The sequence below is a fragment of the Burkholderia sp. HI2761 genome (assembly GCF_002223355.1).
Lineage (GTDB): Bacteria > Pseudomonadota > Gammaproteobacteria > Burkholderiales > Burkholderiaceae > Burkholderia.
In genome coordinates, this window is the sequence record NZ_NKFN01000007.1 from 688,683 (window position 1) to 803,155 (window position 114,473).

General features: G+C 64.5%; 104 protein-coding genes and 3 pseudogenes (2 of these 107 cut by a window edge). 60 read left to right on the forward strand and 47 right to left on the reverse strand.

The genetic code is table 11. The features are described 5' to 3' along the window. The 6 genes from CFB46_RS20615 to CFB46_RS20645 all read left to right on the forward strand — a co-directional run. Window positions 1–765: the 3' portion of an ankyrin repeat domain-containing protein gene (locus CFB46_RS20615; protein ID WP_089501067.1), read on the forward strand. Its footprint begins 105 nt before the window's first position; 765 of the gene's 870 nt are visible here — the last part of the coding sequence; its start codon lies beyond the left edge, outside the window; its stop codon occupies window positions 763–765. Between the two features lie 43 nt (window positions 766–808). Further along, on the forward strand, window positions 809–1,252 hold the full coding sequence (locus tag CFB46_RS20620; protein WP_089501068.1) for a hypothetical protein: 444 nt from the start codon (window positions 809–811) through the stop codon (window positions 1,250–1,252). A 65-nt stretch (window positions 1,253–1,317) separates the two neighbouring features. Next, on the forward strand, window positions 1,318–1,776 hold the full coding sequence (locus CFB46_RS20625) for a DUF1795 domain-containing protein (protein WP_089501069.1): 459 nt from the start codon (window positions 1,318–1,320) through the stop codon (window positions 1,774–1,776). 21 nt (window positions 1,777–1,797) lie between these two features. Then, window positions 1,798–6,036, forward strand: coding sequence for an RHS repeat-associated core domain-containing protein (locus CFB46_RS20630; RefSeq protein ID WP_089501070.1), 4,239 nt, complete (start codon window positions 1,798–1,800; stop codon window positions 6,034–6,036). 6 nt (window positions 6,037–6,042) lie between these two features. After that, entirely contained in the window at window positions 6,043–6,603 is a 561-nt protein-coding gene (locus CFB46_RS20635) for an imm11 family protein (RefSeq protein ID WP_089501071.1), read from the forward strand. Window positions 6,604–8,100: 1,497 nt separating this feature from the next. Beyond that, on the forward strand, window positions 8,101–8,565 hold the full coding sequence (locus tag CFB46_RS20645) for a hypothetical protein (RefSeq protein WP_089501073.1): 465 nt from the start codon (window positions 8,101–8,103) through the stop codon (window positions 8,563–8,565). Window positions 8,566–9,050: 485 nt separating this feature from the next. Here CFB46_RS20645 and CFB46_RS20660 read toward each other — a convergent pair whose 3' ends face one another. Further along, window positions 9,051–9,347 (reverse strand): H-NS histone family protein, encoded by a 297-nt coding sequence (locus tag CFB46_RS20660; protein ID WP_089501076.1) that lies wholly within the window; start codon window positions 9,345–9,347, stop codon window positions 9,051–9,053. 318 nt (window positions 9,348–9,665) lie between these two features. Next, complete coding sequence (locus CFB46_RS20665) at window positions 9,666–11,204, reverse strand: IS3 family transposase (protein WP_089501077.1); 1,539 nt, start codon at window positions 11,202–11,204, stop codon at window positions 9,666–9,668. A 376-nt stretch (window positions 11,205–11,580) separates the two neighbouring features. Here CFB46_RS20665 and CFB46_RS20670 point away from each other — a divergent pair, with 376 nt between their 5' ends. The 16 genes from CFB46_RS20670 to CFB46_RS20740 all read left to right on the forward strand — a co-directional run bounded on the left by CFB46_RS20670 (window position 11,581) and on the right by CFB46_RS20740 (window position 27,132). After that, window positions 11,581–12,228 carry a lytic transglycosylase domain-containing protein gene (locus CFB46_RS20670; protein WP_089501078.1) on the forward strand — a complete coding sequence of 216 codons (648 nt, stop codon included), beginning with the start codon at window positions 11,581–11,583 and terminating at the stop codon, window positions 12,226–12,228. Window positions 12,229–12,277: 49 nt separating this feature from the next. Beyond that, complete coding sequence (locus CFB46_RS20675; RefSeq protein ID WP_089501079.1) at window positions 12,278–12,607, forward strand: TrbC/VirB2 family protein; 330 nt, start codon at window positions 12,278–12,280, stop codon at window positions 12,605–12,607. A gap of 19 nt (window positions 12,608–12,626) precedes the next feature. Next, a complete protein-coding gene (locus CFB46_RS20680) occupies window positions 12,627–12,947 on the forward strand; it encodes a type IV secretion system protein VirB3 (protein WP_089501080.1) in 321 nt (106 codons plus the stop codon). Window positions 12,948–12,954: 7 nt separating this feature from the next. After that, window positions 12,955–15,429, forward strand: coding sequence for a VirB4 family type IV secretion/conjugal transfer ATPase (locus tag CFB46_RS20685; RefSeq protein ID WP_373558200.1), 2,475 nt, complete (start codon window positions 12,955–12,957; stop codon window positions 15,427–15,429). After that, window positions 15,426–16,580, forward strand: coding sequence for a type IV secretion system protein (locus CFB46_RS20690; RefSeq protein ID WP_089501082.1), 1,155 nt, complete (start codon window positions 15,426–15,428; stop codon window positions 16,578–16,580). Before CFB46_RS20685 ends, CFB46_RS20690 begins: the two co-directional genes overlap by 4 nt. Before the next feature lie 15 nt (window positions 16,581–16,595). Next, entirely contained in the window at window positions 16,596–17,303 is a 708-nt protein-coding gene (locus CFB46_RS20695) for a type IV secretion system protein (RefSeq protein ID WP_089501083.1), read from the forward strand. A gap of 11 nt (window positions 17,304–17,314) precedes the next feature. Beyond that, window positions 17,315–17,488 (forward strand): hypothetical protein, encoded by a 174-nt coding sequence (locus CFB46_RS35975; protein WP_158683389.1) that lies wholly within the window; start codon window positions 17,315–17,317, stop codon window positions 17,486–17,488. Then, entirely contained in the window at window positions 17,485–18,189 is a 705-nt protein-coding gene (locus CFB46_RS20700) for a virB8 family protein (protein ID WP_089501084.1), read from the forward strand. Before CFB46_RS35975 ends, CFB46_RS20700 begins: the two co-directional genes overlap by 4 nt. Then, window positions 18,186–19,010, forward strand: a complete 825-nt coding sequence (locus tag CFB46_RS20705; protein ID WP_089501085.1) for a TrbG/VirB9 family P-type conjugative transfer protein — start codon at window positions 18,186–18,188, stop codon at window positions 19,008–19,010. The genes CFB46_RS20700 and CFB46_RS20705 overlap by 4 nt, the downstream gene beginning before the upstream one ends. Continuing rightward, complete coding sequence (virB10, locus tag CFB46_RS20710; protein ID WP_089501086.1) at window positions 19,003–20,193, forward strand: type IV secretion system protein VirB10; 1,191 nt, start codon at window positions 19,003–19,005, stop codon at window positions 20,191–20,193. Before CFB46_RS20705 ends, virB10 begins: the two co-directional genes overlap by 8 nt. Next, window positions 20,190–21,359 carry a P-type DNA transfer ATPase VirB11 gene (gene virB11 / locus CFB46_RS20715; protein WP_179235091.1) on the forward strand — a complete coding sequence of 390 codons (1,170 nt, stop codon included), beginning with the start codon at window positions 20,190–20,192 and terminating at the stop codon, window positions 21,357–21,359. Before virB10 ends, virB11 begins: the two co-directional genes overlap by 4 nt. Continuing rightward, the gene (locus CFB46_RS20720) at window positions 21,334–21,714 is read left to right on the forward strand and encodes a hypothetical protein (RefSeq protein ID WP_089501087.1); all 381 of its coding nucleotides are present in this window, start codon (window positions 21,334–21,336) and stop codon (window positions 21,712–21,714) included. The genes virB11 and CFB46_RS20720 overlap by 26 nt, the downstream gene beginning before the upstream one ends. Continuing rightward, window positions 21,714–23,459 carry a type IV secretory system conjugative DNA transfer family protein gene (locus tag CFB46_RS20725; protein ID WP_089501088.1) on the forward strand — a complete coding sequence of 582 codons (1,746 nt, stop codon included), beginning with the start codon at window positions 21,714–21,716 and terminating at the stop codon, window positions 23,457–23,459. Before CFB46_RS20720 ends, CFB46_RS20725 begins: the two co-directional genes overlap by 1 nt. Continuing rightward, complete coding sequence (locus CFB46_RS20730; RefSeq protein WP_080681220.1) at window positions 23,456–25,297, forward strand: PriCT-2 domain-containing protein; 1,842 nt, start codon at window positions 23,456–23,458, stop codon at window positions 25,295–25,297. Before CFB46_RS20725 ends, CFB46_RS20730 begins: the two co-directional genes overlap by 4 nt. Before the next feature lie 253 nt (window positions 25,298–25,550). Then, window positions 25,551–26,075: a hypothetical protein gene (locus CFB46_RS20735; protein WP_080681221.1), complete on the forward strand. Its 525-nt coding sequence runs from the start codon at window positions 25,551–25,553 to the stop codon at window positions 26,073–26,075. Between the two features lies 1 nt (window position 26,076). Continuing rightward, a complete protein-coding gene (locus CFB46_RS20740; RefSeq protein WP_080681222.1) occupies window positions 26,077–27,132 on the forward strand; it encodes a relaxase/mobilization nuclease domain-containing protein in 1,056 nt (351 codons plus the stop codon). Between the two features lie 58 nt (window positions 27,133–27,190). On the opposite strand, the pseudogene CFB46_RS20745 reads toward CFB46_RS20740, so the two are convergent. The 5 genes and pseudogenes from CFB46_RS20745 to CFB46_RS20765 all read right to left on the reverse strand — a co-directional run. After that, window positions 27,191–27,727, reverse strand: a pseudogene (locus CFB46_RS20745) (sodium/glutamate symporter); the annotation flags it as partial. Then, window positions 27,679–28,080 (reverse strand): hypothetical protein, encoded by a 402-nt coding sequence (locus CFB46_RS36515; RefSeq protein ID WP_227789657.1) that lies wholly within the window; start codon window positions 28,078–28,080, stop codon window positions 27,679–27,681. The pseudogene CFB46_RS20745 and the gene CFB46_RS36515, both read right to left, overlap by 49 nt. A gap of 177 nt (window positions 28,081–28,257) precedes the next feature. Further along, on the reverse strand, window positions 28,258–29,115 hold the full coding sequence (locus tag CFB46_RS20755) for an ion transporter (RefSeq protein ID WP_089501089.1): 858 nt from the start codon (window positions 29,113–29,115) through the stop codon (window positions 28,258–28,260). 272 nt (window positions 29,116–29,387) lie between these two features. Further along, the gene (locus CFB46_RS20760) at window positions 29,388–30,197 is read right to left on the reverse strand and encodes a TlpA family protein disulfide reductase (protein WP_089501090.1); all 810 of its coding nucleotides are present in this window, start codon (window positions 30,195–30,197) and stop codon (window positions 29,388–29,390) included. A 298-nt stretch (window positions 30,198–30,495) separates the two neighbouring features. Next, the gene (locus CFB46_RS20765) at window positions 30,496–31,515 is read right to left on the reverse strand and encodes a hypothetical protein (RefSeq protein WP_089501091.1); all 1,020 of its coding nucleotides are present in this window, start codon (window positions 31,513–31,515) and stop codon (window positions 30,496–30,498) included. Between the two features lie 194 nt (window positions 31,516–31,709). On the opposite strand from CFB46_RS20765, the gene CFB46_RS20770 reads away from it, so the two are divergent. Further along, window positions 31,710–32,435, forward strand: a complete 726-nt coding sequence (locus CFB46_RS20770) for a class I SAM-dependent methyltransferase (RefSeq protein WP_089501092.1) — start codon at window positions 31,710–31,712, stop codon at window positions 32,433–32,435. A gap of 294 nt (window positions 32,436–32,729) precedes the next feature. Here CFB46_RS20770 and CFB46_RS20775 read toward each other — a convergent pair whose 3' ends face one another. Further along, the gene (locus tag CFB46_RS20775; RefSeq protein ID WP_089501093.1) at window positions 32,730–33,767 is read right to left on the reverse strand and encodes an aldo/keto reductase; all 1,038 of its coding nucleotides are present in this window, start codon (window positions 33,765–33,767) and stop codon (window positions 32,730–32,732) included. Window positions 33,768–33,895: 128 nt separating this feature from the next. Here CFB46_RS20775 and CFB46_RS20780 point away from each other — a divergent pair, with 128 nt between their 5' ends. The 3 genes from CFB46_RS20780 to CFB46_RS20790 all read left to right on the forward strand — a co-directional run bounded on the left by CFB46_RS20780 (window position 33,896) and on the right by CFB46_RS20790 (window position 36,628). Beyond that, the gene (locus CFB46_RS20780; RefSeq protein ID WP_089501094.1) at window positions 33,896–34,777 is read left to right on the forward strand and encodes a LysR family transcriptional regulator; all 882 of its coding nucleotides are present in this window, start codon (window positions 33,896–33,898) and stop codon (window positions 34,775–34,777) included. A 178-nt stretch (window positions 34,778–34,955) separates the two neighbouring features. Next, a complete protein-coding gene (locus tag CFB46_RS20785) occupies window positions 34,956–35,255 on the forward strand; it encodes an ArsR/SmtB family transcription factor (protein ID WP_089501095.1) in 300 nt (99 codons plus the stop codon). A gap of 20 nt (window positions 35,256–35,275) precedes the next feature. Further along, complete coding sequence (locus tag CFB46_RS20790; RefSeq protein WP_089501096.1) at window positions 35,276–36,628, forward strand: pyridoxal phosphate-dependent decarboxylase family protein; 1,353 nt, start codon at window positions 35,276–35,278, stop codon at window positions 36,626–36,628. A 3-nt stretch (window positions 36,629–36,631) separates the two neighbouring features. Here the strand turns inward: CFB46_RS20790 and CFB46_RS20795 are convergent, their stop codons facing one another. Continuing rightward, window positions 36,632–37,555 carry a LysR family transcriptional regulator gene (locus tag CFB46_RS20795; protein WP_089501097.1) on the reverse strand — a complete coding sequence of 308 codons (924 nt, stop codon included), beginning with the start codon at window positions 37,553–37,555 and terminating at the stop codon, window positions 36,632–36,634. 143 nt (window positions 37,556–37,698) lie between these two features. Here CFB46_RS20795 and CFB46_RS20800 point away from each other — a divergent pair, with 143 nt between their 5' ends. From CFB46_RS20800 to CFB46_RS20835, 8 genes and pseudogenes are all read left to right on the forward strand, one after another. Continuing rightward, complete coding sequence (locus tag CFB46_RS20800) at window positions 37,699–38,922, forward strand: Zn-dependent hydrolase (protein ID WP_089501098.1); 1,224 nt, start codon at window positions 37,699–37,701, stop codon at window positions 38,920–38,922. A 120-nt stretch (window positions 38,923–39,042) separates the two neighbouring features. After that, entirely contained in the window at window positions 39,043–39,510 is a 468-nt protein-coding gene (locus tag CFB46_RS20805; RefSeq protein WP_089501099.1) for a cupin domain-containing protein, read from the forward strand. A gap of 696 nt (window positions 39,511–40,206) precedes the next feature. Continuing rightward, complete coding sequence (locus tag CFB46_RS20810) at window positions 40,207–41,697, forward strand: ISNCY family transposase (protein WP_089501100.1); 1,491 nt, start codon at window positions 40,207–40,209, stop codon at window positions 41,695–41,697. Window positions 41,698–42,030: 333 nt separating this feature from the next. Continuing rightward, window positions 42,031–44,493, forward strand: coding sequence for a GH92 family glycosyl hydrolase (locus CFB46_RS20815; protein ID WP_089501101.1), 2,463 nt, complete (start codon window positions 42,031–42,033; stop codon window positions 44,491–44,493). A 97-nt stretch (window positions 44,494–44,590) separates the two neighbouring features. Next, a pseudogene (locus tag CFB46_RS20820) lies at window positions 44,591–47,255 on the forward strand (GH92 family glycosyl hydrolase). 341 nt (window positions 47,256–47,596) lie between these two features. After that, window positions 47,597–47,815, forward strand: coding sequence for an AbrB/MazE/SpoVT family DNA-binding domain-containing protein (locus tag CFB46_RS20825; RefSeq protein WP_089501102.1), 219 nt, complete (start codon window positions 47,597–47,599; stop codon window positions 47,813–47,815). Then, complete coding sequence (locus tag CFB46_RS20830) at window positions 47,815–48,234, forward strand: PIN domain-containing protein (RefSeq protein ID WP_089501103.1); 420 nt, start codon at window positions 47,815–47,817, stop codon at window positions 48,232–48,234. Before CFB46_RS20825 ends, CFB46_RS20830 begins: the two co-directional genes overlap by 1 nt. Before the next feature lie 185 nt (window positions 48,235–48,419). After that, the gene (locus CFB46_RS20835; protein WP_089501104.1) at window positions 48,420–49,241 is read left to right on the forward strand and encodes an SDR family NAD(P)-dependent oxidoreductase; all 822 of its coding nucleotides are present in this window, start codon (window positions 48,420–48,422) and stop codon (window positions 49,239–49,241) included. 71 nt (window positions 49,242–49,312) lie between these two features. Here CFB46_RS20835 and surE read toward each other — a convergent pair whose 3' ends face one another. The 3 genes from surE to CFB46_RS20850 all read right to left on the reverse strand — a co-directional run bounded on the left by surE (window position 49,313) and on the right by CFB46_RS20850 (window position 51,311). Beyond that, window positions 49,313–50,092, reverse strand: coding sequence for a 5'/3'-nucleotidase SurE (surE, locus tag CFB46_RS20840; RefSeq protein WP_089501105.1), 780 nt, complete (start codon window positions 50,090–50,092; stop codon window positions 49,313–49,315). Between the two features lie 189 nt (window positions 50,093–50,281). Further along, the gene (locus CFB46_RS20845) at window positions 50,282–50,584 is read right to left on the reverse strand and encodes an AzlD family protein (RefSeq protein ID WP_373558201.1); all 303 of its coding nucleotides are present in this window, start codon (window positions 50,582–50,584) and stop codon (window positions 50,282–50,284) included. Then, window positions 50,574–51,311, reverse strand: coding sequence for an AzlC family ABC transporter permease (locus CFB46_RS20850; protein WP_089501106.1), 738 nt, complete (start codon window positions 51,309–51,311; stop codon window positions 50,574–50,576). The genes CFB46_RS20845 and CFB46_RS20850 overlap by 11 nt, the downstream gene beginning before the upstream one ends. 126 nt (window positions 51,312–51,437) lie before the next feature. Between CFB46_RS20850 and CFB46_RS20855 the strand changes: the two genes are divergently transcribed. Beyond that, window positions 51,438–51,896 carry an Lrp/AsnC family transcriptional regulator gene (locus CFB46_RS20855; RefSeq protein ID WP_006486309.1) on the forward strand — a complete coding sequence of 153 codons (459 nt, stop codon included), beginning with the start codon at window positions 51,438–51,440 and terminating at the stop codon, window positions 51,894–51,896. 204 nt (window positions 51,897–52,100) lie between these two features. Continuing rightward, a complete protein-coding gene (locus CFB46_RS20860; RefSeq protein WP_027782113.1) occupies window positions 52,101–52,670 on the forward strand; it encodes a hypothetical protein in 570 nt (189 codons plus the stop codon). 46 nt (window positions 52,671–52,716) lie between these two features. Here the strand turns inward: CFB46_RS20860 and CFB46_RS20865 are convergent, their stop codons facing one another. The 7 genes from CFB46_RS20865 to CFB46_RS20895 form a co-directional block, all read right to left on the reverse strand. After that, window positions 52,717–53,004 (reverse strand): helix-turn-helix domain-containing protein, encoded by a 288-nt coding sequence (locus CFB46_RS20865; protein WP_027782114.1) that lies wholly within the window; start codon window positions 53,002–53,004, stop codon window positions 52,717–52,719. Then, window positions 52,991–53,269 carry a type II toxin-antitoxin system RelE/ParE family toxin gene (locus CFB46_RS20870; RefSeq protein WP_152777831.1) on the reverse strand — a complete coding sequence of 93 codons (279 nt, stop codon included), beginning with the start codon at window positions 53,267–53,269 and terminating at the stop codon, window positions 52,991–52,993. Before CFB46_RS20870 ends, CFB46_RS20865 begins: the two co-directional genes overlap by 14 nt. A gap of 274 nt (window positions 53,270–53,543) precedes the next feature. Then, window positions 53,544–54,176, reverse strand: coding sequence for a LysE family translocator (locus CFB46_RS20875; protein ID WP_089501108.1), 633 nt, complete (start codon window positions 54,174–54,176; stop codon window positions 53,544–53,546). 125 nt (window positions 54,177–54,301) lie between these two features. Further along, window positions 54,302–57,139: a nitrate reductase gene (locus CFB46_RS20880; RefSeq protein WP_089501109.1), complete on the reverse strand. Its 2,838-nt coding sequence runs from the start codon at window positions 57,137–57,139 to the stop codon at window positions 54,302–54,304. Continuing rightward, window positions 57,136–57,534, reverse strand: a complete 399-nt coding sequence (locus tag CFB46_RS20885; protein WP_089501110.1) for a nitrite reductase (NAD(P)H) small subunit — start codon at window positions 57,532–57,534, stop codon at window positions 57,136–57,138. The genes CFB46_RS20880 and CFB46_RS20885 overlap by 4 nt, the downstream gene beginning before the upstream one ends. 34 nt (window positions 57,535–57,568) lie before the next feature. Beyond that, entirely contained in the window at window positions 57,569–60,019 is a 2,451-nt protein-coding gene (gene nirB / locus CFB46_RS20890; protein ID WP_089501111.1) for a nitrite reductase large subunit NirB, read from the reverse strand. A 316-nt stretch (window positions 60,020–60,335) separates the two neighbouring features. Next, complete coding sequence (locus CFB46_RS20895) at window positions 60,336–61,736, reverse strand: MFS transporter (RefSeq protein ID WP_089501112.1); 1,401 nt, start codon at window positions 61,734–61,736, stop codon at window positions 60,336–60,338. Between CFB46_RS20895 and CFB46_RS35390 the strand changes: the two genes are divergently transcribed. After that, window positions 61,735–61,980 carry a hypothetical protein gene (locus CFB46_RS35390; RefSeq protein WP_143751644.1) on the forward strand — a complete coding sequence of 82 codons (246 nt, stop codon included), beginning with the start codon at window positions 61,735–61,737 and terminating at the stop codon, window positions 61,978–61,980. The two genes, CFB46_RS20895 and CFB46_RS35390, sit on opposite strands and share 2 nt — an antisense overlap. Before the next feature lie 193 nt (window positions 61,981–62,173). Here CFB46_RS35390 and CFB46_RS20900 read toward each other — a convergent pair whose 3' ends face one another. Genes CFB46_RS20900 through CFB46_RS20910 form a run of 3 tightly spaced genes read right to left on the reverse strand, consistent with a single transcriptional unit; the run spans window position 62,174 to window position 64,730 of the window. Beyond that, entirely contained in the window at window positions 62,174–62,506 is a 333-nt protein-coding gene (locus CFB46_RS20900; protein ID WP_027782121.1) for a DUF2322 family protein, read from the reverse strand. 53 nt (window positions 62,507–62,559) lie between these two features. Beyond that, the gene (locus CFB46_RS20905; RefSeq protein ID WP_089501113.1) at window positions 62,560–64,002 is read right to left on the reverse strand and encodes an MFS transporter; all 1,443 of its coding nucleotides are present in this window, start codon (window positions 64,000–64,002) and stop codon (window positions 62,560–62,562) included. A 26-nt stretch (window positions 64,003–64,028) separates the two neighbouring features. Then, window positions 64,029–64,730, reverse strand: a complete 702-nt coding sequence (locus CFB46_RS20910) for a flavin reductase family protein (protein WP_089501114.1) — start codon at window positions 64,728–64,730, stop codon at window positions 64,029–64,031. A gap of 231 nt (window positions 64,731–64,961) precedes the next feature. Between CFB46_RS20910 and CFB46_RS20915 the strand changes: the two genes are divergently transcribed. Both CFB46_RS20915 and CFB46_RS20920 read left to right on the forward strand, forming a co-directional pair. Beyond that, window positions 64,962–65,288, forward strand: coding sequence for a thioredoxin family protein (locus CFB46_RS20915; RefSeq protein ID WP_089501115.1), 327 nt, complete (start codon window positions 64,962–64,964; stop codon window positions 65,286–65,288). A 10-nt stretch (window positions 65,289–65,298) separates the two neighbouring features. After that, a complete protein-coding gene (locus CFB46_RS20920; protein WP_089501116.1) occupies window positions 65,299–65,718 on the forward strand; it encodes a secondary thiamine-phosphate synthase enzyme YjbQ in 420 nt (139 codons plus the stop codon). A gap of 67 nt (window positions 65,719–65,785) precedes the next feature. Here the strand turns inward: CFB46_RS20920 and atsR are convergent, their stop codons facing one another. The 3 genes from atsR to CFB46_RS20935 are packed head-to-tail and all read right to left on the reverse strand — an operon-like array spanning window position 65,786 to window position 69,023. Continuing rightward, the gene (gene atsR, locus CFB46_RS20925) at window positions 65,786–67,597 is read right to left on the reverse strand and encodes a hybrid sensor histidine kinase/response regulator AtsR (RefSeq protein ID WP_089502285.1); all 1,812 of its coding nucleotides are present in this window, start codon (window positions 67,595–67,597) and stop codon (window positions 65,786–65,788) included. 9 nt (window positions 67,598–67,606) lie between these two features. Next, window positions 67,607–68,107 (reverse strand): molybdopterin-dependent oxidoreductase, encoded by a 501-nt coding sequence (locus CFB46_RS20930; RefSeq protein ID WP_027782127.1) that lies wholly within the window; start codon window positions 68,105–68,107, stop codon window positions 67,607–67,609. A gap of 46 nt (window positions 68,108–68,153) precedes the next feature. Continuing rightward, window positions 68,154–69,023, reverse strand: a complete 870-nt coding sequence (locus tag CFB46_RS20935) for a response regulator (RefSeq protein ID WP_179235092.1) — start codon at window positions 69,021–69,023, stop codon at window positions 68,154–68,156. A gap of 354 nt (window positions 69,024–69,377) precedes the next feature. Between CFB46_RS20935 and CFB46_RS20940 the strand changes: the two genes are divergently transcribed. The 3 genes from CFB46_RS20940 to CFB46_RS20950 all read left to right on the forward strand — a co-directional run bounded on the left by CFB46_RS20940 (window position 69,378) and on the right by CFB46_RS20950 (window position 72,041). Then, window positions 69,378–69,965, forward strand: a complete 588-nt coding sequence (locus CFB46_RS20940) for a tetratricopeptide repeat protein (RefSeq protein WP_027782129.1) — start codon at window positions 69,378–69,380, stop codon at window positions 69,963–69,965. Between the two features lie 121 nt (window positions 69,966–70,086). Next, complete coding sequence (locus CFB46_RS20945; protein WP_089501118.1) at window positions 70,087–70,914, forward strand: hypothetical protein; 828 nt, start codon at window positions 70,087–70,089, stop codon at window positions 70,912–70,914. Between the two features lie 119 nt (window positions 70,915–71,033). Beyond that, window positions 71,034–72,041: a hypothetical protein gene (locus CFB46_RS20950; RefSeq protein ID WP_089501119.1), complete on the forward strand. Its 1,008-nt coding sequence runs from the start codon at window positions 71,034–71,036 to the stop codon at window positions 72,039–72,041. 197 nt (window positions 72,042–72,238) lie between these two features. Here the strand turns inward: CFB46_RS20950 and CFB46_RS20955 are convergent, their stop codons facing one another. After that, window positions 72,239–73,255: a 1-aminocyclopropane-1-carboxylate deaminase gene (locus CFB46_RS20955; RefSeq protein WP_089501120.1), complete on the reverse strand. Its 1,017-nt coding sequence runs from the start codon at window positions 73,253–73,255 to the stop codon at window positions 72,239–72,241. A 197-nt stretch (window positions 73,256–73,452) separates the two neighbouring features. Here CFB46_RS20955 and CFB46_RS20960 point away from each other — a divergent pair, with 197 nt between their 5' ends. From CFB46_RS20960 to CFB46_RS20970, 3 genes are all read left to right on the forward strand, one after another. Further along, entirely contained in the window at window positions 73,453–73,953 is a 501-nt protein-coding gene (locus CFB46_RS20960; protein ID WP_089501121.1) for an Lrp/AsnC family transcriptional regulator, read from the forward strand. A gap of 110 nt (window positions 73,954–74,063) precedes the next feature. Then, window positions 74,064–74,567, forward strand: coding sequence for a type II RES/Xre toxin-antitoxin system antitoxin (parS, locus tag CFB46_RS20965; protein WP_179235093.1), 504 nt, complete (start codon window positions 74,064–74,066; stop codon window positions 74,565–74,567). After that, window positions 74,564–75,037, forward strand: a complete 474-nt coding sequence (locus CFB46_RS20970; RefSeq protein ID WP_089501123.1) for an RES family NAD+ phosphorylase — start codon at window positions 74,564–74,566, stop codon at window positions 75,035–75,037. The genes parS and CFB46_RS20970 overlap by 4 nt, the downstream gene beginning before the upstream one ends. Before the next feature lie 60 nt (window positions 75,038–75,097). On the opposite strand, the gene mdeB is transcribed toward CFB46_RS20970, so the two are convergent. Beyond that, a complete protein-coding gene (mdeB, locus tag CFB46_RS20975) occupies window positions 75,098–77,827 on the reverse strand; it encodes an alpha-ketoglutarate dehydrogenase (protein WP_089501124.1) in 2,730 nt (909 codons plus the stop codon). Window positions 77,828–77,976: 149 nt separating this feature from the next. Between mdeB and CFB46_RS20980 the strand changes: the two genes are divergently transcribed. Together CFB46_RS20980 and poxB are read left to right on the forward strand one after the other, a co-directional pair. After that, complete coding sequence (locus CFB46_RS20980; protein WP_027782137.1) at window positions 77,977–78,504, forward strand: Lrp/AsnC family transcriptional regulator; 528 nt, start codon at window positions 77,977–77,979, stop codon at window positions 78,502–78,504. A 237-nt stretch (window positions 78,505–78,741) separates the two neighbouring features. Next, window positions 78,742–80,463 carry a ubiquinone-dependent pyruvate dehydrogenase gene (gene poxB, locus CFB46_RS20985; protein ID WP_089501125.1) on the forward strand — a complete coding sequence of 574 codons (1,722 nt, stop codon included), beginning with the start codon at window positions 78,742–78,744 and terminating at the stop codon, window positions 80,461–80,463. A gap of 39 nt (window positions 80,464–80,502) precedes the next feature. Here the strand turns inward: poxB and CFB46_RS20990 are convergent, their stop codons facing one another. After that, window positions 80,503–81,408 (reverse strand): LysR family transcriptional regulator, encoded by a 906-nt coding sequence (locus CFB46_RS20990; protein WP_089501126.1) that lies wholly within the window; start codon window positions 81,406–81,408, stop codon window positions 80,503–80,505. A 116-nt stretch (window positions 81,409–81,524) separates the two neighbouring features. Here CFB46_RS20990 and CFB46_RS20995 point away from each other — a divergent pair, with 116 nt between their 5' ends. Further along, window positions 81,525–82,508, forward strand: a complete 984-nt coding sequence (locus CFB46_RS20995) for an aldo/keto reductase (protein WP_089501127.1) — start codon at window positions 81,525–81,527, stop codon at window positions 82,506–82,508. 226 nt (window positions 82,509–82,734) lie between these two features. Next, window positions 82,735–83,325: a class I SAM-dependent methyltransferase gene (locus CFB46_RS21000; protein ID WP_089501128.1), complete on the forward strand. Its 591-nt coding sequence runs from the start codon at window positions 82,735–82,737 to the stop codon at window positions 83,323–83,325. A 152-nt stretch (window positions 83,326–83,477) separates the two neighbouring features. On the opposite strand, the gene CFB46_RS21005 is transcribed toward CFB46_RS21000, so the two are convergent. From CFB46_RS21005 to CFB46_RS21015, 3 genes are all read right to left on the reverse strand, one after another. After that, window positions 83,478–84,617, reverse strand: a complete 1,140-nt coding sequence (locus CFB46_RS21005) for an acyltransferase family protein (protein ID WP_089501129.1) — start codon at window positions 84,615–84,617, stop codon at window positions 83,478–83,480. Beyond that, window positions 84,614–85,420 (reverse strand): OXA-1043 family class D beta-lactamase, encoded by an 807-nt coding sequence (gene blaOXA / locus CFB46_RS21010; RefSeq protein ID WP_089501130.1) that lies wholly within the window; start codon window positions 85,418–85,420, stop codon window positions 84,614–84,616. The genes CFB46_RS21005 and blaOXA overlap by 4 nt, the downstream gene beginning before the upstream one ends. Window positions 85,421–85,752: 332 nt before the next feature. Then, on the reverse strand, window positions 85,753–86,904 hold the full coding sequence (locus CFB46_RS21015) for a porin (RefSeq protein WP_089501131.1): 1,152 nt from the start codon (window positions 86,902–86,904) through the stop codon (window positions 85,753–85,755). Between the two features lie 569 nt (window positions 86,905–87,473). Between CFB46_RS21015 and CFB46_RS21020 the strand changes: the two genes are divergently transcribed. The 4 genes from CFB46_RS21020 to CFB46_RS21035 all read left to right on the forward strand — a co-directional run bounded on the left by CFB46_RS21020 (window position 87,474) and on the right by CFB46_RS21035 (window position 91,840). After that, complete coding sequence (locus CFB46_RS21020) at window positions 87,474–88,511, forward strand: ABC transporter substrate-binding protein (protein WP_089501132.1); 1,038 nt, start codon at window positions 87,474–87,476, stop codon at window positions 88,509–88,511. Between the two features lie 70 nt (window positions 88,512–88,581). Further along, on the forward strand, window positions 88,582–89,547 hold the full coding sequence (locus tag CFB46_RS21025) for an ABC transporter permease (protein ID WP_089501133.1): 966 nt from the start codon (window positions 88,582–88,584) through the stop codon (window positions 89,545–89,547). A gap of 14 nt (window positions 89,548–89,561) precedes the next feature. Further along, window positions 89,562–90,383: a quaternary amine ABC transporter ATP-binding protein gene (locus CFB46_RS21030; protein ID WP_051421336.1), complete on the forward strand. Its 822-nt coding sequence runs from the start codon at window positions 89,562–89,564 to the stop codon at window positions 90,381–90,383. A 93-nt stretch (window positions 90,384–90,476) separates the two neighbouring features. After that, window positions 90,477–91,840, forward strand: a protein-coding gene (locus CFB46_RS21035) for an IS3-like element ISBmu5 family transposase (protein WP_089502286.1) whose coding sequence is annotated in 2 segments (ribosomal slippage) — window positions 90,477–90,939 and window positions 90,939–91,840 — 1,365 coding nt in all. Because the reading frame shifts where the segments join, the coding sequence is not laid out codon by codon here. Between the two features lie 152 nt (window positions 91,841–91,992). Here CFB46_RS21035 and CFB46_RS21040 read toward each other — a convergent pair. The 6 genes from CFB46_RS21040 to CFB46_RS21065 all read right to left on the reverse strand — a co-directional run bounded on the left by CFB46_RS21040 (window position 91,993) and on the right by CFB46_RS21065 (window position 99,761). Then, the gene (locus tag CFB46_RS21040; RefSeq protein WP_089501134.1) at window positions 91,993–92,580 is read right to left on the reverse strand and encodes a class I SAM-dependent methyltransferase; all 588 of its coding nucleotides are present in this window, start codon (window positions 92,578–92,580) and stop codon (window positions 91,993–91,995) included. Window positions 92,581–92,683: 103 nt separating this feature from the next. Further along, window positions 92,684–94,351, reverse strand: a complete 1,668-nt coding sequence (locus tag CFB46_RS21045; protein ID WP_089501135.1) for a GMC family oxidoreductase — start codon at window positions 94,349–94,351, stop codon at window positions 92,684–92,686. 16 nt (window positions 94,352–94,367) lie between these two features. Then, window positions 94,368–95,585, reverse strand: a complete 1,218-nt coding sequence (locus CFB46_RS21050) for a mandelate racemase/muconate lactonizing enzyme family protein (protein ID WP_089501136.1) — start codon at window positions 95,583–95,585, stop codon at window positions 94,368–94,370. Continuing rightward, the gene (locus CFB46_RS21055) at window positions 95,582–96,904 is read right to left on the reverse strand and encodes an MFS transporter (protein WP_227789695.1); all 1,323 of its coding nucleotides are present in this window, start codon (window positions 96,902–96,904) and stop codon (window positions 95,582–95,584) included. The genes CFB46_RS21050 and CFB46_RS21055 overlap by 4 nt, the downstream gene beginning before the upstream one ends. 133 nt (window positions 96,905–97,037) lie before the next feature. Further along, the gene (gene aldA / locus CFB46_RS21060; protein WP_089501138.1) at window positions 97,038–98,462 is read right to left on the reverse strand and encodes an aldehyde dehydrogenase; all 1,425 of its coding nucleotides are present in this window, start codon (window positions 98,460–98,462) and stop codon (window positions 97,038–97,040) included. Between the two features lie 360 nt (window positions 98,463–98,822). Further along, window positions 98,823–99,761: a LysR substrate-binding domain-containing protein gene (locus CFB46_RS21065; RefSeq protein ID WP_027782159.1), complete on the reverse strand. Its 939-nt coding sequence runs from the start codon at window positions 99,759–99,761 to the stop codon at window positions 98,823–98,825. Window positions 99,762–99,981: 220 nt separating this feature from the next. On the opposite strand from CFB46_RS21065, the gene CFB46_RS21070 reads away from it, so the two are divergent. From CFB46_RS21070 to CFB46_RS21080, 3 genes are all read left to right on the forward strand, one after another. Continuing rightward, entirely contained in the window at window positions 99,982–100,857 is an 876-nt protein-coding gene (locus CFB46_RS21070; RefSeq protein ID WP_027782160.1) for a LysR family transcriptional regulator, read from the forward strand. A 274-nt stretch (window positions 100,858–101,131) separates the two neighbouring features. Next, window positions 101,132–101,389: a type II toxin-antitoxin system ParD family antitoxin gene (locus CFB46_RS21075; protein WP_027782163.1), complete on the forward strand. Its 258-nt coding sequence runs from the start codon at window positions 101,132–101,134 to the stop codon at window positions 101,387–101,389. After that, window positions 101,386–101,685 carry a type II toxin-antitoxin system RelE/ParE family toxin gene (locus CFB46_RS21080; protein WP_089501139.1) on the forward strand — a complete coding sequence of 100 codons (300 nt, stop codon included), beginning with the start codon at window positions 101,386–101,388 and terminating at the stop codon, window positions 101,683–101,685. The genes CFB46_RS21075 and CFB46_RS21080 overlap by 4 nt, the downstream gene beginning before the upstream one ends. A gap of 130 nt (window positions 101,686–101,815) precedes the next feature. On the opposite strand, the gene CFB46_RS21085 is transcribed toward CFB46_RS21080, so the two are convergent. The 4 genes and pseudogenes from CFB46_RS21085 to fae form a co-directional block, all read right to left on the reverse strand. Continuing rightward, window positions 101,816–103,150, reverse strand: coding sequence for an MFS transporter (locus tag CFB46_RS21085; protein WP_227789703.1), 1,335 nt, complete (start codon window positions 103,148–103,150; stop codon window positions 101,816–101,818). A gap of 153 nt (window positions 103,151–103,303) precedes the next feature. Next, window positions 103,304–104,754, reverse strand: a pseudogene (locus tag CFB46_RS21090) (NAD-dependent succinate-semialdehyde dehydrogenase). Window positions 104,755–104,776: 22 nt separating this feature from the next. Beyond that, entirely contained in the window at window positions 104,777–105,799 is a 1,023-nt protein-coding gene (locus CFB46_RS21095; protein WP_089501141.1) for an aldo/keto reductase, read from the reverse strand. A gap of 49 nt (window positions 105,800–105,848) precedes the next feature. Further along, a complete protein-coding gene (gene fae / locus CFB46_RS21100) occupies window positions 105,849–106,373 on the reverse strand; it encodes a formaldehyde-activating enzyme (RefSeq protein WP_027782168.1) in 525 nt (174 codons plus the stop codon). Window positions 106,374–106,699: 326 nt separating this feature from the next. Here fae and CFB46_RS21105 point away from each other — a divergent pair, with 326 nt between their 5' ends. Further along, entirely contained in the window at window positions 106,700–107,713 is a 1,014-nt protein-coding gene (locus tag CFB46_RS21105; RefSeq protein WP_227789696.1) for a LysR family transcriptional regulator, read from the forward strand. A 376-nt stretch (window positions 107,714–108,089) separates the two neighbouring features. Beyond that, window positions 108,090–108,656: a hypothetical protein gene (locus CFB46_RS21110; RefSeq protein ID WP_089501142.1), complete on the forward strand. Its 567-nt coding sequence runs from the start codon at window positions 108,090–108,092 to the stop codon at window positions 108,654–108,656. Between the two features lie 27 nt (window positions 108,657–108,683). On the opposite strand, the gene CFB46_RS21115 is transcribed toward CFB46_RS21110, so the two are convergent. Next, window positions 108,684–109,559 (reverse strand): LysR family transcriptional regulator, encoded by an 876-nt coding sequence (locus CFB46_RS21115; protein WP_027782171.1) that lies wholly within the window; start codon window positions 109,557–109,559, stop codon window positions 108,684–108,686. Between the two features lie 160 nt (window positions 109,560–109,719). Between CFB46_RS21115 and CFB46_RS21120 the strand changes: the two genes are divergently transcribed. Next, window positions 109,720–110,982, forward strand: a complete 1,263-nt coding sequence (locus CFB46_RS21120) for a DUF3422 family protein (protein ID WP_089501143.1) — start codon at window positions 109,720–109,722, stop codon at window positions 110,980–110,982. Window positions 110,983–111,011: 29 nt separating this feature from the next. Beyond that, the gene (locus CFB46_RS21125; RefSeq protein ID WP_089501144.1) at window positions 111,012–111,212 is read left to right on the forward strand and encodes a hypothetical protein; all 201 of its coding nucleotides are present in this window, start codon (window positions 111,012–111,014) and stop codon (window positions 111,210–111,212) included. A gap of 76 nt (window positions 111,213–111,288) precedes the next feature. On the opposite strand, the gene CFB46_RS21130 is transcribed toward CFB46_RS21125, so the two are convergent. The 5 genes in view from CFB46_RS21130 to CFB46_RS36525 are tightly spaced (at most 17 nt apart) and all read right to left on the reverse strand, a layout consistent with a single transcriptional unit that may run on beyond the window. Beyond that, window positions 111,289–112,665: a phospholipase effector Tle1 domain-containing protein gene (locus CFB46_RS21130; protein ID WP_089501145.1), complete on the reverse strand. Its 1,377-nt coding sequence runs from the start codon at window positions 112,663–112,665 to the stop codon at window positions 111,289–111,291. Then, window positions 112,592–113,302, reverse strand: a complete 711-nt coding sequence (locus CFB46_RS35980; protein ID WP_179235095.1) for a hypothetical protein — start codon at window positions 113,300–113,302, stop codon at window positions 112,592–112,594. Before CFB46_RS35980 ends, CFB46_RS21130 begins: the two co-directional genes overlap by 74 nt. Window positions 113,303–113,317: 15 nt before the next feature. Continuing rightward, window positions 113,318–113,773: a DUF3304 domain-containing protein gene (locus CFB46_RS21140; RefSeq protein WP_089501147.1), complete on the reverse strand. Its 456-nt coding sequence runs from the start codon at window positions 113,771–113,773 to the stop codon at window positions 113,318–113,320. Window positions 113,774–113,790: 17 nt separating this feature from the next. Next, on the reverse strand, window positions 113,791–114,276 hold the full coding sequence (locus tag CFB46_RS21145) for a DUF3304 domain-containing protein (RefSeq protein ID WP_089502288.1): 486 nt from the start codon (window positions 114,274–114,276) through the stop codon (window positions 113,791–113,793). A 10-nt stretch (window positions 114,277–114,286) separates the two neighbouring features. Continuing rightward, window positions 114,287–114,473, reverse strand: the 3' end of a protein-coding gene (locus CFB46_RS36525) for a hypothetical protein (RefSeq protein WP_227789698.1). The gene runs 368 nt beyond the window's last position; only the last 187 of its 555 coding nucleotides appear in the window; the start codon falls outside the window, past its right edge; its stop codon occupies window positions 114,287–114,289.

The following is a 114,473-nucleotide window of genomic DNA, read 5'->3' on the forward strand; positions in this document are numbered from 1 at the left end:
TTCAAGCGTTACGCACCGGAAGACTTCTTTTCGGGGCAGCAACTCACGTTGGCTCAGGCCATTCATGATGGCGATCTCACTCGCGTTCAGCAGCTCGCGCCTAAGACTGATCTGAATGTGCCGGGCGCGAAGAACACGACTCTGCTGTCATATGCAGTGCAGGAAATCGTCCCGGTCAAGAACGACGCGTCTAATCCACGGTACCAGATCATTTCGGTGCTCGTGAAGAGCGGCGCGGATCCCAAGGCGCCGGTCGGCGCCAGCGGAGGATCGGTGGTCGATGTCGCATTGCGGGCCGATACGCCCAACCTTCTGCGCGTGTTGTTGAACAGCGGACTCGATCCCAACTGGCAATACAACGGCGACACCCCGATGATTTTCGCGGTTGCAGAGAACCGGCTGCTGCCCCAGCTGAAGCTGCTGGTTGAGCACAAGGCGAACGTGAACGCTCGCGATTCGCTTGGAAAGACCGCACTCTTCGAGGCGACGATGATTCAGCAGTGGGACGTCGTCGACTACCTCCTCTCGCACGGCGCGGATCCGAAGATTGCCAGCCAGCTCGGCGTGTCGTACGGGTGGGTGCTGCAGAACGAGTTGAAGAACCATACGGCCGCGGACTCGCCGGCGCGTACGCGTATCGAAGAGGTTCGTCGCAAGATCGTCACGGCCGGCGCGCCGTGGCCGCCGCTCGATCCGAAGGCGCAACGCGCAGCGATGCGCGCGCGCGGCGAGAAGGTCGTGACGCCGGCCGGCCAGACGGATTGAACGCACGCGTGACGGTTGAAGCGTCGTGCAATGGATTCGGGAAATGATGAACGTTTTTGATTCGACGCCGCGTGTCAGGCGAGAGACGGTCCTCGGCGTATCCGGGGCGCTGTACTTCCTCTCGCTGACGATGCCGGCGATGCATTTCGAAAAGGAAGCGTCGCTCAGCGGGCTGTCGGTTCTCGCCCAGGGCTGGTTGGGACTGTTCATGCTCAATCCAGCATGGCTGGCCAATCCGCTCTACGTGGCCGCGGCCGTCCAGCTCGGTCGGAGCCGATATACCCGCGCGAGCCAGCTTTCGGCCGCTGCGCTCGCGTGTGCGCTCTGTTCACTGCTCACGACGAAGTGGTACTTCAACGAAGCAGATGCGACGCCGATATCCGGCTACGGCGTTGCGTTTTACGCGTGGCTCGCCGCGCATGTCGTATTGCTCGCGGGCAGCTTGCGCTTGCGCCGGGAAAGCGCCGTCGCGCTGCAAGGAAAATGAGTGGTGGCGCGAGTGGGCGCTGATTTCCACTCATTCCAACAACTACACATCACGAGAGAACCAGCATGACGGATTCCGAAAACCGTATCCGGATTCACGAAGGCAGCATCGTTCTGCCGGACGGTTTCGAGGATCGCACGACCAACCTCTTCGTGCCGGCCGATACGGCCGCGCAGCCGAGCCTCAGTGTCGCACGCGACTGGCTCAAGGACGGAGAGACCCTTGCGCCGTATATCGATCGGCAGATCGCGCTGCTCAAATCCAGATTGCAAGGACACCGGGTGCTTTCGCGCCAGGCTGAACGGCTTGGGCCTGAATCTCAAGGAATGCCTGGGGAGCGCATCGACGCTGCCTATCGGAACGGTCCAAAGACCGTATTTCAACGGCAAGCCGCATTCATCGTTGTCCCGGGACGCGTGCTGATCTTTACCGCGTCGAGCGCGAAGAGCTTCGGCGAAACGCTCGACGCATTGTGGCGCAACTGGCTCGACGGCTACCGTCCGGCAGAACAAGAGTCGGCATAACAACAGCAAAGGACCATCATCGTGTACGAAGCCGCACGAGTCACTGACCCAATCGATCACACCAGCGCACTTGCGGGCTTTCTGGTCGGCGCCGTGCTGGGCATTGCCCTGATCGCCGCAGTCGCCTTCGCCACATTCACATGCGGATTCGGCGTGGCGTTGCTGGCCGGCATGATGGCCGGTATCGGAGCGCAGGCTCTCCTATCAATAGGGGAGTCGATCGGGAAGATGTTCAGCTCGCAATCCGGCAACATCATTACCGGTTCACCGGACGTCTACGTCAACTCCCTTTCGGCGGCCTATGCGACGCTGAGCGGCGTGGCCTGCAGCAAGCACAATCCCATTCCGCTTGTCGCGCAAGGCTCGACGAACATTTTCATCAACGGGCGGCCCGCGGCGCGGAAGGATGACAAGATTACCTGCGGCGCGACGATCGGTGACGGTTCGCACGATACGTTCTTTCACGGTGGCACCCAGACATACCTACCGGTTGACGACGAAGTGCCGCCGTGGCTGCGGACGGCGACGGAATGGGCGTTCGTGCTGGCGGGGCTGGTCGGCGGCTTGGGTGGATTGTTGAAGCAGGCTGGCGGGCTATCCCGCGCGGTCCTGCCGTGCGCTGCGAAGTTCATCGGTGGGTACGTGCTCGGTGAAGCGTTCGGGCGGTACGTTGCCGCGCCGGCGATCAACAAGGCGCTCGGCGGGATGTTCGGCAACCCGGTCGACGTCACGACCGGAAGAAAGATCCTGTTGGCCGAATCGGAAACTGACTTCGTGATCCCGAGCCCGATGCCGGTCGCGATCAAGCGGTTCTATTCGAGCAGCATCGACTATGCGGGGACGCTTGGCCGTGGCTGGGTAGCGCCGTGGGAGCTTCGTCTGCATGCCCGCGACGGGCGGCTTTGGTACACCGACGCGCAAGGGCGCGAGAGCGGATTTCCGTTGCTGCGTGCCGGGCAAGCCGCATTCAGCGAGGCCGAGCAACGCTATCTGACCTGTACGCCCGACGGCCGCTACATCCTGCATGACATTGGCGAGACGTATTACGACTTCGGCCGGTACGAGCCGGACTCCGGCCGCATCGCGTGGGTGCGCCGTATCGAGGATCAGGCAGGGCAGTGGTGCCAGTTCGAGCGCGACAGCCGCGGCCGCGTCACCGAGATTCTGACGTGTGGCGGGCTGCAGGCCGTTCTCGACTACGAAGGGGAGCACGGCCGCCTTGGTTCGGTCACGCTAGTCCATGGTGACGAACGACGCCTCGCTGTCGCGTACGGGTACGATGAAAACGGTCAATTGGCGTTCGTGACGGATGCGAACGGGGCGGTCGTACGGCGATTTACGTACGTCAATGGCCTGATGGCGAGTCACGTGAACGCACTGGGTTTCACGTCGAGTTACGTGTGGTCGACGATCGAAGGGCAGCCGAGGGTTGTGGCGACGCGCACCAGCGAAGGCGAGGACGCGACGCTCGAATATGACATCGAAGGCCGCAAGACTCGCGTTCGGTACCCCGATGGACGAACCGCGCACTGGCGCTTCGACGCGCAGTTTCAGATTATCGAGTACACCGACTTCGACGGCGGACTCCACCGGATCAGATACAACGACGCCGGCATGCCGGTGATGCTGATACTGCCGGGTGAGCGCACGGTCGAGTTCGAGTACGACGACGCGGGACGGATCGTCGCCGAGACTGATCCGCTGGGCCGTACGACTCGGACTCGTTACGACGGCAACAGCATGCGGCCCGTGGAGGTTGTCGGGGCCGACGGCGGCGCCTGGCGCGCGGAATACGATCCACAAGGCCGGCTACTGTCGACCAAGGATCCGCTTGGCCACGAGAATCGCTACGAGTATCCGAAGGGATTGACTGCGTTGCCGATCGCACATATCGACGCGCGTGGCGGACGTAAGACGCTCGAGTGGAATCGTCTCGGAGAATTGGTTGCCTATACGGACTGCTCCGGTAAAACCACGCGCAGCAGTTTCGACGCGTTTGGACTGCCGCTTGCACGGGAGAACGCCCTGGGGCAGCGGGTCGCGTATGACATACGTCCGACCGGCGAGCCACGTCGTATCACGTATCCCGATGGCAGCACGGAGACTTTCGAATACGACGCGGCTGGGCTCGTCGTGCGGCATGTCGGCCTCGGAGGCCGGATGCAGCAGTCACTGCGAAATGCCCGCGGTCAACTTGTCGAAGCGATCGATCCTGCCGGACGACGGACCCGCTATCACTATGACGTAGCGGGGCGCCTGCGCGAACTCCAGCAACACCACGCACGCTACGTGTTCACGTACAGCGCCGGCGGCCGTCTGTTGACCGAAACGAGGCCCGATGGTGTCCAGCGGCGATTCGAGTATGGCGAAGGCGGAGAATTGCTTGCTGTGGACATCGTGGGCTCGCCGGACCGTCATGCGACGGCGGATCGCCCGATCCGTACAATTCGATTCGAACGCGACCGGATGGGTAACCTGAAGGTCCAGCATACGTCGACCGATACTACACGTTACGAGCGTAACAAGAATGACCAACTGGTGAAGATCGAGCGTACACCGACGTCCGCGGGTATCGCACTGGGTATCACGCCGGACGTGGTGCGTTTCGAATACGACAAGGTTGGTCGCCTTGTCGCCGAGCACGGTGCGAATGGCGACGTCGAATACAACCTTGATGAACTGGGCAACGTGATATCGCTCGCGCTACCCAACGACCAGACGCTACAGATGCTGCGCTATGGCTCCGGTCACGTTCACCAGATCCGCTGTGGTGATCAGGTGGTGAGCGACTTCGAGCGTGACGACTTGCATCGCGAGATCGCGAGAACACAGGGGCGGCTGACTCAGCGTTTTGCCTACGATCCGCTTGGCCGAAGAGTCTGGCAGTCCGCTGGTTTCCAACCGGACGCTCTTGGTCGAGGACGCGGGCAGTTGTGGCGTAACTACGGCTACGACGCAGCGGGCGAACTGATCGAGACCAGCGACTGCCTGCGTGGCAGCACGCAGTACAGCTACGATCCGGCCGGACAGCTGACACGTCGTGTGAACACCATGGATCGCGAGCTCGAGGAATTTGCCTGGGATGCCGCTGGCAATATGCTCGACGGCGCACAGGGCAAGAGTCGCGGATACGTCGAAGGCAATCGTCTGCGGATGTGGCAGGACATCCGCTTCGAATACGATCCGTTCGGCAATCTGGCGACGAAGCTTCGCGGAACCAACCAGCAGCAGCGCTTCACATACGATGGGCAAGATCGGCTGATCGCGGTGCGCACGCAGGACGCGCGAGGCGTGGTCGAAACGCGCTTCCAGTACGATTCGCTGGGCCGGCGTATTTCGAAGACCGATACCACTTTTGACGTGCGTGGTGTGAAACTGCGCAGCGAGACGAAACGGTTCGTATGGGAAGGCTTGCGCCTCGCGCAGGAAGTGCGCGAGACAGGCGTGAGCAGCTATGTGTACAGCCCTGATGATCCGTACTCACCGGCTGCCCGCGTCGATGCGGTGATCGCGGAGGCCCTGGCCGCGGCCGCGATCGATACGGCGAAGCGCGCGTCGCGGATCTACCACTTCCATACGGATCTGGCAGGGGCGCCGCAAGAGGTCACCGACGAGGCTGGCGAGCTGGCCTGGGCGGGGCAATACACGGCGTGGGGCAAAGTCGAGCCGAGCAAGCGGCAGCTCGCGACCGCGCGGACAGATCAGCCGCTGCGCTATGCCGGTCAGTATGCCGACGAAAGTACGGGGCTACACTACAACACCTTCCGTTTCTATGATCCGGATGTGGGGCGGTTTATCAATCAGGATCCGATTGGGCTATACGGAGGTGGAAACTTATATGCCTATGGCCCGAATTCGCAGCAATGGACCGACCCATGGGGGTGGTGTTCAGTCAAGCTGAGTAACAATATGGAGAAGTCGGGCATAACTCGCCCGGCCAACTCTGCCGCACACCATATGGTTGGCGATACTTCGAAGCAAGCTGCTCCTGCGCGTGCTATTTTGAGCAAATACGGTATTGACGTTGACTCAGAATTGAATGGGGTGTTTTTGCCTAATCGTAATAATGCCGACGACCTTGGCGGTATATTGCATAACGGGAAGCATCCTGACGTTTATTTCCAGAAGGTCAACCAACTCCTGCAAAAGGCAGATCTGGGTGGCAAGGAAGCTGTTCTTGACCAGTTGCAAGCGATAAGAGAAACGCTGCAGAACGCGTCCAGAGACACGCCGTGGAAGTCCGTTCTTTCTGAATTGTGAGGCTATATGGGTAATATTTATGGCATGAGGCAGGATGAGGAATTTCAGCCACTCGTCCAAGTCGACGATGATGGTGAAATCGCATATGACAAGAGCGTAGCTATACGAGCAACCGCTTTATGCGGGCAAGGGTTTGGTCAAGATTATGACCCCGTTAAGCTTACGTGGGGCACTTCGCGCAGAAAAAAGACTAGCGACGTTCATACGATGCTATCTCCGTTTCTCGTGCTTAGTGAGAGGGCGCTGGATGTATTGGCGCCGGTACTTCGTGACAGCGGGGAGATATTGCAGGTCGAGGCCCCGATAAAAGACATGTTCGGATTTCATGTAACCCGGGTGATAGAGAATGCTGTCGATATGGATGCATCAAAATTCAAAGTCTATCCTCAGGCGATGGTTTTTAATAAAATATTTCTTCTGAAGAGTCGCATTGAAGGAGCTGATATATTTCGCCTAAAAGAAAGTCCTGCTACAGTATTTGTATCCGAGCGTTTTAGAGAGCTTGTAGAGCAAAATAAATTAAAAGGGTTCGATTTCGGAGAGGTAATTTCGCAATCTGAGAAGTAGGATTTCACAACTTCCGGTGACTAGCCGGAGCATTGTATGGCTGGCCTCGATTTCACTAGAGTAACTTGTGAGAATCATTCGTTGAGGGTTGTCGACTTCTGGGCCTCTATGCGCGGGTAGGCCGACGAAAGGAATTTTGCGGAGCAGTAACGTTGTCACTCGATCAGTTGAAGCGAATGCGAGAGGCTCTTCGTCCATACGGACTGAAGTTGCTGGAATCAGAATGGAAAGGTTGGCACGCGCAGTATCGATTTCGATGTCGCAAGGGACACGAATCAAGCCGATGCGGCTCCTATCTGTTCTACACACTGGTCCAGTGTCCGGCGTGTCGCGTCGACGAGGTACTTCGTCAAATCCATCAGCTCGCGCGCCAGGCTGGCGGCCGCTGTCTTTCGGAGCAGTACGCGGGCCGAGGCACACGACTCGAGTTTGTATGTAAGGCAGGGCACGTTTTCGAGAAGACTGCCGAGAATCTGCGAAAAGGCTCTTGGTGCGTGCTCTGCGCGAGGGCCCAACATTCGAGGCGCATGGCCGATCCGGATGGGATGACGCGCATGCGAGCCGCGGCAAGAGCGAGAGGCGGCAAGTGTTTGTCGACCGGCTACACGAAACTGACAGAGCGCTATCGTTTCCGGTGTGCTGTTGGACACGAATGGGAGACTTCCGGTACCGAGATCGTGCGGGGTGCATGGTGTCGCATTTGCTCGGACCGAGAGAAGGTGCACGCATATCGTCACAAGGACGGCCTGGCACGGCTACGTGAACGAGCGAAGAGCCACGGTGGGGTTTGTCTCTCGAAGGTCTACGAGGGCAGCAAAGCCTACTACAGGCTCCAGTGTGGTGCTGATCACGAGTGGGAAACACAAGGCGCGAGAATCTTTCGTGGTGCTTGGTGCCCGGAGTGTCAGCGGGACTCGATGCGCTTTGGGATCGAGCGCATGCGCCAGCGGGCGACGCAGCTGGGCGGTCGGTGCTTGTCCGAAACATACCGAAATGCGGCGACGCGGCTGAAATGGGAGTGCGAACACGGCCACCGCTGGGAGGCTGCTCCAGGGGCAGTTGTTCGGGGACACTGGTGCCCAGTGTGTAGCCGCGACCGGTCCAAGCTTGGGCTCGAGTTGATGAAAAGCATTGCGCTCGAGCGTGGTGGCAAGTGTGTCTCGACGACCTATGTGAATAGTGCGACCAGACTTGAGTGGGAATGCGCCCTGGGCCATCGATGGCTCGCTACACCGAATACGATTAGACGTGGCCACTGGTGTGCTCAGTGTTATTTCATTAGCATCACGACAACCGAAAGGACTCGCCGCAGACGACGACATGAAGCGGTCGGGAAGTAATTTCGTCAACTAATTGAGCTGCGCGTCGGCGCGCTTCCGCTCATTGAGAGCGTGTTTGGCAACCAACGACGCGATAGGATATGAGCCGTCGGCCAATCGCTCATGACGTTCGGTTTTGTTACGCTTGGGTGTGATCGTATGAAATCAGAGACGAGCGATGCTTATTCGAGAACAGGGGCGCCGCATCAAGGTGCTGCGCGTCGATCCATCAAAGCAGTCGTCCGCTAGGACGCGCCGGCGCGAACAGGTGATCGGAACGTTTCGTGCCAATGAACCGGTTCCTTCCGCGATACTAGACGCGATGACCCGCGACGAGCGCAAAGCGCTCTCACGTTGGCTTGCGGTCTATCGGGAAAGCCAGGCACGCACGCAGGCGCGTCCGGTACTTGCTTGCGCTGCGGGGCAGCTCGAGACGCTTGTCAGCGCGCTAGAGGTGGCGGCCGACACGTTGTCGAGCGCCGACGCCGATCAACTGTGGGAGCAGTTGCAGGCTATCACGCGCGCGTTGAAGCGAGCAGGGCATATGCGGCCGCGCGCCGCGGGTCGGCCGCCGACGCCACTGCCGGGGCAGCGGGACCTTTTCGGCGAATGCGGCGAGATCGAGCAGCCGATCGAACAATGAGCACGTGCAGTTCTGGGTGGCCGCCATCTGCGGCGCGTTACAACAACGACATTTGGCCGAGTGTGCTCACGCGATCGGCGTGATCGCTTTCCTCCGCCGGCCCGCTACCCGGGATCTCGGATAGAGCATTCGCGCGTCGCTCCGTATTGCCGTCGTCCCTGCAATGCTTGCGCGTCCACTCGGCACTCAGGACATCGGACGAGAACACGACACCTGGTGCAATTTGAACGAGCTGGCTCACCGGTGGAATCCCCTAAATCGACTGAATGTCAAAGTGGGCAGCGGCGTAACGCGCACTGCAGTTCCACACTTCGACACCGTCGCGGATAAAGGTGGCCCATCCAGCCGTGACGATCATCTCCGCCTGCGGAAATACGTCGCCATGCCCATTCGCCGTAGCGGCAAAGACCGTCCGCTCACGACAAATCGCCAAGTAGTTTCCATCCGATAACGTCGACGGCGTCGTGCTCAACGATCAAGCCCGCTCACTGCTCGATCAAAAACCGATCGCGGTTCTTCGCGCTTGCAATCCACTGCGGAGCCTTGCCACGGCCGCTCCAAGTCTTGCCGCTTTTCGGATCCCGATACTTCGGCGCGACCGGCGCACGCTCGCCGGATGCCACGGCGCGGCGTCGTCCGAAAAGTTGCTCGGCCGTGATCCCATATTCGGCGATCTGTTCACGCATCGTCGTGATGATGCTGTCGAGTTCGGCGAGCCGTGCTTCTTCCGCTTGCTGTGCCAGTGCTTCAGCTTGAGCCTTGAGTTCGAGGTAGGTAGCCATGAATTAGCAGGGAGTTCCTGTAGAGAATTGGCCAGTGGGCAGAATACCCCTGGGTATAACGTAACGTCGTCGACTCCGACATCGCGATTATATTCGCATGCGAGGTGACATCGACAGCGATGTGTCGTGCAACCTCAGTTATATGCTATTCAGAGTCCGGTTGAGGGTGCCGACGGCCGAGCGCCATCCACCTCACCACATGGTGATATAATATGGAATCCTACTTAATTTGACATAATTGTATCTAGCGAATTTTTGTTTTGTAGTGGCTAGATTGAAATGTCCGCTTTGGGGGTGCGGCTAGAATCTTGGACTGGTTTATGCCGCGAGTCCGAGGCTCTCCCGGTATTCGAGCGGGCTCAGTGAGCCAAGCGAGATCTTAATCCGCTGGGCGTTGTACCAGCGAATGTAAGAGTCGACCGCCTCGATGAACTGTTCGATGCTTGTAGCCTGCCAGCCCCGGGGATAGAACAGCTCCGTTTTCAGCCGGCCGAAGAACCCTTCGCATGCCGCATTATCGGGCGAGCAACCTTTGCGCGACATCGAGCGAATCAGCTTGCCATCGCGCATCCGCGAGAGCCACCCGGGCCAGCGATAGTGCGCACCGCGATCGGAGTGGACCATTGGCCGGTGTTTGCTGTCGGCCACTGTTTCGATCGCTGCATCGAGCATGGTATCCACAAGCTCGGCGTCCGGACGCGTGCCGATCGACCAACTGACAACGAGCCCATCGAAGCAGTCGATCACAGGCGATAGATACGCCTTGCCAGCTGGAATCTGGAATTCCGTAATGTCGGTGAGCCACTTTTTATTCGGCGCTGCCGCCCGGAAATCACGATTGATGAGGTTCTCTGGCGCGGGGCCTATTTCTCCTTGATAGGAGCCGTAGCGACGCCGGCGGGAACTGCCAGCGGCCAAGCCTTCTTGCCTCATCAAACGTCGCACGACTTTCTCCGATATGAAGACCTGCTGCTTACCGAGTGCCGCGCGTATCCGGCGATAGCCGTAGCAACGATAATTGTATTCGAAGATGTTTGTGATGACGCGACGCATGCCAGCATACTTGTCAGCGACAAGCAGTCGTGCGCGATGATAAAAGTAGGAACTGCGGGCAAGACCCAATACGGCAAGCAGCTCTGGCAGTGCATAGATTTGTCTCAGGGCATCAACCAGCGTCGTCTTCTCTCGATTGCTCAGGAGCCGCGGGTCGATGCCCAGGCCTTTTTTTAACAGTTCATTGGCCTTCTTCAGGATGTCGTGTTCGAGTTGCAGCTGCCGTATGTCGCGTCGAAGCGATTCCAGCTGCTGCTCCAGCTCTGTCCGCTCAGGGGCCGATGTTAGATTCTTATGGCGTTTCATAGATGCCGGAGCCTCACGACCGAGTAGCTTATTTTTCCAGTTGTATAGCGTCGGCCTGCTTACGCCTATCTTTTTCGCGATCACGCGTGCACCTTCGTCTCTGGTGCACAGCTCAATGACCGCTGCCTGCCTCAACTCTGGGGACGACGGCACATTCGGAGCATTGCTGACAAGACGTTTCCGAATATCGGGGCGCAGCTCGTGGACCCACGCGGCCAGCACTGCGCGACACGGATACCCCAGTGCTCTCGTGGTCGCGGCAAAATTGCAGCCATGACTCAAATAATGCTCGACCGCGATCTGCTTCTGTTCGGCGGAGTATCGTGGCCTGGAGCGGCGATAGCCCGCCGGCAAATCGCCGGCCTCAATGAACGCACGGTACCATCGTGCCAAGTTCTTCCGCGAAGGATATCCCAGCTCGCGAATAGTTGCCGCTGCGCTCCTACCGTACTTGATGTAGAGCCGAACCGCTCGAACCCGGTCTTCGTACGAATACATGAACTACCTCCAAGGTAGTCCAAGATTTTGTCCGCACCCCCTATGGCGGCAGAGTCGGCCAGTCTCTACTACTCTCGGCGCGGTTCATAGCGACGATCCGCTATTGTTAACTCGCTGAGCACAACGCCTCGATTCGACGGGAGAATCCGTCGACAAGACGGATTTGGGCTCTTGCCAGCTACTGCATAAATTCCCTCCTGTTCCCACCACTGTTCGCGTACCACTCAGGACCGAGGCGGTGTGCGACTCATAACACGAACAAGCTTCTGACTATGTGCCGCCGCGATCATGGCGGCTTCGGCGGTTGTGGTGAAACCGCGTTGAGTGACATGTCGAAATAGTGGAGAGATTTCGGCCGAACAATAGAGGGCGATCGATGATGGCACACGACTTTATGGCACTGGCTCAGCAATGTGCACCTGCCATAGCACCACCGACGCTAGCCGCTATTGTGCGCGTCGAATCTGGATTCAATCCGTACGCAATCGGCGTTGTCCACGGCCGTCTGGCAAGACAACCGCGGCGCCAGGACGAAGCGATTGCCACGGTCAACGCGCTTGAGGCAACCGGATGGAACTATAGTGCAGGCCTCGCGCAAATCAATCGAGCGAACTGGTCTCGCTATGGACTGACGGCATCAAACGTGTTCAATGTCTGCCAAAACTTGGCCGCTGGCGCGACGATTCTAAGCGAGTGCTTCGCACGTGCACGCGTTGTCTACTCGGACCCTCAGCAGGCACTGCGCGCAGCGTTGTCATGCTATGAAAGCGGTGACTTTATCACCGGCCTCCGAACGGGATACGTCCGACGTGTGGTGACAACTGCAAATGCTATCCAGGCCATCGTACCCGCTTCGACTTCAGAGGCAAAGCCGATTCCGGCGATCCCCGTGCGCCCCGTAGCTTCACAACGGGAGATTAGACCGCGGTTTTCGCCGGCATCTTCTGCGCTCCAGAACTCCGGAGACAGGACGATGCGCGGTCAGCGAGATGGCGAGTCCGCAACCGATGCTGTGATCTTCTGAACGAAAGAGGTGATAGAAGATGAGACGGGATAATATTAAGAAATTAGATATGATATTAAATAATAACCTATTAAATACGATTGATATATTCTGCAGAAAAATTTCTCTTGTGTATCTTCGAATTGTAATGGCCAGTGCACCTGTCATGACGACTGTGCCAGCAAGCGCTCAGCTCACTCAGGTCAGCACCTTGTTGATTACGATTCAGAATACATTGCTCGGCGTGGGTGGGGTGGTGTGTTCGATTTCGATCATCTGGGCAGGTTTCAAGATGATGTTTCAACACGCCCGGTTTGGTGATATTGCGCATGTCTTTATCGGCGGTCTATTCGTCGGATGTGCGACGGTGATCGCCGGCATGCTGATTCCGACAAGCTGACGTGTGCACGGAGTGATCAATGGACGCACTCACGGATCCCATCTTCAAAGGTTGCACCCGGCCTGCAATGCTATGGGGGGTGCCGCTCGTGCCGCTCTTGATTGTTCTCGGTGCCGTGCTGATTCCTGCCGTGTGGGTATTGATTGCCAGTCCACCTGCGGGCGTTGGGCTCGTGCTGCTGATCATTCCAGTATTCACGACAATGCGAATGATCACGCGCCAGGACGATCAGCGGCTCACCCAGCGTCTGTTGCGTATCAGGATGAAGTTGCATCAGCGCAATTGTCCGTTCTGGGACGCTCACGCCTATGGGCCTATCCGTTTCAAGCGCAGAGGCTGATATGAATATGCGATCAACGCTTGCTGCAGTCGCGCAACGCGAAGTGATGCTTGCCGACTTTATTCCGTTTTCCTCGCACGTCACAGACCGGGTTATTCGTACGTGCGAGGGTGACTACGTGCAAATCTGGAAAATTCCCGGCATCGCGTTCGAAGCGGTCGATCCGGCCGAGATCCTTACACGCCACATCGGATTCAATCAGCTCGTACGTAACCTTCCTGGCGGCCATATCGCGCTTTGGACACATCGGCTACGGCGGCGCACCGTAGATCGCTTCCAGACATCGTACTCCAACCGGTTCTGTCAGGAGTTGGCTGAGCGCTATTACGCGAGCTTTTCCGGATACCGAATGATGGTCAACGAGCTGTATCTGAGCGTGGTGTATCGACCACATCGCACGACACTGGGACGGGCATTTAGCCGTGCGGCCCGTCGTACGTTTGACGATATTCGTCGCGACCAGCAGGACGCGTTGCGAGCCATGGAAGATATCGCCTTGCAGATCGAATCGGGTTTAAAACCCTGGGCGCCTATCGCATTGGGTGTGGTTGAGCGTCCCGATCCATTAACGGAGCAGTCGCGCTGTTACTCGACCGCGCTCGAGATGCTGGGCTATCTCGTCAATGCAACGTGGGAAGTGGTGCCGGTGCCGGCCGGTCCAATCTACGAAGCGCTGCCGACCTCTCGGCTGCTGTTTCAGCGGGAGAAGCTCGAAATCCGTATGCCTGCGAAAACCCGATACGCGGCCATGCTCGATCTGAAGGATTATCCGGAGCAAACCGAACCAGGAATGCTCAACGGATTGCTGTATGCAGAATTCGAGTATATCGAAACGCAAAGCTTTACCGTTCTCGACCGTCCAAGTGCCAAGGAGACGCTCGAGCGTCAGCGTAATCAACTTGTCGCCGGCGACGATGTGGCCGTCTCCCAAATTGAAGCGATGGATCATGCATTAAACGATCTTGTGAACGGTGACTTTGTGCTAGGCGAGTATCACTACACGTTGGCTGTAATGGGCGACTCGTTAAGCGACGTGGTCCGCCATGTCGCCCAAGCACGGACGTCCCTGGCCGACGCCGGGTTCCAAAGCGCGCTCATCGACCTTGTGGCCGACGCCGCATGGTTCGCGCAGTGGCCGGGCAATTGGCGATATCGGCCGCGGGATGCGAAGCTCACTTCGCGCAATTTCTGCGCAATGGCCAGCCTGCACAATTTCGCAACCGGAAAGCGCAATGGCAATCCGTGGGGCGAGGCCATCACAATCGTGAAGACGCCCAGTGGCCAACCGCTCTATCTGAACTTTCACGCGACGCCTGAGAAGACCGACGCCATCGACGAGAAGGCTTTAGCCAATACGCAGATCATCGGTCGTGCAGGCGCAGGTAAAACGGTGCTCGAACTATTCTTGCTCGCCATGGCGACAAAGTATGGCGTGACCGCCGTGCTCTACGACAAGGATCGCGGTGCCGAGATCGGCATTCGTGCAATGGGCGGTAAATATACGGTCTTTCGTCGGGGAGAGCCGACCGGTGTGAATCCGTTCCAGCTTGAACCGGACGAGGCCACACGCAATTTTTGGGAACGCCTCGTATGCAAGCTCATCGATAGCGGCTCTCTGCTGTCAGCTAAGGAGGAGCTCGACATTTCCCGCGCCGTCCAGCAGGTCGCGCGCATGGAGCGTTCGTTGCGCCGATTGTCGATGGTCCGACAACTTTTACCGAACGTCGGCGAAAACAGTTTGCATGCACGGCTTGCTAAATGGTGTGCCGGTGGACGTCTCGGTTGGTTGCTCGACAATCCGATGGACCGGATTGATTTCCACAGCCATAGTCTCCTCGGATTTGACGATACGGAGCTTCTTGACGATCCCGAAGCGTCCACACCCCTTACGATGGTGTTGCTCCATCTGACCGAGCGCTTGATGGACGGCCGGCGCTTCATCTACGTGATGACGGAGTTCTGGAAGCGGCTACGCGATCCGGTTTTTAGAGAATTTGCAAACGACAAGCAAAAGACGATTCGGAAACAAAATGGTCTCGGTATATTCGACACGCAGTCGCCAGCGGATGTACTCAATAGTCCTATTGCCCGCGCACTTGTCGAGCAAACAGCCACATTTTTCTTTCTGCCGAACCCTACGGCTGACTATGACGACTACGTGCATGGGTTCAAGCTGTCCGAAGCCGAATTCAACATCGTGCGGCGCATGGGCGAACACAGCCGGCTATTTCTGGTTAAGCAAGGCCATCGTTCGGCTGTCGGGCGGCTGGACTTAACCGGTTTGGGTGACGTGCTCGACGTACTGTCCGGCACGACGGATAACGTTGCATTGCTCGATGAGATTCGTGCCGATGTGGGTGAGCTACCGGAAGCATGGCTGCCGCACTTTCATGATGCAGTGGCCGCGCGCCGAGCACGATCAAGTGCGCTTGGAAGAGATCATGTGAACACCGCAGTAAGCCGTGAGCGAGGTGTGCGATGAACGGGCTTTTCAGCGCGGTGGGCGGCACGCTCGAAAATGGTATGCAAACGTATGTGACCGACGCGTCGTCGGCGCTTTCCTCCCTGCTTGTACCTGTGGCGACAACCGGGGTGACAATCTGGATTCTCGCTTTTGGCATGGCCGTGGTTCGCGGCGAGGCTCATGAACCGGTTCCCGCATTCGCCTGGCGCGGTGTGAAAGTCGCAACCACACTCGCATTTGCGCTAGGCACGGGCCTTTATCAGGCGCAGGTTGTCACCGCCGTGAGCGGGGCCATCAGCGGGGTCGCGCAGGCGATTCAGGCGGCGGCGGTCAATGCTGGCGCCGGAAACGCGGGGTGCGCGGCGCTCGTGCAAGCGAGCGCATCAGATGCGAGTGCCGCCGGCATCTATCGCACGCTTGATTGCTATGACCGACAGCTTAACCTCGTGGTGGATGCCTATTTCGATAAGGCCGCCCATGAAGGGCTAAGCGTGAGCGGCATTGTCGCGGGCATCGGTGACCTGGCCTGCGGTCTGGTGGCCGCGTTCGGCGGGGCGATTTTCCTGATGGTGCTGGCCGTCGAAGTTCTCATGGCGCGCATGCTGCTTGATCTCGTGCTCGCGCTCGGACCTGCATTCATCGCGTGCGCTGCATTTAGCCCGACTACGCGCTTTTTTGACGCTTGGACGGCCAAGGTGGTGAATTATGCGCTGCTTCAGGTATTGGTTGCAGCGTTCCTGGGACTCGCGCTTGCCGCATTCTCCACCAATCTCGCACCGTTTCATGTGACGACGGCTTCGCCCGAGACTTCTGCTGATGCGCTTGCGGCAGCCGCGCGCGAGACACTGGAGGCGAGCGCGCCATGGGCGGCAGCATTTGGCATGTTCGTAACGTCCGTACTACTGGCCATGATCGGCTGGCAGCTGCCGGCGGTCGCCTCCGGGCTTGCCGGAGGCGCGACCCTTTCCGGTTTTGGTGCCTTCGTCGCGGGATACGCGTCCCGGCAGATGAGCGGCACACTCGTCTCCGTACTGCGTGCGTTGCCCCGAAGCGCGTCGTCGGGTGCCCGGACAAGCAACGCCGGCGCACTTGCGCGCACAAGCGGGGCCGCGCGAGCTCCCGCGTATCAGCGCGCCGCACGTGCTCATCTCGATCAAACCGAGGATTGACGAGGGGTTCAAACCATGAAACGTCACTCATTAACGACCCACATTCTGATTGCTGCGACTGCAGTCGCCGGTGCGATTGCCATGCCCGCAAGAGCGGAGATTTATTCCGTCTATGACGAACGGAACGTGGCTCAGGCCATTGCGATGGTCGGGCAGTTAAAGCAGCAAGTGCAGCAGGAAATCGCACTGTATCGCTCGATGAGCGGTGCGCGCGGGTTCGGCGCGTTGCTTGACCGACCGGGACTAGCCAATGCGCTGCCTGCTGATTGGCAAAACATTTATACAGCGATTCGGCAGGGTGGATATGCGGGCCTTACCGGTCCTGCGAAGGCATTGCGTGCACAAAACAAGCTCTATGACTGCGAGGACCAGCGCGGCATCGATCAACAGGTTTGCCAGCGCGCGCTGAACAAGCCGTTTCAAGACCAGGCGCTAGGCCTGCAGGCCTATCAGACCGAGCTGGCCGAGCTTGACCGGATCGAGCGCCTGATGCGGCAGATCGATGCGACCCAGGACCCGAAAGGCATTGCAGAGCTGCAGGCGCGAATTCAATCTGAGAGCGCCGCAGTCGGCAACGAGATGACGAAGCTGCAGCTTTTCAAGACGCTGTCAGATACCGAGGACCGCTTAATCGCGCAGCAGCAATCCGAACTGATTCTCAAGCGCGCTGGCAACACTCGCCGCCTTCAGGACGAGATGGTGCCCGCGACATTCGGACGCTAAGGAGGACGATCATGAAGCCGATTTGGTCGTCGATGATGCTGAGCATGCTGATCATAGCGCTGTCAGGCTGTGGCGGTGTGCCAGCCAAGCCGGAGCTGCCCGATGGTTCTCATCGGGTGCCGGTCAATCAGCAGACGCCCATCCCGCCCGGTAAAGTTGCGCCATCGGTTGGGGACTGCCCATGAAAGGCGGGGACGACTACCGACGCGCGCTCGACTTTGAGACGTCGCTCACGCATCTGCAGGCGCGCTCCGAACGCCGAGCATGGCAGGTGGCGGGTGCAGCCGTTGCCGTCGCAATGGGCTCCGTGGCCGCGCTTGCCGTGATGGCACCGTTTTACCGTGTGGTGCCGTTACCGATTGAGGTGGACAAGGTCACTGGTGAAGCGCAGCTCATCGATGTGCTTGACGCAAAGCACATTCCACTGCGCGAGATACAAGACAGGCATTGGGTCGCGGTCTATGTCCGCTCGCGAGAGCGCTATGACTGGGGATTGCTGCAGATGGATTACGACCGCGTCCTCGAAATGAGCGACGAGTCGGTCGCCCGCGCATATCGCCAAATCTATAGCGGACCTGACGCGTTAGATAAACGCCTTGGCGCGTCGGTACAGTACCGTGTTCGAGTTGTGTCCACCACTCTGGTGCCTGACGAGCCCGGCCGGGCAGTCGTGCATATCGAACGCACGACTCTCAAGAATGGTATCGACAGCGGCGAGCCCGCACAACGTTTCGTGATTACGCTGGCTTTTACGTATCGTCCGGCCACGCTGATGCGCGAGCGTACGGCAATCGAAAACCCCTTTGGTTTCGAGGTTACCGCGTACAGTCGGGACGCAGAAGATATATCACCTGCTCAGCCTGCGGTTGCAGGGGGGACGCGATGAACGTGCTCGTATCTGCAACAGTTTTGCTAGCAAGCGTGGCGACGCAATCCGTCGACGCTCATATCGTACCTGAATGGACTCGTGATGCGCGGGTGCGCCAAGTGCGCTTCATGCCAGATGATGTGGTGCGCGTAATCGCACAGCGCGGCTTCGCCACGCATATCGAGCTGGATCCGGGCGAACATATTCTTGTGGTCGCGCCGGGTGACCGTGACGGATGGCACGTCGTCGCCAACCGGGGCGATCACGACGTTTATCTGAAACCAAAGCTTGCGGCGCACGACACGAATCTCGTCATTCGGACCGATCGACGCAGTTACAGTTTCGATCTTGTCGTGCTGCCGCTGAAAGCCCGCTTCGGTAATGCGCGCGAAATGTACCGGGTAAGTTTTGTGTATCCCGACGCCAACGCAGCGAACGCTCGTATTGCGGCGCGCATGACGTGTCTGCAACAACGCCTTTCCCAACCTTCCATCGTGCGCAACACCGCGTACTCGATGCAGGTTATGCCGCATGCCGAAGACATTGCACCGTCTGCGGCATGGGATGACGGTCGCTTCACATATATCCGAATTCCGAACAATCGCCGGATACCCGCTGTTTTTCGTGTTGAAGACGACGATAGCGAGCGCGTTGTGGACAAGCATATGGACCACGATGTGATCGTTGTCCACGAGCTTGCTCGGCGCCTCGTGTTGCGTCTAGGCGACGAGACGGTCGGACTGTGGAACGACGCATTTGACGTTGACGGCGTAGCGCCCCGGCACGGTGTAACGGTCGATGGCGTGCGCCGTACCTTGCGGAGCAACGAGCATGATTGACGAGACTTCGCGCCACGGTACATCTCCTCACGACAATCGCGAGCCGAACCAGACCGACTTGTCAGGACCCGATTCGCTTACCGTCCTGGATCGTGGTTTACCTAGTCTAGATGGACAGGGCCGTCGCTCGATAGCCGGCTGGCTTATCCCACTCGTGATTATCATGCTCGCGCTCGCTGGCGCCGTCTGGACGGTTCATGTCGTGCTTAGCCGCCATGATGCTGCCGAGCGTGCTCGGCGTAATACGGTTCGTGCTCAGGATACGCACGACAAGGTATTCGAGATCGATCCGGCGCTGGCGGAAATTGCGGGGGCTGCAAGCGCGGTGCCTGCGCCATCGACGGCTGTGTCAGCATCACGCGCGGCCGTGGTCGTTGATCGTATCGGACCGGCACACAGCTATTACGACGCACCGTTGCTCGTCGTTGCCGCTCGTGAGAGTGAGCCTGGCGACATGAAGGAAGCAGCTTCCGTTGCAGCAGGGGCGGCCCAGGCACACGTGAGCGGACAGACCGGTGGCGCGGATCAGGGAACGTTCTCGAGCCTGGCGCAGGCGCTGGTTCCGACCCGCACGCCAAAGGTGAACGCCGCGTTTATCGGCAACCGCAGCTTGCTGCTCAGTCAGGGCACCAAGATCGACTGTGCGGGCGACACCGCATTCGATTCGACGCAGGCCGGCATTTCGACCTGCACGGTCACTCGCAATATTTATTCTGACGACGGGCGTGTTGTACTCATCGAGCGCGGATCGCAAATCAATTGCGAATATCGTGCCAATCTCGCGCCCGGGCAAAAGCGCGTATTCGTTCTGTCGGCCAGAATCGTCACACCGCATGGCGTGATCGTACAAATCGACTCACCCGTGGCCGATGCGCTAGGTCGTATGGGCGTGGCCGGTGCACTCGACAATCACTGGGGCGAGCGTGTGGGCGCGGCGATGCTGCTCGGACTGAGCCAGGATGCAATTGGCTATCTGGCCACGCGCGGGGGCAATGCCAACGGCACAATCGTTTATCAGAGCACGCAGGCCCAAGGCAACGACATGGCTACGCGCGTGCTCGATCAGACCATCAATATTGCGCCAACGCTCAAACAGAATCAGGGCGCGGAATTCACGATTGTTCTCGCGCGTGATCTTGATTTCAGTTCCGTCTACACCCTTGAACCGGAGGGCGTGCGATGAACGCTTATGCGCATACGCCATCGGCGGCGCCCGCTCCTCTAGCCGATGCACTATCCGTGTTGCCCGACGACGCGTCGGTGAGGGAGTTGATGCGTCCGTTTGCACCATTGCTCGAAGATGCAGAAGTCACCGAGCTCGTCATCAATCGCCCACAGCACGTACTAACTGAAACTCGTCTAGGCTGGCAAGCGCATGAGCGCTTGGAGCTCGACTTCGAGCGACTGATGGCGTTTTCCGTCGCGATTGCGACCCTGACGAATCAGGGCATTTCAGCCGAACGTCCATTGCTCTCAGCACTGCTGCCGGGCAACGCGCGCATTCAGATTGCTGTGCCACCGGCGGTTCCCCCCGGCTCGGTTTCGATAACGATTAGGCGACCGTCGGCCGAGGGGAAGACGCTCGAGCGCTATCGCGACGAGGGGCTTTTTGAGACGACGCAGTGGCACTGTCCGGGCGGCCTCGATACGGCGACATCGGCTTTGCATGCAGAAGAGCGGTTGCTCATCGAACGGCTGGATGCACGCGAGTTTGCCGCCTTCTTTGAGCACGCCGTGCAGGCGCGCAGGAACATCGTCGTTGTCGGTAACACAGGATCTGGCAAAACGAGCTTTATGCGCAGTTTATGTCGATACTTGCCCTCGAACGAACGCATTGTGACGATCGAAGACGTGCGCGAACTATTCATCGGGCATCTGGATAACTGCGTGCACCTTCTGTACAGCAAGGGTGATCAGGGCCGCGCCCGCATCACGCCCGCAGACCTGATTGCCAGCGCCATGCGCATGCGCCCCGATCGGGTACTGCTTGCTGAGCTGCGCGGCTCGGAAGCGTACGATTTTTTGAAGCTGCTGACGACCGGACACGCGGGGTCGATGACGAGCTTTCATGCCTCCAGTGCGCGCGTTGCCATCGAACGCTTCGCGTTGATGGCCAAAGAGCACCCGGAAGCCGCGGCGTGGGATGTCGCATCGCTTAAGCACTTGTTATTTCTCACGATCGACGTCGTTGCGCACATGCAGGCGCAGGCGGTGCTCGACTCGCACGGCGCTCAGATCGGCAAACGCTGGGCGATGACTGAAGTGTGGTTCGATCCGCTGCGCAGAATCGGGCAGGTGGATAATCAGAGTGGAGTGAATCGTGATGCGACAGCGACGTCCAATCTCTGACTGGCATTCGTTCTCGTGGCGCGCGACGATTGTCACGCTCTGCGTGGTCATCGGGATGTTGGCTGCGCTTGGTGTTGCAGTGTGGTTAGCTACCTGCACGCTATACGTGAGCTTGCACCTCAATCCGCTTCGCGCGCATTGGTCGGCATGGGTCGATGCACTTCTGGCGTGGTCCGATGGCGGCCTGCCGAATATGGGTAGGCGTTTGGCCGGTGCAGGTTTCATCGGACTGGCCATTGCCTTTGGCGGTTCTGCGCTTGCCGTCTACGCATGGGTTGAGCGGGCAGCGCGCCGGGCGCTTTACGGCGACGCGCGTTTTGCCACCGATGCGGATATTCGCAAGGCGGGATTGTGATGAGGCAGGGCTTGCTCACGGCACCACCACACCCAGCGCTTGTCATCGGCCGCTGGCGTAGTCGCTATCTGCGCTTTACGGGGCAGCAGTTCGTGTTGCTTGCTGCACCCGCGCGTTCGGGAAAGGGTGTTAGCGTCGTCGTGCCGAACCTGCTGAGCTATCCCGATTCTGTCGTGGTGCTCGACATTAAACAGGAGAATTTTCAGCTAACTGCCGGCTTTCGGCACGCACACGGGCACAGGGTATATCTCTTTAACCCCTTTGCGGAGGATGGCCGAACGCATCGGTATAACCCGCTATCCGTAATCGGCGACGGGGTGTTTCGTGTGGGCGACATCCTGGCCATTAGCCATGTGCTGTACCCGGCGGGTGGACACGACGAATTCTGGAAAGACCAGGCCCGTAATCTGTTCCTCGCGCTCGTACTGTTGCTGTGCGAATGGCGCGATGCTCGCCACGCGGAGGTGGCCGATGCGCCGGACTATCCGGTGACAATCGGTGAGGTACTACGCCAGTCCTCGGGAAACGGGATGCCGCTTAAGGTCTATTTGCAACGGGTGTTGGCGCGAGATCGACAGTGTTTGAGCCGAGCCTGTGTTGACGCGCTGAATCGCTTTCTCTCCAACGACGACAAGGTGCTGGCCAGCATCCTGGCGACATTTAATGCGCCACTCACTATCTGGGCCAATCCGATCGTCGATGCGGCAACGAGTGCGAGCGACTTCGATTTGAGAGATGTGAGAAAGCGCCGAATGTCCGTGTATCTCGGTGTAACGCCAGACCATCTGAGTGAAGCAGCGCTGCTGATGAATCTGGTCTTTTCGCAGCTCGTGAATCTGAATACCAAGGAGCTGCCGCAGAACAATCCCGATCTGAAATACCAGTGTCTGTTGTTGCTCGATGAGATGACATCAATCGGGAAAATTCAGATCCTCGCGCGAGCTGTGGCCTACATGGCCGGCTACGATCTGCGCTTGCTCTCGATTGTGCAATCTGTTTCCCAGCTCGAATCGGTCTACGGCCGTGCCGACGCGAGAAGCATCGTGACGAATCATGCGATGCAGATCCTGTTTGCGCCGCGCGAGCAGGCAGATGCCAACGCGTACTCGGAGATGCTGGGCACGCGTACGACACATTCGCGCACAACGAGCCGCTCAGGGGGCATCTTCGCGGGCCGAGGTGGCACAAGTGAGAGCTTCTCCGAACAGCGCCGGCCGTTGATGTTGCCGCAGGAACTCAAAGAACTCGGTCGTGACAAGGAGATCATCCTTCTTGAAAATACCCGGTCGATTCTGGCCGATCGGATTTGCTACTGGCGTGATCCGGTCTTCACGTCACGTCTGATGGACGCGCCCACGGTGCCGGCACTAGATATCGCTGGATTTACTGCTCAAATCGAGCACCGGGTAGTGGACTTAGCAGACGACGAAGTCAACGCCCATACCTCGAGTCTTGCACACGTTTTACCTGATTATCTGGAAGGTGCTCAGGCATGGGATCCGCAGGACTTGTCGCAACCGCCGGACGATATCAGTTGCGAGGACGCTCATGCATACGTGGAACAGCAATTTGCGTTGTTTGGCGCGCCAGCCGATGACACAGCGCGCGCCCGAGACCATTTGTCGGATAACAAAGCCGGTACGGCCGGGGCTGCACCGGCCACAGGACACTCGTGTCAAAGTGCGCGCCGTACCCGGACATCTGCCCGTACCAGCGAGGTGTCTGCGGGTGGAGCGAACTCATGAACGGCCCCTTCGTGAGCGAGGCAGAGCGGGTGCGCGCCGCTTTGTCCACGATCCCGGCCGACGACTATACGACCTGGGTCGACATGGCGTTTGCGGTGAAGCAAGGGTTTGGCGACGCGGGCTTCGATCTGTGGGACGCGTGGAGCCAAACGGCATCCAATTACGATGCGCGAGCCGCACGTGTGACGTGGCGTTCGGCGAGTCAAAATGGGGGGAAGACGCTCGCGTCGCTGTTTTGGCTAGCTAGTCGGCATGGGTTCGACCTTGCCGACTCGCGTGTGCTTGGCAATCGTACGAGTTCCACCGCGACTCGTTCCGCCCCCATGGTCGACGGCGGGGCCGAACGCACGCGAAAAAGCCAGGCAAGGCGAGCTGCCGTCGCGCGTGAAGCGCGAGCGATCTGGCGATGGGCGCGCCCGCTCGCGCCCGACCATCCCTATCTGACGCGCAAGCAGATCCAGTCAGTGCCCGGGCTACGCGAGCTCGAAGCGGAGGAGTTGCACGTGTTGCTCGGCTACGTGCCCAAATGCACCGACGAGCCACTTTGTGGTCGCGTGTTGATCGTGCCGGTCAGCATCGGGGACCGAATCTCGACGCTCGAACTGATTGATCGTGATGGACGTAAATCCGCACTGGCGGGTGGCGCAAAAGCTGGGGGCTGCTGGGAAGTCGTACCGATGCGAAGTCATGGCGAGGTACGCCTGCCGATTGCGATCGCCGAAGGCGTAGCGACGGCTGTGTCGGCATGGCAAGCAACCGGATGGTACACGCTTGCCGCCTTATCGAGCGGCAATCTGCTCAAAGTGGCGCTTGCCTGGCGCGCGCGATATCCGCAAGCCGAACTCGTTGTTCTTGCTGACCTCGGTGCGGGCTACGCGCATGCCGTGCATGCGGCGCGCGATGCTCGGGCGAGATTGGTGGCTCCCCAGTTCACGCGAGGATCGCGTATCGACAATCAGGTACCGACGGACTTCAACGATATGGCAGTGCTCAGCGGAATCGGTGCTCTTGGTGAACTTTTGCGAAGCGCTACTCGTGGCAGCCCCATACCTGCGCCGCTTGACGCAGGTATGGGCGGCAACATGGTGGCGAACAGCATGTCATTTAACCTAGCAGGAGGTCAGGATATGGCGCGCGCGAGGGCAGACAAGGGCGAAGGTGCGCCCGAGGCGGGACAACGCACCATGCCGAACGGTTCAAGTGACGAGGAAACACCGGTGCGAACGCCAGACAATGGGCACACGGCAAGACCTTCTGCTGCGTGGATCGGCCTGCAGGGTGAATCTATTGCGGGCGAGAGCACGATCGAGCCATCACGTCGGCCGCCCGGGGCGTTGCTTTATGGGCTCGACGTGGTGCCGGCGGAAGCCAAGGCGTTGGCCCAGCATCGGTTTGGTGTCACGTTAAGGATGGCGACACCACGAGAACACGGCGGCCCCTATCGAGGAGAGGTGTTCAATACCGAGCATTATCTCGTTCAAGAGGTCGCGCCGCGAAGCGTGGTATTTCACGCCAAGGCGCAGATGACATTTGTCTCGGATCGGTTGCGATGGATGAACGAAAATCATCGCTTAAACGGCGCGGATGTACAGATTGGCTACGACGGCGAACGAGCGAAAGTCTATCCGTGGGACCGCGCGCGCGATCAGCTCGAGCGTGCGGTGGCGTCGCTAAAAAAATCGGCGCGGGAAATGGGACTGGGCGAAGACATGGACGCGAAGCTCGACGCATTGCAGACTGCATCATGGGAGCGTGTAAAAGCAGCGCGTGCGACTGCGCTCGTACAAGCGAAGACGCGCACGCAAGGTCGGGGCGACACCGATGACCCACCGCGGTAGTCGATAGCGTGATACGCAATATTTGGATTGTCACCACATAGATCACCCTTACAGACCGGACGATAGGCGAGGTTCGTCATGGATGAACGTGAATGGTTGTCACTACACGAGACTGGCACTGATCCCGTCACGAACGTGATCGAGCCGGATTTATCACTGGAGATTAAGCCCGATCGACACAGTGCGACCGGCAGACCTCTGTTCGGTCGAGCATGCGTTTGCGTTGCCTGCGGTATCTGAAAGGTCGACGAACATGGGATCGCGAACTCGAGCACGCGTTGCCGTCGAACTGGGCACGCTCAAGCCCATCTGGGCGGCCTGGTGTGCGCAGCGTGGCGTGCTACCGGGCGAAGGGTTGCGCCGGCTCGTGGCCGAGGCGGTGGGAATTACCGTCGAGCCGCCGGACATAGCGCGGTTGCTCGAACCTATGAGCGAGCGCGAAGTGCGAATCGGAGTAGGGCTCGCGCGTGCCGAACTGGAATGCGTCAAAGGACAGGCCTATCTGAACGGCTTTACGCCGAATCGATGGATTGCCGCGTTGGTTCGGGCACACCTGACAAATCAACCACAGTTCGGAAACCGTGAATTAATGCTGCTCGCGGAGTCGAATCGGCAACTCGCCGCAATTCGTACGCGACTGAACGAACTGGCAAGGCACACAGATGCTAGCGAGCGCATGGAAGGATTCGATTGGGAGCAGCTTCGCGGCAAGATCGACGCGCACTTGCGCACAGTGGTGAAACATCTACAAAGCAATCTGGACCGATGGAGTTGCTGATATGCCGTTTCCTAAAGCCTATGTCGATTCGCTTCTGGTCAATTGGGGAGATCGATTGTTCCCTGAGCCACTGCGGCACTCACGCGCCCTGTATTTGTCGCACGGAGCGCTACCATCCGACGCACGGCGCTTGCGTGAGCGGTTAGCCTTGATGCTTCGGCGCGCACCCGAAGTGATGGTAAAGATTACAAATCGGGCTTCGGGCGCTCAGGGCATGGGTGCGGTACGTCGCCACTTGCAATATATTTCTCGCCACGGTCGTGTCGGATTGGAGGATCAGGACGCACGCATCATTGCCGGGGATGCCGCATTGCAGGATCTGTGCGAGGAATGGAAATGGGGTGGCGTGGGACTACCGGAACAAAGCCGACATCGTGAAACGTTCAATGTGATGCTGTCGATGCCGCCCGGTACGAGCCGCGAGGCGGTAGGCAATGCGGCCCGAGCGTTTGCGCGGGAGATTTTTGGAGATGGACGACCGTATGTGTTTGCCCAGCATGATGATGAAGCACATCCTCATGTGCATCTTTGCGTTCAGGTGCGCGGTCCTGACGGGCGGCGTCTGAATCCGCGTAGGCAGGATCTACGGCATTGGCGAGACGAGTTCGCTCGACAGTTGCGCGAACAGGGCGTCGAGGCTAACGCGACGCCGAGACTGGTGCGCGGCCAGACGCAGCGCTTGCCGAAACAGGCTGTTGTTCGGATGGCCTCTCGCGGCGTTGCTCCGCGTTTTTACCAGCCCGTGATTAGCGAGAGGGCACAAAGCTCGTTGTGGCGCGCGCATATCGAATCATTGAGCGTGTGGCGCGAGCTTGCGCACGCATTGGCCAACTCTATCGAGCCTGAAGACCGTGCCATGGCGATGGGTGTTGTGGACTTTGTGCGGCGCATGCCGGTGCGGCGACTGGATCCCGAAGCGCTGCTGCGGGATAGCGCTGCCGCGCAGTCGCGGCGTGCCCAATCGCCCGAACGGCCGCGCAGTTCGTATGACCTAGAACGACGGCGTCGTCGGGGCGCTGAGTACCACGAGTTCGATCCGCCATTGGAAAGGGATTGATCGCGATCGTACGTGGGCCGGACATACCAGCGAGCCGACGAATTCCGGCGCGCGGCCTTCATCCGTAAATCGGCAACGCCAGAAACAGCTTGATGACGATCGCGTTTGCGATGTCGATGAAGAACGCGCTGACCATCGGCACGATCAGGAACGCCATGTGCGACGGGCCGAAACGCGCGGTCACGGCCTGCATGTTCGCGATCGCCGTGGGCGTTGCGCCGAGGCCGAAGCCGCAATGGCCGGAGGCGAGCACCGCCGCGTCGTAGTTGCGGCCCATCAACCGATATGTGACGAACACCGAGTACGCGACCATCAGCACGGTTTGCGCGACGAGCAGCACGAGGATCGGCAGCGCGAGCGAGGCGAGTTCCCACAGGCGCAGCGTCATCAGCGCCATCGCGAGGAACAGCGCGAGGCTCACATTGCCGAGCAGCGACACCGCATGCTCGGACGGCCGCCAGCCGAACAGCGACAGCCCGTTGCTAAGCACCACGCCGACGAACAGCACGCACACGAACGTCGGCAGTTCGAACGCGGTGCCGCGGATCAGCGATTCGATCGCAGTGCCGCCCGACAGCGCGATCGCGAATAGCGCGCATAGGGCGTTGCCGCCACGAGCAACGGCGGCGGCGCGTCGGGCGCCGCGCCGTTGGCGGATCGCCAGCCGTTGTCGGGCTGCCAGCGTGCGAGCCCGGTGAGTTGCGGCATGCGCTCGCGCAGGCTGTCGAGCATGTGCGGCGGCACGGCGGTCAACGGCGTCGCGCCGAGCGTGGCGAGGATCGCCTCCTGCTGGGCCGCTTTCTGGCCGAGCACGCGGATCGCGATGCTGGTGTCCTGGAAAAAGCGGTCGTGTATGTCGGACATGGCGCGCGACAGGACGAATGCGGTGCCCGAGAGGCTCAACACGAGCCAGCTTGATAGCGCCACGAGGCGAGCGGAGATCTTCATGGGGGAACGGCGGCGTGCGCGGGGACGAAGCGATGCGACGCGGCGTGCGATGAGCGAGGTGGGACATCCTGTCGATGCGGTCGTCCGAAGTGAATCGGACGCCGGGATGCCGGCACTCGTGCGGCGCACGCCGGGACGGCGTTCGTTGTCGTTGATGAAATCCGGACGCGGTGGCGATTACCGTTCCGGTGCGTGATGGGTGGTCGTGGCGGCCGATTCGCCGTGTTTCACTGCGCGTGCGCCGCAATGCGGGCAGATCGCCGCATCGGAGTCGCCGCCGGCTGCCGCTTGTTGCGACCGTCCGCGTTCGAGCGCGGACGCCACGAGTTCGGCGCCCATGATGCCGGTCGGGAACGCGATGATGCCGTAACCGAGCAGGATCGCACACGACGTGATCAGCCGGCCGAGCGGCGTGACGGGCGTGAGGTCGCCGTAGCCGGTCGTGCTCATCGTGACGGCCGCCCAGTAGACGCCCACCGGAATGCTCGTGATGCCGTGCTCCGGCCCTTCGACGAGAAAGATGACCGTGCCGAGGATCACGACGATCACGAACATGCCGCCGATGAACACGAAGATCTTGCGCCGGGCGCGTGTGAGCGCGCGGATCAGCATCTGGCCTTCTTCCAGGTAGATCGCCAGCCCGAGGATGCGGAACACGCGCAGCAGCCTCAGCAGGCGCACGTCGATCAGCGCATGCAGGCCCGGAAAGAAGAACGCGAGATAGGTCGGCAGGATCGACACGAGATCGACGATGCCGAAGAAGCTGCGCGCGTAGGCGGCCGGCTTGCGCGCCGTGAACAGCCGCACCGCGTATTCGACGGTGAACAGCAGCGTAAACGCCCATTCGGCCGCGTACAGCGCCTTTCCGTAATGCGCGTGCAATTCCTGGACGCTGTCCGCCATCACGACGAAGACGCTGGCGACGATGAGCGCCAGCACCACGATGTCGAGCTTGCGGAGGAACGAAGGGCGGCGCGCGCGCTGCGTGACGGCATCGCGCGCGGCGTCGAAGGAGGTTTGGATCAGCGAAATCATGCGCCCGAGTTTACGGACGGCGCGCCGCAGGGACTATCGGACGTGTCTGATTCCGACGCCGCGCGCGCCGCCGTGCCGGCCCCGGCTTACGCGTGCAGCGCTTCCACCTGCCGGCGGGCGTTGTCCAGTCCGGTTCCGATGCCGTGGGCTTCATGTCGGGGCCTTCTTTCGGATGGACAAATTCGGCGCCCGCGATGTCCATCATCCCGAGCACGGTTCGCCGGCAGGACGTGACCGTATCCGATCCCGGCCGACGTGCACGCTGCCGCGCGTTACCGACCGAAGCGTTGCGTCACGGTGTCCTTCAGCCGCGCGGCGGTCAATTCGCCCATGTGCGATTCGACGAGTTCGCCTTTCGCGTTGAAGAACAGCGTGGTCGGCAGCCCGCGCGAACCGTACGCGTGCATTGCATGCAGCGAAGGATCGAGCAGCACGTGATCGAAGCGCAGGCCCTGCTGTTCGAGGAATGCGCGCACCACCTGCGCATTTTCGCCCTGGCTGAGCATCAGCACCGTGATGTCCGGATGATCGCGCTGCGCCTGTTCGAGGATCGGCATCTCGCGGCGGCACGGCGCGCACCAAGTCGCCCACAGGTTCACGACCACCGGCTTGCCGGCAAAACCTTGCGGCAACACCGGCGTCGAATCGAGCGCTTCGAGCTGCATCGCGGCGAAGGGCGGCGCGGTGCGTTGCAACGTCGCCAGCGTGCCCTGCGCGATGCCCCAGGCGGCGACGCCCGCGACCATGCCGGCCAGCACGGGGCGACGCAGCGCGGGCAACCGGCGCAGCCGCCAGCCGGCGAACACGAGCGCGGCCGCGAGGCCGATGCACCAGTCGAAGCCACCGTCGCCGAGCGCGACGATCGAGCGAGGCGCGGCCGCATAGTCGCGCCACCATTGCGCGACATAACCGATGCGCGCGGCAATGAGCCCGAGAAGCAGCACGTCGAGGATCAGGCTCGACGCCGTCTTGTGATGTCCGTCGGGCGGGCGGCGCTGGATGAAGCGCGCGACGAGCCACGCCAGCAGTGCGGCGACGGCTACCGCCACGACACGGATCGAGAAGGGACCGATGCTCAGCATGAAAAGAGAAGGTGGGACGTGATCGAGCGGGACAGGAGACGGGATTGTCGGCCGCGGCGATGAAGCCGTCGACGGGTGTGCGGCGATTCGACTCGTTGGGGCGCACGCGGGTTCCCTTCGCGAACGTAACGGCGTGTTGCGAATTCGACGGGGCCGGTTGGATCAGGACTGCATCGCTTTCGTGCCGACGTGCAGCGAATCGGGCTGGCCTGATGGCCAGTCGCGTCCGAACGAGGAGACGCTGCGATGCAGACGCCGGAAAACGGCATCCACTGTCGTGGCGTCGGCTTTGTGCATATCATTGGCCGCTGCCGCTGCCGCTGCCGCTGCCGGGTACTGCACCACCAAGCCGATAGGCCGTGAAGAACTCATACCATGGCGAACCTTCCGCGACCGGTACGCCGAGCGCCGACGTACGCCGCTTCAGCGCGCCGAACACGTCGTTGATGCGCGCGGTCTGCCCGGCGTCGTTGAACGGATAAGGCCGAGACCGGCCTGCCGCGAATGCGCCATACGCGATCGCGAGCAGACGCGCGCGGTCGTCGGTCGCGGCAATCGATCCGTTGATCGCTTCGGCAAAGCGCGGCCGGTCTTCGACGCGCGATTCGGACAGGCACAGGAACACGATGGCCGACAGTTCGTGCAGGTCGCTCACCCGCAGCAGCACCGGCAGCCGCGCGACGATCTGCTCCACTGGCGCTTCACGCAGCGCATCGCCGAAGTCGAGCACGGCGGTCATCGGATTCGTGTCTGCTTTCAAGCGATCAAGTGCCGGCGGTGCGGCCGACGTGCCGTCTGGCAACGACGGCGGTGCGGACCGCAACGCGTCGGCCACCTGCTGCGTCCATTCCGGAAAGATCATCCGCACGTTGCCGAACTGCTCGCCACCTTCCGCCGCCGGATTCCACCGGTAGACGATCGTGCCGCCGCGAATGAACGGCGAATACAGGTGCTCGGGCGTTTGCGGCAGCGGGCGCCGGTTGATCGGCAGCCACGCGAGCGTGAGCCAGTCGTAGCGACCCGTCGCGGGCACGGCAGGGCTCGAACTCGCGACGACCTGCCACGTGCCGCGATTCGCATAGCGGCGGCGCGCGTCGGGTACCGCGACGGTCTTGCCTTTCGCTGTGTCGAAATACGTCGTGCCTGTCACGTTCGCGCCGCTGTCCGCGGCCGGCGTGATGGTGGAGATGACCCACGACGCGCCGTCCGCCGAGCGGTAGTCGGACAGCTTCAGCGTCGCCACGTCGTGCACCATGCGCGTTTGCGCCGCGACGGGGCTTGGCGGGGCATCGGCGGGCGCGGCGAAGATACTCGGCATGGGCTTTCCTCGGAATCGGGTGCGCATCGCCGAGCGTGGGCGATGCGCGGCGGCGCGGGTGGTGTTCTCGTAACTGTAGAACGTCGTGACCTGAAACGGAAACTGGCCGAATGGGGTAATCGGTGCACGTTGCGCGCCGCTTCGGCTTACCATGCGCATCCAGAGCCAACGATGCATACCGGGCGGGAGCACGCATGACCGACACGAAAGCCATTGCCGAACACTGGGCGCAAGTAGCCGACCAATGGATCGGCTGGGCCGGCAAGCCGGGCCACGATGCGTTCTGGAAATATCGCGCGGGGCTTGCGGCCTACATCGGTCGGGGCACCGGCGCCGCGCTGGAGATCGGCTGCGGCGAAGGCCGCGTGAGCCGGGAGCTGAAGGCACTCGGCTACGACGTGACCGCGAGCGACGCGGTGCCCGCGATGCTCGATGCCGCGCGTCACGCGGATTCCGCGCATCGCTATCAACTGGCCGACGCGTCCGCGCTGCCGTTCGATGCGGCCAGCTTCGATCTCGTGATGGCGTACAACGTGCTGATGGATCTCGACGACATGCAGGCCGCGTTGAACGAGGCGCGCCGCGTGCTGAAGCCGGACGGCACGCTGTTCATCTCGCTCGTGCATCCATTCCGCGATCGCGGCGGCTTCGCGGGGCCGCAAGCCGATGCGCCGTTCGTGCTGACGGGCAGCTATTTCGGGCGCGAGCGCTTCGACGGCGTGGAAACGCGCGACGGGCTGTCGATGCATTTCGCGGGCTGGTCGCTGCCGTTGCAGGCGTATATGGAAGCGCTGGAAGCGGCCGGGTTCGCGATCGTGTCGCTGCGCGAGCCGCCGCCGGATCATGCCGATACGGATCAATTGAAGCAGTGGGCGCGTGTGCCGCTGTTTTTGTGGATCAAGGCGCGGCCGGTGGAGTGAGTGGACCGTCGGTCGTCCAGGGTTCGCACGGACATTACGCCCTCCGCAAGACTAGTCACCATTTCGACACCCATTTACACCCATTAATCCACCTCAAGAGAAATGGGTGTAAATGGGGGGCAGTGGTTCATGTTTGTGTCCTTGGGGATACAAAAATCAATCAAATGGACGATTTCGTGTCCTTCAGGCTACCAAGGCTGTGATGGCGTACAACGTGCAACGGCGTGGAGTGCGCGACGACTTGTCGATGCATTTCGCGGGCATGCCGACGTAGCGCGATCGCGCCGTCCCCACTTACCCCCGCATCGGCGGATTGAGCCGCGCGAACGCCTCCTGCCGGCGATACGGGAAGTACGGATACGGCGCTGCCACCGCGCTCGCCGCATCGAGCTTCGCGACCTGCGCATCGGTCAGCGCCCAGCCGACCGCGCCGAGGTTCTGCCGCAACTGTTCCTCGTTGCGCGCGCCGACGATCACCGACGACACGGTCGGTCGCTGCAGCAGCCAGTTCAGCGCAATCTGCGCCACCGTCTTGCCGGTTTTCTCCGCGATCGCGTCGAGCGCATCGACCACGTCGTACAGGCGTTCGTCGTCGACCGGCGGCCCGTAGCTGGCCGTTTCATGCAGGCGGCTGCCTTCGGGCAGCGGCGCATTGCGCCGAATCTTGCCGGTGAGCCGGCCCCAGCCCAGCGGGCTCCACACGAGTGCCCCGAGGCCCTGGTCGGCGCCGAGCGGCATCAGGTCCCACTCGTAGTCGCGGCCGACGAGCGAGTAGTAGACCTGATTAGCCACGTAGCGCGACCAGCCGTGCCGGTCGGCCGCCGCAAGCGACTTCATGATCTGCCAGCCTGCGAAATTCGACACGCCGATATAGCGGAGCTTGCCTGCACGCACCAGATCGTCGAGCGCCGACATCACTTCCTCGACCGGCGTGCCCGCATCGAACGCGTGCAGTTGCAGCAGGTCGATGTAGTCGGTGTCGAGGCGGCGCAGCGCGTCGTCGACGGCGCGCACCAGCCGCGCGCGCGACGTGCCCGCGTCGTTCGGGCCGTCGCCGGTCGGCAGGCCCGTCTTGGTCGAGATCAGCACCTGGTCGCGGCGCCCCTTGAGCGCGGCGCCGAGCACGCGCTCGGACGCGCCGTCGGAGTACACGTCCGCCGTGTCGAACAGATTGACGCCGGCTTCGAGGCAGATGTCGATCAGGCGGCGTGCTTCGTCGACGCCGGTATTGCCCCATGCGCCGAACAGCGGCCCGGTGCCGCCGAAGGTACCGGCGCCGAAGCTCAGGACGGGGACCTTGAGGCCGGAGCGGCCGAGCGTACGGTATTCCATATGCGTTTCCTTTCGTCGTATGACCGGGTGCGGGACCGCATGTCGATCGTCAGGCAGCCAATGTACCGTTTGCGACTTTTCCTGATAATCAGGAAGATGTCGAAAATATCCTTCGGAAGGAGCGAACAATGCTGCTCGACAACCTCGCGCTGTTCGTGCGCATCGTGGAGAAGGGTGGGCTGGCCGCGGCGGGCCGTGAGGTCGGCCTGTCGCCGGCCACGGTGTCCGAGCGGTTGACGGCGCTCGAACGTCACTACGGCGCGGCGCTGCTCACGCGTACGACGCGCGCGATCAGCCTGACCGACGAGGGGCGTACGCTGGTGGACGGTGCGCGACGCCTGCTGGCCGAGGCCGACGAACTCGAAAGCCGGGTGCGGCTGGGTGTACAGACGCTGTCGGGGCCGGTGCGGCTCAGTGCGCCGGCCGATCTCGGGCGCGAGCGTGTCGTGCCCGTCGTCGATGCGTTCCTGGCCGAACATCCGGGCGTCACGGTCGACCTGCATCTCGGCGACGGCTACGTCGATCTCGTCGGACAGGGGCTCGATTTCGCGATCCGTCGTGGCACGCTCGCGGACAGTTCGCTGCGCAGCCGTTCACTCGGCCGGGCGCGGCGCGTGGTGTGTGCGTCGCCAGCGTATCTCGCCGTGCATGGCAGGCCAATGCACCCGGACGATCTCGCCCTGCACGACTGCATCGTGATGCGCTTCGGTCAGGAGCTGTATGCCGAATGGCCGTTCAGCATCGATGGCGCGTTGAAGCGCGTGGTGGTGCGCGGGCGGCGCGTCGCCAACGACGGGGCGCTCGTGCGCGCGTGGTGCATCGCGGGGCACGGCGTCGCGCTGAAGTCGCTGGTCGACGTCGAGCAGGATCTGGCGTCGGGCGCGCTCGTCGAGGTGCTCGGCGCGTTCTCGCCGGGCGACGTCGATCTGCAGATCGTCTATCCGGCGAGTGTCGCGCAGCCGCGGCGCGTGCGGGCGTTGATCGATAGCCTCGCGCAGGCGCTGGCGTAAAAGCGCGTTGCCCCGCATTGCCTGCGAGACGTTGCGACGCCGATCCTGCTGCGATTGCATCGAATGTGCGATGGTGCGCAACGGGGCGCGGCATCTCAGCCCGAAACCGCCGTTCAAACCCATTGCCCACATTTCGTCATTTAGCTAATATTCAAAACGTCAAACGAAACCGGCCCCCATGGACGACGTCACCCGCATCAGCGCACTGGCCAACGAAAGCCGTCTGGCCGTGCTGCGCTGGCTCAAGCAGCCGCGCAAGCATTTCCCGCCGCAGCCGCACGGCGATGTCGATGAACTCGGCGTGTGCTGCACGTACATCACCGAGAAGCTCGGCATCGCGCCGGCCACGACCACGCGCCACATGCGCATCCTCGCGGTTGCCGGGCTCGTGCAGGCGACCCGCGTCGGCAAGTTCACGTACTACAAGCGGATCGACGGCGCGCTGCAGCGGCTCGGCCGCGATCTCTCGCAACTCTGACTCTCACCGAGGCAACCGACATGGACGAACTTGCACTGCTGGCCGACGCCGACCGACGCGCGCATGCGTATCTCGCTGCAACGAACGAGCGGCGTGCGTTTCCCGACGCGGCCGCGCTGGCCGGTCTCGCCGCATTCGACGAACCGCTGCCCGATGTGGGCCGTCCGGCCGACGACGTGCTCCGCCTGCTGGACGAGCGCGGCACGCCCGCGACGGTCGCATCGAACGGCCCGAACTACTTCGGCTTCGTGATCGGCGCGACGCTGCCGGCCGCGGCGGCGGCTGAGCGGCTGATGCTCGCGTGGGACCAGTGCGCGTCGTCGTATGCGAATTCGCCGGTGGCGGCGACGCTCGAGCGCCAGGCTGCGCGTTGGGTCGTCGATGCGCTCGGGCTGCCCGAAGGCAGCGCGGTCGGTTTCGGCACGAGCGCGACGGCCTGTACGCTCGTCGCGCTGGTGGCCGCGCGGCGCGCGCTGCTCGCGCGCAAGGGCTGGGATATCGACGAGGATGGGCTGACCGGCGCGCCGGAAGTGAAAGTCGTGATCTCCGCGCTCGCGCACATCACGGTGAAGAAGGCACTGCGCGTGCTCGGCTTCGGGATGAAGCGCATCGTCGTCGCGCCGGTCGATACGCATGGCCGGATCGACCCGGCGCAGTTGCCGCCGCTCGACGACATGACCATCTTCTGCGTGCAGGCCGGCGAAGTGAACACCGGCGAATTCGATCCGTTCGCGGCATTGATTCCGCCCGCGAAGGCGGCCGGCGCGTGGGTGCACGTGGACGGCGCGTTCGGGTTGTGGGCACGCGCGTCGTCGAAGCGCGCGCTGACGGACGGCGTCGATGGCGCCGACAGCTGGACGACCGACGGGCACAAATGGCTCAACACGCCGTACGACGGCGCGATGGTGATCTGCCGCGATGCGGCCGCGCTCGCGACCGCGATGAACAGCGACGCCGTCTACCTGAGCGGCGCGCACGATGCGCAGAAGAATCTGAATCTCGAATTCTCGCGACGCGCGCGCGGCATTCCCGTGTGGGCTGCGCTGCGCTCGCTCGGCCGCGCCGGCGTGGCGACGATGGTCGAGCGGCATTGCGCGCAGGCGGCGCGTGTCGCGGACGGCCTGCGTGCCACCGGCTACGACGTGCTGAACCGTGTCGTGCTGAACCAGGTGCTCGTGCGCGCCGGCACCGACGAGGAAACGGCGGCGATCGTCGAAGCGGCGCAGGCGTCGGGTGACGTGTGGTTCGGCACGACCGTGTGGCAGGGGCGGCCGGCGTTCCGGATCAGCGTGTCGTCGTGGCGCACGGAAGACGCGCACATCGATCGCCTCGTCGCGTTGCTGACGGCGTTGCGCGGCGCGCACGTGCGCTGACGATCAACATTCACCGTCGTCCTTGCCGGCGACGGTTGCGGATGCCGTCTTCAGGCATTCGATGAAATGCAGCGCGGCCGGCGTCAGCAACGCATGCCGCCGCATCACGATCGCGACCGTCAAGGCCGGCAGCGGCTCGACGAGATTCAATGCGACGATTGCGCGCGACTTGTGCTCGACGTCGGCGAGCGGCCGGGCGAATACGCCGAGCGCATCCGTCTGCGACACGAGCCCCAGCGTCGCGGCAAACGACGGGCAGTGGATCACCCGCTTCGGCACGTCGATGCTAAACGGCGTGAAGATCGAGCGGACCAGATCGTCCCCGCCTTCTCCGTAGCGCGGCACGCACCATCGAGCTTCGGTCAGCTCACGCAACGAGCGTGCGCGTACGAGCCGATGCCGGTTTCTTGCCACGACCGCGAACGCCGTCCGGAACAACGGAATGCTGGCGAATTCGTCGGTGTCCGGCATCGCGTTCGACAGTTGATGCGTGACGATGAAATCGAGCGAGCCGTCGCGCAGCCGCGCGAGATCCGTCGCGGTCAGCGCATCGTCGACGTTCACGGTCGCGTCGGGCAGTTCGCGCGCGAATGCATCGAACGCACGCGGCAGGATGGTCAGCGCGACGGTCGGGCTGACCGCGATCGATACCGATCCGGTCGTGCCCAGCCGCAACTGCTCGATCTCGTCGCGCGTGCGCTGAATCTCCTCGACGATCAGCCGCGCGCGAATCGCGAACGCACTGCCGTAGTCGGTCAGTGCGATCCCCTTGACGCTGCGCATGACGAGCGGCACGCCCAACTCGAGTTCGAGTTCGCGCACGGTGCTGCTGACGGCCGGTTGTGTGACGCCGAGCGCGCGGGCCGCGCCACGGATGGTTCGATGCTCGGCGACCGCGAGAAAGGCATCGAGCTGCTTGAGTTTCATGGGCGAACGACCGATCGGGAAGGAAGCGCGGGGTTCCGGGCGGAACACCGGATGACAAGGAAAAGTTATCGTCTGCAACGAAATATTGGATTTTTCTTGTCGGATCGAGTGTATATGCTCGGTGCTTTTCAGGAGCGGCCACGATGATTCTCGTTAACCAGCAAAGGCTGTGGGATTCGCTGATGGACATGGCGACGATCGGCGCGACCGCGCACGGCGGCAGCTGCCGGCTCGCGCTGAGCGACGACGACGTGCTGGGCCGGCGCCGCTTCATCCGCTGGTGCGAGGAAGCCGGTTGCACCATCCGCATCGATCCGATCGGCAACATGTTCGCGCGCCGGCCGGGCACGCAGCCCGACGCGCCGGCCGTGATGTGCGGCAGTCATCTCGATACGCAGCCGCTCGGCGGTCGTTTCGACGGCGTCTACGGCGTGCTCGCCGGCCTCGAGGCGATTCGCACGCTGAACGAGCGCGGCATCGCGACCCGGCACCCGATCGACGTCGTGGCATGGACCAATGAAGAGGGTTCGCGTTTCACGCCGGGCATGATGGGCTCGGCCGTCTATGCCGGCACGCTGGATCTCGAAACCGCACTGGCCCGGCCGTGCATGCAGACGGGCGTGTTGCTCGGCCACGAACTCGAGCGCACCGGCTTCGCCGGCCCCGAGCGCGAACGACAGATGCCGAAAGCCTATTTCGAAGCGCATATCGAACAGGGGCCGGTGCTGGAGCAGGCAGGCGTGCCGATCGGCGTCGTGACCGGCGTGCAAGGCATCTACGAACTCGACGTCACGGTGACGGGCTTCGAATCGCATGCCGGCACGACGCCGATGAGCGTGCGCCGCGACGCGATGGGCGCGGCTGCTGCGATGATCGCCGCGATCGTCGAGCACGGTCATGGCTTCGATGCCGATGCGCGTGTCACCGTGGGGCATGTCGCGTGCCAGCCGAACTCACCGAGCACGATACCCGGCAAGGTCAGGTTCAGCGTCGACGTGCGCCACCCGTCGCGGCCGGCGCTGCAACAGCTCATCGCCGACATCGAGGCGATCTGCCTGCAACGCACTGCGTTGCGCGCCACGAGCGTGCAGGTGCAGACCATCGCCGAATACGAGCCGGTGGTGTTCGATGCCGAGTGCGTCGCGCGCGTGCGGCAGGCGACGGCTGCCGCCGGTTATCCGTATCTGGAGATGTGCAGCGGCGCGGGACACGACGCGGTGAACCTGTCGTATGTCGCGCCGGCTGCGATGGTGTTCGTGCCGTGCAAGGCCGGACTGAGCCACAACGAGGCGGAAGATGCCGATCCGGTGCACCTCGCGCAAGGCGCGTCGGTGCTCGCGAACCTGCTGGCCGATTGCGCGCGCTAGCCGCGCGGCATGGCGGTGCCCGGCGCACCGTTGCAGGCGTGAAAATGTCGGACAATAGCCGCTACGCGCGCCGCGCGGGCGGCGCGTTCAACCGATGCAGTCACGCCAACGAGAGCCCCCATGTCGATCACTCCTCCCCGGGAATTGCTGAAGGCTGCCGATATCGCGAAGATGGAACCGACGCGCGCGGTGCATTCGCTCAATCCCAATGCCGTCCGACTCAAAAGACCGCTCAGTGACCTGACCGGCCTGACGCAGTTCGGCTTCCACCTGCTCACGCTGATGCCCGGCCACGAATCGGCCGAATACCACCGTCACCTGTACGAGGAAGAATGCGTGTACGTGCTGTCCGGCACGGGCACGGTCACGATCGGAGAATGCCCTTACGACGTCGGGCCCGGCGATTTCCTGGGCTTCGCGCGCGGCGGCGAAGCGCATACGCTGCAGAACACGGGCGACGTGCCGCTCGAACTGATCGTCGCCGGGCAGCGGCTCGAGCACGACGTGTGCGAATACCCGAGAATCGGCAAGCGGCTTTATGTGGCCGGGGAACTCGAAGAGTTTGTCGATTTGCCGAAGCAGTGCTGATCCGATCCGCGATGCCTTAAGCAGGTTGCAAGTAACCGCGCCCAGCGATCGCCGGGCTAACCAGTGGTGACGATCTTCGCTACCCCGTTTTCGCTGGCGTCACGAGTTCGTGTGACTGGCCTGCATCAACGCCAAAGTGGTCGTATCCGAGCCGCTTCCGGAAATCCGACGACCCGCCCGGGGCGACGTGTATCTTGGGTTTGTCCGAAATTTGTACACATTTTTCGGACATTTCCCTGGCTGCGGTGGCTGGACATCGCTCGTCACGGCACGCATCACTTTGATGCCGTCCGTGGGGATGCTCAATGCCTTGCGGCGTGACGGGAATGGTCTTCCGCGAGATACCCTCTCTGGTCCATGTATTAGCGAGTGTGGAGCGAGTCGAGTCAGCGGTTAATGCTTGATTGCGATATGGGAGTCGATTCCGGAAGCAGCGCAGGTAGCGACTTGGTTCGCTCGCATTTGTTTCATCGCTCCGTTGCAAAACTGCCACGTCAATCGCAGTAATCCTCATGCTATGTGTGAAACATAAACATCGAGTGAAAGTATTTGGAACGTTATTTGTTTACATAAACGAAATAAAAATTCGTAAAAACTGTAGTAGCTTTTTAGAAATGTCGTGTTCTAGCTATTTAGAAATGTCGCGTTTAGACCTCGGTAAGCTTGCCGGCTCCCCGTCAGATCATGGAGCCGGCGATGCACCGAACAGCTCTGGTGACATTGAACATGCGAGAACTCGACCGTCTGAAGGTAATCCAGGCCGTGGTGGATTTGGGCCTGAAGCCTGGCCGCGCGGCCGAACGCCTGGGCTTGACGGTCCGGCAGATCGAGCGGCTGGTGATTCGATACCGAGAGTCTGGCGCGGTGGGCCTGACCTCGCGCAAGCGTGGCGGTCCTGGCAACCGGCGGCTGGATGCGGAGTTGGTCCAGCGGGCCCTGATGATCATCCGGGATCGCTACGCCGATTTCGGGCCGACACTGGCGTGCGAGAAGCTCCGGGAATGCCACGGCATCCAGCTCGCCAAGGAAACGGTACGGCGGCTGATGACGGAAGCTGGTTTGTGGGTGCCACGCCGGCAACGACCGCCGAAGGTCTATCAGCCACGGGCACGGCGGGCGTGCCTGGGTGAACTGATCCAGATCGATGGCAGCGACCATCGGTGGTTCGAGGAACGGGCGCCGGCCTGCACGCTGCTGGTGTACGTCGACGATGCGACGAGCCGGTTGATGATGCTGCACTTCACGCAGACCGAATCGACCTTCAGCTACTTCGAGGCGACGCGAGCGTATATCGAGTGTCATGGCAAACCGGGGGCGTTCTATAGCGACAAGTACAGCGTGTTCCGCAATACAAGGCCGGGCAAGACTGGCAATCGGCTGACGCACTTCGGCCGCGCGATGTACGAGCTGAACATCGACACGTTTTGCGCAAACAGCAGTCCGGCCAAGGGGCGAGTCGAGCGAGCACATCTGACGTTGCAGGATCGCTTGGTCAAGGAGATGCGGCTGCGCGGGATCAACACGGTGGCCGACGCCAACGCTTATGCGCCCTCCTTCATGGCTGCTTACAACGCACGTTTTGCGAAGCCGCCGAAGAGCGACTTCAATGCACACCGACCGCTGCGCGCCGACGAGAATCTCGACTTGGTGATGACGTGGCGCGAGCCGCGGAAAGTCACGAAATCGCTCACGGTGCAGTACGACCGAGTGATGTATTTGCTGGACGATACGCCGGGGAATCGGAAGCTGATCGATCGAACGATCGAGGTTTGGGAGTACCCGGACGGGCGCATCGAACTCCGAACAGAGGGACGCATGTTGCCCTGCAGACAGTACGACCGGCTGGCCGAGATCGATCAAGCTGCTGTTGTCGAACACAAGCGCCTGAGTCACGTGCTCCAGGTTGCGCAGACGATCCAGGCGCAGCGCGATAACAGTCGAATCGGTAAGGCTCCGTCCCGAACGAATCGGGGCGACTCATCCAAGACGAATCGCAACGCCTCCCGGCCGGATAAAAAGAAGCAGCGTGAAATCACGCAGGCCGATGTAGAGAAAGTGATCGTGGATCTCGCCGAACGCAGACAGGTCCAACAGCCCGCGCGCAAACCTGGTCGTCGGTCTGCGAGGGGCAGTGACGCAAGCGCAAGCACCCTGCCCGTTCAGGATCAGCTCTTCGACACTGCGTGATCTAGAAGCCCATGAGAGACAAATTCTGAACCCCTAAAAACACGACATTTCTAAATAGCTGCCGCCACGACATCTTGAAATGGCTATGACAAAAACACGGGGTAGAGAAATCGCGTTTATTTGGGCACGCTTGTGCTCATTGTCCGCTCCTGGGCGTGGGTATTTGAACATGCAGGGCGTCTTTTTCCAGACACCTGAATGCGGAAATAAATACACGCACCCGGGATTTTCGACCGATTGGCCGGGCAAGCAACAAGTCACGAAAAGATTCCTGGTTTAAAACTCAGTAGTTCGAATCAATGGCTTGATTGAAGAACGATACGGAGACAGGCGATGTCGAGGAACTGGGGGGTGGGAACGGCGCTGCTGGCGTTGTGCGTGGCCGTGACGTCGTGCGGCGGCGATGCGGATTCGCCATTGCCATCGGCGGCTGCCGCGGCAGCAAACATGTCCGCAGCCGCACAGGCGCAGGGCAACGACAACAGCAGCGGTAACGACAACAGCGATGGCAACGGCGCACCGAAGAAGAACGCGGACATCCGCGTCGTCCAGTACGTCAATCCGTTGATCGGCACCGACTACGCCACCGATCAGCCGGCCGACCCGGTCGGCTCAGGGCTGGGCGGCGGCACGTTCCCGGGGCCGACGGTCCCGTTCGGGATGATGCAATGGAGCCCGATGACGCCGACCGCGCAATACGACAGCCGCAAGGGCGACGGCTCCGGTTTCTCCGGCGGCTACTGGTACGGCGACACGTCGATCGACGCATTCAGCATCCTGCACCTGAGCGGCACGGGCTGCTGGGCGAACGGCGGCTACCTGAACGTGATGCCGCAGCTTGCGCCTGGCGACGCCGGCACGCCGGCCAGCTTCAGCCACGCAAACGAAACCGCGCAGGCCGGCTATTACGGCGTCACGCTCGGCAACGGCATCAAGGCCGAGCTGACCACCACGCTGCGCACCGGCTTCGCCCGCTTCACGTATCCGGCGCTCGCACAGGGCCAGCAGGCGACGATCGCGCTCGATCCCACCGTGCAGAACAACCGCTCGCAGGGCTCGACGGCGGATACGGTGACGCAGGTCGGCGACCGCGCGCTGTCCGGCACGATCGCGGGCAGCGGCTTCTGCTGGGCCGGGCATGCGGTGCCCGTCTACTACTACGCGGAATTCAGCCAGCCGTTCGCGGCGAAGCCGACGCTGGCCGCCAATCGTCCGCTCGCCGTCACGTTCGCGGTCGACAAGCAGCACCCGGCGGTGATGATGAAGCTCGGCATCTCGTTCGTCAGCGAAGCGAATGCGAAGGCGAACCTCGATGCGGAAAATCCGGGCGCCGCCGCGCATGGCCGCGCCGGCTGGAATTTCGACAAGGTGCGCCACGCGGCGAGCGCCGCATGGAACGCGCGCCTGAACGCGATCCAGGTGACGGGTGGCAGCGACGCCGACAAGACGAAGTTCTACACCGCGCTGTATCACGCGTCGCTGCACCCGAACGTGTTCAACGACGTGAACGGCCAGTATCCGGATTTCTACACGTCGAACGGCACATCGACCGCGCCGACGCGTCAGGTCGAACGGGGCCGCACGATGTATGCGAACTTCTCCGGCTGGGACATCGACCGCTCGTTCATGCAGCTCCAGGCCCTGCTCGATCCGGTGCGGACCAGCGACATCGTGCAGTCGCTCGTGCTCGATGCGACCGCATGTGGCGCGTTCCCGCGCTGGGCGTACTTCAATACGGAGACGGCCGTGATGCCGGGCGATGCGGGTTCGATCGTCGCCGCGAACGCGTATGCGTTCGGCGCGACGAACTTCGACACGCAGCGCGCGCTGGCGATCATGAAACGCAGCACGGCGCCGGGCGCCGCGTGCGCGGGCACGCCGGTGATGGGTAGCCGCGCGGACTACGACCGGCTCGGCTATGTGCCGTCGTCGGGCAACGGCGACAACCAGACCGCGTCGAACACGCTCGAATACGCGCTGCGCGATTTCGCGGTGTCGCGCTTTGCGACGGCGCTCGGCGATACCGCGACGGCCGGCACGCTGCTGAAGTCGAGCGGCAACTGGCGGAATCTGTTCGATCAGGGCGCGATTCAGCCGAAGACGTCGGCCGGCGCGTGGGTCGTCGACGGCTCCGGTTTCATGGAAGGCAACTCGGAGCAATACACGTGGTACGTGCCGCACGATCTCGCCGGCGTGGTCGCGCAGGCAGGCGGCGCCGCGTCGGTCGTCAAGCGGCTCGATACGTTCTTCACGCATCTGAACATCGGCACCGTGCAGCCGTATTTCTATGTCGGCAACGAAGTGACGATGGCCGTGCCGTGGGCCTATGCGTGGGCCGGCGCGCCGTCCCGTACGCAGCAGGTGCTGCACGCGTCGCTCGCGAACGAGTTCGGCACCGGCGCGGCGGGGCTGCCCGGCAACGACGATCTCGGCGCGATCTCGGGCTGGTACGTATGGACCGCGCTCGGCCTGTATCCGGTCGTGCCGGGCGTGAGCGGCGTCGCGGTGTCGAGCCCGCAGTTCGAGAAGATCGACGTGCGCGTCGGGCAGATGGACGGCAGCTATCGTCTGCTGCGGATCGCCGCGCCAGGCGCGGGCTCTGCCGACACCGCGTCGTTCTACGTCAAGTCGCTGAAGCTGAACGGCGCATCCTGGCCGACCGCCTGGTTGCCGCTCGACAGGATTGCGAAGGGCGGCGCGCTGTCGTACGCGATGACGGCGGATGCGGCCGCAACCACATGGGGCACCGACGCGTCCGCGATGCCGTCGTTCCCGGTAGCGACCCAAACCCGTTGATGAAAGGCGAAACACATCGAAAGAGTGGTGCAGGCGGAGGCGGTTCAACGAGCGGTTCTTGCCAACAGGATCGACGCGGAGAGAGGGGGACGAACGAATGAAGCTACGTCACGTGGTGGGTATCGGGTGCCTTGCCGTGCTGTCGGGTTGCGGGGGCGATCAGGGTTCGACGGATGCGAGCGTGCTGGCGCAGGTGTCGGGCGCGGCCGGACCAGGATCGTCGCAGGGCGACCAGAATGACCAGGGCGATCAGAACGATCAGGGCGGCGACGGTGGCTCGGGCAAGCGGTCGGTGCTGCGCAGCGTCGATCCGATGATCGGCACCGCGAATCTCGACATCAACGCGGACTGGAGCAGCGGCGTGCGCGGCCACGGGCACGTCTACCCCGGTGCGACCGTGCCATTCGGCATGGTCCAGCTCGGGCCGGACACGACCGGCGGCGCGCATACGTTGCCGTGGAACTGGGATCGCACGTCGGGCTATCAGTACGACGATCCGTTCATCACCGGCTTCACGCATACGCACCTGTCGGGCACCGGCATCGGCTCCGGCGGCGAAGTGCGGTTCCTGCCGACGCTCGCGCCGGTGGACAAGGCAACGCTGGCCAAGGTCGCCGCCGACACGTCGATCACGTACGACGCATCGTTCAGCCACGGCGACGAAAGCGCGAGCCCCGGCTACTACCGCGTGCGGATGTCGCCCACCGGCAGCGGCAACGCCGTGGAACGTGCAGGGCGCGAAGATCCTCGCCGAAATGACGGCCACCACGCACGCGGGCGTGCACCGCTACACGTATTTCCCGAGCGCGGCGACCCAGAAGCGCAGCATGATCGTGAGCATCGACAAGCCGATCGGCGGCTCGACCGCCAGCGGCAAGATCCAGGTCATCGATGCGCAGACGATCGCCGGATGGGAGATCACGAACAACTGGGCGAACAACAAGCCGACGTACTTCGTCGCGCGTTTCTCGAAGCCGTTCGATACGAAGAATGTCGCGTTCAGCGCGGACGGCTACACGGCCTACGTGACGTTCGCCGCCGACGGCAACGATGCCGGCGGCGCGGTCACGGTGAAGGTCGGCATCTCGCCGTCGAGCATCGCGGATGCGCAAGCGAATCTCGCGTCGGAAGTCGGCGCGAAGACATTCGACCAGGTGCGCGGCTCGGCCGAGCGCGTGTGGACCGCCGCGCTCGACCGGGTCCGGATCAAGGGCGGCAGCGCCGACCAGCGGACGATGTTCTACACGTCGCTGTATCGCACGATGCTCGCGCCGACGGTCTACAACAACGCGGACGGCAGCTACGTCGGCACGGATTCGATCAACAACGGCGCGACATCGCCGCCCACGACGAGCAAGCATGCGAATCCGGGTTTCGACTATTCGTCGACGTTCTCGCTGTGGGATACCTTCCGCGCCGAGTCGCCGTTGATGACGCTGGTGCAGCCCGAGCGTGTCGACGGCTGGGTCAAGTCGCTGCTGACGCAGTTCAGGCAGAACGGCAAGGGCGAACTGCCGGTGTGGCCGCTCGCGCAAACGGAAACCTTCACGATGGCCGGCCACCCGTCGATCCCGATGATCGCGGATGCGTATCTGAAGCACCTGACGAGCGCGGGCATCGACGACATCTGGACCGCATTGACGACGACCCAAAGCGCGAGCGCGCACGGCTTCGACCAGTATCGTCAGAGCGGCCATGTGTTCGCCGGCGACAACGCTTCCGTGTCGACGACGCAGGATTACGCGTTCGACGACTGGGCGACGGCCGCGGTCGGCAAGGCGGCCGGCAAGAGCACGGCCGACTACCGGCCTTACCTGCAACGGAGCCAGAATTACCGGAACGTCTTCAACCCGGTGCCGAACAACGGCTGGAAGTTCGCGCAGCCGAAGGACGGGCAGGGCAACTGGGTGGCCGGCTTCGATCCGACGGCCGCCGAGAAGACGGACTTCTCCGAATCGAATTCATGGGTCGATACGTGGAACATCTTCCACGACTTTCCGGGGCTCGTTGCGTTGCTGGGCGGCAAGAGCCAGTTCATCGCGCAACTCGACCGCACGTTCGATCCGGCCAACCCGCTGACCTTTCTCGACAACCAGGGCTTTCCGGACCTGACCGGCCGCAGCGGCCAGTTCTTCGCGGGGAACGAGCCGGCGAACCACCTGCCGTACCTGTACGACGTCGCGGGCATGCCGTCGAAGACGCAGGACCGGGTTCGCACGGTGATGGACGACATGTACTCGCTGACGCTGACGGCCGGCGACCGTGCATTGCTGAGCGGCGACAGCCTGAAGGCCGCGCTGAACGATCCGCGGCGCGTGCGGAACGCGGCGATTCCCGGCAACGACGATTGCGGCCAGTTGTCCGCGTGGTACGTGCTGTCCGCGCTCGGCATCTATTCGCTCAATCCGGTGGGCGGCGTGTTTTACCTCGGCACGCCGCTGTTCGAGGAAGCGACGGTCGACATCCCGGTCGCGTCCGGCGGCGGGCGCGGCAATGCAATGAAGTTCGGCGCGTCGCGGCGCTTCACGGTGACCGCGCATACGGCCAGCGGCGGCGCACCGTCGTCGGTCAATCGCTATGTTCAGTCGGTCAGCCTGAACGGCACGCCGCTGCACCGGCCCTACATCACCTATGACGAGATGAAGGCCGGCGGCAAGCTCGATTTCGTGATGGGCTCGACGCCGAACGATGCATGGGTCGGCCAGTGGAACGGCCAGGATCCCAACAGTGCGCTCGCGCCGGCGCTGGCGTTGACCAACTAGTCGGCAGAGACGCCGTAACAAGGTCGCCTTGATTCCGGCAGTACGCCGAGCCAGGCGAGATGACGGGCAGCAGAACAAGGCGGCCGCTACCTGTACGGGGAACGTCCACGGCAACTGGCCGCAGGCCAAGTGTCGATACCATCGCGCCGTTCGCGCTCAACTAATGCGGCTTCGCTATTTGGGGGGCGTATCAAGTTGACTGAGTCGCCGTCACTCGGGCTCCGAGCGGGGCGGTCAGCAGCGGCTTCACGCCTTGGCCGGTTTGCCTGTCGCTCGCCACTACCGCGTATTGCGAATAGGGGCAAAATGCCTTACAATTAATTGAAAAGTAAGGAGATATCATGTTCGAAGCCACACTTACTAGCAAGGGGCAACTTACATTGCCGGCCGGCATCCGGCATGCGCTTGGCCTCGCCGCAGGCGTGCGGATTGTCTTTACGCCACTGGATGACGGTACGGTCATTTTGCGCGCCAAAACCCGCAACCTGCTTGATTTGCAGGGTGCCCTACCGTCGATCACAAGTGTGCCAATCGATGCCATGCGGATAGGCGACGCTTGATGCCCAGTCTTGATACAAACATTCTGGTGCGTTGGTTGACCAATGACGACGTTGACCAAGTCGCGCATGTCCGTGAGCTGTTTGCCGCTTTGGCTGGGCAAGCGGACGCATTCTACATACCGGTAACCGTAATGCTCGAACTCGAATGGGTTCTGCGATCGCGCTATAAATTCGACCGCCAGCAGATACTGACTGCACTCACGGCACTGCTCGAGACGCGGGAACTGAGTTTTGAAGCGGAGGGGGCGCTTGAACGTGCGGTGCACATGTATCGCGAGCATGGCGGGGATTTCGCAGACTGCCTGCACGTCGGTCAGGCTAGTGCAGCTGGTCGGGCACCTCTACTCACGTTCGACGAGCGTGCTGCACGGTTGCCTGGCGCCGAAATTCTTGGTGCGGGGCGAGCGCAGTTGCTGTGAGTCTTGCAGGATTGCGGTGATGTCGGCCGTACGTCGCTTAGAGCCGCAATAGGCAGAGCGGGTTCTACTAGAGCGTCCCTTTAGGTCCTTCGTGGATGTGATCTTGTCGTTGTCGCTATCACGTTCGTGTCCAGTTGCGTCGTCGCGCTTATGATGCGGGAACGCCACTAACTGGGTTCCACGCCATGGACGCGCCGCTCCCGCCGATGTCTGCCCCGATGGCCGAAACGACACCTGAAACCGAAGCCGCCGGCGAGCCGCGCGTGGCGCGCGTGCACCGGCCGGTCGCGCTTGTCACTGGCTCGACGTCGGGGATCGGCGCGGCCGTCGCGCGTCGCCTGGCAGCCGACGGCTACGCGGTGATCCTGCATTCGCGCCGCTCAGCCGATACTGGGCGTGCAATGGCACGCGAATTCGGTGGCGCTTATGTGCAGGCCGATCTCGCCGACGATGGCGAGCGCGTGCGGTTGATCCGTGATGCGCTCGCGGTGTACGGGCGCCTCGACGTGCTCGTCAACAACGCCGGCGTCAGCCGCGTGATTCCGCATGACGACCTCGCGGCGGCTACGCCCGACGTGTGGCGCGAGATGCACGAAATCAACGTGATCGCGCCGTTCCGGCTGGTCGCCGAAGCGGAGGCCGCGCTGCGCGAGTCGGCGTCGCACGGACGGGCCGGGTGTGTCGTGAACGTCAGCTCGCATGCGGGCGTGCGCCCGAAGGGCGCGTCGATTCCGTATGCGGCCGCGAAGGCCGCGCTCAATCACATGACGCGGCTGCTCGCCCGCACGCTCGCGCCGGCAATTCGCGTCAACGCGGTCGCGCCGGGGCTCGTCGATACGCCGCTGACCGCCGACTGGACGAAGGCGCAGCAGCTCTGGCGCGAGCGCGCGCCGATGCGTCGCGAAGCGACGCCGGACGATATCGCGCAGACGGTCGCGATGCTCGTCGCGTCCGATTACGTGACGGGCGAGATCGTGATGCTCGACGGCGGGTTGAACCTGACGTGACGGGGTGACACGGTGAACCGGCGGCGCGCGCATCGTATGCGCAACCGCCGGGCTCGTTAAGGCGAGATCGGTCAGCCGAGGTTCGACCGCAGCCGCGCGAGCGCCTGATCGTGCGTGCGCTCGAACTTCAGCGGTGTGATCGCGATATACCCTTCGCCCAGCGCGACCGTTTCCGAATTCGCATCGTCGTCGCGCGGTGCCCGCGCGAGCTTCAACCAGTGATAGTCGATCTCGCGCGGATCGCGCCCCGACACGATCTCGACGCCTTGGAGCGTGCCGGCGCCCTGGCTCGTCACCTTCAGGCCGCGCACGTCCTCGGCCGGTCGCGCCGGGAAATTCACGTTGAGGCATGCATCGCTGTCCCAGCCGGCGGCGACGAGCCGGCGGATGACGTCCGGCGCATGCGCGAGCGCGGTGCCCCACGGCACCGCGTTGCGATCGGCGAATGCCTGGCTCAGCGCGATGGCCGGCACGCCGACCAGCATGCTCGTCATCGCCGCCCCGACCGTGCCGGAAAACACCGTTTCGGTGCCGAGGTTCGCGCCGCGATTCACGCCGGACAGCACGACGTCGGGCCGCGCACCCTTCATCAGGTGGCTGACCGCGATCGCGACGCAATCGCCGGGCGTGCCGCGCACCGCGAAGCGGCGTTCGCCCTTGCGATGCACGCGCAGTGGCTCGTGCAGGCTCAGCGAATGCGACGTGCCGCTCTGGTCTTCGGCCGGCGCGACGATCCACACTTCGCGTGCGAGTTGCGTGGCGACCTGTTCGAGCACTTCAAGGCCGGGAGCGTCGAATCCGTCGTCGTTGGTGAGCAGGACACGGTCGAACAGCGGGCGGGTTTCTTGCATCGGGACGATCCTCGCGGAGGGCAATGAGAGGGAGTGCGGCGTGGCGCAAGCCACAAGGCTAGCACTCCGGCGCGAGGATCGTCGTGTCGCGCCCCGGGGTGCCGGTCGGCGCGGACGTGAAAACGGGCGCATCGCGCGCCCGTTCGTCGTGTCGTGGAATGTGTCGCCGGTGTGGTCGGCCGGAAGCGCTCAGCCGAGCAGATGCCGCAGCAAGCCGGCCGACACGACGCCGATGATGACGGTCGGCAGGATCGATAGGCGCGTCGCCGCGACCAGCGTGATGGCGAGCGCGAGCAGATCGGCCGGGCGCGTCGACACGAACGCCGGCGCGATCACCGAAATCAGCACGCAACCCGGCACGTTCTCCATCACGGACGCCATCCGCGGGCTCAGCGTGCGGTTGCGCAGCAGCACGTAGCCGAGCACGCGCGACAGATAGGTCGTCGACGCCATCAGCACGATGGTCGCGACCGTCGAGAAATCAGGCAGCATCGCGCGGCTCCCACAGCAGCGCGGCGACCAGCCCCGCGCACGCGCCGGCCGCGACGTACCACGCGCCCGGCACGGCCAGGTGCGTGGCCGCCGCGACGACGAGGCTCACGAACCACGGACGGCTCGCGCGCATGCCCTTCCACATTCCGCGCAGCAGCACCAGAAACACGGCCGTAAACGCCATGTCGAAGCCGTACTGCTCGACGCTGCCGATCGTCGGGCCAATTGCCGCGCCGAGCGTCGTCATCGAGGTCCACGTCAGGTACAGCCCGGAACAGATGCCCGCGTAATAGGGGACGCTGATGTGCGTGGCCGAGCGCGAGCGCGCATCGGCGAGCGACATGGCCCAGCTTTCGTCGCACATGAAGAACAGCGCGGCGAACGCACGGCGGCGCGGCAGGCGCCGGAGGTACGGCGCGAATGCGGCGCCCATCAGGATGTGGCGCGAATTCACGAGGAACGACATCGCGACGATCAGCGCGATGTGCGGCGGCGACGTCCACAGATGGATCGCCGCGAACTCGGAGCCGCCGCCGAAGTTCAGGCCCGTCATCATCGGCACCTCGAACAGGCTCAGCCCCTTTTGCGCGGCCTGCGCGCCTAGCAGCAGCGCGAACGGCACGAAACCCAGCATGACGGGCAGCGCCGCGCGCAATCCGCGACTCATCTCGGCGATATGGGCGGGCTTGTCGCGAAGCCCGGACGACGTTGAAACGCTACTGCTCATTACTCCTCCTTCGGGGGGAGGGATTGTCTGCTTTTTTGACTCGAATCGGGTTGCGTTGTGGCCATAAGTTTCGGAGAATTTGGCATTGAACGCGTGATTTGCTGATTTTTTGGAATTCAATGCCAAATGAAACTTGACGCCATCGACCGGCGGATCCTGAGCGCACTCCAGCGCGACGGCCGCATGCAGAACGTGGAACTCGCGCACGAGGTCGGGCTGTCGCCGTCGCCGTGCCTGCGGCGCGTGCGGCTGCTCGAGGAAGCTGGCGTGATCGAGAAATACGTGGCCGTGCTGAACCCGGCGAAGGTCGGCAAGGGGCTGACGATCTTCACGCGCGTGTGGCTGAAGGGGCAGGACGCGGAATCCGTAAACCGCTTCGCCGAGGCCGTCCAGCAGATGCCGGAAGTCGTCGAGTGTCACCTGATGGCGGGCGACTGCGATTTCCTGCTGCGCGTCGTCGCGGCCGACATCGACGATTACCGGCGCTTCCAGATGGAATACCTCACGCGCATTCCGGGCGTGCTCAGCGTGAAGACCGACATTCCGATGCAGAAGGTCAAGCTCACGTCGGCGCTGCCGACCTGACGCGACGCGGGCGCGCGATGACGAGTCGACGAACAGTCACGACCCGGTGACGATCGCCCGCTAAACTGGCGAATCATGCCGCCTCGAACGTATTGTCCGTTTCGTCGTGCGACGTTCGATGCGCAAGCAACTAACGGTCAATATCGGCTGATCGCGCGGGCGGCGTGCGCCGGTGCGGATGCGTTTCTTCTTGTCGAGCCAATCATGCAGCCATTCAACGATCCGTGGAATTCGCTGGAAATCGTCAAGCTCACGCTGGGCGTGCTGACGCCGTTGTCGGTCGCGTGCCTCGGCTGGCTCGTCGCGCGCCGGCTGAAGCGGCTCGAACTCGTGCAGTGGACCAACCAGCGGCTGATCGAGAAGCGGCTCGCGCTGTACGATGCGGTCGCGCCGCAACTCAATGCGCTGCTGTGCTTCTACACGTGGATCGGCTACTGGAAGGACATCTCGCCGGACGACGTGATCCGCGCGAAGCGCGAGCTCGATCGCACGTTCCACATCTATCGCTACCTGTTCGACGACGACGTGTACGATGCGTATCACACGTACATCCACGCGCTGTTCGACATGCACACGGGCCCGGGCCGCGACGCGCGGATCCGCTCGCTGATCCAGGCACCCGACGGCGACCGGAGCGTGCACGGTTCGTATGAATGGAAGCCGGCGTGGTCCGAGCGTTTCGCCACCGCGAATGTCGTGCCCAGGGACGACGTGCTGCGGCATTACACGCAACTGATGGAACGGCTGCGCGTGGCGCTGGGCGCGACGCGCTGAAGTGCCGGCGAAGGCCGGCTGATGCGTGTCCGGGTTTCGGGGCGATTCAGGCGAAAGAGATCACGAGTTTTTTGCCGCAAGCGGCGGCGTATTTGCGCAGCGTTTCGATCGACGGCGAGTGCTGGCCGGTCGCGAGGGAGCGCTCGAGCCGCGTGATGGCAGGCGCTTTCGTTCCCATGCGCTCTGCAATATCGGCTTGCGAAAGACCGGCGGCTCGCCGGGCGGCAAGCATCGCGTCGAGCAACGCGAATTCTTCCCGGTTCAACCGTTCGTACTCGGCGCGAACCTTCGGATCGGCCAATGCGCGTTCGCGCAGTGCCTTATAGGTTGCCATCTCGAACCTCCTTCAATCGGCGGTGCGCGGTATCCAGCTCTTTCTGCGGCGTTTGCCGGGCTTTCTTCACGAAGCAATGAAGCATGACGATCTGCCGGTTGACGACCGCGCAGTAAAACACGCGGGCGATACCTTCGGCGCCCTTCAGGCGCATTTCAAACAAACCGTCGCCCATCGCCTTGGTGTGAGGCTCGCCCAGATTCGGGCCGTACTGCTCCATACGGTCGGCGAGTGCGAAGAACCTGGCGGTCAGCGTCTTCGGCAACGCAAAAATGCCTGCCTCGACACGCTCGTTGAAGAACCGGATTTCATAGCGCTGGTTCGAACAGTAACAAATATGTTATCTCCATGCAAGAAGAAGTGCCGTCGCGTCGGTGGCGCGGGCAGCGCGGCAGATGGACGGGATGCACCGGAATGCGAGACGTTGCTTCGGTGCTTTGTTGATCGTGTACGAGCCTGATTGTTTGCCGTCGACCCTGATTCGACCAGTTGTCCGAATGGGTATCAGGCGTGTCCGTGCACGTCGGAAGGGGAGATGATCAGTTTCGTCCCGCCACCGCGAGCCGCGCGGCGAGACCGACGAACACCGTGCCGAGCAGATATCGCGGCAGCTTCGACGGACGGCGGCGCGCGCCGATCCGCCGGCTCAGCCGGCTCGCGGAGAGGATCACCGCGCCGTTCACGACGAGCCCGATCAGGTTGAGCACGGTCGCGAGCACGAGGATCTGCACGGCGATCGAGCCGTGTTCGGGCCGCACGAACTGCGGAAACAGCGCGAGCACGAACAGTGCCATCTTCGGATTCAGCAGGTTCGTCGTCAGGCCCTGACGGAAGATCGCGGCGCTCGAGTGCCGGCGCGGCGATGCGACGGGCGACAGCGCGGTCGCGTCCGAGCGGAACGTCTTCCACGCGAGATACAGCAGATACGCGGCGCCCGCGAAGCGCACGGCGTCGTAGGCGATCGGCACCGCGACAAAGAGCTGCGACAGCCCGAGCGCCGCCGCGAGCGCGTGGCAGTAGGTGCCGGCCTGAATGCCCGCCAGCGTCGCGAAGCCCGCGCGCCGGCCCTGGCTCACGCTGCGGGACGCGATCAGCAGCATGTCGGGGCCGGGCGTGGCGGTCAGCGCGAGACAGGCGCCGGAGAACAGCGCGAGCGTGGAGAAGTCGATCACGGGGACCCCTTTCGCCGATGAGGCGTAAAAGGGAGGTCAGTGTAGGAAGGCCGTCGCCGGCAGTCAACCGCGCGCCGGCGACGCGGCCCCGGACGACGGCGCGCTCGTCGCGCCGGAACCGCGTGCTACGGCAGAGCCGGCTCGGCGATCATCCGCCGCAGTTCGGGCACGCACGAACCGCACTGCGTGCCGCATTTGAGTTGTGCCTGCAAGCCGGCCAACCGCTCCGCCGCCGTCGCGTTCGCGGGACAGGCCGACAGCGTCGCGCGAATCTCGCGCTCGCCCACGCCGACGCAATTGCAGATCGCCCGGCCGCGTGCGGGCGCCGCCTGCAACGGCACGCGCCCGGCGAACAACAGCATCCGGCCGATCGCGCCGACGCTCGTGCCGCTGTCGACGTAGTCGCGCAGCACGGCGGCACTGTCTTCGGTCGCGTTGGCCGCGCCCGACACGGAGAACGCCGTCAGCGCGCCGTCGACGACGCGCACGCGTCGGGCGGTGCCGCGCCGCGCGTCGCCGTAGCTCATCACGTCGGGCGCCGGGTCGGGCAAGCCGAGCAGCGCTTCGACTTCGCGCTGCAGCTCGATGGGCACCGGCTCGTAGGCCGCCGCGCGCCAGGCGAGCCCGCCGCCGGCGTCGGTCCCGAACGGCGTGCAGCTCGCATACGGGAAGCGCGCGAACAGCGCACGCAACTGGCGCTGCCGGGCCAGCAGTTCGTCGGCGTGCAACCGCGCGGCGATCAGCCAGCGCCACGGCAGGTCGGCCTTCAGCAGCTTGATCGCCGCGTGCTTCAGTTCCGGCTGGCGCGAGTGCGGGTCCAGCGCGGGCGAGGTCACGGTGTTGACGCCCGCGCCGACGCGATTGCCGGCCACGCCGGACACGAACTCGTCACCCCAGTGCATCGGCGTGAACGCCTGGCCGGGCGCGATCGCGTCATCGGCGCGCGCGGGCAGCAGCATGCTGCCGCGGCGCGACGTCAGGTGCACGAAGTCGTGCGGGCCGATGCCGAGGCGCGCGCAGTCCGCGGTGTTCAGATCGACGGTCGGCCCCGGTGCGTGCGAGAACAGCTTCGGCACGCTGCCCGTGCGGCTGCAACCGTGCCACTGGTCGCGCAGCCGGCCGGTCGTCAGCGCGAAGCGGAAGCGCGCATCGACCGGCTCCGCGACCGGCTGATACGGCGTGGCGATGAAGCGGGCGCGGCCGTCGGCGGTCGGGAACCGACCGTCGGCATAAAGGCGGGCGGCGCCGCTCGCCGCGCCGGCGGGAAACGGCCATTGCTGCGGGCCGTCTGCGTCGAGCCGCGACCACGACAGCCCGCCGATGTCGCAATCGCGTCCGACCGTCGTCGCGCGATGCTCGTTCCAGATCGCTTCGGTGTCCGCATACGGAAACAGCGTGGCCCGGCCCGTCGCGAGCCGCGCTTCCAGCCGTCGGCCGATCTCGGCGGCGATTTGCCAGTCCGCGCGCGCATGGCCGTACGGTTCGACGGCTGCCCGCACGCGCGAGATGCGCCGCTCCGAATTGGTGACGGTGCCGTCCTTCTCGCCCCACGTCGCCGCGGGCAGCAGCACGTCGGCGTACGGTGCGGTACCGGTGTGCGCGTACGCCTCCTGCAGCACGACGAATTCCGCGCGGGCGAGCCCCGCGCGCACGGTCGCCTGGTCGGGCAGCGAGTGCGCCGGGTTCGTGCAGACGATCCACACGGCTTTCAGTTCGCCCGACGCGAGCCGCTCGAACATCTCGACCGCGGTCAGGCCAGGCTGGGTCGGCACGTCGTCGACGCCCCACAGTCGCGCGATTTCGGCCCGATCCTCGGGATTCGCGAGATCGCGATGCGCGGATGCGAGCGTCGCCATCCCGCCCACCTCGCGGCCGCCCATCGCGTTCGGCTGCCCGGTCAGCGAGAACGGCCCCGCGCCGGGCCTGCCGATCTGCCCGGTGGCGAGGTGCAGGTTGATCAGCGCGACGTTCTTGTGCGTGCCGTCCGCGGACTGGTTCAGCCCCTGGCAGTACAGCGACAGCGACGGGCCGTCGGCGAACCAGCGCGCGGCTTTGACGATGTCGTCCGCGCGTAGCCCGCAGACTTGCGCCGCGACGGCCGGCGACCATTCGCGCACGCTGTCGCGTACCGCGTCGAAGCCGTTCGTGTGAGCGTCGATGAAGGCGCGATCGAGCGCACCGTCCCACACGAGCACGTGCAGCATCGCGTTGAACAGCGCGACGTCGGTGCCCGGCTGCAGCGCGAGGTGCAGCGTCGCATCGCTGGCGGAATCGGTGCGGCGCGGATCGGCGACGATCACCTTCATCGCCGGATTGCGCTCGCGCGCGGCTTCGAGCCGGCGGTACAGGATCGGATGCGCGAACGCCGGGTTCGCGCCGGCGATCAGCACGGTGCCCGCGTGGTCGAGATCGTCGTAGCTGCACGGTGGCGCGTCCGCGCCGAGCGATTTCTTGTAGCCGACCACGGCCGAGCTCATGCACAGCCGCGAATTCGAATCGATGTTGTTGGTGCCGATCAGTCCTTTCGCGAGCTTGTTGAAGACGTAATAGTCCTCGGTCAGCAGTTGGCCCGACACATAGAAGCCGATCGCATCGCGGCCGTGCCGCTCGACGATCCGCGCGAAGCGCGCGGCGACATGGTCGAGCGCGTCGTCCCACGACACGCGCGTGCGGGCAGCGTCGCGCGTGTGTCGCAATTCGGGGTGCGTCGCACGGGTCTGTGCATAGCGTTCGGCCGTGGCGGTCAGGTGCAGCGTGCTGCCCTTCGAACAGAGCCGGCCAAAATTCGCCGGATGATCGGGGTCGCCGCGCACGCCGACGATCTTGCGCTGTCCGTCGGCATCGGCACGCGTCTGGATGATCACGCCACAGCCGACACCGCAGTAGCAGCAGGTCGAATGCGTTTCGCGCAGGTCCGCGTCGGCGCGCGCGTCGCGATCGAGTGCTGCTGCCAGCTCCGTCATGCAGCGTGTCCCGGTTCGGTGCACGCGGATGCGCCGGATGCGTCGTCGCCCGTCGCGAGCGACGCGAGTTCGCTGCGCCTGAGCAGCACCGCGTCGCCGTCGCATGCGACGCTGAACACGGGCGTGCCGCCGTCGTCGGGCGGCAGCGCGCAACCGTTGCCGAACGCGATGTTGAAGCCGTGCAGCGGGCACGTCACCTGTTCGCCGTGCACGATCCCCTGCGACAGCGGGCCGCCGCGATGCGGGCAACGGTCGAGCAGCGCGAACACGCGGTCGCCGGCAGTGCGAAACAGCGCGACGGGCGCGCCCTCGGGCCGCTTGACGACGCGTGCGCCGAGCGGGGGAATGTCGTCGATCCGGCAGACCGTGATCCAGTCGGGGTCGAAAGTGGTCATCGTAGGGTTCCTGGCGGTGGCAGTGGCGGCGCGGTCAGCGGCCGGCCGTCTCGACGGCGATCGGGATGAACTGGCGCAGGTCGACCTGCGCATCGTCGGTGTCGTGCCACGGATCGGGCTGGTCCTTCAGCGCGAACTGCAGGCGTTCCCACAGCGCCGCCCGGTTGCCGGCATCGTCGACCACGCGCGCCTTCACGTAGTCGAGGCCGACGCGTTCGAGGTAGTGCACCGTGCGCTCCAGATACCAGCCTTCCTCGCGATAGAGCTGCAGGAACGCACCCGCGTACTCGAGCACTTCCTCGTGCGTCTTCACCTTGCAGAAGAACTGCGCGACCTCGGTCTTGATGCCGCCGTTGCCGCCGACGTAGAGTTCCCAGCCGGAATCGACGCCGATCACGCCGACGTCCTTGATCCCCGATTCCGCGCAGTTGCGCGGGCAGCCGGACACCGCGAGCTTGACCTTGTGCGGCGCATACATCCGCCACAGCGCGCGTTCGAGCTGCTGGCCCATCAGCGTCGAATCCTGGGTGCCGAAGCGGCACCATTCCGAGCCGACGCAGGTCTTCACGGTGCGCAGCGCCTTCGCATACGCATGGCCGCTCGGCATCCCGAGGTCGTGCCACACGCCGGGCAGGTCTTCCTTCTTCACGCCGAGCAGGTCGATGCGTTGCCCGCCCGTGACCTTGACCGTCGGAATCGCATACTTGTCGACGACGTCGGCGATGCGGCGCAGCTCGTCGGCCGTCGTCACGCCGCCCCACATGCGCGGCACGACCGAATAGGTGCCGTCCTTCTGGATGTTCGCGTGCGCGCGTTCGTTGATGAAGCGCGATTGCGGGTCGTCCTTCGCCTCGTGCGGCCAGGTGCTGATGCAGTAATAGTTGAGCGCCGGGCGGCAGGTCGAGCAACCGTTCGGCGTACGCCATTCGAGGAAGTGCATCGCGGCCGGCACCGACAGCAGCTTGTGCTCGCGAATCGCGCTGCGCACTTCCGCGTGCGTACGGTCGGTACAGCCGCATACCGGCTTCGCTTTCGGCGATGCGGAATAGTCGCCGCCGAGCGTCGACATCAGGATCTGCTCGACGAGGCCCGTGCACGAGCCGCACGACGCGGACGCCTTCGTGTGCTTGCGTACGTCTTCGAGCGTGAAAAGCCCCTTCTCCTTGATCGCGCCGACGATGGTGCCCTTGCAGACGCCGTTGCAGCCGCATACCTCGGCGGTGTCGGGCATCGCTGCCGCGTGCGTGACGCCGCTGTGCCCGGTGTCGCCGAGGCTCGTCTCGCCGAACATCAGCGTCTCGCGGATGTCCGCGATGTTGCGGCCTTCGCGCAGCAGCTTGAAGTACCACGCGCCGTCGGCGGTGTCGCCGTACAGGCACGCGCCGACGATCCGGTCTTCCTTGACGACGATCTTCTTGTAGACGCCAGCCAGCGGGTCGGACAGGGTGATGTCCTCGGTGCCTTCTCCGCCGAGGAAGTCGCCCGCCGAATAGAGATCGATGCCGGTGACCTTCAGCTTGGTCGACGTGACCGAGCCGACGTAGCGGCCGATGCCGAATTCGGCGAGATGGTTCGCCGCGACCTTGGCCTGCTCGAACAGCGGCGCCACGAGCCCGTACGCGATTCCGCGGTGGCTCGCGCATTCGCCGACCGCGTAGATGCGCGGGTCGTAGGTTTGCATCGTGTCGCTCACGACGATCCCGCGATTGCAGTAGAGGCCCGTGCGTTCGGCGAGTTCGGTGTTCGGCCGGATGCCGATCGCCATCACGACGAGATCGGCGTCGAGCGAGTCGCCGTCGGCAAAGCGGACCGCGCGCACGCGCGTGCCGTCGGCGCCGTCGCTTTCGAGCGCGGCGGTCTGCTTCGACATCAGGAACTTCAGGCCGCGTGCTTCCAGCGACTTGCGTAGCAGTTCGCCGGCGGTGGCGTCGAGCTGTCGCTCGAGCAGCGTCGGTGCGAGGTGCACGACCGTCACGTCCATCCCGCGCAGCTTCAGGCCGTTCGCGGCTTCGAGGCCGAGCAGCCCGCCGCCGATCACGACCGCACGGCGATACTGCGACGACGCGTCGATCATCGCCTGCGTATCGGCGATGTCGCGATAGCCGAGCACGCCGTCGAGCCCGATCCCGGGAATCGGCAGCATGAACGGGTTCGAGCCGGTCGCGAGCAGCAGGCGGTCGTACGCCGCTTCGGTGCCGTCGTCGGCGATCGCGACGCGGCGCACGCGGTCGATCTTCACGACCTTGCGGCCGGTCAGCAGCGTCACGCCGTGCTGCTCGTACCATGCGTAGTCGTTCAGGACGATCTGCTCGAGCGTCTGTTCGCCGGCCAGCACCGGCGACAGCAGGATCCGGTTGTAGTTCGGATGCGGCTCCGCACCGAACACCGTGACGTCGTACAGATCCGGGGCCAGCTTGAACAGTTCCTCGAGCGTGCGTACGCCCGCCATCCCGTTGCCGACCATCACCAGCTTCATCTTCCGCATTCCGACGTCTCCTTGGCGTTCAGCGTGCGGGTCGCCCCATGCGGGTCGCCCCACTTGTCAAGGAGACAAAAAGCAAACGGCATGCCAATGGCTGCGTGCCTTGGCCCGGTGCGCGGCGTGCACGTGGGGGCGCACCGCACCCATGCATCGCCGGGCTACCTTGGTGCATTGCCACACAAGTCGGTGCACGAAGGCGCTCACGCGCGATTCGTCAGTCGTTTAGCGGCGCGCGCCGCCGGATCGGCGTTCACGCCGCGTGTGCCGCCCGGCGCGGTATGGCTTCGCTATCGCTCCGCGATCGCGCCGGCCGCGGGGGTCATTCGGTCACATGCGTCATGCCGGGCGCTCGCCCGGCCGGTACGCCGGCCGCGCGCGCATCGGCGGGCATCGCCCACGCGAGCCATTGCGTGCGCAGCAACACGAGCGCGCCGCATGCACCGGTCGCGAGCACGCCGAACGTCACGAAGCCGAGCTGATAGCTGCCGGTGCCCTCCTTCGCGATGCCCATCACCACGGGCAGGTAGAAGCCGCCGATGCCGCCCGCCGCGCCGACGATCCCGGACAGCAGCCCCGTCTTGCCCTGCCAGCGATGCGGCACGAGCTGGAAGGTTGCGCCGTTGCCGAGCCCGAACGCGACGTACAGACAGATCAGCAACGCAATGCCGCCGGCCAGTGGCGGCATCCACGCGGCAAACGCGAAATCGGCGACGGCGATCGCGGCGAGCAGCACGATCAGCGCGCGTACGCCGCTGACGCGGTCCGCGATGAAACCGCCGAGCGGCCGCACGATCGCGCCGAGGAACGCGAGCAGCGACATGAACAGGCCCGCATCGATCTTCGGCATCTGATACAGCGACGTCAGCAGCAGCGTCACATACGACGACATCCCGACGAAGCCGCCGAACGTGATGCTGTAGATCAGCATGATCACCCACGTGTCGCGCTCGGCGAGCACCGTCCGGTAGCGCGCGGGCAGGACCGCGATCGCGAGCAGCGCGCCCATCACCGGCAGCAGCAGCACACCGGTCTTGCCGGCGCCGAACAGTCCGCCGTGCACGGCCAGCACGAGCGCGACGAGCCCCGCGAGCGTGACGGCGAACGCGCCGATCGCACGCGGCACGCTGCCGGATTTTTCGCTGCGGTCGTCGGCCCACACGGCGACCGCGACGCCCGCGATCGCGAGCAGCGGCAGCGCGGCGGCGGTCGACAGCTTCCAGCCGACGGCGGCCGCGATATGCGGAAACATGAAGCCGTCCAGCACCGCGCCGATGTTGCCGGCCGCGGCGAGGCCGAGCACGAGCCCCTGTACTTTCGGCGGATAGCTGCTGCCCGCCATCGGCAGCGCGACGGCGAAACTTGCGCCGCCCATGCCGAGGAACACGCCGAGCACGAGCAGCAGCGCGTACGACGGCGTACCGGGCACGCACGGCAATACGATGGCCGGCAGCGCGGACAGCACGATACCCGTCAGCGCGATCGTGCGCCCGTTCGCCGACTGGTACAGGTTGCCGAGCGTCACGCGCAGGATCGCGGCGGCAAGCACCGGCACCGCGACGAGAAAGCCCTGCTGCGCGGCCGACATCGCGATGTCCTTGCCGATGAACGGCGCGAGCGGGCCGTACAGCACCCAGACGGTGAAGCCGGTGTCGAAGTACAGGAAGCATGCGAGCAGCGAGCGCCAGTTGCCGCTCTGCAGGGAGGTGCGCAAACGCGTCATGGTGAAGACCTCTGCGGATTGCCGGTCGGATACCGGCTGGATCGGTCGGAAATCGATTGGCGCCGATTCACGGCGTCAGGTGATCGTTGGCAATATGTATGCCAGCGATGGCGGATTTCGACGGATGCGGTGCTGGACGTGCTTCGCGGGGAAACGGGGCGCCGATGTGGGCGGCGATTGGCGGCCGGACGGCGGCACTGTCGGCGTGCGCGTGGCGCGGTGCCGGTGCGGCGATGCACTGTGATGATTCGCGTTGCCGTCGCCTCATAGGGCGAGATCGTGGGGATGAACGGGCGAGGTCGGGTCGTACGGACTACGTACTGCGGGCATGCGGCGATTCGCCAAAATCGAGGACCGCGTGCCGATCGGAGCGCGCACTGCCTTTAGCGGCTGCAGTGCCGCGCGTCCGGCGGCCCGGCGATCCTCCGGCGCGTCGCTCAGCCCTTCGCGACGACGTCGATCCGCAGCGCTTCGCCGCCGGCGACGATCGCCAGCAGACGATCGACGTTCGGATGTGCGCCGGGGCGGTTGCGCGCATCGGCCGTATGCTCGGCGAACACCGCGAGGCCGTGCTCGGCGGCCTTTGCGTCGAGCGCGCCGAATGCCTGCTTCAGGTAGTGGTACACGGCGAGCGAACCTTGCTTGCCCGGCTGGTTCTCGATGCTGGCGACCACGTCGCCGTTCGCGCCGACGAGATCGATGCGCGCGATGCCGTCGATGGCCGGCAGTTGCGCGAGGTTGTCCTTGAATACTTGGGTCGGTTGAATCACTGAAAACACTCCGTCGGTTCGGTCATGGGCCAAAGAGCGTGGCCGGCCGTATCTTATCCGATCGGCTTCGGTGCTCCGGCCGGCGTGCCGGCCCCGGCCGTGCGCCAGGCCAGTGCCGCGCCCGCGAGTTGCACGGCGCTGCCCGCCAGCATCGCGACCCGCAGCCCGGCCGCGCCGCCGCCGCACGCGTCGTACAGCGCACCCAGCACGGCCACGCCGAACACCGCGCCGATCATCCGCATCACGTTCATCAGCGACGCGGCCGTGCCCGCGCGTGCGGCGTCGACCGCACCGACGGCCGTCGCGGCCAGCGACCCGACGGCGAAGCCGAGCCCCGTGCCCGTCAGCGCGAGCCCTGCTTCGGCCCAGCCGAGCATCGGCGCATGCGCATCCGTCGATCCGGCCGCGCCGATGCCGATCGCGGCGAGCCCGAGCCCCATCAGCGCGACGCCGCCCGCGCCGGCCGTGCGCCCGCCGAAGCGCGCGGCGAACGCGCCGGAGCCGAACGACACGAGCGCGAACGGCACCGACATCGGCAGCAGCGCGAGGCCCGCGCCGGTCGCGTCGAGCACATGGTGGCTCTGCCACGCGAGCGGCAGCACGAACAGCATCCCGTAGCCGCCGAACGTCATCGCGCCGTTGGCGATCAGCATCCCGCGGAACGCACGGTTCGCGAACAGGTCGAGCGGTACGAGTGCGGCCATGCCGAGGCGCCGTTCGATGCGGATGAACAGCGCGATGGCGATGGTACTCGTCGCGACCAGCAGCGCCGCGCGCAGCGCATCGTGGCGCGCGTCGATCGTCGCTAACACGACGCAGCCGATCGCGATCGCACCGAGCGCTTGCGCGGCCGGATCGAAACGGCGACCGTGCGGATCGGCCGATTCGGGTACGACGACGGAAGCCAATCCGATCGCCGCGACGCCGAACGGGATCACGACCCAGAAGATGCTGCGCCAGCCGAACGCATGGATCAGCACGCCGCCGAGCGTCGGGCCGACGATCATCGCGATGCCGCCGCACGCGGCCCAGATGCCGAGTGCGCGTGCGCGTTCGGCAGGGTCGCGCCAGATCACGCGGACGATCGCGAGCGAAGCGGGGATCAGCAATGCAGCGCCGGCACCGGCGAGCGCGCGTCCCGCGATCAGCATGCCGAGCGTCGGCGCGAGCGCGCACACGATCGATGCGCCGCTCAGCACCGCCGCGCCGAGGACGAACGCGCGCCGCCTGCCGTACAGGTCGCCGACGAGGCCGCCTGTGAGCAGCAGCACCGCATAGGCGAGGTTGTATGCATCGATGACCCATTGCAATGCGCCGACGCGTGCGTCGAACGCGGCGCCGATCGGTTCGGTCGCGAGATTGACGATCGCGGTATCGATCTGCGCGATCAGCACCGCGATGCACAGCGCCGGCAGCACGAGGCGGTGGCGGGCAGGCGCGGCCGCCTCGGCCGCCGCGCCCGCGCCGGACGAAGCGTTACGGATCGTCGGGTTCATCGGTGTTCTCCGGTTCATCGCGTTCGTTACCGCCCGACGCCGGCCGGCACGCCCGCGTCGCGCGAGCGCTCGATGTCGGGGCTGCGATACGCGCGCTCCGGAATCTCGGCGAGTCGAGACGCGTGCACCTGCTGCGGCGCGAGCCCATAGAACTTCTGGAAGCTCATGATTAGCGGCGACCACTTGTCCGGATCGATGCGGTCCGGATGACCGTCCATCAGCAGGTCGGGGTGGACGTGCACGCGCTGGATGCGCACCTCGAACACGCGGATGTGGCCGCGCAGGTCGGGCGCTTCGTCGCCGACCCCGTGCGTGGCCGCGACGACTGCTTCTATGTGCACCGGGCATTCGAGCGCGCGCGGCGGCGACACGGTTTGCGATGCCGCTTCGGTGAGCCCGGCCGTGCCGAACTTGTCGGGCTCGTACACGTAGCCCTTCGCCCGCTTCCCGTCGGGTACCGGATACGTGCCCGTCGTGCGCGCGATCCGGTCGACCGCGTCCGCCTGCGCCGACGACGGCAGATTCAGCACGCATTCGCCGGTGCGCAACAGGTTGCGGGTGGTTTGCGAGCTGGCGGCGATGCCGAACACGCCGCGCCAACCCAGCCAGAAGGCGGACGAGATCGGCGCGAGATTGGTCGTGCCGTCGTCGTTCCGCGTGCTGACCAGCACGACGGGCGTGCCGAAATAGAGGATGTTCGGTTCGGTGACGCGATGCGGAGTGTTCATGGTCGGGGCCTTCGTTTCAAGGGATCAGTCCACATGCTGATCCCGCCGCGGCCGCGCGGCGCTCCGATTCTTGTGGTGTCATCCCGGCGGTGCGTGCAGACGGCGTTTGCGCCGGGATGGCCCCGCCGGCGTCCCGCGTGCTTTTCCGCTACAGTAAGAAATCACCGGTCGCCTGTGCCGCGCACGCCGGCACGCGGCCGCCACGTTCTGCAATTGCACACGAGGGCTCCGATGGACACTGAGCAACGCTACACCGCCAATGCGCCGACGCGCGCGGAAGTCGACGCACTGGCCGGTGCCACCGTCATTGAATTCGGCGCGAACTGGTGCGGAATCTGCGCGGGCGCGCAGCCCGCGATCGTCGCGTCGTTCTCCGCGCATCCCGCCGTGCGGCACCTGAAGATCGAGGATGGCCCGGGCCGGCCGCTCGGCCGTTCGTTCGGCGTGAAGCTGTGGCCGACACTGGTGTTCCTGCGCGATGGGGTCGAAGTCGCACGTGTCGTGCGCCCGACCGACGCGAAGCAGATCGAGGCCGACGGCTTCGCCGCGCTCGCCTGAGGCGGTCGTCATGCAACAGGCCATCACGCACATCCCCGTCGAAACGCGCGGGAGCGGCCTCGTCGAGTTCACGCCGCAGGTACGCGCGTTCGTCGACCAGCAGGCGATCCGCACCGGGCTCCTGACCGTGTTTTGCCGCCACACGTCCGCGTCGCTGCTGATCCAGGAGAATGCCGATCCATCGGTGCAGCGCGATCTCGAACGCTACTTCGCGACGCTCGCACCCGAGGACGAAACGCGCTACGAGCACGACACCGAAGGCCCCGACGACATGCCCGCGCATCTGCGCACCGCGCTCACGCAGGTACAGTTGTCGATTCCGGTCGAGCATGCGCGCATGGTGCTCGGCACCTGGCAGGGCATCTACCTGTTCGAGCATCGTCGCGCGGCGCACCGGCGCGACATCGTGCTGCATCTGATCGGCGAGTAGGCGAGTAGGCGAGTAGGCGAGGCGGACGCCGGCGCGCGGCCGCACGCGGCGCGCATCGCCGCCGCGTTCAGCCGAGCAGCTTCTCGACGAGCGCGCCGAGTTCGCGCAGGTGAACGGGCTTCGGCAGGAACTCGTCGAATACGCGCTGGTTCTCGCGGAGCGCGGCCGATTCGTACGCGCTGACGCCGAGAATCGACGGAAACTTGCCGTCGTCGTTCGGCTGCGCGACCGTGCGGATGCGGCGCGCGACTTCGAAGCCGCTCAGATCCGGCAGTTCGAGATCGAGCACGACCAGGTCGTAGTGCGCGTCGTTGAAGCGCGCGACGCCTTCGTGCCCGGTGCCGCACAGATCCGCGTCGAGGCCGAGCGCCGACAGCATCGCGCCGAGCGTTTCGCGCGCGTTGTCGTTGTCGTCGACCACGAGCGCGCGGCGGTTGCGATGCACGGGAGCGGCCGGCCATGCGGGCGCGTCGGCGGCCGTGTCGCCGGCATCCGGCGCTTCGGCCGGCAGCGTGACGATGAACTCGCTCCCTTCGCCGACCGTACTGAGCACGTCCACGTGGCCGCGCAGCGTCGTCACGATTTCGCGCACGACGGCCAGCCCCATGCCGATACCGTCGACGTGCAGGCCGACCGCGTCGTTCGCGCGATAGAACGGCTCGAAAATCTTCGGCAGATGCTGCTTCGCGATGCCGGAGCCGGTATCCCGAACGACGAGTTTCAGCTGCCGCCCCGCCGGCGCGTCGACGAGCGTGATGGACACGTCGATCGATCCGCCGACCGTGTACTTCACCGAATTCTCGATCAGGTTCGACAGCACCTGTCGCAGCAGCTTGCGATCGGAGCGGATCGCGAGATCGTGCGGCTCGACCCGCTGCGCGACCGCGATCCGCTTCGCCGCGATCTTGTCGCGCAGCGGATCGAGCACCTCGGCGAGCAGCGATGCCATCCCGACCGTCTCGGCTTCGGCGAGGCGCTTGGTCGAGCGCAACTTGATGTAGTCGGTGAGATCCTTGACCAGCGCCTCGAGCGACGACGCGGAATTCTGCAGCCGCCGGATCGTCTTCAGGTTCGCGTCGGACTGCGGCCGCGCGAGCAGGATCTCGATCGACCCGCAGATCGCCTGCAGCGGCGTGCGCAGTTCATGGCTGACCATCCCGAGAAATGCGTTCTTCGCCTCGATCATTTCGAACGCGCGATCGGACGCCTTGCGTTCCGCGTCCAGCGCCGCGTTCTGCCGTTCGAGCAGATCGTCGCGCGTGCGCATCGTATAGAACAGCAGCAGGAACAGCGCGCACAGGATCACGCCGAGGATGGTGCCGAGCGCGAGAATCGCCCGCTGCCGTTCCTTCAGCTGATGGAACGTGAAGTCGCGCTGCGCCATTTCGATCGCGCGGAAGTAGTTCGCGAGGCCGTTGACCTTCGGCCAGTGCGCATTGACTTCGTCGATCACGCGCTGCGCGCCGTCCGGGGCGGTGCGCAGCAACGGCACTTCCTGTTTCAGGCGCGTCATGAATTCGCCAAGCGCCGCGATCTCGGAGCGCGCGCGCGGGATGCGCAGCCAGTATTCGGAGACCTCGGACGGCCGCTGCAGGAACCCGAACGACACCGACAGGCTGTCGAGCTGCATTTGCACGTGATCGTAGTCGCCGTCCACGTGCGTGGCGTAGAGGATCAACTGGCGATCGAAGCGCGTGTAGACGTTCCGGTATTGCGACGCGGTCCAGAACACGCCCTCACGCGGGCCTTCGAGCACGCCCTCGTTGACCGACGTCGCGAGCAGGTCCCACAGCAGGAACGCCCACGCGGCGAATCCCAGGATCCACAGCGACCCCAGGACCACGATGATCTTTCTGTTCTTCCATCGCCCGCGCATGATGCCGCGCACTTACTTCACGGTCAGGCCGATGATCTGCCACGCGAACTTCGCTTCGCCGATGGGCGTCTTCAGCTCGTCCGGATACTGATCGCGCGGATACATGACCCACAACGGGCCGTAGTTGTCGTTGCCGAGCACCTTGCCGTTCATCGTGCGCGCGAGGATCACGCCGTACTTGTCGGCATCCGACACGGGGATCGTGAACGTGTATTCGTCGATGCAGCGGAATTCGATCTGCGTGCCGTGCGCGTCGACGGTCTTCAGTACGTCGGACAGGCGCGGGCCGGTGAAGGTCGCCTTCGGCGTCCAGCTCGTCGACGTGACGATCGTGTGCTGCGGCAGCGCCATCAGCGCCTGCTCGGAAAAGACGAACGCCGTCTTGCCGGGCTGGTTGCCGCGGCCGATCTTGCCGTCGACGGTGAACGTGAACGACGCGGCCCAGCTCGCGGCGGCGAGGCCGAGCAGGCCGGCAGTGAGCAGGCTTTTGATCCAGATGGTCGAAATTCGCATGTCGGTCCCTTCGTTCGGGTGCGCGTGGTGATGGATTGTCGGGGGCTCAATTCCCGGCGGGCACCGGCTGCGCGAGCTTCAGTTCGCGGGCGACCTCGGCGAAGAGGATCGGCAGGCGCACCGGTTTCTCCTCGCAGCGCGCGTTGTAGTGCGACACGATGTGCGCGATTTCGTCCTCGCTCGCTTCGCCGGTGGAGATCTTGCCGGTCAGCAGGAAGATCGGCGCGCCGCCGTTTTCGCTCGACCGGATGCCGCGCACGAGTTCAGCCGCGGTCTGGTCGCCGAGCATCCAGTCGAGGATGTAGCCGTCGAAATCCTCGACCTCCAGCGCCTTGCGGAACGACGCGCCGTCGTAGTACGGAATCGCGTTCACGCCTTTTTCGAGGAAGTATTCGCACACGGTTTCGGCGACGTCCTGCGAATCGTCGACCACCGCGATCCGCGCCGCGTACACGTTCGGCTGGCTCGAACGCAGCTCGATGACGTCGACCGGATAGATGCGGCCCTCGCGCGCCTGCTGGCGTTCGGTGACGATCCATTCACCCTGCCACTGCAGCGCGACGAAATCCGTTTCGATCTGGCTGGTGGCCTTCGCCGAGATCGCCGCGCGGCAGCGAAAGCGGCGCGATTCGATCACGAGCGTCGCGTCGATCATCTCGGCGGCGGCCCGCTGCGTGCCCTTGTCGTCGAGCAGGATCGCGGGCGGCACGCCGAAGTGCGTCGCGATGTCCTGCAGTTGCGACAGGTTCCACGGGATCAGCCCTTTCATCTTGCGCGTGACGACCGAGAAACTGAGCCCCAGCACATTCGCGATCGTCGTGTTGTGACTGCGCGGCGGAATGCCGTTGCGCGTCAGCAGATCGCGTACCTTGGTGGCGGTGATGAGGTCGGCGTTGGCCTGCTCGCTATTGGGCATCTCGAAGGGCTCTCCTGGGTTTTGGCGACGAAGAGCATATTCAAAAGTGACGCGATACGCAAACTGTGAAATCGCGATTGACCTTGACATGCCATATTTCTCGATTATCATTGCTCACCACGTCACTATTGTTTGACGCGTCATGTTTGGAGATCGAGGTCGCCCGCAGTCGACCCGTGATGAACGACGCCGGCGAAGTGACCGAACGATTCGAAGAGAGCCTGAGAGAGCCTTGGAGTGCGTGTCGGCGTGGGTGAATTGTATTCGCCTCGCCGCGCGCAAACCGGGTACGCGCTCGCGGGGGTGGGATAGCGCGAAGCAATACGGCGCAAATAAGAAGTGGGGAAAGCACAAATGATTCGCCGTTTACTCGCACCGGGGCTGCTGTTGCTGTTGGCCGCGTGTGCGCAGGATCCGTCCGTCACGAGCAGGACCGTGCGGATCTGCGACGACACGGGCTGTTCCGATCGCCCTAAAGATCAGGTCTCCTATCAAAAGAAGGACGATGCGGAAGACCGCGACGATCCGCGCATCGCCGCGCTCAAGCAAACCGCGAAAACCCAGCCGAAGGCCGCCTACGACCTCGGCCTGCGCTATTTCCGCGGCGACGGCGTACGCCAGGACAGCTACCAGGCGCTCAAGTGGATGCGCGAGGCCGCCGAACGCGGCGACCTGAACGCGCAGAAGGCGCTCGGCAGTTTCTACCTGTTCGGCCTCGAGGAAATGGGCTCGGATGCGCGCGAAGCGGAGAAGTGGCTGTCGATCGCGGCGGCTCGCGGCGACAAGGAATCGAAAAAGCTGCTCGAGCTCGCGCGCAAGGCGAAGAAGGAAGACGAAGACGACTGGAAATGGCGCACGCAATGGCGTGATGTCTATTACGGCTACTGGTATTCGGGCTATCCGTACTACGGCGTCTGGAATCAGACGTACTGGTACTACTGACCGAGCCTGAAGCAACGGGGGCAGCCGCGGGGAGACCACCATCGCGCGCCACGCCGGGGGGCTTATCGAAGTTCGCACGGACGCATAAGCCGAACAACGACTCTAATCGAGCGACAACAACATGAAGACCAACCTTTCCCAACGTCTCATTCAAGGTGCGCTGGTTGCAGCGCTTGGCGCGTCCGTCGCGGGGTGCGGCGGCGTGGTGACGCCCGGCGGGCAGAATGCCGGCGTGACCGGTGCCGCGGCGGGCGGCGCGAGCGCCGGCGCCGATTCGCAATTGCAGCGCTGCACGTCGCCGCTGGGCACGATCGCGGTCGACGACGGCCGCAACGCCGACTGGTGGGGCCCGTTCGGCAGCGCGACCAAGATGACGACGATCGACCCGCTGCTGCGTCTGGCGGTGCAGCAGTCGAACTGCTTCGTGATCACGTCGATCGGCAACCAGAAGAGCGACGCGCGCCTGTCGCGCATCACGCAGTTGCAGCGCAACTCGGGCGAATACCGCGCGGGCTCGAAGCAGCAGAAGGGTCAGCGGGTTGCGGCCGACTACTACATGGAGCCGCAGATCGTGATCAACGACTCGCCGATCGGCGGGATCGGCAGCATGATCGGCGGGCTGATTGGCAACAGCGCGATCGCGGCGGTGGCGGGCCACCTGCAGACGAAGGCGTCGGTCGTGACGCTGACGCTGTTCGACGTGCGCTCGGCGGTGCAGATCGCGGCGTCGGAAGGCAGCTCGACGGCGACCAACTACGGCGCGGCGCTGGGTGGCTTCGGCGGCGGCGTGGGCGGTGCGCTCGCGGGCTTTTCGTCGACGCCGGAAGGCAAGGCGACGGTCGTCGCGTTCATCGATGCATACAACAAGATGGTCGTCGCGCTGCGCAGCTACAAGGCGCAGGACGTCAAGGGCGGCCTTGGCCGAGGCGGCCAACTCCAGGTTAACTGACGTCGCCGGGCCGCCGGCCGATTTCCGAGTCTCGATTCCCGATTCATGGTGGTCGGTGCGCGCGGCGTGATTCGCGCGCACTGGCTGCGTTCGTCCCGTGCGTTTGAAAGGTGATCCCGATGAAAGCCGCTGCACTGATTGCATTGACCTGCCTCGCGCTGACCGCGTGCGGCGGTGGCGACGACAATTCCTCGCCCGCCGCGTCCGGCGGTTCGGGCACGACCAACAACGGCGGTAGTGGCGGGACGGGCGGCACGGGTTCCGGCGGCACCGGCGGTTCGGGCGGCTCGAGCGGCAACACGCTGACCTGGCGCTATGAGGCGCAGCCTGTTGCGGCCGACAGGGCGAGCTTCCTGGCGCTGGTCAACAGTGAAGGCGCGAAGGGCTATCGGTATCTGGGTGACTACTTCTACGCTTCGGGCAACGGCGGCACGCAGTCGATCTTCGTGAACGACGGCACCGTGCAGACCTACACGTACCAGCTGCAGACGGCGCCGGCCGACATGACGTCCTTCGTCAATGCGGCCAACGCACAAGGGGCGAGCGGCTACCGCTACGAAGGACCGCTCACTTACGGCGATCTTTATCGCAAGGATGGCGGTTCGTCCGCCACCTACACGTATACGACGACGGGCCTGCCGGCCGATGCGAACGCGTTCCTCACACAGGCGAACGGGCAGGGCCAGTCGGGCTACTGGTTCCTCGGCCCGATGATGGTGGGCGCCGTGCAGGCGAACGTGTACATGAAGAACAATGCGTCGAATGCGACCTACACGTACGACGCGCTGGCGCCGACGTCGAGCGTCAGCGACTTCATCGCACAGGCCAACAGCGAAGGGACGAAGGGTTATCGCGCGAAGGGCGGGATGGCATTCGGTACGGCGATCTCGTGGATCTACGTGAAGGACCAGACGCAGTCGCCGACCTTCTCATACCAGTCGGCCGCGATCCAGTCGACCGGCGCGAGCTTCGTGCAGCAAGCCAATACGTTCGGTGCGCAGGGCGCTGCGTATCTGAGCGATATCGCGCTCGGCGTTTCCTCGCCGGTGATGGCGTCGTTCTATTTCACGCCCAAGAACTGCACGGGCTTCCTGTGCACGACGCTAAATCCGCTCACACAGAACTGAGCGGGCGCGTTGCGCACTGCTGCATCGCGCGGGTCGTTCCGTCGAGCATGATCCGCATGCGTTGAATCGAGTGCCTCAGGTGCACCGCATCCGTGGACGCATCTTTTGCCGCCGGCTCACCGGCGGCATTTCAATTTGTATGCGTGTCGGTGTGGGGCACCGACGGCATTGAGTGCGAACTGTCTCGAAAAGTACCGTCACCCGTTACGAAAAATTTCGCTATACGCGCTCAACGCCGGCGCCCCGCCCAGATGCGCATACAGCACCTTCGACCCCGGCTCGAATTCCCTAAGCCTCACCTTATCGATCATCCCGTGCATCGATTTCCCTTCGTAGACGGGGTCGGTCAGCATGCCTTCGAGTCGTGCGCATAGGCGAATCGCTTCCAGCGTGCCATCGCTCGGCAAGCCATACTCGGGGCCGCCATACCGCGTATCGAGCACGACATCTTGTTCGACGATATCGCGGCCGAGACTGACCAGCTCGGCCGTATGCCGCGCGATGCGCGTGATCTGTTCGCGCGTGCGTTCGGGCGTCGCCGACGCGTCGATCCCGATCACGCGATCGGCGCGCCCGTCGGCCGCGAAGCCGACCACCATGCCCGCTTGCGTGCTGCCCGTTACCGAGCACACGACGACGTAGTCGAACTTGAAGCCGAGTTCGGCTTCCTGTTGCCGCACTTCTTCGGCGAACCCGACGAACCCGAGGCCGCCGAGCGGGTGCTCGGAGCATCCGGCCGGAATCGGATACGGCTTGCCGCCTGCCTGGCGCACGCTTTCCATCGCTTCTTCCCAGCTTCGGCGAATCCCGATGTCGAAACCGTCCGCCACGAGCCGCACGTCGGCGCCCATCATCCTCGACAACTGGATATTGCCGACGCGGTCGTACACGGGATCGTCGAAATTGACCCAATGCTCCTGTACGAGTACGCATTTCATCCCGAGATGCGCGGCGACGGCCGCGACCTGCCGCGTCTGGTTCGACTGGACGCCGCCGATCGACACGAGCGTGTCCGCGCCCTGCGCGAGCGCGTCGGGGATCAGGTATTCGAGCTTGCGGGTCTTGTTGCCGCCGAACGCGAGGCCGCTGTTGCAGTCCTCGCGCTTCGCATACAGCTCGACCTTGCCGCCGAGGTGTGCGCTCAGGCGCTTGAGCGGCTGAATCGGGGTGGGGCCGAACGTCAGCGGATAACGGGGGAAGCGTTGCAGGTTCATCGAATCTGTCTCCGGAAAGGCGGGGGTTGCCCGGGAATCGGTGCGCTCGGGAGGAGCCGGCATGCCGTCTCCCGATGAAAAAATGATAAGCATGCAAGCGAGAAATGAGCTTGCGAAATAAATATCGTTGGCCTACGTTGATAACGAATCGAACACCAATCGAGCAATTCGGATTCAAAAAACTGGAGGGTGACGCAATGAAATTAAGTGCACGGTCGGCGACGTCGGCCGATGCCGCGCCCGCGCTCGATCGCATCGATCGCGCGATCCTCAGGCAGCTTCAGCAGGATGCGTCGATCTCGAACGTGAGCCTCGCGGCCAAGGTGAAGCTGAGCGCGCCGGCGTGCCTGCGGCGCGTCGAACGGCTCAAGGAGATGGGGATGATTCGCGGGATCGTCGCGCTGCTCGACCCGAAGCCGCTCGGGGCCGGCATGCTCGTCGTGATCGGCTTCGTGCTCGACCGCTCGACGCCGGAGGCGTTCGCCGCGTTCGAGAAGGCCGCGCAGAAGGTGTCGGGGTGTGTCGAATGCCACGTCGTGACGGGCGAATTCGACTACTTCATGCTGGTGCGCACGCGCGACAACGAGAGCTTCAACCGGCTGCACGCGGAGCAACTGATCTATCTGCCGGGCGTGCGTCAGGTGCGGTCATTCATGGTGCTGAAGGAGATTCTGTCGACGCATGTGCTGCCGGTGTAGCGCGGCGCGTCGTCAATGTCCGGCGACGACGGCTATGCCATTTGGATAATGGAAAACTCCCGATTGAGAGTATACAATGGGAGAATTAATTGACCCATTCGGGAGTCGTTATGACGGCAACCTCATCTGCGGGCCGCCAGCCGGCCAAGCGGGCGGCCGCGTCCCGCGCCGCAAAGGCAACGGGCAGCGCGAACGGTCTGGGTACCGGCACGGGCGATTTCGACACCTTTCGCCGGATGGCGCCGATGTCGCAGCGGCGCGCGATCGCCGATGGCTTCGACGCGGCCATCATCGAGCGCGTGGCGCGCGAGTTGCTCGGTGTGCCGGTTCAAACCCTCTTGAATGCACTGAGCCTGCCCAGCTCGACCATTCTGCGAAAAATTGCCAAGCACGATCGGCTGTCGCAAGGCGAGTCCGATCGCGTGGCGCGCGTGCTCTATGTGCTGGATCTCGCCACCGATCTGTTCGAGGATGGCAAGCGGGCAGCGGAGTGGATGAGCCGCGCGAACGCGGAGCTCGACGGTTTGAAGCCGATCGAAGTGCTCGACGTGCAGCCTGGCTACGACCGTGTGCGGGATATTCTGAACCGTGCACAGTTCGGGGTCGCTGCGTGAGGCTGTACCGTCTCGCGAAAGAACGAAAGGGCCGCTATCTGGCGGACGACTTGAGCGGGAACGGTGCGGCGATCACGGGGGGCCGCTGGAATCCTCGCGGCATGCGCGTGCTGTACACCTGCTGCCATGCGTCGACGTCGTTGCTGGAGGCGCTCGTTCATCTGTCCGGCTTGCTTCCCGCAGGCGGATTTTTCCTGGTGACGCTCGACGTGCCCGACACCGTCCACGACGACGCGTACCAGCCGAACCTGCCGGACGATTGGGCGGCATTGTCACGGGATCCGGAGTCGACTGCCCGGATCGGGCAGGCCTGGCTTGAAGCGGGCGAGCAGTTGGCGATGCGCGTGCCGTCAGTCGTCTGCCCGACCGACTTCAATTTGCTGCTGAACCCGATGCATGCGGATTTTGCGTCGAGTGTGAAAGTCGTCGGCAAAGAAGCGTTCGCGCTGGACCCTCGTCTCTTCGGCTAGGCGATCGACTCGCGCTGGTCGAAGAGCTGCCGTTGGCCGCCGCCCGTTCGTATCGCCCGATCAGCGTTGCCATGGCGCGAGGTCCGACCGCGGAGCCTTGCCGAGCCGTTCGCGCGCGGTGCGCACGACGGTATTGTCGATCTCGCCTTCATCCGCCCGCGCCTTCAACGCAGCGAGCACGATGCTCGCGCGATCGACCTCGAAGAACGCGCGCAACGCATCGCGCGTGTCGCTGCGTCCGAACCCGTCGGTGCCGAGTGTCACGTAGCGGCGCGGTATGTACGCGCGGATCAGTTCGGGCACCGCGCGCACGTAATCGGTCGCGGCGATCACCGGCCCGCGCGATGCGGCGAGCACCTGCGCGACGTATGGCACGACCGGTGCGTCGTCGAGGCGGGACAGCCGTTCGGCCTCCATCCCGTCGCGTTGCAGTTCGGTAAAGCTCGTGACGCTCCACACGGCCGCGTCGATTCCCCAGTCGTCCTTCAGCATCCGTTGCGCGGCGATGACTTCGCCGAGAATCGCGCCCGCGCCGAGCAACTGCACCCGCGCGCTCGCGTGCGATTCCGCCGGCAGCGGATACATCCCCTTCAGCACGCCTTCGCGCAATGCCGACGCATCGCCGCCGGGCATCGACGGCTGCGCGTAGTTCTCATTCGTGACCGTCACGTAATAGAACACGTCGCGCTGCGCTTCGACCATCTCGCGCATGCCGGCATCGACGATCATCGCGACTTCATACGCGAACGCCGGATCGTACGCACGGCAGTTCGGAATCGTCGACGCGGCGAGGTGGCTGCTGCCGTCCTGGTGCTGCAGCCCCTCGCCGCCGAGCGTGGTGCGCCCGGACGTCGCGCCGACGAGGAAGCCGCGCGAGCGCTGGTCGGCCGCGGCCCAGATCAGGTCGCCGATGCGCTGGAAACCGAACATCGAGTAGTAGATGTAGAACGGCAGCATCGGCAGGTCGTGCACGCTGTACGACGTCGCGGCCGCGATCCACGACGAGATCGCCCCCGCTTCCGAAATGCCTTCCTCGAGGATCTGGCCGCGCGTGTCCTCGCGGTAATAGAGCATCGAGCCGAGATCCTCCGGCTCGTAGCGCTGGCCGAACGGCGAGTAGATGCCGACTTGCCGGAACAGGCTGGCCATGCCGAACGTGCGCGCCTCGTCGGCGACGATCGGCACGACGCGCGAACCGATGTCGCGATCCTTGATCAGTGCGGCGAGCATGCGCACGAGCGCCATCGTCGTCGACATCTCACGGCCGGCCGCGTCCAGCGCGAACGCTCCCCAGGCCGGCATCGAAGGGACGGTCAGCCCCTTCGACGCCACTCTCCGCCTTCTGGGCAGATAGCCTCCCAGGGCAGCCCGGCGTGCATGCAGGTAACGCATTTCCGGGCTGTCTTCCGCTGGCTTGTAAAACTTCAACTGTTCGACGTCGCTGTCCGACAGCGGCAACCGGAAGCGGTCGCGGAACGCCTTCAGATCGTCGACGTCGAGCTTCTTCTGCTGATGGGTCGTCATCCGGCCCTGGCCGGCGGCGCCCATCCCGTAACCCTTCATCGTCTTCGCGAGAATCACGGTCGGCTGGCCGCGGTGCGCGAGTGCGCGTGCATACGCCGCGTGCAGCTTGCGCGCGTCGTGGCCGCCGCGGCGCAGGCGGTCGATCTCCGCGTCGGTGAGCTGTGCGGCGAGCGCTTCGAGCGCAGGGTCCTGGCTGAAGAAGCGCGCGCGGTTGTATGCGCCGTCGTTCGCGGAGAAGGTCTGGAACTGGCCGTCGACCGTCTCGGCGAACGCACGGGCGAGGGCGCCCGCGTGATCGCGTGCGAACAGCGGATCCCAGTCGGAGCCCCACAGCACCTTGATCGTGTTCCAGCCGGCGCCCGCGAACTGCGCTTCGAGTTCGTCGATCACGCGGCCGTTGCCGCGCACCGGGCCATCGAGCCGCTGCAGGTTGCAATTGATCACGAACACGAGATTGTCGAGCCCCTCGCGGGCGGCGAGCGACAGCGCGCCGAGCGATTCGGGTTCGTCCATCTCGCCGTCGCCGAAGAAGCCCCACACGGTGCGGCCCGCGGTGTTCGCGAGGCCGCGATGCTGCAGGTAGCGCATGAAGCGCGCCTGGTAGATCGCGTTGATCGGGCCGATGCCCATCGAGCCGGTCGGGAACTGCCAGAAATCGGGCATCAGCCACGGGTGCGGATACGAGCACAGGCCCGGGCCGGTGATTTCGCGGCGGTAATGCTTCAGGTGATCCTCGGTGAGGAAGCCTTCGAGGTATGCGCGCGCGTAGACGCCCGGCGACGAATGCGGCTGGAAGTACACGAGATCGCCGCCGGCCGTGCCGGATGCGTCGCCGCTCGCGGGTGCCGCCGCGCGGAAGAAATGGTTGAAGCCGGTTTCGAACAGGTCGGACGCCGACGCATAGCTCGCGATGTGGCCGCCGAGTTCGCCGTACGCGCGGTTCGCGCGCACGACCATCGCGAGCGCGTTCCAGCGCAGCGCCGCCGACAGCCGTTCCTCGAGATCGATATCGCCCGGATACGGCGGCTGCTCGGCGAGCGGAATCGTGTTCAGGTAGCGCGTGACGGGCGTGCGCGGCGACGCGAGGCCGCTCGCGCGCGCATGCTCGGCGAGGCGGTCGAACAGGTATTGCGCGCGGTCGCGGCCGACGTGCGCGACCACCGCATCGAGTGCGTCGAGCCATTCGGCGGTTTCTTCCGGGTCCGCATCGACGCGCGCGAGGGCCGCGCGCCGCGCGTGTTCGATACCGTTCGACAGATCCGTCATGTGAGTCTCCCGCGCGCCGGCGGAGGCACGCATCAATGGGACTCATGCTACGCGTCGATCGACAGAATAGGCGTCTGATTTCATTGGGAATTTGCTGCGATATAGTGTAAATATTCTGCCATTGTCATGATGGAAGGAATATTCAAACCATGAGCGCGTCCCCCAAGCGGCTCGACCGCATCGACATCGGCATCCTGAACCAGCTTCAGCAGAACGCGCGGATCACGAACGCGGAACTGGCGCGCGCGGTGAATCTGTCGACCACGCCGTGCTTCAACCGCGTGCGTGCGCTGGAGAAGCTCGGGCTGTTCCGGCAGCAGGTCACGCTGCTCGATCCGGAGCCGCTCGGGCTGCGGATCAACGTGTTCATCCAGGTCAGTCTGGAGAAGCAGGTCGAGGATGCGCTGCAGCGTTTCGAGGAAGCGATCTCGCAGCGGCCCGAGGTGATGGAGTGCTATTTGATGTCGGGCGACGCCGACTATCTGCTGCGCGTCGTGATGCCCGACATGCGCACGCTCGAGCGTTTCATCATCGAGCGTCTCACGACCATTCCCGGCGTATCGAACATCCGGTCGAGCTTCGCGCTGAAGCAGGTGCGCTACAAGACCGCGTTGCCGCTGCCGGCGGCGGGGCTCACGCTCGTCGATCCGGACGAGTCGGCGTCCGACTGGAGCTGAGCGCGGCGCCAGCCAGCCTGTCCATTCGCCTGCGCGACGGTGACGAAACGATGACACCGGCCGCGCGGCGCGGCGTCGGATCGAACCAATCGCATGTGTGCGCCTCCTACGGGAATCGGCCCGCTTGCACCGTCGCGACGCGGCGCGGGCCAGTCGCGTATGCTCGTCCGGTCGGCGATGCGTACGAGCGCACGGCCGATTGATGCATGTCTCGATCAATCAACGAGTGAGGGCGTGATGGCAAGACAGACGATGGCGGAATACCTGGCGAAAACGCTGGCTGCGGCCGGCGTCGAGCGCATCTGGGGCGTGACGGGCGACAGCCTGAACGGCCTGTCGTTCAGCCTGGCCCAGATCGGGGCGATCCGCTGGATGCATACGCGGCACGAGGAAAGCGCCGCGTTCGCGGCCGGCGCGGATGCCGCGTCGACCGGGCGGCTCGCGGTGTGCGCGGGCAGTTGCGGCCCCGGCAACCTGCACCTGATCAACGGGCTGTACGACTGCCACCGCAACCACCAGCCGGTGCTCGCGATCGCCGCGCACATCCCGTCGACCGAAATCGGGCTCGGCTACTTCCAGGAAACTCATCCGCAGGAGCTGTTCCGCGAGTGCAGCCACTTCGCGGAGCTCGTGACCAACGCGTCGCAGTTCCCGCGCGTGCTCGCGCGCGCGATGCGCACCGCGATCGAGGAACGCGGCGTGGCGGTGATCGTGCTGCCGGGCGACATCGCGCTCGGCGACGGTCCGGACGAAGCGCCGGCGTGGAGCGAGTCGTCGTCGCCGTCGATCCTGCCGGCCGATGCTGATCTCGACCGGCTCGCGGCATTGCTGAACAGCTCCGACGCGGTCACGCTGCTGTGCGGCAGCGGCACGCAGGGCGCGCACGACGAAGTGGTCGCGCTGGCCGACACGCTCGGCGCGCCGGTCGTGCACGCGCTGCGCGGCAAGCAGTTCGTCGAATGGGACAACCCGTTCGACGTCGGGATGACGGGGCTGATCGGCTTCAGCTCCGGCTATCACGCGATGGAATCGTGCGACACGCTGCTGATGCTCGGCACGGATTTTCCGTACCGGCCGTTCTATCCGTCGAACGCGAAGGTCGCGCAGATCGACTGGAAGGGTTCGCAGCTCGGCCATCGCGCGCCGCTCGCGCTCGGGCTCGTCGGCACCGTGAAGGAAACGATCGCGGCGTTGCTGCCGAGGCTCACGCGCAAGACCCAGCGGCGCTTCCTCGAGAACGCGCTGAAGCACTACGCGGCCGCGCGCAAGGGGCTCGACGATCTCGCGGTGGCCGAGCCGCCGGGCCGCGCGATCCATCCGCAGTACCTGACGAAGATCGTCGACGAAGTCGCGGCCGACGACGCGATCTTCACGGCCGACGTCGGCACGCCGACGCTGTGGGCCGCGCGCTACCTGACGATGAACGGCAAGCGGCAACTGCACGGCTCGTTCAACCACGGGTCGATGGCGAATGCGATGCCGCAGGCGCTCGGCGCGCAGGGCGCGCATCCGGGGCGGCAGGTGGTGTCGTTGTCCGGCGACGGCGGGCTGTCGATGCTGCTCGGCGATCTGCTGAGCGCGCGCCAGCTCAACCTGCCGATCAAGATCGTCGTGTACAACAACAGTCTGCTCGGCTTCGTGTCGATGGAGCTGAAGGCGGCCGGCTATCTCGACACGAACGTGGACCTGAGCCCGACCGACTTCGCGGCGATCGCGAAGGGCGCCGGTATTTTCAGCGTGCGCGTCGAGCATTCGGAGAATGTCGAGCACGCGTTGCGCACGGCGTTCGAGCATGACGGGCCGGCGGTGGTCGACGTCGTCACGTCGAAGTACGAGCTCGCGATGCCGCCGAAGATCGAACTCGCGCATGCGAAGGGCTTCAGCCTGTTCATGCTGCGCGCGATCCTCAGCGGGCGCGGCGACGAGATCGTCGAACTCGCGAGAACCAACCTGCGGTGAGGGTGTGTCGCGCGTCGTGCGGCGAGCGTGGCGCGCGGTTCACGGCCCGGGCCGTGCCGCCCACTCGCGCACGGCTTCGACGAACAACCTCAACGCGGCCGGCGGATGACGGTTCGCCGGATAGTAGAGGCACAGGCCGTCGAAGGTCTGGCTCCATTCGGGCAGCACGCGTACCAGCCGTCCGGCCATCAGGTGGTCCGTCACGCGCGATTCCATGACCCAGGCAATCCCGATGCCGGACCGCGCGGCGTCGGCCATCAGGTTCTGGTTGCCGAGCGTCAGCGGCCCGTCGACGTCGATGGTCACGCGCTTGCCGTCGCGCGTCAGCTCCCAGCGATGGAGCGCGCCGCTCTCGAAGCGGTAGCGAATGCATGCATGACGCGCGAGATCCTGCGGGCTCTCCGGCGCCGCGTGGCGCGACAGGTAATCGGGCGACGCCACCGCGATGAAGCGCATCGGGTCGCCGAAGCGCACGGCGATCATGTCGCGCGGCACGTCTTCATGAACGCGGATGCCGGCGTCGAAACCGTGCTCGACGATGTCGATCAGTCGCGAATCGACGACGAATTCGACGTGGATGTCCGGATAGCGCGCGGCGAACGCAGGGAGCACATGGAGGATCAGCGGGCGCGATGCCGCTTCCGACGCACTGATCCGGATCTGGCCGGAGGGCCGGTTGCGGGCGGTCGCGGCGTCGTTCAGCGCATCCTCGAGATCGGCTACCGCGGGCCGGACGCGCAGCAGCAGTTGCTCGCCGGCCTCCGTCAGCGCGACGGAGCGCGTCGTGCGATTGAACAGCCGCACGCCGAGCCGTGCTTCGAGGTGGCGGATCGCATGGCTCAGCGCCGAGGGCGACACGCCCAGGATGCGCGCCGCCCCGCTGAAGCTGCGCTGCTCCGCGATCGTGATGAAGGTCGTGAGTTCGCCGACGCCGGTGCGAAGAATTGATGAAATTCCCTCAATAACGCATGAAATGGTACGCGGATTGTTGAGCGGTATCCATCAACCTACACTGGTTTCCGGCATTCCATCGATCGTCTTCATTTTCAGCAGAGGGATTCATGCAAACACGCACGCTTGGAAACAGCGGCCTCGAAGTCTCGGCACTCGGGCTCGGCTGCATGGGATTGAGTTACGGCTACGGGCCGGCCACCGACAAGGCGAGCGGCATCGCGCTGATCCGCGCGGCGTTCGAGCGCGGCGTGACGTTCTTCGATACGGCGGAGGCGTATGGCCCGTTCGTCAACGAGGAACTGGTCGGCGAGGCGGTCGCGCCGTTTCGCGACCAGGTCGTGATCGCCACCAAGTTCGGCTTCGAGAACGGCGAGGCGATGAAGGGCGTCGATAGCCGGCCGTCGCATATCCGCGAGGTGGCCGACGCCGCACTGAAGCGGTTGAAGGTCGATCGCATCGACCTGTTCTATCAGCATCGCGTCGATCCGAACGTGCCGATCGAGGACGTGGCCGGCACGGTCAGGGACCTGATTCGCGAGGGCAAGGTCGCGCACTTCGGGCTGTCGGAAGCCGGCGAACAGACGATTCGCCGCGCGCACGCGGTGCAGCCGGTCGCCGCGCTGCAGAGCGAGTATTCGCTGTGGTGGCGCGAGCCGGAAACGCGGATCCTGCCGACGCTCGAGGAGCTCGGCATCGGCTTCGTGCCGTTCAGCCCGCTCGGGAAAGGCTTCCTAACCGGCGCGATCGATGCGAACACGACGTTCGCCGAGAACGATTTCCGCAACGTCGTGCCGCGTTTCTCGGAGGAAAACCGCAAGGCGAACGCGGGCCTCGTCGATCTGCTCGGCCGGATCGCGACCGAGCGCGGCGCCACACGTGCGCAGATCGCACTGGCGTGGCTGCTGGCCCGCAAACCGTGGATCGTTCCGATTCCGGGCACGACGAAGCTGCATCGGCTGGACGAGAACGTGGGGGCGGCCGCCGTGGCGCTGACAGCCGACGACCTCGCCGCGATCGAGACGGCGCTGCAGCAGATCCGGATTGTCGGCGAGCGTTATCCCGCGCACTTGCAGCAGCGCGTCGATCGCTGATCGGCGTTCGGCGGCTGATCCGGCACGAATTGGTCAGGGGAATCAGGGACAATCTTCACGTCACCTTAAGTTTGCGTTTCCTAGAATCGATTGATCGCCGCGTGTCCCGCGGCGGACCGATTCGCCCCAGGAGGATGCGCATGAACCTTGCCCGTATCGCCGTAGCCCAGTCCCGCGCAGTCGTCGGCATGCCGCCGCTGACCGCGCAAGCGCCGGAGGCTCGCCTATGATGTGGCCGAACGCGTGGCGTGTCTCGGCACTGTTCGTGCGCGAGTGGGTCGGCCGCCCGGCCGCGGTGGGCGCGTTGTGCCCGAGTTCGCGGCATCTGGCGCGCGAGATGGCCGATGCGGTGCCGGACGGCGACGGGCTGGTCGTCGAACTCGGCGGCGGCACCGGCGCAATTACCGCCGCGCTGCTCGAGCGCGGCGTCGCGCCGCGGCGGCTCGTGGTGGTCGAACGCTCGCCGGCGTTCGTGCAGCATCTGCGGCGACGCTTTCCCGGAATCTCGATCGTGTCGGGCGACGCGCGGCAACTCGAGCGGCTGCTGCCGCCGGGCGCCACGGTCGACGCGATCGTGTCGTGCCTGCCGCTGCGCACGCTGCCGCGTGAGGACGTGGCGGCGATCGTCGGGCAATGTCACCGCGTGCTGTCGGCCGACGGCGTGATGATTCAATTTACGTACGACCTGCGTCCGCCCGGCCGTCATCCGTTCGGCGATTCGGCATTCGTCGCGTGCGACAGCCGGATCGTCTGGGCCAATCTTCCGCCGGCGCGCATCGTCACCGTGCGCTGCGCCGCCGCCGCATACGCCGGCTGAGCCCGGCCGCGCGGGGTGCCCGGATGCGGCGCCCCGCGCATATTCTTTCATCGGCCATGCCGATTCTTCCAGTTTCCATTCATCGTGCCGCCGCATCGGGTTCCTGCCATCCCTGGCCGGTTTCTTTTTTGCTCGGCGCCACACGCGGGCAGCTAGACGCGCGCGCTGTCGGTCACCTGCACCGCAGGCCTCGACGCGACGCGCTTGATGAAGCGGTCGAGCGGCGTCGCATAGCCGCGCGCCACGACTGCACTCAATCCTGCCGACAGCACCAGATACGCGACGAGCAGCGCCAGTTTGCCGTCGCCATGCGTGGCGGCCGGCGGCCGGAACGTGCGAAGCGCGCCGAGCACGATCAGGTGGAACAGATACAGCTCGTAGCTGAGCCGGCCGCTCCAGCGCAGTGGCGCGAGCCCGCGGCCGTGAACGGGTATGCGTTCCGAATGCGCGCCGATCAGCAGCACGGCCGTGCCGAGTGCCATTGCGGACACGCCGAATACATGGCTTTCGGCGATCGGCCACGCGAGATAGAGCGCGGTCATCAGTGCGGCGACGAGCCATTGCACGGGCGCGGCCGCAAGCTTCTGCCAGCGCGCGCGGTCGGCGAGCAGCGCGGTGCAGCAGCCGATCGCGATGCCGTCGAAGCATGCGAAGTACGCGTACAGAAAGCCGCCTTCGTCGCCCGGATGCGTGTAGCGGTACACGGGACCGATCGCGGCAACCAGCAGCCAGAACGCGAACAGCCGCGTGTCGCGGCGCAGTGCGATGCACAGCAGCGGGAACGACAGGTAGAACACTTCTTCGACCGACAGCGACCACAGTACGCCGAGCGCATAGTTGACCCATCCGTACGCGCCGATCAGCACGTTCATCCAGAACGTGAGCGATGCCAGATTCACGAGCCAGTACGACACGGCGACGCCCTGCGGTGCATGGTTCATGAAGATCGGCGCGCCGGCCGCCGCGAGGCCGTTGACGAGCGCGAGCAGCAGAAGCAGGCACGGGACGATCCGCGCGATGCGCGACACGTAGAACGCGTGCACGTCGAGCGCGCCGAGGCTGCCCCAGCGGCGGCGTGCGTTCGACGTGATCAGGTAGCCCGAGATCGCGAAGAACATCGTCACGCCGTAATTGCCGTTGCGCACGATCGCATGGATCGTGTCCCAGCCGAGCGCGCGTGCGAGCGCGGTGTCGCGCAGCGGATACGCGATGTTGAAGTGATGCAGCAGGACGAGCAGGATCGATACGCCGCGCAGCAGGTCGATGCGGGCGTTGCGGGGGGCGGCGCTCATTGTGGCCGGGCCGGTTCGGCGAGGGTCGGCAGCGCCGCGAGGAACGTGTCGCGCGAGCGCAGGCCGGCATTCGGCGTTTGCCGCTCGTCGTCCTGGATCAGGTTCGCGAACACCAGCGTGCGCGGCCCCTTCGTGGCCCAGCCGACGAACCAGCCGTACGCGCGTGCAGCGTCGTACTTGAGGCCCGGCGAGCCGGTGCCGGTCTTGCCGTGCACCGTCCAGCCGCCCGGTTGCGCGTCGATCAGCGTGATGCGCGCGGTCATGTCGTATGCATGCGCGCTGACGGGCAGCGTCCGCTGCACGATCTTGCGCATGAACGCGACCTGTTCGAGCGGCGAGATCCGTAGCGACGCGTTGACCCACGCGCCCATCACGCCGGGGCGTTCGCCCTGCTTGCTGGTGACGTCGGCGTTGCCGTAGCCGAACGCGCTCGTGTACTGCTGGAAGCGTGCCTGTCCGAGCGCCTGCGCGACCTGCTCCGAATACCAGAAGATCGACAGCTTCATCCAGCGTGCCGGATCGGTCGGCTCGCGCCACGGCGCACCGCCCCAGTCGGGGTAGCCGGCGTGGAAGTCGAGCGTGGGCGTGTGCTCGTCCTTCAACACGCCGGCGTCGAAGCCCATCAGGCCGATGGCGACCTTGAACGTCGATGCGGGCGTCACGCGGGTCGTGCAGTCGCCCTGCTGCACGAGCACCTTGCCGGTGGTGGCGTCGGCGACGACGGTGCAAACGGGATGGGCGTGAGACGACGCGGCGACGACGAGGCCGGCGAAGGCGAACAGCGCATAACGCCAGTGCTTCAAGTGCGGCTCCTTTGAAAGCGTGCGGAAGGTGTGCGGGGCGGGCGGGACGCGGAAGTGCCGTGCGCAATCGAAGCGACGGCCGGCATCGGTGACGAGGTCGATCGCGACCGTCGGGATGGCTCACAGTGTATCGGCGGATCGCCGGCTGTCGAGCTGTCATGGTTGACGGGGCACGCGCGCGATCTTCACCGATTCCGGCGGGTCATGTCGTTCACGCACCGATTGCCGCGCCGATGAAAAAGCCCGCCGGCAGACCTGTGCCTGCGGGCGGGCAAAGACACGTCGCGCAGACCGGCGCGGGTGTCGCGTGAAGAACGGAGAACCGGCTTGCGTCAGAACTTGTGGCGCAGCGCGAGCCGTACGGCCACCTGGTTCGACGTCGACGACGGCGCGTCCGTGCCGGGGATGAATGCGTTGTCGAGGATCGAGTTCGTCCGGTCGCCGGCGATGTGCTGGTACGCGGCCTGCACGTACACGTCGGTGCGCTTCGACAGGTTGTAGTCGGCCATCAGCCCGACCGAATGGATCTTCGGCTTCGCGTCGCCGCTCGAGGCGTCGTACTTTTCGAGCGACAGCACGTACTGCGCGCCGACCATGAACGCCGGCGTGATCTGGTACGAACCGTTCACCTCGAAGTTCTGGTACTTGATCGCGCTGACCGTCGCCCCCGGCGCGATGATCGCGCCCGGCGTGCCGAGGTAGCCGTTGCCGGTCGGGTTCTTGTAGTTCGAGTTCGTGTACGCGAGGCCGACCGTCGCCGGCCCGAACGTATAGTTGATGCCCGCGCCGAACACGCGCATGCGCTCGGCGATGTAGCTCGCGTCGTTCGCGGTGATCGCGCCGGCCGAGCCGTTGCCCGGATGGTTCGCCTGCAGGTACGCGGCGCCGATCAGCAGCCCGTCGTGCTGGTACTGCGCGCCGAAGCTGTACGCGCGGTTGTCGGAGAAACCGGTGCTGTTGCTGAAGCTGTATGCGCCGCCGAACTGGAAGCCGCCGAAGTTCGGGCTCGCGTATTTCACCGTGTTGTCGAGGCGGAACGAGTTGTCGGTGTTGTCGTTGTCGAACGGGTGCGCGAGCAGATAGCCGCCCCAGTTGCCGTTGGCGGTGGTCGGCGCGAGATAGTCGACGACGGAATCGTACTGGCGGCCGAACGTCAGCGTGCCGTACTGCGTCTGGCTCAGGCCCACGTACGCCTGGCGGCCGAACATGCGGCCGCCCTGGCCGAGCCGGCCGCTGTTCACGTCGAAGCCGTTTTCGAGCTGGAAGATCGCCTTCATGCCGCCGCCGAGATCCTCGCTGCCCTTCAGGCCCCAGCGGCTGCCCTGCGCGTAGCCGCTGGCCATCTCGTAGACGTGGCCGGTGCCGACGTTGTTGGTGTAGTTCAGGCCTTCGTCGATCACGCCGTACAGCGTGACGCTGCTTTGCGCGAACGCGGGCACGGCGAAGGTTGCCGTTACGGCGAGCGCCGTCAGGGTCTTTTTCATTGATGAGATCTCCGGGATATCCAGCTTGTATCGGTTGTCGTGAGCGCGTCCGGCAAGGCGCGCCCCGTCATCCGGGGCGATCCGGCGCAGCGCGTGCGGCGCCGGATCGCGCGATGCGCGGCGGCGCGGCACCCGGCAACGTCGGGTCGTGTCTCCTCCGATGACACCGCGCATTCTTGCGAAGCCGAAACGGAATCGAAAGCGAGTAATTTCGATGGATGGGATCGGGTTCGCCAATGGGGCGCGACGGCGATTTCGACAGTGGAAACGGGCGGCCCGGCGTCACGGTTCGATGTCGGCCGGGCAACGGGCGAACAGCGCGCAATGCCGCCCGCGCCGGGCCGCGGCCGCCCCACCTGAAAACAGCCGGGAGGCCCGCCGCACGGGCCTCGCAGCGCGTCGGGCGATCGATTGGCGCTGCCGATTGCAATGATCGGAATTACTCGTTTCCCTAAACAAATTGGCGGCTCAAACATGCAGGCTGACCGGACGTGGATGCATTCGCGATGCGCGGTCGCCGCGCCTGCCGCGACGCATAAACAACAGATTCGATTTGGAGACGACCCACCATGCAGATTCGACGACTGAAAACGGTCCTTCTCGCCGCCGCGGCGATCCTGTCCGCGCCCGCGGCCCACGCGGCCGGCGGCGCGTGCACCGACGGCAAGACGGTCCATTTCGCGAGCATCACGTGGGAGAGCGGATCGTTCGCGACCGAGGTGCTGCGGCAGATCATGGAGAAGGGCTACGGCTGCAAGACGGACGTCGTGCCGGGCAGCACGGCCGCCACCGAAACGGCGCTCGCACGTAACGACCTGCAGATCTGGGCCGAGCAGTGGACGGGCCGTAGCGAGATCACCGAGAAGGCCGTCGCGTCGGGCGCCGTGAAGCTGATCGGCGACACGCTGCCGGGCGGCACGACGGAAGGCTGGTTCGTGCCCGACTACGTGGTGAAGGGCGATCCGGCGCGGCACATCAAGCCGGTCGCACCGGGGCTCGTGTCGGTCGACGATCTGCCGAAGTACAAGCAGGTGTTCGCCGACGAGGAGGAGCCGGACAAGGGCCGCTTCCTGAACTGCCCGACCGGCTGGGACTGCGAGCGCGTGAACACGCGTCTGCTGCGCGTGCTGAAGCTCGACCAGTCCTATACGAACTTCCATCCGGGCACGGGCGCGGCGCTGGACGCGGCGATCGCGTCCGCGTACCAGCGCGGCGCGCCGATCGTGTTCTATTACTGGGGCCCGGCCGCGCTGATGGCGAAGTACAAGTTCACCGCGCTGAAGATGCCGGCCTATAACGAAGCATGCTGGAAGACGTTGCGCGACGAGAGCAGCACGCACCAGTGCGCGTCGTCGTACATGGTGTCGCGGCTGACGGTCGGCGTGTCGAAGCCGTTCGCCGATGCGAACCCCGATCTCGTCGGCGTATTCGGCAAGGTGCGTTTTCCGATGGATTTCCTGAACCAGACGATCCTCGAGATGACGACGAAGAAGATCGACGGCGCGGCGATGGCCACGCAGTTCCTGAAGACCCACCCGGACATGTGGAAGCAGTGGGTGCCGGCCGACGTCGCGCAGAAGATCGCCGGCAGCCTGAAGGGCGCGTAACCCGCGCGCGGCGGCGGGCCCGCGCCTGCCGCCGCCGTCACGCGCCTTCGCGGCGCGACGGAGAATCAACATGGACGGTTTCTTTCTGCACCTGTCGATCGCCGACTGGGTCAACAGCGCGCTCGAGACGTTCGTCGCGCAATACGGCGACGGCTTCCATCATTTCAGCGTGCTGGTCCTGCGCTACCTGCTCGTGCCGCTCGAAGGCGCGCTGCGCGCGGCGCCGCCGTGGCTCGTGCTGGTGGTCGTCGGCGCGATTGCCTGGAACGCGACGCGCCGCATCGGGCTCGGCGCGCTCTTCATGCTGCTGCTCTATGCGATCGGCTGCTTCGGCCTGTGGGACAAGCTGATGCAGACGCTCGCGCTGATGCTCGTCGCGACGGTGCTGTCGGTCGCGGTCGGCGTGCCGCTCGGCATCCTCGCGTCGCGCAGCGCCTGGCTGCGCCGGATGCTGTTGCCGGTGCTCGACGTGATGCAGACCCTGCCGAGCTTCGTGTACCTGATTCCGGTGCTGATGCTGTTCGGTCTCGGCAAGGTGCCCGCGATCCTCGCGACGATCATCTACGCGCTGCCGCCGCTGATTCGCCTGACCGATCTCGGCATCCGCCAGGTCGATCCGGACGTGACGGAAGCCGCGCGCGCGTTCGGCACCACGCGCTGGCAACTGCTCGTCAACGTGCAGTTGCCGCTGGCGCGGCCGAGCATCATGGCCGGCATCAACCAGACGACGATGATGGCGCTGTCGATGGTCGTGATCGCATCGATGATCGGCTCGCGCGGGCTCGGCGAGGACGTGCTCGCCGGCATCCAGACGCTCGACGTCGGCAAGGGCACGCAGGCCGGCCTCGCGATCGTGATTCTCGCGATCGTGATCGACCGGATCAGCCAGGGCTTCGGCCAGGAGCGGCGCGCCCGGCGGCGGCTCGCGCAGCAGCGCCGGCAGCGGGGCGCGTCGCGCGTGCCGTACCGGCTGCCGGGCAAGGCGCCGGCCGCGGGCGTCGATTCGAATCAGGCGACGCAATCGTCGCGCGCATAGGAACGGAGGCGAACATGGCGACCATCGACGTCAAACACGTGTACAAGCTGTTCGGGCCGCAGGCCGCGCATGCGCGCGTGCTCGACCTGCTGCGGGGCGGCAAGCGCAAGGCCGACGTACTGGCCGAAACGGGCTGCAACGTCGGACTCAACGACGTGAGCCTCGGCATCGAGTCGGGCGAGATCTTCGTGATCATGGGGCTGTCGGGTTCCGGGAAATCGACGCTCGTGCGGCACTTCAACCGGCTGATCGAGCCGACCGCCGGCGAGATCGTGATCGACGGTCGCGACGTGATCAAGCTCGACGCGCACGGGTTGCGCGAATTGCGCCGATTCAAGGTCAGCATGGTGTTCCAGAACTTCGGGCTGCTGCCGCACCAGACCGTGCTCGACAACGCCGCGTATGCGCTGCGCACGCGCGGCGAGAAGCGGCACGACGCGGCCGACGCGGCGCGCAACTGGCTGACGAAGGTCGGGCTCGACGGCTACGGCGACCATTACCCGGATGAGCTGTCGGGCGGGATGCGACAGCGCGTCGGCCTCGCGCGCGCGCTGGCGGCCGACACCGACGTGCTGCTGATGGACGAGGCATTCTCCGCGCTCGATCCGCTGATTCGCACCGAGATGCAGGATCAGTTGCTCGAACTGCAGGCGACGCTTTCCAAGACGATCGTGTTCATCACGCACGATCTCGACGAGGCGTTGCGCATCGGCGACCGGATCGCGATCCTGCGCGACGGCACGCTCGTGCAGGTCGGGACGCCGGACGACATCCTGTCGCGGCCGGCGGACGAGTATGTGAGACGGTTCGTGGAGAAGCGCGCGAGCATGGCTTGAGCGGCCGGATCGCAGCGTGAATGAAAAACGGCGCATCGCGGAGTGAACTGCACCCCAAAAGTTGGACTAGATCCAACCTTTGGGGTGTTTTTCATGACGAAGTACGACGAACGTTTCCGACGTCGGGTGGTTCAGGCATACCTGGCTGGAGAGGCTGGGACCAAGGCACTTGCGCATCGTTACGGCGTGGGTAGCACGATGGTCCGACGTTGGGTGGCGAGCTATCGCGAGCATGGCGAAGACGGACTGAGCAAGAAGCACAGCCACTACGACGCGCGATTCAAGCTATCGGTGCTCCAACGGATGTGGCGCGATGAGTTGTCATATGCCCGAGTGGCGGTGATATTCGGCATTCGCAATGAACGGAGCATCCCGGTTTGGGAGCGCCTGTATCATGAGGGCGGTATAGAAGCCTTGATGCCTCGTCGCCGAGGACGTCCCCCGAAGATGACCACCTTGCCGCCACCGAAGCCTACCGATGATGCCGCGCAGAAAGAGCCGAGCCGCGAGGAACTGCTCAAGGAAATCGTGTATTTGCGCGCGGAGGTGGCATACCTAAAAAAGCTCGATGCGCTGCTGCAATCAAAGAAGCAGACAGCGCCCAGGAAAAAACGCAAATAATACGTGAGCTTAGGCAATGCCATCCGGTAGCCGCGTTACTGAAGGCGGCAGGTCTGGCACGCAGCACGTTCTATTACCAACTCAAGGTATTGGATGCTGGCGATCGGTATGCGGATCTCAAAGTGAAGATCCGGAGCGTGTACGACCACCACAAGGGCCGTTACGGCTATCGGCGAATCACGACAGTGATCCGGCAAGCGGGACACGCGATCAATCACAAGACCGTGCAGCGGTTGATGGGACAACTGCAGTTGAAATCTCTGGTACGCCCGAAGAGATATCGTTCCTGGCGAGGCGAAGTCGGCCGCGTTGCCCCAAATCTACTGCGGCGGCAGTTTGATGCTGAACGCCCGAATCAGAAGTGGGTGACCGACGTGACCGAATTCAATGTAGGGGGCCAAAAGCTCTATCTGTCGCCGGTAATGGACTTGTACAACGGGGAGATCGTCGCTTACCAAATGGATGAGCGCCCGAGCTTCGAGTTGGTCAGCGGCATGTTGAAGAAGGCGGTGGCCAAGCTCGATGATGAAGGACGGCCGTTACTGCATTCGGATCAAGGCTGGCAGTATCAGATGCCCGCCTACCGTCGGTTGTTGAAGCAGCATGCGCTCACCCAGAGCATGTCGCGCAGAGGTAACTGCCTTGATAACGCAGCCATGGAGAGCTTCTTCGGCACGCTGAAATCCGAGTGCTATCGGCTGGCGCGCTTTACGAACGTGGAGCAGTTGCGAGATGCGTTGAGCCGCTACATTCACTACTACAACCACGAACGCATCAAGCTCAAATTAAACGGGCTGAGTCCCGTGCAATACAGGACTCAGCCCTCGGCCGCTTAGATTTTAACCGTCCAACTTCGTGGGGTCAGTTCACGGAGCGGTGCGCCGTTTTTTACAGGATTCCGCCGACGGGATTCGTGCGACGAGCAGGTGTTTCCGGTCAGTTGTCGACGCAGCGGACTCGCCGGCACGTGTCTTCACGCCACGCCCGCCTACTTGGTGCCCAGCACGCAGGCAAGCGGATGCGACGCCGTGCCGTTGCGCTGCACGGCGACCGACTCGAAATTCGCGTCGCTCATCAGCCGCGCGAGCTTGTCGGGCCGATGGGCATCGTAGGGGGCGCGGTCGATGTCGCGGACGGTGATCGCGACGATCCCGCCGCGCCGGATGACCCGGCGCAATTCGCCCAGGCCGCGTTCAGGCGCCGGCCAGAAGTAGATGCAGTTGATCGAGAACGCCTTGTCGAACGCGTCGTCAGGAAACGGCAGCGCGTCGACGGAGCCGAGGCCGAGGTGCACGCGCCCTTGTTCGATGGGCACGCGGTTCAGGCGCTTCGCGGCGGCCAGCATGGTCAGCGAGTGATCGACGCCCGCCACGTGGCAGGACGGGGCCGCTTCGGTCGCGAGCCGGATCGCGTCGCCGGGGCCGAACCCGACTTCGAGTACCCGGTCGCTGTCGCCGATCGACAGCAGCGATAGGGTCCACACGTTGTCCAGCCGGTTGTGCCGGCGCATGATGCGGCCGGCGATGCGCCCGGCGAGGCCGCGCGGCCGGCCGGGTTGCCCGAGATGAGTCGCCATGATGTGCCCTCCTTTCCGGCCCGGGCGAGCAAGCGGCGTGCCGCCGGCATGGCCGATGCGGCAGCCGGGGAGAGCAGGGGCCGCGCGGGCCCCGTTCGCCGGATCAGTGCGCGACGGTTTCCGGTTCGCCTTCGCGCGCGCCGGCCATCTCGCCGCGCAGCGCGTCGGCCAGAATCAGGTCGGCCCCTTTCTCCGCGACCATCATCGTCGGCGCGTTGATGTTGCCCGACGTGATGTTCGGAAACACCGACGCATCGACGATCCGCAGCGCCTGCAGCCCGTGCACGCGCAGCGACGCATCGACGACGGATGTCGCCGCGTCGGGCCCCATCGCGCACGAGCCGCACAGGTGGTAGATCGAACCCGACTGCTCGCGGAAGTATTGCAGCATCGCTTCATCGGAATCGACTTGCGGGCCCGGCGAAATTTCCTCGACGGTCATCGATTTCAACGCCGGCGCGCGCATCAGCGCACGGATCACCTTGCTGCCCTGCACGGCTTCTTCGAGATCCTTCCGCGTGGTCAGCGCGTTGATGTGGATCTTCGCGGCATCCTCGGCGCGGTTCGACGCGATCTCGATCGTGCCGCGGCTCGTCGGCCGGCACGGGTTGAACGCGATCAGGAAGCCTGAATACGGCTCGGGCTTGATGCTCGCGCGGTCGCTCTTCGGGATCCGGTACGACAACGGGTTGAAGTAGAGCTGCAGGTTCGGTTCGTGCGCGTCGTCCGAGCCGCGGAAGAAACCGCCGGCCTGGTTCACGCTCATCGCGAGCGGGCCGCGCTTCGTCAGCAGGTAGCGCAGCCCGATCTTCATCTTGCCGAGCAGCGTGCCCATCTCGTCGTTCAGCGTCGGCCGGTTCGCCTTGAAGTAGAAGCTCACGCACAGGTGATCCTGCAGGTTGCGGCCGACGGCCGGCAATGCGTGCACGAGCGGCACGCGATGCCGCGCGAGCAACGCCGGATCGCCGACGCCCGACAGTTGCAGCAGCTTCGGCGTATCGACCGCGCCGGCGGCGAGAATCACCTCGCGCGCGGCGACGATCGTTTCGTCGCCGTGCTCTCCCGCGACGACCACGCCGGTCGCACGCGTGCCGTCGAACGTTACGCGCTGCACGAGGACGCCCGAGCGCAGCGTGAGGTTCGGACGACCCAGCGCGGGCCGCAGGTACGCGAAGCTGCTCGAACAGCGCTCGCCGTGCTTCGTGTTCAGGTCGTAGATGCCCGCGCCTTCGAACTGCGCGCCGTTGAAATCGTCGGTACGCGGCAGGTTCAGCTGCCCGCAGCCCTTCAGGAACTCGTGGACGATCGGATGCACGTCGGCCTTCATCGACGTGATGTGGATCGGCCCCGTCGCGCCGTGATGCTGCGGATCGGTCGTGCCCGCCGCGTGGGTTTCGAGCTTGCGGAAGTACGGCAGCACGTCGTCGTATGCCCAGCCCGGATTGCCGGCCTTCGCCCAGTCGTCGTAGTCGCCGCGCTGGCCGCGCACGTAGACCATCGCATTGATCGAGCCCGATCCGCCGACCACCTTGCCGCGCGGGCAGTACAGCTTGCGCCCGGCGAGCTGCGCTTCGGGCTCGCTGTAGTACATCCAGTTGTAGCGGCGGTTGTAGTAGGTCTTCGTGAAGCCGACCGGTACCTTGAACCAGAACGACGCGTCGCGCTCGCCCGCTTCGAGCAGCAGCACCGAGTGCCGGCCCGATGCGCTCAGGCGATTCGCAAGGATGCAGCCGGCCGAGCCCGCGCCGACGATGATGTAGTCGTAGGTCATCTCGCTTCCTTTGCGCTCAGCCCTTCGCGGGGGCAAGGTCCTTCACGTCGACGGGCTGCTCCCCCATCTGCAGGTGCAGTCGCTCGCCCGTGTACGGTGTGTGGCGCTTCACGACGTCCATGTTCAGTTCGATCCCGAGGCCCGGCTCGTTCGACGGAACGATGTAGCCGTCTTCCCAGCGGATCGGCGTCTTCACGACTTCCGAATGGAAACCGCCCCACGTCATGATGCTTTCCTGGATCAGGAAGTTCGGCGTGCAGGTCGCGAGCTGGATGCTCGCGGCCGCCCCCACCGGCCCGTTGTACAGGTGCGGCGCGATCTGCGCGTAGTGCACTTCGGCGAGCGTCGCGATCTTCTTCGCTTCGAGCAGGCCGCCCACGCGCGCGACGTTCAGTTGCAGGATCGATGCGCCGCCCACCTGCAGCAACTTGTGGAATTCGTACTTGGTCGTCAGACGCTCGCCGGTCGCGATCGGAATCGACGTGTGCTTCGCGACTTCGGCGATCGCTTCTTCCTGCCCGGGCGGCACAGGCTCCTCGAACCACAGCGGGTCGTACTTTTCGAGCCGCTTCGCGAGCCGGATCGCCGACGACGGCACCATCTGCCCGTGCGTGCCGAACAGCAGGTCGGCCTTGCTGCCGACTGCTTCGCGTACGCGCCGGCAGAACAGTTCGCAGCGGTCGAGGACTTCGAGCGACAACTGGTGGCCGGAATAGGCGGTGTACGGGCCGGCCGGGTCGAACTTGACGGCCGTGAAGCCGAGCTTCACGTTCTCGGCCGCGCATTCGGCGGCGAGATCGGGATCGTCGTAGTCGTATTCGCCGTGCGCGTTCTTCGGATACAGATACGTGTACGAGCGCAGCCGTTCGTGGATTTTCCCGCCGAGCAGTTCGTACACGGGCTTGCCGGCCGCCTTGCCGATGATGTCCCAGCACGCCATTTCGAGGCCGCTGACCACGCCCATCATCGTCAGGTCCGGCCGCTGCGTGAAGCCGCTCGAATACGCCTGGCGGAACAGCCGCTCGACGTGGTGCGGGTCGTGGTTCAGCAGGTAGCGGTCGAACACGTCGTCGATGATCGGGCCCATCGCCTTCGGGTGGAACGTCGCCGAATAGATCTCGCCGACGCCTTCGATGCCGTCGTCGGTCTTCAGTTTCACGAAGATCCAGTACATCCCGCCGATGTGCGGCGGCGGCACGGCGACGATATGGGTTTCGAGCGAAACGATCTTCATGCGGACTCCTGGATGCGGTTGAGGCGGGTTTTGAGGAACGCGGCGGCGCCCGCTCCGCAGAGCGCCACGGCCGCGATATAGCCGAAATAGAGCTGGTAGCCGTGCGCGCCCGGCCAGGTCTGCGTCACGTAGCCGTTGATCAGCGGCACGAACACGTCGGGCGAATAGCCGAGCACCGAGATCAGGCCGATCGCGAGGCCCGCGCAATGCGTCGGCACCTTGCAGTCGTCGAGCAGCGACCAGTACAGGCCGCGGATCGCGTACGTGAGGATGCCGATGAACAGCACGAGCACGACGAGCATCGCCTGCGGGCTGTGCGCGGGCGCCGCGATCAGCCCGACCAGCGACAGCGCGGCGAGCACGAGCGCCCAGAACAGCACGGACACTTTCGACACGCGGTCGCCGAGGAAGCCGCCGCCGATGCCGCCGACGGGGCGCATCCACAGCTTGAGCGTCGTGATGAAGCCGGCCGCCGTCGCGCTGAGCCCGAAATTGCCTTCGTGCAGGTACGCCGAGAAGCTGTAGGTCGCCCAGAACACCTGATAGCCGCAGAACACGATCGCGGCGACGAGCCACAGCTCGGGGATCGCCGCGAGCGTTTTCAGGTCGCTCAGAACGTTGCCCTTGGCGCGCTTGGTGGCGGCCGTGCGGTCGTCTGCGCGCGACGGATCCTTCACCAGCGCGAGCACCACGCCGAGCGCGATGCAGCAGAACGCGTACAGGTGCACCACGAGCTTGAAGCCGGCCGCGTCGGTGCCGCCGTGCGTTTGCGTCACGTACGCGAACAGCGTGATCGCGATCGTCGCGAGCAGCGCCTCGACGAGGCCACGGCCGCCGTCGAGCAGGCCGAAGAAGCGGCCCTGTTCGTCGCGGCCCGCGATCATGTTCACGCGCTTGATCACGGCCGCCCAGAACGTGAGGCCGGTGGTCAGCCCCCAGCCGGCGAAGATCAGCACGAGCGTGTTGAACGACGGCCCGGTCGCGTAGATCAGCCCCAGCGCGCCCGTCGCGAGCAGCGAGAAGCAGATCAGCCAGCGCGGCGACAGGCGGTCGGCGAGCCAGCCGCTCGGCAGGTAGCTGACGAGAAAGATCGTGCCGAGCGACGAGTACAGGTAGCCGAGCTGCACGTCGTCGATCCGGAAGAACTGCAGCATCGTCGGCTGGTACACCTGCCGCAGATACAGCATCGGATAGATCGCGCCCGCGGCAATCACGAGCAGCAGCAGTTGCAGGTAGCGTTGCGAGCGCGAATGCGGCGACGCGTGGGCGTCGTCGTGCAACGCGAGCGACGCGGCGGGTGTCGACGGTTGGGTCGGCATGATGTCTTCCTCCATCAGACTTCCGTGGTTCGGAAGTCTGCAGATTTGTTTTGTGTTTGATCGGATCAGGGGCGGCGCGCGCGGCGTGGTGTCGGGGTGCGCGCGCCGGAAACGGTGCGTCGGCCTTGCTGTGTCAGTACTTCATGACGACGAGGCGCGTCTGCGTGAATTCGAGCATTCCGTGCTTGCCGTCGTCGCCGCCGAGGCCGGAGCGCTTCCAGCCGGCATGGAAGCCCTGATACGGATCGGCCGGCGTGCGGTTGACGTACAGTTCGCCCGCCTCGATCGCGTTCGCGACGGTCATCGCGGTGCGGTAGCGCTCGGTGTAGAGCACCGACGACAGCCCGAACTGGTGATCGTTCGCGAGCGCGATCGCTTCGTCGATCGTCGTGTAGCGCAGCACCGGCATGATCGGGCCGAAGGTTTCCTCCTGCACGATCTCCATGTCCTGGCGGCAATTCGTCAGCAGCGTGGCCGGGTAGAAGAAACCGGGCCCGTCGGGAATCGTGCCGCCGGTTTCGAGCGTCGCACCTGCCGCGACCGCGCGTTCGACCATCCCGTGGATGTGCGCGCGCGCCGCCGCACTGACGAGCGGGCCCATCCGCGTGGCGTCTTCCGCGCGGTCGCCGCTGCGCACGGCAGCCATCTTGTCCTTCAGCAACGCGACGAAACGGTCGTGCACGCTGTCGTGCACGTACACGCGTTCGATCGCCGTGCACAGCTGGCCGCAATGCGTCGTCTTCGATGCGACGAGCGCGGCGGCCGCGCGTTCGAGATCGGCGTCGGGCTCGATGATCGCGGGCGTCTTGCCGCCGAGTTCGAGCGACGGCTTCGCGATGTTCGCCTTGCAGTAGTCGAGCACCTTGCGGCCCGCGTTCACGCTGCCGGTCAGCGTGATCATCCCGACCGCCGGATGCGTGCACAGCGCTTCGGCCGTCGCATGGTCCATCGTCAGGATGTTGACGACGCCCGGCGGGAAGCCCGCCTCGTCGACGGCCTTCGCGATCTCGAACGCCGACACCGGCGTGTGGTTGCTCGGCCGCACGACCACGGTGTTGCCGGCGATCAGCGCGGGCGCGACCTTGCGCAGCAGCGTGTACACGGGGTAGTTGAACGGAATCAGGCATGCGACGACGCCGATCGGCTCGCGCTGCAGGAACAGGTTCTCGTCGGGCGTGTCGCTCGGAATGATCTCGCCCTCGATCCGGCGCGCCCACTCGGCGTGGTAACGCGTGATCTGTCCGGCGTAGACGGCTTCGTTCGATGCGTCCTCCGCGCTCTTTCCGGATTCCTGCGCGAGCGCCGCGCCGATCTCGGGCGCGCGTGCGGTCAGCGCGTCGGCGAAGCGGTGCAGGTACGCGGCGCGCTCGGCGCTCGGCAGCGTGCGCCACGCCTTTTGCGCGGCCGCCGCGGCATCGACGGCAGCGAGCGCGTCGGCCGGCGTCGCGGCCGGCACGCGCGCGAACGGCGCTTCGGTGGCGGGGTTGTGGACGACGATGAACGTGTCGCTTTCAGGGGCGACGAAACGGCCGTTCACGTAGTTGCGTTCGGTGCGCATGAAGTGACTCCTCCGATGGATGCTGGCGCATCGCTTCGGATGGCGACACGCGTGGCACGGGACGGAGTCATTCTGTTCATGCGTTTAACGCACGACAAACGACTTATTTTTGCATCGGCCATGAGAAAAACGCACGTTACTCGGTGGATCGGCCGGAATCGCCCGTCGGGCAAGGCGATGACGGCTGGCGGCGCGCGTGGCGCAGGCGCGGGCCTTCGGGTATTTTCCGACGGGTCCGAGTGCGGACGGGCGCGGGAGCGGGTAAGGTGTCGCCCGCGGACGGCGGACGGCGGAGGGCGGAGGGCAGACGGCAGACGGCAGACGGCAGACGGCAGACAGCGGGCCGAGCCAGGGCAGGTCTCAGGCCAGCGGCACTTGCGGCAGCGGCGACGACGGTTCGAGGTGGCGTTTCGCGAGCCACACTTCCTGCTGCAGCCAGTCGCGGAACTGCACGATGTGCGGCAGGTTCGTCTGTTCGGGTCGCGTGACGAACCAGTACGACTGGTGGCCGTCGACGTGTACGTTGAGCACCTGCATCAACTGCCCGGCCGCGAGTTCGCGCGCGACCATGTGGCGGTCGGCGATGGTGATCCCGAGGCCGTCGATCGCCGCGCGGATCGCATGGTCGAGCAGGTCGAATTCGTAGCCGCCGCGCGTGTCGACGTCGGCGATGCCGGCGGCCTTCAGCCAGTGCTGCCAGGTCAGGTAGCGCTGGTCGTCGGTGGCGAGCACGTGCAGCAGCGTGAAGCGGTTCAGATCGATCGGCGCGCCGTCCTGCCGCAGCCGCGCATACAGCGCGGGCGCACAGACGGCAATATGCTGCTCCTGCATCAGCAGTGCGTTGTCGAAGCCGTCCCATTCGCCGTCGCCGAACCGGATCGCGCAGTCGAGCACGCGGGATTCGCCGAGGCTGTCGTGGATGCGCGTCGTGAGGCTCAGTTCGAATTCGGGATGCGCATCGCGCAGCCTGCCGAGGCGCGGCATCAGCCAGCGCGCGGCGAAGGTGGGCGGCACGTTCGCGCGCAGGCGGTTCAGGTGGGTTTTTTCCTGCAGGCTGCGCACGGTCAACTCGATCTTGTCGAACGATTGCTGCAGCGCGCGCAGCAGCACGCGGCCGGCCGCCGTCAGTTCGAGCTGGTGATGGCGGCGCTCGAGCAGGGTTTCGCCGAGCTGGCCTTCGAGCTGGCGGACCTGCCGGCTCACCGCGCTCTGCGTCACGTTGAGCAGTTCGGCCGCGCGTGTGAAGCTGCCGGTGCGGCCGGCCATCTCGAAGGCTTTCAGCGCATTCAGCGCCGGCATCTTGCGTCTCACGGGACAGTGTCGTGTTTGGTGCGGGATGCTTATTGTAGGCGGGAGGCCGGCACGGCGGGGCGATGAATGACGGGGTGGACGGCGCCGCGCCTCGGGGTTTTCACGGCATGACGGGCGGCGCGCTTTTCTGCGATAAAGCTGCCCGCGGAATGGCCGGCGGCGCCGGCCGGCAACCATACGAACGATACGAACGAAGGGGACACACATCATGCGACGCCTGCCATCGTTGATCGCGCTGCGATTTTTCGAGGAGACCGCGCGTCACCTGAGCTTCAATCGCGCGGCGGTGTCGCTGTGCGTGACGCAAGGCGCGGTGAGCCGGCAGATCCGGCTGCTCGAGGAAGCGCTCGGCGCACGCCTGTTCGAGCGCGATCACAAGGGCGTGCGCCTGACCGATGCCGGCCAGCGGTTGCTGCCGTTCATCGGGCAGGCGTTCGACACGATCGAGCGCGGCGTCGGCGAAATCGCCGCCGCGCGGCCAGGCGCGAAGCGGCGCCTGACGATATCGCTGCCGCCGACGTTCGCCACGCAGTGGTTTTCGCCGCGGCTCGGCACGCTCGCGGAGGCGCTGCCCGACGTCGAGCTATCGATCCGGACCGAGCCGGCCGACGATTGTCATTGCCACATCCGCTTCGGGCGCGCGGCACGCACCGGGATGCAATCGGAGCTGCTGATGATGGAGCGGCACGCGCTGGTTGGCGCGCCGCGCTATCGCGGCGACGCGCTCGACGTGCTGCTCGGCCGGCTGCCGTCGCTGCACGTGCTGCACGAAGGCAAGCGCCTGGCGCTGTGGGCCGACTGGTGCGAACAGGCGGGCGTGCCGGTCGAGCGGATCGGCGACGGCATCGAGTTTTCCACGCTCGAACAGGCGATTCGCGCGGCGCGCAAGGGCGCGGGGCTCGCGGTGGTCGACCTGAACATGATCGAGGAAGAGATCGGCGAGGGCAGCCTCGTGCGGCTGTCGCCAGTACAGCCGATCGGGCCGTTCGGTTATTGGCTCGACGTCGAGCCGGAGAGCGTCGCGGTCGAGCATGTGGTCGCGTTCGCCGCGTGGTTGCGGGGGCAGGTGGTGAGGCGGGGGTAGGGGACTCCGACGCGGGCTGGCTACCGCTATTCCGTCAGGCCAGGTTGTGGCGTGACGGTCTCGTCGAGCATGATCGGCGTTCGGAGAGCGAGATCGGGAGGGGCGTACGCGCAGCGCCGTTGCGTATCCTGCAAACATACCCGATACGCGTACCGCACCGTCCGCCCGGTCGATGAGCGACGTCGAACCCGTCAGTCAGGAGTTCCGTTCTTGATAATAGTTGATAATCCGGCTAACCTGCCTGCATCGGAATTCATGCCGTCTGGAGGGCAACATGATCAGTGCCGACCTTGGCCCGCAACTGGAAAGCTACGTCGCGAAGCTGGTCGATTCCGGCCGTTACGGATCCAAAAGCGAAGTGCTTCGGGAAGGGGTGCGCTTGATTCAGGACCGCGAAGCGCAACTGACCGCACTCGATGCCGTGATCGCGCGCAGCCTTGCCGATGCGGACGCGGGACGCGGAGCAGACTTGGCGGACGTGTTCGATCGTCTGGAAGCGAAGTATCGGGCGCAGGCGGATCGTCAGGCGTGATCGTGCGCCTGTCCGGTTTTGCGATAACCGAACTCGAGCTGATCGCCGATTACATCGCACGCGACAATCCGCAACGTGCGATCACGTTCGTGCGGGAACTTCGCGAAAAATGCCTGAGCCTCGTCGAGATGCCGTTCGCGTTCCCGCTGGTGCCGCGCTTCGAAGCTCACGGTGTGCGGCATCGCGGATACGGCAATTTTCAGATTTTCTATCGGGTCAAAGGCGATCCCCCCGTGCAGATCGACGTGCTTCACGTGCTGCACGGCGCGCGGGACTACACAAGCATTCTGTTCTAGGCCGAGCGGCGGGTTCCAGCTTTTTCGTCAGTGGCAAGGTACGCGTTACAAACGAAGGAACCCGGCCATGGCCGGGTTCCTTCGTTGCGAGCGCGATGCCGTACCTCCTGCCGTCGGCACCGCGCTCGCCTCAATGCCCCGCCGCTTCCTCCAGCGTCAGATGCTTCGTCTCCGGCGCCCACGCGATCGACACGATCATCCCCGCCAGCAGTACGCCCGCCAGCGCGAACATCGTCGCGTGAAACCCGAGCGTCGCGATACCGACCGGCAGCAGGAACGTGCCGATCGCCGAGCCGAGCCGGCTGCACGCGATCGCCAGCCCGACCCCGCTTGCGCGCACTTCGGTCGGAAAGCACTCGGGCGGAAACACGCCGACGAGATTGCTGAACGCCGACATCGTCAGCGTGAAGATCGCGAACGCGACGATCATCGCGACGGCCGCCGACGACGGCAGCACCGCCAGCGCGACGAGCGACGCGCACGTCACAGCGAACGAGCCGATCAGGAAGCCGCGCCGCGACAGCCGGATCGTCAGCCAGATGCCGATCAGCGCGCCGAGCACGAGGAAGCCGTTCAGCAGCAGGTCGGCGCCGAAGCCTTCTGCGAGGCCGATCGTCTTCAGGATCGTCGGCAGGAACGTATAGATCGCGAAGTACGGAATCACGAGACACACGAAGAACGCGCAATTGAAGATCGTCCGGCGGATCAGGTCGCGCTGGAACAAGCGCGCAAAGCCCGTATTTGCATGCGGTTCGGCCGAACCGTCGAGCATCACATGCGGCCCGAAATGCTTCGCGACGATCGCGCGTGCCTCCTGCACGCGGCCCTTGCCGAGTAGCCAGCGCGGCGACTCGGGCGTGCCGATCCGCAGCACCAGCACGATCAGCGCAGGCAGCGCGGCCGACGCGAGCAGCCAGCGCCATGCATCGGGCGCGGCGTCGCTGTACGCGAGGCCGAGCACGTTCGCGGCGACATAGCCGATCGTCCAGATCACGCTGAACGAGCCGAGCAACGCGCCGCGATGCTTGCGCGGCGAGAATTCGGCGAGGATCGCGTGGCCGACCGTGAAGTCGCCGCCCATCCCGAAGCCGATCAGCACGCGCAGCATGCACAGTTCGAGCGGCGAGCTCACGAAGAATTGCGCGAACGCGGCCGCCGTGATGATGACGAAGCTCGTCAGGAAGATCTTCTGCCGGCCCATGCGGTCGGACAGCCAGCCGAACACGAGGCTGCCGAAGAAGATGCCGATCAGCGCCGAGCTGCCGATCATCCCCATCCAGAACGCGTCGATCGGCATCTGCTTGCCGAGCGCGGCGAGCGCATAGCCGATCGTGCCGAGCGTGTAGCCCTCGGTGAAATGCGCGCCGAACGTCAGGCCGGCGATCTTCACGTGGAAACGGTTGAGCGGCACGTCGTCGAGCGCGACGGGGCGGCGCGGTGCGTCGGCGCCGCGCGACAGCGGCAACGCGCGCGCGGTGCCGGATTGAACGTTGGCTTGGGTCAAGCTGCCTCCGGAATTGTTATGCATGCGGCGCGCGGGCGTCGGACGACGCCGCGACAGCCGCGCGAGCGCCGCGCGGCCGGGCGGCGCACGGCGCGGATCGACCGCGGGGAGCGGTCAGCGGCCGAGGCCGGCCATCAGCGTGTACTTGAGCTCCACGTACTCGTCGAGGCCGTACTTCGAGCCTTCGCGCCCGAGCCCCGATTGCTTGACGCCGCCGAACGGCGCGACTTCGGTCGAGATGATCCCGTCGTTGACGCCGACCATCCCGCTTTCCAGTGCGCCGGACACACGCCATGCACGGCCGAGGTCGCGCGTGTAGAAATACGCGGACAGCCCGAACGGCGTGTCGTTCGCCGCGGCGATGGCTTCTTCTTCCGTCGTGAAGCGGAAGCAGCCGGCGACGGGGCCGAAGGTTTCCTCTTCGGCGATCAGCATGTCGGGCGTCATGCCGGTCAGCACGGTCGGTTCGTAGAAGGTGCCGCCGAGCGCATGACGCTTGCCGCCGGTCAACGCATGCGCACCCTTCGCGGTGGCGTCCGCCACGTGTCGCTCGACCTTGCCGAGCGCCGCTTCGTTGATCAGCGGGCCCTGGTCGACTTCTCCCGCGAGCGCGTTGCCGACCCGCAGCGTGCGCACGGCGTCCGCGAGCTTGCGCGTGAACGCCTCGTACACGCCGTCCTGCACGAGGAAGCGGTTCACGCACACGCAGGTCTGGCCGGTATTGCGGAACTTCGACGCGATCGCGCCGTCGACCGCCGCATCGAGATCGGCATCGTCGAACACGATGAACGGCGCGTTGCCGCCGAGTTCGAGCGACAGCTTCTTCAGCGTATCGGCCGACTGCTTCGCGAGCAGCTTGCCGACCCGCGTCGAGCCCGTGAACGACAGCTTGCGCACGACGGGCGAGCTCGTCAGCGTCTCGCCGATCGCGATCGCGTCGCCCGACACCACGTTGAACACGCCGGCCGGCACGCCCGCGCGCTCGGCGAGCACCGCGAGCGCGAACGCCGACAGCGGCGTTTCCTCGGACGGCTTGAGCACCATCGTGCAGCCGGCCGCGAGTGCCGGGCCGGCCTTGCGCGTGATCATCGCGAGCGGGAAATTCCACGGCGTGATCGCCGCGACGACGCCGACCGGCTCGCGCGTGACGACGATTTGCGCATTCGGCTTCGGGCTCGGGATCACGTCGCCGTACATGCGCTTCGCTTCTTCCGCGAACCATTCGAGAAAGCTGGCCGCGTAGGCCACTTCGCCGCGCGCCTCCGCGAGCGGCTTGCCCTGTTCGCGCGTCAGCAGCTCGGCGAGCGCGTCGCGGTGTTCGAGCATCAGCTCGCCCCAGCGCTTCACGCGGGCGCCGCGCTCCTTCGCGGTCAGCGCGCGCCATGCGGGAAGTGCGTGGGCGGCCGCGTCGATCGCGCGCTGCGTGTCGTCGGCGCCGCCTTTCGCGACCTTCGCGATCGTCTCGCCGTCGCCGGGTTCAGCACCGGATAGGTCGCATCGCTCGCGCCATGCGATTCGTGCCATTCCCCGCCGATGTAATGGCCGGTCCTCAGAAATTCGTTCATCGTATGTCGTTCCTTCAGTGTTTCAGTCTGCCGCGAAGCTGCCCTGCGCCGGGCGCGACTCGCGCGCGATGCGCTTGCCGGCCGTGTAATCGTTGATCAGGTCGCACGGCGTGTAGTTGCGCTCCAGTTCGTGCAGTTCTTCCTCGGTGAGCCGTGTTTCGAGGGCGCCGAGCGCGCTGTCGAACTGCGCGACGGAATCCGCGCCGACCAGCATGCTCGCGACGCCGGGGCGGCTCAGCACCCACGCCTGCGCGATCTGCGCGGGCGGCACGCCGCGCCGCTTCGCGACCTTCGCGACCGACGCGGCGATCGCGAGCGACGACGCGTCGCCGTACATCTGCGCGGTGAAGAAGTCGGTCTGGTTGCGCGTCGATTGCGGCTCGCAGGTCAGCAGGCCGCGCGCAAGCGGGCTGAACACCGAGACGCCGACACCCTGGTCGATGCAGTACGGCACCATCTCGCGCTCTTCCTCGCGATACGCGAGATTGAGCTGCAGCTGCATGTTGACCGGCTTGTTCCAGCCGTTTCGTTCGCAGGCCTGCATGATCTTCGCGAACTGCCACGTGTACATCGTCGACACGCCGATGTAGCGCGCCTTGCCCGCGCGCACGATGTCGTGCAGCGTGCTCATCGTTTCCTCGACGGGCGTGTTCACGTCGAAGAAATGGAGCATGAAGATGTCGACGTAATCCATCCCGAGACGCTTGAGCGACCCGTCGATGCCGTCGAGCACGTGCTTGCGCGAATGGCCGCCCGCATTCGGATCGGTGCCCATGTCGTAGCCGACCTTGGTCGTCACGACGAGCTCCTCGCGGCGCGCGTTGCGCTTCAGGATGCGGCCGACCACTTCCTCGCCGACGCCCGTCGAATAGAAATCCGCGAGATCGATGAAGTTGACGCCGGCATCGAGCGCGCGGCGCACGATCGGCTCGCTCTGCGCTTCGTCGAAGATCCACGGCTTCCACTCGGGCGTGCCCATGTTCATCGTGCCGAGACAGAGGCGGGACACCTTCAGGCCGGACTGGCCGAGGCGGACGTATTCCATGCTTCCTCCTGATGCGGCCTGGCCGGCCGCGCGTTGTCGGTCAGTTCCGTCAGTTCTTTTTCGGCGTGTAGAACGGGTTCGACACGTCGCGTGCGGCGGCGAACACCGCGTCGCGATGCGGCAATCCTTCCATCGCCGCGACGATCGCGTTGCGGCACGCGCGGTAGTTGTTCTCGAACACGGCGTCGAGATCGTCGGTCTGCGGGTTCACCCAGTTCGCCGACACGACGACCCAGTCGTTCTCCGCTTCGGGCGGCAGCGTGCCGTTCTCGAGCGCTTCGGCCACGGCCTTCGCGATGCCGGCCTGCGACGCGCCCCACGTGGCATTGCCGTGGAAGTCGCCGGCGATCTGCGCCTTGTTCACGTACAGCGTGAGCGGCTTGGTCGGTATGCCCGGCTGCGCGATCACGACGAACGGCGCATGGCCGGCCGACGGCGTCGCGAGCGCGGTCGCGAACGCCTGGCCCGCCGGGCCGTTGCGCGGGCCGACCAGCACGTTGATGTGCGCGAGGTTGACGCCGGGGCCTTCGAAGCCTTCGCCGATGTAAAGCTGCCTGGGTTGGGATGCGGTCATTGCAATGTCTCGTCGATGAGGTTGGGTGTGAGGCGATTGTGGTGGGCCGCGATGCGGCCGGTGAATCGATGTTTCCTGATCGAGGTATGAGTTTTCGTCGTCTCCGGGAAAGCCCCGAGCCCGGCGCGCGGCCGCCCGCCGAGCGGCCCGCGGCGGCCGTCTCGACGAGCGGCGGCGTGCGGGCGGCGAAGGGGCGTTCGCGTACCGGCTCCGGGTTTGTCATACCCGGCCAGGGGTTGGAGGGCCGCGTGCATCCGGACAACAATCGGCGTACTCCGAGCCCTATCTTTCGTGTTCCCTTCCATTTTCGAAAGCGAGTAATTCCGATGGCTGCCATTGAGAAATCTGGCGCGCTGCGCCAGTCCCCGCAGGTGGAGCCCGCGCTTCTGGGGACCTCGTCCAGGACGGAGAGCCCGGGGCGGCCCGGCGTTTTCTCGAAGCCCGACTGGTCGAAACTGACGTCGCTCGACCCGGAGCTGATCCGCGCGTTCGTCGCGGTCGTCGAAAGCGGCGGCTTCACCGCGGCGGCCCGGCAGCTGCATCGCACGCAGTCGACGATCAGCCTGCGCATCCGCACGCTGGAGGAGCGGCTCGACACGCACCTGTTCATGCGAAACAGCCGGCGGCTCGAACTGTCGCGCGACGGCGAGAATTTCCTGATCCACGCGCGGCGGATCATCCAGGTGCAGAACGACGCGATCCGCGCGCTGAAGCAGGCGAGCAGCGATCGCGGCATCGTGCGTTTCGGGCTGCCTGAGGACTACGCGGAGCTGTGGCTGCCCGACCTGCTGAAGTCGTTCTATGCGTTGCGGCCGGGCGCACGCCTGCACGTGCATTGCCGCACGTCGCTCGAACTGATCGAGCGGCTGCACGCCGGCGAGCTCGACGTCGCGCTCGTCGTGCGGCACGGACCGAACGCGGGTGGGCGGCTGCTCGGCCGTCACGACGTCGTGTGGGCCGCTCATCGCGATTTCGCGCTCGACCCGGATGCGTCGGTGCCGCTCGCGCTGTTTCCCGAGACGTGCTGCTACCGGCAACGCGGGCTGCAGGCGCTCGCGACGGCCGAGCGGCCGTATCACGTCGTCTATACGAGCCAGAGCCCGACGGGTATCAAGATCGCGGTGAACCACGGCGCGGCCGTGACGATGATCGATCGCTGCACCCTGCCCGAGAACTGGCGTGTGCTCGACGAGGCGGACGGGCTGCCGCCGCTGCCGGCGGCCGATCTCGAACTGCATCGCTCGCCCGGCATCTGCGATCCGCTGACCGACGATCTCGTCTCGCTGATCGAATCGATGGTCGACGAGCGGCGGCGCGCGTCGCTCGCGGCGTTCGCGTAACGCGGCGCCCGCGGCGCAGGCGACGCCGCCAGCATGGCGTGCGGGGCACGATCCCGCCGCGCATGCCGTTTTTTGCACGGCTGCCCCGTTTTTTTGCACGGCGTTGATACGGTTTCTTCCAAGCTGGGGACGTGTCGAGCAGCCGGAACGGTTTCCGTCCGCGCCATGACCTTCATTCATACCTTTCCCGCTTCGAGGTCGCCGGTCGCCGGTGCGTGCCGGCTGCGGGTCGCGATCGGCGCCCGCCAAGCCGGGAACGGCGATTGCTCGGCTAATCCGCCGCCGAGTCGCCGGCCGCCGTGCTGTCCGGCGGCCATCGACGGTGGCCGTTTGTGCGCTGCGTCGAACGCGGCGCTACCCTGAACAGGGAGGGCCCATGTACCTTACGGAAGAAGTGCGTATCGCGCGCCCGGCTGCCCGTCGCGCGCACGCCGCGGCGTTGCCGTCGGGCGGGCAGCTTGCCCGGCAGTTGACGGTGACGGTTCGCGCGGCGGACGTGCTGCTGCGCCAGGCGATTCGCGTGCCCGATCGCCATCAATGGTCGGTCGACGCCGAGCGCGTCGATGCGGCCGGCGGGCCACTCGCCGCGTGGGATTCCCACGTGACGTTCCGCATCGTCAAAGTATTCGCGCCGGCGTTCGATGCGCACGCGTGCGCGGCCGACCCCGATCAAGTGGCGGTCGAAATCAGATTGTTTCTGCCCGAACAGGCTTACGTCGCCGAGCGGCGCATCGGCATCTTCGGCCGACGGCACGGCCAACGATTCAGCGCGACGCTGTCGGTCACGGCAGGTTCGCAGTGGGGCGGCCGGCGCAGCGAACGCGTTCCGCCGGCAGGGCGGCACGTGCACGGCGACACGCTGGAAGCGCTCGTCGATACGGTGGCCGGCATCGTCAATGCGGCGTTGGGCACGGTCGGGCATGGCGCGAGCGGCCACGGATGACGCCGCGGCGAGCGGGCGCCGACGGGCTCAGGCGTCGCCGGTCTGTCCGGTCTGCCGTTGCAGGTCTTCCATCAATTGTTCCGCGAGGAAGTCGCACGGCGGCCGTTTCGACTTGGTGCTGCGCGCGAGGATCAGCTCGAGCGGCGGCAGGTCGGGCAACCCGTGCGAGCGGCCGAGCATCGACAGTTGCGCGGGAATCGCGCAGCGGGCGAGCGGCGCGACCGCGAGGCCGGCTTCGACCATGCTGAGCAGCCCGAGCAGGCTCGGGCTTTCATACGACGTGCGGTACGGCACTTTCGCACGTTCGAGGCTGCGGATCGCGTTCTCGCGCGCGACGCTGCCCGGCATGAACACCGCGATCGGCAACGGTCGTTCCTCCCAGACGCGCGGCCCGTTCGTCATTGCGGCCCACGCCATTGGCTCGTGACGGATGAAGTCGCCGGTGAGCCCCTTGATGCGCGTCCCGCAGACGAGATCGACGGTGCCTTCCTTGATCAGCGGCGCGAGCGCGCTGCTCGGCAGCCCCATCACCTGAATCTCGACCTTCGGGTAGGTCGCGGAAAATTTCTTCAGCACCGACGGCAGCAGCGACGATGCATAGTCGTCCGGCACGCCGATCACGACCTTGCCGGTCACTTCCGGTCGCACCACGGCCGCCCATGCCTCGTCGCGCAGCGCCAGCATTCGTCTGGCGAATCCCAGCAGCACCTCGCCCTCGCGCGTCAGCACGATGCTGCGCGGCTTGCGCACGAACAGCGGCCGGCCGATCGCGTCTTCCAGGCTCTTGATCTGCATGCTCACCGCCGACTGCGAGCGGTTCACGGCCTCGGCCGCGCGGGTCATGTTGCCGGTTTCCGCGACGGCGACGACGGTGGCCAGCACGTCGTGATCGAGCATCTTCATGGGTATCAGGAAAACTGAACGTAACGATCAGCATTATGCGTTTTTATTGTTGCTGTGTGTCTGCCATAGTGCCATCACGCTGGCGCTTCACCCGAGATTGCGCGGCGGTCGGGCCGGACGATCCGGCGCGCAGGACTGAACAGGAAAGCGTGGTGAATCGATGATGGACCATCCGTTGCGCGCCGCACTGGCCGCGGAATTGCATGCCCGGCCGTTCCTGCGGCTCGCCGAAGCCGTGTCGCTCACGCATTACGCGATCTATGCGGACGGCCGGCCCGACATCCACGAAACGCTGCTGCACGCGCTGTGCCGCGACACGGGCATCGACGCGCCGCACGAAGGTGCCACGCACTACGCGGTGCAGTCGCCGTGCGGCTGGCACCTGAAGTGGGAGCGCCACACCGAATTCTCGACTTTCACGTTCGTCGCGCCGCGTCGCGACACCGGTTATTTCGACGATCTCGCGATCGAGGGCATCCCGGCCGCGTGGTTCGCGCGGCTGGCCGGCATCCGCTTCGTCGCGGTGCGGATGGAACTGCTGTCGGGCGACGCCGCGCGGCTCGTGTGCGGCGACCTGCGGCGCTGGATCGACGGGCCCGCGCTCGTCGGCAGTCACGTGCTCGGCGGCGGCAAGGTGTTTTGCGACTGGCACGTGCGCGACGACGGCTTCATGCGTTTTCTCGTCGTCGACGAGGATTTCCGCGAGGAGCAGGGCGGCCGCCTGTTGCAGCGTCTGTACGAAATCGAAACGTACCGGATGATGGCGCTGCTTGCACTGCCGGTCGCGCGCCGGATGAGTTGCGAGCTCGACGAGATTCACGCGGCGCTGCTGGTCAAGCTCACGCATCTCGCGGTGCGGGTCGAATCGTTGTCGGGATCGGGGGCGCGCTTCAGCGCGTCGCGCGCGTACGAAAAGCTCGTGCTGGCGCGCATCCAGGAGTTACGCGAGGAGCGTATCGAAGGGATGCCGACGATCGCCGAATTCATGGAGCGACGCTTCGCGCCGGCAATGGAAACGTGCCGCAGCGTATGGGCGCGCCACGAACAGATCGCCGCGCGGATCGCGCGTGCGGTCGACCTGCTGCGCACCCGCGTGAATCTCGCGCAGGAAAAGGACGTCACGCGGCTGCTGGCCGGCATGGAGCGCACCGCGCGCAACCAGCTTCATTTGCAGCACGCGGTCGAAGGGTTGTCGGTGGCCGCCATTTCGTACTACGTGCTGTCGCTCGCGACGGCGGCGTTCAAGGCGATGCACGTGATGAACCTGCCGATCGATCCCGAACTGGCGGAAGGGCTGCTGATCGCGCCGGTCGTGTTCGCGGTGATCCACGTTACGCGACGCACACGTGCGCAGCTTGCGCGGTCGGAGACGGCGCATGACGGTGAGCCCGCGCATGCGGTGGCGTTGAAGCGGGCAAGCTAGAACATCGACGACATATCAAAGGAGTGGAGATGACTTTTTCGCAGAAACAACCGGTTTTTTTCAGTGGTATCGATGCATTCGACGAACCGGTGTCGAATGATGCCGGTGTGCCGGAAGAGGCGCGCGTGACCTCGTATCAGGCCGTGCTGCAGGAGCCGACGACGTCGCTTGTCGGCGGTACGCTCGATCGGCCGGATGTCGCGGCGGTGGCGATTCTCGGGTACAACTGACGCGGGGTTGGCAGTGTGTGCCGCCCGGCTGCGTATGCGGCCGGGCGGGCTTGCTGATTGGAGCAGTGTGTACTGCTTAGTCGCCGGAGAGATCGCCCATCGACGCGCCGTGAGGAATCTGGCCGGACGTGACCTGCCTGACGTATTCGTCCTGCGCATCCTTGATGTTCTTCGACACGTTGCCGAGGACTTTCTTCACGTAGTCCTTCGCGGTGTCGGTCTGGCGCGCCATCCAGCCTTTCTCCTCGATTTCACGAAGTTGCATGAATACGCCGTCGCCGAGCGCGACGTTGTTAAGCCGCGTAATCGTGTTGTGAACGAAGTTGTCGAAGAACGCGATCACTTCCGGCGACAGTTTCGGCGGGTGCACCCATGCGGTGGCCAATGCGCGCACGGTCTTGTCCGAAATGTCGTCGACTGTCCGGCGTTCGCCGAAGGTGAACTGCGGGACTTTGGAGTTTGGTTCCTGGCTCTTGTAGTACCAGTCGCGGCCTTCGTAGTTCGGTAAACCTCCACCACTCGTGAAGATCGAGTTGTAGACGTCAGCATCCACGGTGTTGATGAACAGGTTGCTGCCGGTGCTTGAGTGAGCAGTGCGATCGCGGACATGGCGCGCCCATGAAACGAAGAGCTTCTGGTGCTCGAGGAAATGCTTTTCGAGCGGACCACCCGATTTCGGCAGCATCGCGGTGTAGGCGGCGAAGAGGTCATTGACCGTGAGATTCTTGCCGTTGACGTTGACGGTTTTCTGGAAATCGAATTCCTTTGCCGCGGTAGGGCGTTTGTCGCGCATTTGCGAAAGCGGGAGAAACGGTACGCCGGCTGCCCAAGCGCGATCGAGCATGTTGCGTGCCGACACACGAGCCAACTCGGCAGACTTGTTATCTTCCCCCTCGCGAAACCCTCCACCTACGTCGGATTGACTACCGGGATAGACGATTTCAAGCAGGTTTGCATGATCGGACGACTTTCTCGGTGAATCGAGATTCTTGTAGAAGCGCAGTTCTGTCGCTGCGACGTGATGAACGATCGACTTGAATTCCTTCTGGATGTCGTACTCACCGAGCGATTGTTTGGCCAAGCCAATGAACATGCTCAACCCTTTGATGCTGAAGCTGACGGCTTTCCCTTCGCCTGGAATGACGCCAAGCACGGGGGAGACTACCTTGGTAAAAACCGAATCTGCAAAAGACGTCGACACGCAATCGAAGAGGCCCATGAAGTCAAATTCAACGGGAATTCCATCGTACGTCACTTGGCCGTTCGTTTGCTTGCACACTTTTCCGATCAGTTCGTTAGCAAATTTTCGGGCAATGATGCCGCCGCGATCGTAGCCGAACATCGCTACACGGATCCGCAGAATTTTGCGAGGATCAGAGTCACGCGCGTCCAGTACGTTTTGCTTGAAGTCGGCAACCGCCTGCTTTACACGAATGTCGAAGCCTGTTCCCATATATCCCGCACCGAACTCGCTGTCGCGAACAGGCTGATAAGAGTCCGCGGCAATGCTTACACCCGACGAGATAAGTTCGGGACCCAGTTTTTTTCAGAGAAAACGAGTCTTTTATATTGTTTTTCGCTGTAGTGCCTGCGGCAGCGGTACCTTCGAGAATCGCGGATCTGGCTCGGGTCAGCAGCCCTTTGTCGCCAGCGTCATTCATTGCTCGTTGGCGGATATCGCCTGCGACGGCATTGGCAGGTCCTTTCAGAAGCTTGTCCTTAGCCATCTTCTCGGCAGTCGACGCGATATCGCTTGCCACCTTCTTGTCGGTGCCGACCGTCTGGATGGCAAGATCGCGGCCCATCCCGTCGTAGTACATCTTGTAGATGCCGCGCTCATCGTTCGTCTCTTCGTGTGCATTGAACAGCCGAAGGATATTCGACGGGTGATCAAGATCCTTTAGCCCCTGCGCAAATCCATCAAAGAAGAAGGATTGGTAGATTTCCTGATGACAGCGAAAGCAAGGGCTTGGCGGTTCGGGTGGAAGTTGCGCGCTGACGCTCGCTGCGCGCGACGCACGAGAGGCCGCGGAGGGGGAACCAGATTGGCTCGCGTTTGCGCTTTGGGCGGGACTGGCTTCGTTCGACATGCTGCGCTCGCTATCTTAGTTTGCGTTCGGTATGTGTGCCTTGATTCGACGTTCGACCCACTGTGCTTCAATCTTCCGATCGGGCAGAAAATGAAACGCGATATACCCGCCACGCTTGTTCGGCAGAGGCGGAACGGGAATGTCGGTTTCGTAAACTTCGTTCGGCACATTCTTCTGAGCTTGCTCCTTGGTCACGTCATAGATGATCTTGATATGCCAGGTTTTTTTTCCGGTGGGGACTTCCATGCAACACACGATGCCACCGCCACCTTGGGATTCGTGCGCATATGAACCTCCTGCGCCGAAATCGTCGATCTGAAAGCTGTAGATGCTCCGATCCGTATGGTTGTAACTAATGACCCGATACGGTCCGTATCCTCCGGTCTGTGCATGTACCCACCACGCCCCGCCGAGCAGCAACACCGCGACGACGATCGGGTTGCGAATGAGGCGGCGAAGAAAATTCAGCATGTCGATGTTCCTGTCATTCAGTTCGTCGTGGACGATGCGTTGCTCGTTGTATTCGGATTGCGCGGATCTGTCGGGGATATCGCCCATCGAGCATCGATCTTGCGTTCCGGGAGGAAGTAAAACTCGATATATCCACCATGCTTGTCGGGAAGTGGGGGAATGACGATGTCCGTTTCGAAAACGTCGTTAGGCAGGTTGTTCTTGTATTGCTCTTGGGTCAACTCGTACTGGAGCTTGATATGCCAGGTCTTTTTTTCGCGAGGGACTTCCATGCAGCACACAGTCCCACCGCCTCCGCCAGGTTTGTGTGCGCGTACGTTACCCGCCCCAAACCCGTCGATAGTGAAACTGTAGATACTGCGATCCGTGAAGTTGTATCCGATGACGCGATACGGCCCATCGCTCTCCGCGTGTACCTGTACACCCCACAAGCCGCCAGCGATCGCGATACCTATCGCAACCACCTGACGAACCGCACGACGCATTCCGTTCAACATCCCCATCTCCCGCCACTCAACCGGCTTCGGGTTGCACATCAACCGCCGCCGTCATCGCTTGCTGCCGCTCGGTTGCATAACCCGCCAGCGGATGCACATCCAGCAGTTCCGCCCACACATCCGCGTCGACATCCGCGAGCGTTTCCGACAACGGCGGTGGATCGTCCCCGCGTGCCGCGATCTTCCCGGCAATCTCCGGATGC

Bases quoted from the DNA above. Each gene is read 5' to 3' on its own strand.
- CFB46_RS20620 (WP_089501068.1), top strand. From the start codon at position 809: ATGATGAACGTTTTTGATTCGACGCCGCGTGTCAGGCGAGAGACGGTC.
- CFB46_RS20625 (WP_089501069.1), top strand. From the start codon at position 1,318: ATGACGGATTCCGAAAACCGTATCCGGATTCACGAAGGCAGCATCGTT.
- CFB46_RS20635 (WP_089501071.1), top strand. From the start codon at position 6,043: ATGGGTAATATTTATGGCATGAGGCAGGATGAGGAATTTCAGCCACTC.
- CFB46_RS20645 (WP_089501073.1), top strand. From the start codon at position 8,101: ATGCTTATTCGAGAACAGGGGCGCCGCATCAAGGTGCTGCGCGTCGAT.
- CFB46_RS20660 (WP_089501076.1), bottom strand. From the start codon at position 9,347: ATGGCTACCTACCTCGAACTCAAGGCTCAAGCTGAAGCACTGGCACAG.
- CFB46_RS20665 (WP_089501077.1), bottom strand. From the start codon at position 11,204: ATGTATTCGTACGAAGACCGGGTTCGAGCGGTTCGGCTCTACATCAAG.
- CFB46_RS20670 (WP_089501078.1), top strand. From the start codon at position 11,581: ATGATGGCACACGACTTTATGGCACTGGCTCAGCAATGTGCACCTGCC.
- CFB46_RS20675 (WP_089501079.1), top strand. From the start codon at position 12,278: ATGATATTAAATAATAACCTATTAAATACGATTGATATATTCTGCAGA.
- CFB46_RS20680 (WP_089501080.1), top strand. From the start codon at position 12,627: ATGGACGCACTCACGGATCCCATCTTCAAAGGTTGCACCCGGCCTGCA.
- CFB46_RS20685 (WP_373558200.1), top strand. From the start codon at position 12,955: ATGCGATCAACGCTTGCTGCAGTCGCGCAACGCGAAGTGATGCTTGCC.
- CFB46_RS20690 (WP_089501082.1), top strand. From the start codon at position 15,426: ATGAACGGGCTTTTCAGCGCGGTGGGCGGCACGCTCGAAAATGGTATG.
- CFB46_RS20695 (WP_089501083.1), top strand. From the start codon at position 16,596: ATGAAACGTCACTCATTAACGACCCACATTCTGATTGCTGCGACTGCA.
- CFB46_RS35975 (WP_158683389.1), top strand. From the start codon at position 17,315: ATGAAGCCGATTTGGTCGTCGATGATGCTGAGCATGCTGATCATAGCG.
- CFB46_RS20700 (WP_089501084.1), top strand. From the start codon at position 17,485: ATGAAAGGCGGGGACGACTACCGACGCGCGCTCGACTTTGAGACGTCG.
- CFB46_RS20705 (WP_089501085.1), top strand. From the start codon at position 18,186: ATGAACGTGCTCGTATCTGCAACAGTTTTGCTAGCAAGCGTGGCGACG.
- virB10 (WP_089501086.1), top strand. From the start codon at position 19,003: ATGATTGACGAGACTTCGCGCCACGGTACATCTCCTCACGACAATCGC.
- virB11 (WP_179235091.1), top strand. From the start codon at position 20,190: ATGAACGCTTATGCGCATACGCCATCGGCGGCGCCCGCTCCTCTAGCC.
- CFB46_RS20720 (WP_089501087.1), top strand. From the start codon at position 21,334: ATGCGACAGCGACGTCCAATCTCTGACTGGCATTCGTTCTCGTGGCGC.
- CFB46_RS20725 (WP_089501088.1), top strand. From the start codon at position 21,714: ATGAGGCAGGGCTTGCTCACGGCACCACCACACCCAGCGCTTGTCATC.
- CFB46_RS20730 (WP_080681220.1), top strand. From the start codon at position 23,456: ATGAACGGCCCCTTCGTGAGCGAGGCAGAGCGGGTGCGCGCCGCTTTG.
- CFB46_RS20735 (WP_080681221.1), top strand. From the start codon at position 25,551: ATGGGATCGCGAACTCGAGCACGCGTTGCCGTCGAACTGGGCACGCTC.
- CFB46_RS20740 (WP_080681222.1), top strand. From the start codon at position 26,077: ATGCCGTTTCCTAAAGCCTATGTCGATTCGCTTCTGGTCAATTGGGGA.
- CFB46_RS36515 (WP_227789657.1), bottom strand. From the start codon at position 28,080: ATGAAGATCTCCGCTCGCCTCGTGGCGCTATCAAGCTGGCTCGTGTTG.
- CFB46_RS20755 (WP_089501089.1), bottom strand. From the start codon at position 29,115: ATGATTTCGCTGATCCAAACCTCCTTCGACGCCGCGCGCGATGCCGTC.
- CFB46_RS20760 (WP_089501090.1), bottom strand. From the start codon at position 30,197: ATGCTGAGCATCGGTCCCTTCTCGATCCGTGTCGTGGCGGTAGCCGTC.
- CFB46_RS20765 (WP_089501091.1), bottom strand. From the start codon at position 31,515: ATGCCGAGTATCTTCGCCGCGCCCGCCGATGCCCCGCCAAGCCCCGTC.
- CFB46_RS20770 (WP_089501092.1), top strand. From the start codon at position 31,710: ATGACCGACACGAAAGCCATTGCCGAACACTGGGCGCAAGTAGCCGAC.
- CFB46_RS20775 (WP_089501093.1), bottom strand. From the start codon at position 33,767: ATGGAATACCGTACGCTCGGCCGCTCCGGCCTCAAGGTCCCCGTCCTG.
- CFB46_RS20780 (WP_089501094.1), top strand. From the start codon at position 33,896: ATGCTGCTCGACAACCTCGCGCTGTTCGTGCGCATCGTGGAGAAGGGT.
- CFB46_RS20785 (WP_089501095.1), top strand. From the start codon at position 34,956: ATGGACGACGTCACCCGCATCAGCGCACTGGCCAACGAAAGCCGTCTG.
- CFB46_RS20790 (WP_089501096.1), top strand. From the start codon at position 35,276: ATGGACGAACTTGCACTGCTGGCCGACGCCGACCGACGCGCGCATGCG.
- CFB46_RS20795 (WP_089501097.1), bottom strand. From the start codon at position 37,555: ATGAAACTCAAGCAGCTCGATGCCTTTCTCGCGGTCGCCGAGCATCGA.
- CFB46_RS20800 (WP_089501098.1), top strand. From the start codon at position 37,699: ATGATTCTCGTTAACCAGCAAAGGCTGTGGGATTCGCTGATGGACATG.
- CFB46_RS20805 (WP_089501099.1), top strand. From the start codon at position 39,043: ATGTCGATCACTCCTCCCCGGGAATTGCTGAAGGCTGCCGATATCGCG.
- CFB46_RS20810 (WP_089501100.1), top strand. From the start codon at position 40,207: ATGCACCGAACAGCTCTGGTGACATTGAACATGCGAGAACTCGACCGT.
- CFB46_RS20815 (WP_089501101.1), top strand. From the start codon at position 42,031: ATGTCGAGGAACTGGGGGGTGGGAACGGCGCTGCTGGCGTTGTGCGTG.
- CFB46_RS20825 (WP_089501102.1), top strand. From the start codon at position 47,597: ATGTTCGAAGCCACACTTACTAGCAAGGGGCAACTTACATTGCCGGCC.
- CFB46_RS20830 (WP_089501103.1), top strand. From the start codon at position 47,815: ATGCCCAGTCTTGATACAAACATTCTGGTGCGTTGGTTGACCAATGAC.
- CFB46_RS20835 (WP_089501104.1), top strand. From the start codon at position 48,420: ATGGACGCGCCGCTCCCGCCGATGTCTGCCCCGATGGCCGAAACGACA.
- surE (WP_089501105.1), bottom strand. From the start codon at position 50,092: ATGCAAGAAACCCGCCCGCTGTTCGACCGTGTCCTGCTCACCAACGAC.
- CFB46_RS20845 (WP_373558201.1), bottom strand. From the start codon at position 50,584: ATGCTGCCTGATTTCTCGACGGTCGCGACCATCGTGCTGATGGCGTCG.
- CFB46_RS20850 (WP_089501106.1), bottom strand. From the start codon at position 51,311: ATGAGCAGTAGCGTTTCAACGTCGTCCGGGCTTCGCGACAAGCCCGCC.
- CFB46_RS20855 (WP_006486309.1), top strand. From the start codon at position 51,438: ATGAAACTTGACGCCATCGACCGGCGGATCCTGAGCGCACTCCAGCGC.
- CFB46_RS20860 (WP_027782113.1), top strand. From the start codon at position 52,101: ATGCAGCCATTCAACGATCCGTGGAATTCGCTGGAAATCGTCAAGCTC.
- CFB46_RS20865 (WP_027782114.1), bottom strand. From the start codon at position 53,004: ATGGCAACCTATAAGGCACTGCGCGAACGCGCATTGGCCGATCCGAAG.
- CFB46_RS20880 (WP_089501109.1), bottom strand. From the start codon at position 57,139: ATGACGGAGCTGGCAGCAGCACTCGATCGCGACGCGCGCGCCGACGCG.
- CFB46_RS20885 (WP_089501110.1), bottom strand. From the start codon at position 57,534: ATGACCACTTTCGACCCCGACTGGATCACGGTCTGCCGGATCGACGAC.
- nirB (WP_089501111.1), bottom strand. From the start codon at position 60,019: ATGCGGAAGATGAAGCTGGTGATGGTCGGCAACGGGATGGCGGGCGTA.
- CFB46_RS35390 (WP_143751644.1), top strand. From the start codon at position 61,735: ATGGTGAAGACCTCTGCGGATTGCCGGTCGGATACCGGCTGGATCGGT.
- CFB46_RS20895 (WP_089501112.1), bottom strand. From the start codon at position 61,736: ATGACGCGTTTGCGCACCTCCCTGCAGAGCGGCAACTGGCGCTCGCTG.
- CFB46_RS20905 (WP_089501113.1), bottom strand. From the start codon at position 64,002: ATGAACCCGACGATCCGTAACGCTTCGTCCGGCGCGGGCGCGGCGGCC.
- CFB46_RS20910 (WP_089501114.1), bottom strand. From the start codon at position 64,730: ATGAACACTCCGCATCGCGTCACCGAACCGAACATCCTCTATTTCGGC.
- CFB46_RS20915 (WP_089501115.1), top strand. From the start codon at position 64,962: ATGGACACTGAGCAACGCTACACCGCCAATGCGCCGACGCGCGCGGAA.
- CFB46_RS20920 (WP_089501116.1), top strand. From the start codon at position 65,299: ATGCAACAGGCCATCACGCACATCCCCGTCGAAACGCGCGGGAGCGGC.
- CFB46_RS20930 (WP_027782127.1), bottom strand. From the start codon at position 68,107: ATGCGAATTTCGACCATCTGGATCAAAAGCCTGCTCACTGCCGGCCTG.
- CFB46_RS20935 (WP_179235092.1), bottom strand. From the start codon at position 69,023: ATGCCCAATAGCGAGCAGGCCAACGCCGACCTCATCACCGCCACCAAG.
- CFB46_RS20940 (WP_027782129.1), top strand. From the start codon at position 69,378: ATGATTCGCCGTTTACTCGCACCGGGGCTGCTGTTGCTGTTGGCCGCG.
- CFB46_RS20945 (WP_089501118.1), top strand. From the start codon at position 70,087: ATGAAGACCAACCTTTCCCAACGTCTCATTCAAGGTGCGCTGGTTGCA.
- CFB46_RS20950 (WP_089501119.1), top strand. From the start codon at position 71,034: ATGAAAGCCGCTGCACTGATTGCATTGACCTGCCTCGCGCTGACCGCG.
- CFB46_RS20955 (WP_089501120.1), bottom strand. From the start codon at position 73,255: ATGAACCTGCAACGCTTCCCCCGTTATCCGCTGACGTTCGGCCCCACC.
- CFB46_RS20960 (WP_089501121.1), top strand. From the start codon at position 73,453: ATGAAATTAAGTGCACGGTCGGCGACGTCGGCCGATGCCGCGCCCGCG.
- parS (WP_179235093.1), top strand. From the start codon at position 74,064: ATGACGGCAACCTCATCTGCGGGCCGCCAGCCGGCCAAGCGGGCGGCC.
- mdeB (WP_089501124.1), bottom strand. From the start codon at position 77,827: ATGACGGATCTGTCGAACGGTATCGAACACGCGCGGCGCGCGGCCCTC.
- CFB46_RS20980 (WP_027782137.1), top strand. From the start codon at position 77,977: ATGAGCGCGTCCCCCAAGCGGCTCGACCGCATCGACATCGGCATCCTG.
- poxB (WP_089501125.1), top strand. From the start codon at position 78,742: ATGGCAAGACAGACGATGGCGGAATACCTGGCGAAAACGCTGGCTGCG.
- CFB46_RS20995 (WP_089501127.1), top strand. From the start codon at position 81,525: ATGCAAACACGCACGCTTGGAAACAGCGGCCTCGAAGTCTCGGCACTC.
- CFB46_RS21000 (WP_089501128.1), top strand. From the start codon at position 82,735: ATGATGTGGCCGAACGCGTGGCGTGTCTCGGCACTGTTCGTGCGCGAG.
- CFB46_RS21005 (WP_089501129.1), bottom strand. From the start codon at position 84,617: ATGAGCGCCGCCCCCCGCAACGCCCGCATCGACCTGCTGCGCGGCGTA.
- CFB46_RS21015 (WP_089501131.1), bottom strand. From the start codon at position 86,904: ATGAAAAAGACCCTGACGGCGCTCGCCGTAACGGCAACCTTCGCCGTG.
- CFB46_RS21020 (WP_089501132.1), top strand. From the start codon at position 87,474: ATGCAGATTCGACGACTGAAAACGGTCCTTCTCGCCGCCGCGGCGATC.
- CFB46_RS21025 (WP_089501133.1), top strand. From the start codon at position 88,582: ATGGACGGTTTCTTTCTGCACCTGTCGATCGCCGACTGGGTCAACAGC.
- CFB46_RS21030 (WP_051421336.1), top strand. From the start codon at position 89,562: ATGGCGACCATCGACGTCAAACACGTGTACAAGCTGTTCGGGCCGCAG.
- CFB46_RS21040 (WP_089501134.1), bottom strand. From the start codon at position 92,580: ATGGCGACTCATCTCGGGCAACCCGGCCGGCCGCGCGGCCTCGCCGGG.
- CFB46_RS21045 (WP_089501135.1), bottom strand. From the start codon at position 94,351: ATGACCTACGACTACATCATCGTCGGCGCGGGCTCGGCCGGCTGCATC.
- CFB46_RS21050 (WP_089501136.1), bottom strand. From the start codon at position 95,585: ATGAAGATCGTTTCGCTCGAAACCCATATCGTCGCCGTGCCGCCGCCG.
- CFB46_RS21055 (WP_227789695.1), bottom strand. From the start codon at position 96,904: ATGCCGACCCAACCGTCGACACCCGCCGCGTCGCTCGCGTTGCACGAC.
- aldA (WP_089501138.1), bottom strand. From the start codon at position 98,462: ATGCGCACCGAACGCAACTACGTGAACGGCCGTTTCGTCGCCCCTGAA.
- CFB46_RS21065 (WP_027782159.1), bottom strand. From the start codon at position 99,761: ATGCCGGCGCTGAATGCGCTGAAAGCCTTCGAGATGGCCGGCCGCACC.
- CFB46_RS21070 (WP_027782160.1), top strand. From the start codon at position 99,982: ATGCGACGCCTGCCATCGTTGATCGCGCTGCGATTTTTCGAGGAGACC.
- CFB46_RS21075 (WP_027782163.1), top strand. From the start codon at position 101,132: ATGATCAGTGCCGACCTTGGCCCGCAACTGGAAAGCTACGTCGCGAAG.
- CFB46_RS21095 (WP_089501141.1), bottom strand. From the start codon at position 105,799: ATGGAATACGTCCGCCTCGGCCAGTCCGGCCTGAAGGTGTCCCGCCTC.
- fae (WP_027782168.1), bottom strand. From the start codon at position 106,373: ATGACCGCATCCCAACCCAGGCAGCTTTACATCGGCGAAGGCTTCGAA.
- CFB46_RS21105 (WP_227789696.1), top strand. From the start codon at position 106,700: ATGGCTGCCATTGAGAAATCTGGCGCGCTGCGCCAGTCCCCGCAGGTG.
- CFB46_RS21110 (WP_089501142.1), top strand. From the start codon at position 108,090: ATGTACCTTACGGAAGAAGTGCGTATCGCGCGCCCGGCTGCCCGTCGC.
- CFB46_RS21115 (WP_027782171.1), bottom strand. From the start codon at position 109,559: ATGAAGATGCTCGATCACGACGTGCTGGCCACCGTCGTCGCCGTCGCG.
- CFB46_RS21120 (WP_089501143.1), top strand. From the start codon at position 109,720: ATGATGGACCATCCGTTGCGCGCCGCACTGGCCGCGGAATTGCATGCC.
- CFB46_RS21125 (WP_089501144.1), top strand. From the start codon at position 111,012: ATGACTTTTTCGCAGAAACAACCGGTTTTTTTCAGTGGTATCGATGCA.
- CFB46_RS21130 (WP_089501145.1), bottom strand. From the start codon at position 112,665: ATGGGAACAGGCTTCGACATTCGTGTAAAGCAGGCGGTTGCCGACTTC.
- CFB46_RS35980 (WP_179235095.1), bottom strand. From the start codon at position 113,302: ATGTCGAACGAAGCCAGTCCCGCCCAAAGCGCAAACGCGAGCCAATCT.
- CFB46_RS21140 (WP_089501147.1), bottom strand. From the start codon at position 113,773: ATGCTGAATTTTCTTCGCCGCCTCATTCGCAACCCGATCGTCGTCGCG.
- CFB46_RS21145 (WP_089502288.1), bottom strand. From the start codon at position 114,276: ATGGGGATGTTGAACGGAATGCGTCGTGCGGTTCGTCAGGTGGTTGCG.